The 99559-nt window shown below is 40.8% G+C and carries 75 protein-coding genes, 2 tRNA genes, 1 other RNA gene and 3 pseudogenes; 29 read left to right on the top strand and 52 right to left on the bottom strand.

Going from position 1 to position 99559, the window contains the following annotated elements; translation table 11 throughout:
- The 3 genes from CTY47_RS13345 to CTY47_RS13335 form a co-directional block, all read right to left on the bottom strand.
- The coding region (locus tag CTY47_RS13345) for an asparaginase (protein ID WP_099465258.1) at window positions 1-903 on the bottom strand (903 nt) is incomplete at its 3' end.
- 144 nt (window positions 904-1047) lie between these two features.
- Window positions 1048-2022, bottom strand: coding sequence for a M48 family metallopeptidase (locus tag CTY47_RS13340; RefSeq protein WP_099465257.1), 975 nt, complete (start codon window positions 2020-2022; stop codon window positions 1048-1050).
- Between the two features lie 5 nt (window positions 2023-2027).
- Window positions 2028-2585, bottom strand: a complete 558-nt coding sequence (locus tag CTY47_RS13335; RefSeq protein WP_099465256.1) for a LemA family protein — start codon at window positions 2583-2585, stop codon at window positions 2028-2030.
- A gap of 101 nt (window positions 2586-2686) precedes the next feature.
- On the opposite strand from CTY47_RS13335, the gene CTY47_RS13330 reads away from it, so the two are divergent.
- The 9 genes from CTY47_RS13330 to CTY47_RS13275 all read left to right on the top strand — a co-directional run bounded on the left by CTY47_RS13330 (window position 2687) and on the right by CTY47_RS13275 (window position 12418).
- On the top strand, window positions 2687-3361 hold the full coding sequence (locus tag CTY47_RS13330) for an SGNH/GDSL hydrolase family protein (RefSeq protein WP_099465255.1): 675 nt from the start codon (window positions 2687-2689) through the stop codon (window positions 3359-3361).
- Between the two features lie 387 nt (window positions 3362-3748).
- The gene (trpB, locus tag CTY47_RS13320) at window positions 3749-4933 is read left to right on the top strand and encodes a tryptophan synthase subunit beta (RefSeq protein ID WP_099465254.1); all 1185 of its coding nucleotides are present in this window, start codon (window positions 3749-3751) and stop codon (window positions 4931-4933) included.
- A gap of 37 nt (window positions 4934-4970) precedes the next feature.
- Window positions 4971-6374, top strand: a complete 1404-nt coding sequence (locus CTY47_RS13315) for an anthranilate synthase component I family protein (protein WP_099465253.1) — start codon at window positions 4971-4973, stop codon at window positions 6372-6374.
- 51 nt (window positions 6375-6425) lie between these two features.
- Window positions 6426-7001 carry an anthranilate synthase component II gene (locus CTY47_RS13310; RefSeq protein WP_099465252.1) on the top strand — a complete coding sequence of 192 codons (576 nt, stop codon included), beginning with the start codon at window positions 6426-6428 and terminating at the stop codon, window positions 6999-7001.
- Window positions 6998-7993 (top strand): anthranilate phosphoribosyltransferase, encoded by a 996-nt coding sequence (gene trpD, locus CTY47_RS13305; protein ID WP_099465251.1) that lies wholly within the window; start codon window positions 6998-7000, stop codon window positions 7991-7993. Before CTY47_RS13310 ends, trpD begins: the two co-directional genes overlap by 4 nt.
- A gap of 890 nt (window positions 7994-8883) precedes the next feature.
- Window positions 8884-9690 carry an indole-3-glycerol phosphate synthase TrpC gene (gene trpC / locus CTY47_RS13290; protein ID WP_199163428.1) on the top strand — a complete coding sequence of 269 codons (807 nt, stop codon included), beginning with the start codon at window positions 8884-8886 and terminating at the stop codon, window positions 9688-9690.
- Window positions 9687-10367: a phosphoribosylanthranilate isomerase gene (locus CTY47_RS13285; protein WP_099465249.1), complete on the top strand. Its 681-nt coding sequence runs from the start codon at window positions 9687-9689 to the stop codon at window positions 10365-10367. Before trpC ends, CTY47_RS13285 begins: the two co-directional genes overlap by 4 nt.
- 92 nt (window positions 10368-10459) lie before the next feature.
- On the top strand, window positions 10460-11233 hold the full coding sequence (gene trpA / locus CTY47_RS13280) for a tryptophan synthase subunit alpha (protein WP_099465248.1): 774 nt from the start codon (window positions 10460-10462) through the stop codon (window positions 11231-11233).
- 42 nt (window positions 11234-11275) lie between these two features.
- Window positions 11276-12418: an iron-containing alcohol dehydrogenase gene (locus tag CTY47_RS13275; RefSeq protein ID WP_099465247.1), complete on the top strand. Its 1143-nt coding sequence runs from the start codon at window positions 11276-11278 to the stop codon at window positions 12416-12418.
- A gap of 54 nt (window positions 12419-12472) precedes the next feature.
- Here the strand turns inward: CTY47_RS13275 and CTY47_RS13270 are convergent, their stop codons facing one another.
- The 4 genes from CTY47_RS13270 to CTY47_RS13255 form a co-directional block, all read right to left on the bottom strand.
- Window positions 12473-13060: a Crp/Fnr family transcriptional regulator gene (locus tag CTY47_RS13270; protein WP_099465246.1), complete on the bottom strand. Its 588-nt coding sequence runs from the start codon at window positions 13058-13060 to the stop codon at window positions 12473-12475.
- An 83-nt stretch (window positions 13061-13143) separates the two neighbouring features.
- Window positions 13144-16425 (bottom strand): carbamoyl-phosphate synthase (glutamine-hydrolyzing) large subunit, encoded by a 3282-nt coding sequence (gene carB / locus CTY47_RS13265; protein ID WP_099465245.1) that lies wholly within the window; start codon window positions 16423-16425, stop codon window positions 13144-13146.
- Window positions 16426-16617: 192 nt separating this feature from the next.
- The gene (carA, locus tag CTY47_RS13260; RefSeq protein ID WP_099465244.1) at window positions 16618-17721 is read right to left on the bottom strand and encodes a glutamine-hydrolyzing carbamoyl-phosphate synthase small subunit; all 1104 of its coding nucleotides are present in this window, start codon (window positions 17719-17721) and stop codon (window positions 16618-16620) included.
- Window positions 17718-19604: an amidophosphoribosyltransferase gene (locus tag CTY47_RS13255; protein ID WP_099465243.1), complete on the bottom strand. Its 1887-nt coding sequence runs from the start codon at window positions 19602-19604 to the stop codon at window positions 17718-17720. The genes carA and CTY47_RS13255 overlap by 4 nt, the downstream gene beginning before the upstream one ends.
- Window positions 19605-19964: 360 nt before the next feature.
- Here CTY47_RS13255 and gltB point away from each other — a divergent pair, with 360 nt between their 5' ends.
- The 8 genes and pseudogenes from gltB to CTY47_RS13215 all read left to right on the top strand — a co-directional run bounded on the left by gltB (window position 19965) and on the right by CTY47_RS13215 (window position 36295).
- Complete coding sequence (gltB, locus tag CTY47_RS13250) at window positions 19965-24479, top strand: glutamate synthase large subunit (protein WP_099465242.1); 4515 nt, start codon at window positions 19965-19967, stop codon at window positions 24477-24479.
- Window positions 24480-24636: 157 nt separating this feature from the next.
- Window positions 24637-26111: pseudogene (locus CTY47_RS13245) on the top strand (glutamate synthase subunit beta).
- Window positions 26112-26131: 20 nt separating this feature from the next.
- A complete protein-coding gene (gene asnB, locus CTY47_RS13240; protein ID WP_099465241.1) occupies window positions 26132-27796 on the top strand; it encodes an asparagine synthase B in 1665 nt (554 codons plus the stop codon).
- Window positions 27797-27934: 138 nt separating this feature from the next.
- Window positions 27935-29659 (top strand): hypothetical protein, encoded by a 1725-nt coding sequence (locus CTY47_RS13235; protein WP_099465240.1) that lies wholly within the window; start codon window positions 27935-27937, stop codon window positions 29657-29659.
- 176 nt (window positions 29660-29835) lie between these two features.
- Complete coding sequence (locus tag CTY47_RS13230) at window positions 29836-31488, top strand: hypothetical protein (RefSeq protein ID WP_099465239.1); 1653 nt, start codon at window positions 29836-29838, stop codon at window positions 31486-31488.
- A gap of 415 nt (window positions 31489-31903) precedes the next feature.
- On the top strand, window positions 31904-32713 hold the full coding sequence (gene dapF / locus CTY47_RS13225) for a diaminopimelate epimerase (protein ID WP_099465238.1): 810 nt from the start codon (window positions 31904-31906) through the stop codon (window positions 32711-32713).
- Window positions 32714-32748: 35 nt separating this feature from the next.
- The gene (locus CTY47_RS13220) at window positions 32749-33981 is read left to right on the top strand and encodes an LL-diaminopimelate aminotransferase (protein ID WP_099465237.1); all 1233 of its coding nucleotides are present in this window, start codon (window positions 32749-32751) and stop codon (window positions 33979-33981) included.
- Window positions 33982-34108: 127 nt separating this feature from the next.
- On the top strand, window positions 34109-36295 hold the full coding sequence (locus CTY47_RS13215; RefSeq protein WP_099465236.1) for a glutamine synthetase III family protein: 2187 nt from the start codon (window positions 34109-34111) through the stop codon (window positions 36293-36295).
- A gap of 56 nt (window positions 36296-36351) precedes the next feature.
- Here CTY47_RS13215 and CTY47_RS13210 read toward each other — a convergent pair whose 3' ends face one another.
- Genes CTY47_RS13210 through CTY47_RS13195 form a run of 4 tightly spaced genes read right to left on the bottom strand, consistent with a single transcriptional unit; the run spans window position 36352 to window position 39341 of the window.
- Entirely contained in the window at window positions 36352-37026 is a 675-nt protein-coding gene (locus CTY47_RS13210; protein ID WP_099465235.1) for an RluA family pseudouridine synthase, read from the bottom strand.
- A gap of 1 nt (window position 37027) precedes the next feature.
- A complete protein-coding gene (gene fabG / locus CTY47_RS13205) occupies window positions 37028-37774 on the bottom strand; it encodes a 3-oxoacyl-[acyl-carrier-protein] reductase (RefSeq protein ID WP_099465234.1) in 747 nt (248 codons plus the stop codon).
- Window positions 37775-37794: 20 nt separating this feature from the next.
- Window positions 37795-38739, bottom strand: a complete 945-nt coding sequence (locus tag CTY47_RS13200; protein ID WP_099465233.1) for a 3-oxoacyl-ACP synthase III family protein — start codon at window positions 38737-38739, stop codon at window positions 37795-37797.
- An 8-nt stretch (window positions 38740-38747) separates the two neighbouring features.
- The gene (locus CTY47_RS13195; protein WP_099465232.1) at window positions 38748-39341 is read right to left on the bottom strand and encodes a TetR/AcrR family transcriptional regulator; all 594 of its coding nucleotides are present in this window, start codon (window positions 39339-39341) and stop codon (window positions 38748-38750) included.
- 216 nt (window positions 39342-39557) lie between these two features.
- On the opposite strand from CTY47_RS13195, the gene CTY47_RS13190 reads away from it, so the two are divergent.
- From CTY47_RS13190 to CTY47_RS13175, 4 genes are all read left to right on the top strand, one after another.
- Window positions 39558-39629, top strand: a tRNA-Met gene (locus CTY47_RS13190).
- A gap of 244 nt (window positions 39630-39873) precedes the next feature.
- Window positions 39874-40779, top strand: coding sequence for a DnaJ C-terminal domain-containing protein (locus CTY47_RS13185; protein ID WP_099465231.1), 906 nt, complete (start codon window positions 39874-39876; stop codon window positions 40777-40779).
- A 14-nt stretch (window positions 40780-40793) separates the two neighbouring features.
- Entirely contained in the window at window positions 40794-41108 is a 315-nt protein-coding gene (locus CTY47_RS13180) for a chaperone modulator CbpM (RefSeq protein ID WP_099465230.1), read from the top strand.
- A gap of 129 nt (window positions 41109-41237) precedes the next feature.
- Window positions 41238-41309: transfer RNA gene (locus CTY47_RS13175), tRNA-Met, on the top strand.
- A 132-nt stretch (window positions 41310-41441) separates the two neighbouring features.
- Here CTY47_RS13175 and CTY47_RS13170 read toward each other — a convergent pair.
- From CTY47_RS13170 to CTY47_RS13060, 26 genes are all read right to left on the bottom strand, one after another.
- Window positions 41442-42617 carry an OmpA family protein gene (locus CTY47_RS13170; RefSeq protein WP_099465229.1) on the bottom strand — a complete coding sequence of 392 codons (1176 nt, stop codon included), beginning with the start codon at window positions 42615-42617 and terminating at the stop codon, window positions 41442-41444.
- A gap of 7 nt (window positions 42618-42624) precedes the next feature.
- Window positions 42625-42906, bottom strand: a complete 282-nt coding sequence (locus tag CTY47_RS13165) for an HU family DNA-binding protein (RefSeq protein ID WP_099465228.1) — start codon at window positions 42904-42906, stop codon at window positions 42625-42627.
- A 20-nt stretch (window positions 42907-42926) separates the two neighbouring features.
- Window positions 42927-43271, bottom strand: coding sequence for a four helix bundle protein (locus CTY47_RS13160; RefSeq protein WP_099465227.1), 345 nt, complete (start codon window positions 43269-43271; stop codon window positions 42927-42929).
- Window positions 43255-44625, bottom strand: coding sequence for an RNA-directed DNA polymerase (locus tag CTY47_RS13155; RefSeq protein ID WP_099465226.1), 1371 nt, complete (start codon window positions 44623-44625; stop codon window positions 43255-43257). Before CTY47_RS13155 ends, CTY47_RS13160 begins: the two co-directional genes overlap by 17 nt.
- A gap of 12 nt (window positions 44626-44637) precedes the next feature.
- Window positions 44638-44805 carry a hypothetical protein gene (locus CTY47_RS16955; protein ID WP_158228540.1) on the bottom strand — a complete coding sequence of 56 codons (168 nt, stop codon included), beginning with the start codon at window positions 44803-44805 and terminating at the stop codon, window positions 44638-44640.
- A 524-nt stretch (window positions 44806-45329) separates the two neighbouring features.
- The gene (locus CTY47_RS17460; protein WP_233202190.1) at window positions 45330-45518 is read right to left on the bottom strand and encodes a DUF1566 domain-containing protein; all 189 of its coding nucleotides are present in this window, start codon (window positions 45516-45518) and stop codon (window positions 45330-45332) included.
- Between the two features lie 157 nt (window positions 45519-45675).
- Entirely contained in the window at window positions 45676-45885 is a 210-nt protein-coding gene (locus CTY47_RS16830; protein WP_143813396.1) for a hypothetical protein, read from the bottom strand.
- A 629-nt stretch (window positions 45886-46514) separates the two neighbouring features.
- Window positions 46515-47255 carry a DUF4469 domain-containing protein gene (locus CTY47_RS13150; protein WP_099465225.1) on the bottom strand — a complete coding sequence of 247 codons (741 nt, stop codon included), beginning with the start codon at window positions 47253-47255 and terminating at the stop codon, window positions 46515-46517.
- A 97-nt stretch (window positions 47256-47352) separates the two neighbouring features.
- Entirely contained in the window at window positions 47353-50691 is a 3339-nt protein-coding gene (locus CTY47_RS13145; protein WP_158228539.1) for a BACON domain-containing protein, read from the bottom strand.
- A gap of 25 nt (window positions 50692-50716) precedes the next feature.
- The gene (locus tag CTY47_RS13140) at window positions 50717-51916 is read right to left on the bottom strand and encodes a BF2992 family fimbrillin-A clan protein (protein ID WP_233202189.1); all 1200 of its coding nucleotides are present in this window, start codon (window positions 51914-51916) and stop codon (window positions 50717-50719) included.
- 56 nt (window positions 51917-51972) lie between these two features.
- On the bottom strand, window positions 51973-53100 hold the full coding sequence (locus CTY47_RS13135; RefSeq protein ID WP_099465223.1) for a fimbrillin family protein: 1128 nt from the start codon (window positions 53098-53100) through the stop codon (window positions 51973-51975).
- 23 nt (window positions 53101-53123) lie between these two features.
- Window positions 53124-54461 carry a fimbrillin family protein gene (locus CTY47_RS13130; RefSeq protein ID WP_233202188.1) on the bottom strand — a complete coding sequence of 446 codons (1338 nt, stop codon included), beginning with the start codon at window positions 54459-54461 and terminating at the stop codon, window positions 53124-53126.
- A gap of 82 nt (window positions 54462-54543) precedes the next feature.
- Window positions 54544-55509: a fimbrillin family protein gene (locus tag CTY47_RS13125; RefSeq protein ID WP_099465222.1), complete on the bottom strand. Its 966-nt coding sequence runs from the start codon at window positions 55507-55509 to the stop codon at window positions 54544-54546.
- A gap of 21 nt (window positions 55510-55530) precedes the next feature.
- The gene (locus CTY47_RS13120) at window positions 55531-56481 is read right to left on the bottom strand and encodes a fimbrillin family protein (protein WP_099465221.1); all 951 of its coding nucleotides are present in this window, start codon (window positions 56479-56481) and stop codon (window positions 55531-55533) included.
- Window positions 56482-56507: 26 nt separating this feature from the next.
- Complete coding sequence (locus CTY47_RS13115; RefSeq protein WP_099465220.1) at window positions 56508-57425, bottom strand: fimbrillin family protein; 918 nt, start codon at window positions 57423-57425, stop codon at window positions 56508-56510.
- Window positions 57426-57455: 30 nt separating this feature from the next.
- A complete protein-coding gene (locus CTY47_RS13110; RefSeq protein ID WP_099465219.1) occupies window positions 57456-58367 on the bottom strand; it encodes a fimbrillin family protein in 912 nt (303 codons plus the stop codon).
- A gap of 22 nt (window positions 58368-58389) precedes the next feature.
- Window positions 58390-59292, bottom strand: coding sequence for a DUF5119 domain-containing protein (locus tag CTY47_RS13105; protein WP_143813395.1), 903 nt, complete (start codon window positions 59290-59292; stop codon window positions 58390-58392).
- Window positions 59293-59302: 10 nt separating this feature from the next.
- Window positions 59303-60640: a DUF3575 domain-containing protein gene (locus CTY47_RS13100; protein ID WP_233202187.1), complete on the bottom strand. Its 1338-nt coding sequence runs from the start codon at window positions 60638-60640 to the stop codon at window positions 59303-59305.
- A gap of 375 nt (window positions 60641-61015) precedes the next feature.
- The gene (locus tag CTY47_RS13095) at window positions 61016-61942 is read right to left on the bottom strand and encodes a tyrosine-type recombinase/integrase (protein WP_099465217.1); all 927 of its coding nucleotides are present in this window, start codon (window positions 61940-61942) and stop codon (window positions 61016-61018) included.
- Between the two features lie 219 nt (window positions 61943-62161).
- Window positions 62162-62860 carry a 6-phosphogluconolactonase gene (gene pgl, locus CTY47_RS13090; RefSeq protein ID WP_099465216.1) on the bottom strand — a complete coding sequence of 233 codons (699 nt, stop codon included), beginning with the start codon at window positions 62858-62860 and terminating at the stop codon, window positions 62162-62164.
- 9 nt (window positions 62861-62869) lie between these two features.
- Window positions 62870-64336: a glucose-6-phosphate dehydrogenase gene (gene zwf, locus CTY47_RS13085; protein ID WP_099465215.1), complete on the bottom strand. Its 1467-nt coding sequence runs from the start codon at window positions 64334-64336 to the stop codon at window positions 62870-62872.
- A gap of 10 nt (window positions 64337-64346) precedes the next feature.
- The gene (gene gnd / locus CTY47_RS13080; RefSeq protein ID WP_099465214.1) at window positions 64347-65810 is read right to left on the bottom strand and encodes a decarboxylating NADP(+)-dependent phosphogluconate dehydrogenase; all 1464 of its coding nucleotides are present in this window, start codon (window positions 65808-65810) and stop codon (window positions 64347-64349) included.
- 12 nt (window positions 65811-65822) lie between these two features.
- Entirely contained in the window at window positions 65823-67202 is a 1380-nt protein-coding gene (locus CTY47_RS13075) for an FAD-dependent oxidoreductase (RefSeq protein ID WP_099465213.1), read from the bottom strand.
- A gap of 62 nt (window positions 67203-67264) precedes the next feature.
- Window positions 67265-67846: a DUF417 family protein gene (locus CTY47_RS13070; protein WP_099465212.1), complete on the bottom strand. Its 582-nt coding sequence runs from the start codon at window positions 67844-67846 to the stop codon at window positions 67265-67267.
- A 98-nt stretch (window positions 67847-67944) separates the two neighbouring features.
- Complete coding sequence (locus tag CTY47_RS13065) at window positions 67945-68802, bottom strand: AraC family transcriptional regulator (RefSeq protein WP_099465211.1); 858 nt, start codon at window positions 68800-68802, stop codon at window positions 67945-67947.
- Between the two features lie 22 nt (window positions 68803-68824).
- The gene (locus CTY47_RS13060; protein WP_099465210.1) at window positions 68825-69637 is read right to left on the bottom strand and encodes an AraC family transcriptional regulator; all 813 of its coding nucleotides are present in this window, start codon (window positions 69635-69637) and stop codon (window positions 68825-68827) included.
- 207 nt (window positions 69638-69844) lie between these two features.
- Here CTY47_RS13060 and CTY47_RS13055 point away from each other — a divergent pair, with 207 nt between their 5' ends.
- Window positions 69845-70756 carry a DUF2156 domain-containing protein gene (locus tag CTY47_RS13055; protein WP_099465209.1) on the top strand — a complete coding sequence of 304 codons (912 nt, stop codon included), beginning with the start codon at window positions 69845-69847 and terminating at the stop codon, window positions 70754-70756.
- Window positions 70757-70763: 7 nt separating this feature from the next.
- The gene (locus tag CTY47_RS13050) at window positions 70764-71720 is read left to right on the top strand and encodes a GNAT family N-acetyltransferase (RefSeq protein ID WP_099465208.1); all 957 of its coding nucleotides are present in this window, start codon (window positions 70764-70766) and stop codon (window positions 71718-71720) included.
- A 49-nt stretch (window positions 71721-71769) separates the two neighbouring features.
- Here the strand turns inward: CTY47_RS13050 and CTY47_RS13045 are convergent, their stop codons facing one another.
- Complete coding sequence (locus CTY47_RS13045; RefSeq protein WP_099465207.1) at window positions 71770-74040, bottom strand: LruC domain-containing protein; 2271 nt, start codon at window positions 74038-74040, stop codon at window positions 71770-71772.
- Between the two features lie 217 nt (window positions 74041-74257).
- The gene (locus tag CTY47_RS13040; RefSeq protein ID WP_099465206.1) at window positions 74258-75592 is read right to left on the bottom strand and encodes a sigma-54-dependent transcriptional regulator; all 1335 of its coding nucleotides are present in this window, start codon (window positions 75590-75592) and stop codon (window positions 74258-74260) included.
- 428 nt (window positions 75593-76020) lie between these two features.
- Here CTY47_RS13040 and CTY47_RS13035 point away from each other — a divergent pair, with 428 nt between their 5' ends.
- Complete coding sequence (locus tag CTY47_RS13035) at window positions 76021-76854, top strand: exodeoxyribonuclease X C-terminal domain-containing protein (protein WP_099465205.1); 834 nt, start codon at window positions 76021-76023, stop codon at window positions 76852-76854.
- Here the strand turns inward: CTY47_RS13035 and CTY47_RS13030 are convergent.
- The 4 genes from CTY47_RS13030 to CTY47_RS13015 all read right to left on the bottom strand — a co-directional run bounded on the left by CTY47_RS13030 (window position 76851) and on the right by CTY47_RS13015 (window position 83806).
- Complete coding sequence (locus CTY47_RS13030) at window positions 76851-79316, bottom strand: ATP-binding protein (protein ID WP_099465204.1); 2466 nt, start codon at window positions 79314-79316, stop codon at window positions 76851-76853. The genes CTY47_RS13035 and CTY47_RS13030 overlap by 4 nt on opposite strands.
- A gap of 10 nt (window positions 79317-79326) precedes the next feature.
- Window positions 79327-81045 (bottom strand): phosphoethanolamine transferase, encoded by a 1719-nt coding sequence (locus CTY47_RS13025; RefSeq protein ID WP_099465203.1) that lies wholly within the window; start codon window positions 81043-81045, stop codon window positions 79327-79329.
- A gap of 185 nt (window positions 81046-81230) precedes the next feature.
- Window positions 81231-83423: a DUF4838 domain-containing protein gene (locus CTY47_RS13020; RefSeq protein ID WP_099465202.1), complete on the bottom strand. Its 2193-nt coding sequence runs from the start codon at window positions 83421-83423 to the stop codon at window positions 81231-81233.
- Window positions 83424-83455: 32 nt separating this feature from the next.
- Window positions 83456-83806, bottom strand: a complete 351-nt coding sequence (locus CTY47_RS13015; protein WP_099465201.1) for a hypothetical protein — start codon at window positions 83804-83806, stop codon at window positions 83456-83458.
- A gap of 307 nt (window positions 83807-84113) precedes the next feature.
- Here CTY47_RS13015 and CTY47_RS13010 point away from each other — a divergent pair, with 307 nt between their 5' ends.
- From CTY47_RS13010 to CTY47_RS17130, 4 genes are all read left to right on the top strand, one after another.
- Window positions 84114-85289 carry a M24 family metallopeptidase gene (locus CTY47_RS13010; protein ID WP_099465200.1) on the top strand — a complete coding sequence of 392 codons (1176 nt, stop codon included), beginning with the start codon at window positions 84114-84116 and terminating at the stop codon, window positions 85287-85289.
- Between the two features lie 21 nt (window positions 85290-85310).
- Window positions 85311-87011 (top strand): alkaline phosphatase, encoded by a 1701-nt coding sequence (locus CTY47_RS13005; RefSeq protein ID WP_099465199.1) that lies wholly within the window; start codon window positions 85311-85313, stop codon window positions 87009-87011.
- Window positions 87012-87429: 418 nt separating this feature from the next.
- On the top strand, window positions 87430-88737 hold the full coding sequence (locus CTY47_RS13000; protein WP_099465198.1) for a tyrosine-type recombinase/integrase: 1308 nt from the start codon (window positions 87430-87432) through the stop codon (window positions 88735-88737).
- 2 nt (window positions 88738-88739) lie between these two features.
- Complete coding sequence (locus tag CTY47_RS17130; RefSeq protein ID WP_199163426.1) at window positions 88740-88916, top strand: hypothetical protein; 177 nt, start codon at window positions 88740-88742, stop codon at window positions 88914-88916.
- A 97-nt stretch (window positions 88917-89013) separates the two neighbouring features.
- Here CTY47_RS17130 and CTY47_RS12995 read toward each other — a convergent pair whose 3' ends face one another.
- The 5 genes from CTY47_RS12995 to CTY47_RS12975 all read right to left on the bottom strand — a co-directional run bounded on the left by CTY47_RS12995 (window position 89014) and on the right by CTY47_RS12975 (window position 93322).
- Window positions 89014-89271, bottom strand: coding sequence for a hypothetical protein (locus tag CTY47_RS12995; RefSeq protein ID WP_099465197.1), 258 nt, complete (start codon window positions 89269-89271; stop codon window positions 89014-89016).
- 53 nt (window positions 89272-89324) lie between these two features.
- Window positions 89325-90389 (bottom strand): helix-turn-helix domain-containing protein, encoded by a 1065-nt coding sequence (locus CTY47_RS12990; protein ID WP_099465196.1) that lies wholly within the window; start codon window positions 90387-90389, stop codon window positions 89325-89327.
- 22 nt (window positions 90390-90411) lie between these two features.
- The gene (locus tag CTY47_RS12985) at window positions 90412-91041 is read right to left on the bottom strand and encodes a hypothetical protein (RefSeq protein ID WP_099465195.1); all 630 of its coding nucleotides are present in this window, start codon (window positions 91039-91041) and stop codon (window positions 90412-90414) included.
- Window positions 91042-91742: 701 nt separating this feature from the next.
- Window positions 91743-92891: a 6-bladed beta-propeller gene (locus CTY47_RS12980; protein WP_158228538.1), complete on the bottom strand. Its 1149-nt coding sequence runs from the start codon at window positions 92889-92891 to the stop codon at window positions 91743-91745.
- A 215-nt stretch (window positions 92892-93106) separates the two neighbouring features.
- The gene (locus tag CTY47_RS12975) at window positions 93107-93322 is read right to left on the bottom strand and encodes an NVEALA domain-containing protein (protein WP_099465281.1); all 216 of its coding nucleotides are present in this window, start codon (window positions 93320-93322) and stop codon (window positions 93107-93109) included.
- A 431-nt stretch (window positions 93323-93753) separates the two neighbouring features.
- On the opposite strand from CTY47_RS12975, the pseudogene CTY47_RS12970 reads away from it, so the two are divergent.
- Window positions 93754-93996, top strand: a pseudogene (locus CTY47_RS12970) (site-specific integrase); the annotation flags it as partial.
- 49 nt (window positions 93997-94045) lie between these two features.
- Here CTY47_RS12970 and ssrA read toward each other — a convergent pair.
- From ssrA to CTY47_RS12945, 4 genes and pseudogenes are all read right to left on the bottom strand, one after another.
- Window positions 94046-94445, bottom strand: a transfer-messenger RNA (tmRNA) gene (ssrA, locus tag CTY47_RS12965).
- A 55-nt stretch (window positions 94446-94500) separates the two neighbouring features.
- Window positions 94501-95382, bottom strand: a complete 882-nt coding sequence (locus tag CTY47_RS12960; RefSeq protein WP_099465193.1) for an alpha/beta hydrolase — start codon at window positions 95380-95382, stop codon at window positions 94501-94503.
- 3063 nt (window positions 95383-98445) lie between these two features.
- Complete coding sequence (locus CTY47_RS12950) at window positions 98446-99126, bottom strand: hypothetical protein (protein WP_143813394.1); 681 nt, start codon at window positions 99124-99126, stop codon at window positions 98446-98448.
- 130 nt (window positions 99127-99256) lie between these two features.
- A pseudogene (locus CTY47_RS12945) lies at window positions 99257-99559 on the bottom strand (hypothetical protein); the annotation flags it as partial.

The raw sequence follows: 99559 nt of genomic DNA, 5'->3' as shown, positions 1-99559 counted from the left end.
CAACAATTTGTATCCGGTTTCATAACGATGCATCTCCACACTTCCTGCACGGCACTGCGTTATATTTACAATAACAAGTCCCCTGTCTACCCCTTCTTTCAATAGATTTAAAAACCATTCGTCACAAGGAGCATTGCCACTACCGAACGTTTCCATTACAACACCTTTCAGGCCGGGAATATTCAAAATACTTTCCACTACTTGCGGAGAAATACCGGGGAAAAGTTTCAAAATAGCAACATTGCGATCCAATGCATAATGAGGCTTCAGGGGTTTACGTGAAACGGGATAATATATTTGTGTCATATCATAATTAATAGAAATTCCGGCATGTGCCAAAACCGGATAATTGTATGAACGGAATGCATTAAAATTGTCTGCACTCATTTTGCTGGTACGGTTTCCACGCAGCAAGTCATTTTCAAAAAAAACACAAACCTCAGGAACAACCGGTAAGTCATTCGCACGAGCTGCCGCTATTTCAATTGCTGTCACCAGATTTTCTTTTCCATCCGTACGCAACATGCCAATAGGAAGCTGTGAACCCGTCAAAATAACCGGCTTAGCCAGATTTTCCAGCATAAAGCTAAGAGCTGAAGCAGTAAATGCCATGGTATCTGTTCCGTGCAATACGACAAAGCCATCATACAACGAATAATTTTCAGCAATTATTTTAACTATTTTCTGCCACGAATCCGGTCCCATAGCCGAAGAGTCCATCGGAGGATCAAATTGTATCGAAGAAACGGAGCAGTCCAAATCATTCAAATCCGGCACATGTTTCAATAAATGCTGAAAATTAAATGTTTCTAAAACTCCTGTATCCGGATTTTTAATCATTCCAATGGTTCCACCCGTATATATCAACAAGATGGAAGCTTTCTCTTTCCTATGTATATTCATATATAAAAACAGTTGCTACCTTTCGTTTACATAACGCAAAGGTAGTAACTATCATTTTGTCATCAAAACATATTGCATGATATTTATTGATGCATAATATATTCGCAACAACCGCAACAAAAACCCATAAAAATAATCAAACTGTCAGAATTGTTCCAATATTTGGATGCGCTTTCCTATAGGTGGATGCGTAGCAAAAAGACCACTCAGGCCACTCAGAGCGCTCTCTGCCTGTTTACCCGGATGTTCTATAAAAAGTTGTGCAACATCTTCACGATGCACAGCTTCAATATCAGGGTCAGCTGAGATCTTCCTTAAAGCGCTAGCCAATGCACGAGGATTTTTAGTCATCTCTGCTGCACCGGCATCTGCCATGTATTCCCTTTTACGGGAAATTGCAAAGCGCATTAACATTGAAAAAAAATATCCCACCGCAGCAACCAACATTACCAAAACAATCACAATTGTTCCGTTCCCTTTTCCTTCCCTGTCCCGTGACGAGGTAAATGAAGAATAATAAACAGAGCGCATTGCTATCTGAGCCAACATGGCAAAAATTCCGACAAATACGATTGAAACAATAAGCAACCGTACATCCCGATTACGAATATGGGAAAGTTCATGGGCAATCACCGCTTCCAGTTCTTCATCATTTAACTTATCAATAATGCCCCGGGATAATGTTACAGTGTAGGTATTTTCATTAATTCCACTGGCAAAGGCATTCAAAGAATCGTCATCAATGATGTTCACTTTTGGCATTTTCATACCTTGAGCCATACATAGGTTCTCCACCAAATTATACACACGCTTATTATCCTTTCGCTCCAACGGATGAGAGCCGGTTGCCGAATTGATAATACTGGTATTTGCAAAATAAGCAATAATAAACCATAGCAAAACACCACCCAATACATACGGAGCAAAATGAATAAACATAGCCGTGGAATAACTCAAGATTTGCGTCTGTGTCAGACTATCATCATTATAAGCCAGTAAAAGCAATAAATAACAAAACGCATACAACAGCCCTATCACCAGACAGGGAAAAAGGAAAAGCAAAAGCATGGAACGAAAATTATTCTGCCTCTGCTGTGTATGTATACCAACGTATTGCATTCTTATCAAAACTTAATTTTCGGAGCCTCTTCCAACGTAGCACGCTGTTCGCCTAAATCAAACATTGTTTCTTTATGGAAACCGAACATATTGGCAATAATATTGGACGGGAAAGTTTGGATTGCATTATTCAGTTCCTTTGTTGCCGAATTGAAATAACGTCTTACAGAAGACAATTTGTTTTCCAGGTCTGCAATCTCTTCCTGCAGTTGAAGGAAATTTTGATTTGCTTTCAGGTCGGGATAAGCCTCCAAAGTGATCTTCAAGCCGGAAAGTGCGGAAGTCAGCATATTATCTGCTGCAATTTTTTCATCAATTGTTTTTGCATTAACGGCTCCGTTACGAGCATTGATGACTCTTTCTAATGTTTCTTTTTCGTGTGACGCATACCCTTTTACTGTTTCTACCAATTGCGGAATCAAATCATAACGTTGTTTTAACTGCACGTCGATATCAGCAAATGCATTCTCCCGGTTGTTTCTCAGCTTCACCAAAGAGTTATACAATGAAATTACCCAAATAACAATAACCGCAACAACAGCGATAATAATAATTGATGTCATAGATGTCAAAGTTTATAATTATACTTGTGGCAAACATACATAAAAAACAGATATTATTTCTATTTTTGTTCCATTACTAATTGAATATATCTAATTGTATCATGAAAAAATTAATCGTATCGGCTATATGCCTTTTAAGTGCTACTCTCATTTCAGCCCAAACACCGGAATATAAAGATTGGGCCAATTTCGGTAAATTTACAAAAGCGAACACAACCGTAGAGAAACCGGTGGCTGTATTTATGGGAAATTCCATTACTGAAGGATGGTGGAATAACAATCAGGATTTTTTTACTTCCAACAATTATGCAAACAGAGGTATCGGAGGACAGGTAACATCCCAGATGCTGGTGCGATTCCGTCCTGACGTAATCAATCTTCATCCGAAAGTAGTAGTTATTCTTGCCGGAATAAATGACATTGCATATAACGATTATGCCGTACCATTAAAGAACACGTTCGAAAACATAGCTTCAATGGCCGATCTTGCCCGGGCAAACAATATTAAAGTTATCCTTTGCTCTACACTTCCGGCATACGAATTCCCTTGGCGTCCTGGTGTAAAGCCTGCTCCACTGGTGAAAGAATTAAACAATATGATTAAGGATTACGCAGATAAAACAGGTGCTATTTATCTGGACTATTATACTGCAATGGTTGATGAACGGGGAGGTCTTTCTGCCGAAAATGCGTCAGACGGAGTACACCCTACCACCAAGGGATACAAAATCATGGAACCGATGGTAAAAGCAGCTATTGAAAAAGCATTGAAATAAATTTCCGGACAAGAATTCACTTTTAGTAAAAAGATCCCGATGATTTTATAAAACCATCGGGATCTTTTTTATAAATGACCGGGATGATTTATTTATATCATAATAAAGGACACACAAATTATTTTTTCAAAAAAACAGCAATACTATTTGCAGATTATTATACAATCTCTATATTTGCTGCCGTAACAAGAGAACAAAATGAAAACATTCATAGTAAATACATATTGGTGGTGGCGCTCCGTACAACTCAAAAGTTCGTAAGGGACGAAGCCTATATGTATATACCTGAATAGTAGAAAATACAATAAAGAGGTCTGTCGCACTTGCGGCAGGCCTCTTTTCTTTTTATCACAAAAACATAAAAACAACAAAATAAAAAAGTCAAAGATGAAAACGTATCAAGTAGACAAAAATGGTTACTACGGTGAATTTGGAGGAGCTTATGTTCCGGAAATCCTTCACCAATGCGTAAAAGATCTCCAGAATGCTTACCTCGAAGTATTGGATAGCGAAAGCTTCAAAGCTGAATACGATCAGCTGCTCCGCGATTATGTAGGCCGTCCTTCCCCCCTTTACCTTGCCAAGCGGTTAAGTAAAAAATACGGCTGCAAAATCTACCTCAAACGGGAAGACCTGAATCATACGGGCGCCCACAAGATAAACAACACAATCGGGCAAATCCTATTGGCACGCCGGATGGGCAAAACCCGTATCATTGCAGAAACAGGAGCCGGTCAGCATGGTGTTGCTACTGCCACTGTGTGCGCCCTGATGGACATGGAATGTATTGTGTACATGGGTAAAACGGACGTAGAACGTCAGCACGCTAATGTACAAAAAATGGAGATGCTCGGCGCAACTGTTATTCCCGTCACCTCCGGCAACATGACACTGAAAGACGCCACAAACGAAGCCATTCGCGACTGGTGTTGTCATCCCTCCGATACATATTACATCATCGGTTCTACTGTTGGCCCTCACCCCTATCCGGATATGGTTGCCCGCCTACAATCGGTTATCAGCGAAGAAATACGGAAACAGCTACAAGAAAAAGAAGGCCGGAATTATCCTGATTACCTGATTGCCTGTGTAGGCGGAGGAAGTAATGCAGCCGGAACCATCTACCACTATATTGATGACGAACGCGTAAAGATCGTACTTGCCGAAGCCGGAGGAAAAGGTATCCATTCGGGCATGAGTGCCGCTACCATCCAACTTGGCAAAAAGGGTATCATCCATGGCGCCCGTACCCTGGTGATGCAAAGCGAAGACGGCCAGATAGAAGAGCCTTACTCCATTTCCGCCGGTCTGGATTATCCCGGTATCGGACCAATTCATGCCAACCTGTCCGTCAGTCGCCGGGCAAAGATACTGGCCGTAGATGATGACGAAGCTTTAAAAGCCGCTTTCGAACTAACCGAACTTGAAGGCATTATCCCCGCATTGGAAAGCGCACATGCGCTGGGTGCTCTGCCTAAGGTTGATTTCAAAAAAGAAGACATTGTTGTACTGACAGTTTCAGGACGTGGAGACAAGGATATGGAGACATATATCAATTATAAAAACAACTAATTGAATATCATGTAAACTGGTATTAAATAACACCGTTATGAATTATAAATTTAAAACAATAAGCAAGCGTGTGATGGGCGACCTCCATACCCCCGTAAGCATCTATCTGAAAGTGCGGGATATATACCCGGAGTCGGCGCTATTGGAAAGCTCTGATTTTCATGGAAATGAAAACAGCCTTTCTTACATAGCTCTTTGCCCTTTGGCCAGTATTGGCATCAACAATGGCGAATGCACGGCGGTCTATCCTGACGGAAGCCGCAAAGTAAGTCCGATAACCGAAACGCATAACGTTGCAGATGCAATGAATGCCTTCCTGTCCAGTTTCAGCATAGAAGGAGCCGACCGGAAAGTTTGCGGTCTTTTTGGTTACACAGCCTTCGACGCCGTACGCTATTTTGAGAATATCCCGGTCATGGAAGCGCACCACGAAGAAAATGATGCTCCCGACATGCTATACATATTATATAAGTATATACTGGTCTTCAACCATTTTAAAAACGAACTCGCCTTGGTGGAATTGGTTATTGATGGCGAAAAAGGCAACCTGCAGGAAATCGAGACACTAATCGAAAACCGTAACTACGCCTCCTACAATTTTCAGTCTATCGGTAAAGAAACCTCTCCTATCACCGATAACGAATACAAAACAATGGTGCGCCAGGGCATCCATCACTGCCTGCGTGGCGACGTTTTCCAAATCGTACTGAGCCGTCGCTTCGAGCAACCGTTTAAAGGGGACGATTTCAAGGTTTATCGTGCCCTGCGCAGTATCAATCCGTCACCTTACTTATTCTATTTTGATTTCGGAGGCTTCCGCATCTTCGGTTCTTCTCCGGAGACGCATTGCAAAGTAGCCGACGGACATGCCAGCATCGATCCGATTGCAGGAACAGCCTTCAGAACAGGTAATGTGGAAGTAGACCGCCAGCGTACCGAAGCGCTTCTAGCCGATCCGAAAGAGAATGCCGAGCATGTCATGCTGGTAGACCTTGCCCGAAACGATTTAAGCCGGAACGCACACGATGTACAAGTAGATTTCTATAAAGAGGTACAATATTACAGCCATGTAATCCACCTCGTATCACGTGTAAGCGGAGAGGTCGATCCGGAAAGTAACCCGGTAAAAACCTATATCGACACTTTTCCGGCCGGAACCTTGAGCGGTGCACCCAAAGTTCGTGCCATGCAGCTCATTACCGGAATAGAGAAACACAACCGCGGAGCTTACGGCGGCTGCATAGGATTTATCGGTATGGACGGCGATCTGAACCAGGCCATCACGATCCGCACTTTTGTGAGCCGCGGAAACGTCCTCTATTATCAGGCCGGCGCCGGCATAGTAGCCAAAAGCAATGACGAACGCGAACTGCAGGAAGTAAACAATAAGCTGGGAGCACTGAAAAAAGCAATCGACCTGGCCAATCAACTTATTAATTAACCGGAGGCTTGACAGAATAGCACACAAATATAAATAAACAGATACAAGACAATGAAGATTCTTTTATTCGATAATTACGATTCCTTCACCTATAATCTGCTTCATATACTGAAGGAACTGGACGCCGATGTAGAGGTGTACCGCAACGACAAGATTGCACTGGACGAAGTAGAACGTTTCGACAAGATTCTCCTTTCGCCCGGCCCCGGCATACCGGAAGAAGCTGGCATTCTGCTTCCTCTCATCCGTCGTTATGCGCCAACAAAAAGCATCCTGGGCGTCTGCCTTGGCGAGCAGGCCATCGGCGAAGCATTCGGTGCAAAGCTAATCAACCTGGCGAACGTACACCACGGCGTTTGCTCAGACGTCCGTGTCATCGCCCCCGATCCCCTTTTTGCAGGACTCGAACCCGGGTTTCGCGCTGGGCGTTACCATTCGTGGGCCGTTTCGCACGAAAACTTCCCCGATTGCCTGGAAGTCACTGCAGAGGATTGCGAAGAAGGACAAATCATGGCCCTGCGCCATCGGCGGTATGATGTCCGCGGCATACAATTTCATCCCGAATCCGTCCTTACCCCCAAAGGCAAGATCATTATAAGCAACTGGCTAAAAACATCATTTGCATGAAAGATATATTGTACAGATTGTTCGAACACCAGTATCTGGGTCGTGACGAGGCACGCAGAATACTTCAGAACATCGCCGGAGGAAGTTACAACGACTCCCAGATAGCCAGCCTCATCACCGTATTTCTGATGCGCAACATTTCCGTAGAAGAACTGACGGGTTTCAGGGAAGCATTACTCGAAATGCGAATTCCCATCGACCTTTCCGAGTACAAACCTATCGACATAGTAGGTACGGGAGGCGACGGCAAGAACACATTCAACATCAGTACCTGTGCGTGTTTTGTAGTGGCAGGTGCAGGTTACAACGTAGTGAAGCACGGCAATTATGGAGCCACATCGGTAAGCGGAGCCAGCAATGTAATGGAACAGCACGGCGTTAAATTTACAAACGAAATCGAGCATCTGCGACGTTCCATCGGCGAGTGCCGCATCGCCTACCTGCATGCCCCACTCTTCAACCCTGCATTGAAGGCTGTAGCCTCCGTTCGTAAAAGCCTAGGGGTGCGTAGTTTTTTCAATATGTTGGGGCCGTTGGTAAACCCTGTGATTCCGACCTATCAACTGTTAGGAGTCTACAACCTGCCACTGTTAAGGCTCTACAACTACACGTATCAAGAGAGCGGGACGCATTTCGCCGTAGTACACAGTCTGGACGGGTACGACGAAATTTCGCTTACGGCTGAATTTAAAGTTGCCATGGCAGAGAAAGAAAAACTCTACACCCCCGAAATGCTCGGACTTACCCGATGCACGGAAGCTGATCTGGACGGAGGAGCAACCGTAGACGATGCCGCCCGTATTTTTGATGCAGTCCTTTCGGGAACCGCCACACCTGCACAAACCAATTGTGTAATAGCAAATGCTGCATTCGCCATACAAGTGATCTGTCCTGATAAAAAGATAGCGGATTGTCTCACGGAAGCAAAAGAGGCGCTTTTCAGCGGAAAAGCGTTAGAAACCTTCAAAAAGTTTGTATCACTGAATAGCTGATCGCGCTGGATTGCCAGACAGGAAAAGATGCAATAACTCCTTTTGCTTTCTGCACAAACTATCTTATATTACTTTTCTCTTGACAGAAAAGTAATCAAAAGGTCAAGGCACTGCCTACGCTCGCCGACAGAGGCCGGAAACAAGGGAGCAACGCTCCCTCTAAAGATGGCCGATATCGATAGCTTTGAAAGTTACTGTTATTGATAGCTTAAAAGGTTACTCTATTGGTTTTAATGCTTCCGTCGGGTATTGATTAAAGATGGCTTTAGCCTGGTTTCAATTGCCGTCGGTTGAAACCGACGGAGGCAGTAGATTCTCCTCTTTTAAGGGCTTTAGCCCAATTGAGAAGGATTGTTAAAAGGAGATTTCCAGAAAGAAATTTGGCTAAAGCCAATAAAGATAGATATTCCTTTAATCCGTCAGCTGAAGCAGACGGCAATTGAAACCAGGCTAAAGCCATCTTGAAGAAAGATAACTGAAAACAGGTAACCAGAGAGAGGTAACCGAAAACAGACATATTGAAAACAAGCTCAAAAGCAGGCATAGGCACAGGCTCAAGCCGTATCGGCCATCCCTAAAGAAAGCGCAGCTTTCTTGTTGGTGGCATCAGCGGCCGGGCGTTAAACGCAGGTAAAAGACGTAGCGACGAAACCAGCGGCTGTCTGAGCGAAGCGAGTTCCGCTGGTTAAGCGAAGTCTTTTGCCGAAGTAGCCCGGCCGCTAATGCCTTGACCTTTTGGTTACTTTTGGGTCAAGCCAAAAGTGACAGAAACGATCTTAGACCTTTTGGCTACTTTTCTGTCAAGAGAAAAGTAGCATAGAAACAGCTTGCTGTGCAAGCATAAAGATGCAGCTGCAAGCAAAAGTTACAGAATAGAAATAAAACAGATTATGAAAGATATATTAAACGATATTATAGTCAACAAACGTCTGGAGGTGGCACAACATAAACAGGCTGTTCCACTGCAAACGATGCTCGGCATGGCAAGCGACCGCCTCGACAGAACGCCACTCAGCATGCGGGCAGCGCTGGAGTCATCAGCTGGGATCATTGCGGAATTCAAACGAAAGAGTCCATCGAAGGGATGGTTGTTTCCGAAAGCTGACGCAGCGGTTGTCGTGCCTTCTTATGAGGCGGGTGGTGCTGCAGCATGTTCCATCCTGACAGATCACAATTTTTTTGGAGGTTCATTGGGTGATCTGCAAAAGGCAAGGCGCATATCCACGCTACCGTTGCTCAGGAAAGATTTCATTATTGATCCGTACCAACTATTTCAGGCCAGGGTAATGGGTGCCGATGCTGTTCTTCTGATTGCTGCCGCCCTCACCGTTGAAAAGTGCCGGCAATTAGCAGAGACTGCACACAGCCTGCAACTGGAAGTACTGCTCGAAGTGCACTCCGCCGAAGAACTGGATCACCTGAATGATTGCATCGACATGCTGGGAATAAACAATCGTAACCTCGGAACCTTCCATACAGATGTGCAAAACTCCTTCCGTCTGGCAGAGAAGTTACGCGAACATGCGGAAAAGGAAACGAAAGCACCATTGCTAGTTTCGGAAAGCGGATTATCGGATGCCGAAACGATTATCCGGCTGCGCGAAGGTGGATTCCGAGGGTTCCTCATGGGTGAAGCGTTTATGAAAACCGGAAATCCGGGTAAAGCATTAACCCGGCTAATCCAACAATTATCATGATCGTAAAAGTATGCGGCATGCGCGAGCCGGACAATATACGCGACGTTGCCAGGCTGAACGTGGACTGGATAGGCTTTATCTTCTACCCCAAATCGCCAAGACGATTTGAAGCAGTTGACAATCATCTTCAAGAATACCGCTTGCGCACCTGTCAACTGTCAACCATCAACTGTCAACTGAAAAAGGTTGGTGTCTTTGTCAATGCTTCCGTTGAGACGATGATACAGACAGCTACCGCTTTCGGCCTGGACTACCTGCAACTACACGGCAATGAAAGTCCGGACGATTGCTACGCCCTTCAGAAACGGGGCTATGCCATTGTTAAAGCCATCCCCATAGCTTCCGCCGAAGATTTGGAGCAGACGGTAGAATACGAAGGACGTATTGACTATTTCCTTTTCGATACCAAATGCAATGTTTACGGAGGTAGCGGACAACAGTTCGACTGGAATATTCTATCAACCTATAAAGGTGAGACTCCTTTTCTACTGAGTGGTGGAATCAACCCGGACAGTATTGAAGGCATCCGCCATTTCCGCCATCCCCGGTTTATCGGCATAGACCTGAATAGCGGTTTTGAAACCCAACCCGGACTGAAAGACGTAGAAAAATTACGAACTTTCCTCTCCGCAATCAGAGAAGTCAAGAAATCTAAGAAATCTGAGAAGTCAAAGTAGTTAAGTAGTCAAGTAGTTAAGTAGTCAGAGTCGCTATTATTCTTAACTACTTGACTACTTAACTACTTTGACTTCTAATTAATATTATCAATATGAATCGCATCACAAACTTATTCAACACCAAAAAAGGCGGTATACTGTCCGTCTTTTTCACAGCCGGTTATCCTGGTCTCAACAATACGGCAGCCACCCTTCAAGCCCTTCAAAACAAAGGCATCGACATGGTGGAAGTAGGCATCCCTTTCTCTGACCCAATGGCTGATGGCCCCGTCATTCAGGAAGCAGCCACACAAGCGCTGCGAAACGGAATGACTCTCCGTCTGCTCTTTCAACAATTAAAAAAAATACATCATGATATACATATTCCTGTAATTCTGATGGGGTACCTCAACCCTATCATGCAATACGGATTTGAGGCTTTCTGCCAAAGTTGTGCAGATGCAGGTGTATCCGGTGTTATCATTCCCGACCTTCCATATGCCGACTATATGGAAGATTACAAACCCATAGCCGACCGTTACGATCTAAAAGTCATCATGCTCATTACCCCCGAAACCTCCGAAGAACGCATACGTCTCATTGACGCTCATACCAGCGGATTTATCTACATGGTATCAAGCGCTGCCGTCACCGGGGCACAAAAAGATTTCGATGAAAAAAAGCAAGCCTACTTCCGCCGCATCAATGCAATGGGATTGCGCAACCCACGACTGATCGGTTTCGGCATCAGCAATAAAGCTACTTACGAAGCAGCCGTAGCCAATTCATCGGGCACTATCATCGGTAGTAAGTTTGTACAACTGCTAAAAAGCGAAGCTACACCTGCGGAAGCAGTCGATAAGTTACTGGAAGCTCTGAAACAATAGCAATCTTCGTGATGTTTTATTCATAAATTAAAATCCGAAAAGATGAACAATTTCACATTTCACAATCCAACCCGCCTGATTTTCGGCAAGGGTATGATCGAAAAGTTAACAACGGCCATTCCAGCCGTTCACCACATCATGGTAACGTTTGGAGGAGGAAGCGTAAAGAAAAACGGAGTATACGATCAGGTAATCAGAGCCCTTAAAGGCCGTGATATTGTAGAATTCTGGGGTATCGAACCTAATCCGACCATCGAAACTCTCCGCAAAGCTATCGAGTTGGGAAAAGGGAAGCAGATAGACTTCCTGGTAGCTGTTGGCGGTGGCTCAGTTATAGACGGAACCAAACTGATTTCTGCCGGGCTGAATTATAACGGAGATGCCTGGGACCTCGTAAAAAAAGGTTCTTATTACGATTGTACTCCAATGGGAACTGTCCTCACCCTGCCCGCCACTGGTTCGGAAATGAATAACGGGGCTGTAATTTCCTGCAAGGAGACACAAGAAAAATACCCATTCTACAGCGACTATCCGGTATTCTCCATACTTGACCCGGAGACGACCTTCTCATTACCTTCTTTCCAGATAGCCTGCGGAATTGCCGATACTTTTGTGCATGTGATGGAGCAATATATGACAACCACCGGACAATCCCGGCTGATGGATCACTGGGCGGAAGGAATACTAGATACTCTCGTCGAAATAGCCCCTCAAATCAAAAATGATCCCAAGAATTACAATCTGATGGCCGATTTTATGCTGTCTGCAACAATGGGACTAAACGGTTTCATATCTATGGGAGTATCGCAGGACTGGGCAACTCACATGATCGGGCACGAACTGACAGCACTCCATGGTCTGACCCACGGCGCTACACTGGCTATTGTTTTTCCCGGAACCCTTCGCACCCTCCGTGACCAGAAAAAAGACAAGATTCTCCAATACGGTGAACGTGTCTGGGGCATCAACTATGGTTCGGCCGACGAACGAATAGACAAGGCAATAGAAAAAACAGAACAGTTCTTCCGTAGTCTCGGATTACAAACCCGTTTATCAGAAGTAAACATCGGTGACGAAACAATTACCGAAATAGAACATCGTTTCAACAAACGCGGTGTTGCTTTTGGCGAATGTCAGAATGTAGACGGAAAGACAGCAAGGGCTATTCTTGAAAACTGTAAATAAATGAAGCTTATTTAATACGAAAACAGGGAGGTGATTTTTACACCTCCCTGTTTTTTATTGCAAACTGGCACGCACCCTGCTGAGCGTTTCCGGCGTCATAAGAAGATAGGAAGCAATGTGAGACAATGGTGCACGCTGTATAATTTCGGGATGTTCTTTCAACAAACGGTTATAACGCTCGTTAGCCGTTTCAAAACGGAATGAGTCTGTTTTCCGCTGTGACAAAATGAGCGAATCTTCCAACAAGCCACGATAAATGACTTCGATCTCATAATTTTCGGAAGCTAATTTCAATAATGGATCATGAGGGATCCCATACAAAACTGTATTTTCCAGAGCTTCTACCATCAAATGCGCCGGACGCTGACGAAGAAAGCTTTCGATACAGATAAAAATACTATGCTCACATGCAAAATGTTCTGTCAGATCTTTCTTGTTTTTAAAGTAAAACTGGCGGATCATGCCTTTCTCTACATATCCTATCTGTTTACAGATTTCCCCTTCATTCAGGAATACTGTATTTTTCTTCAGGTCTGTACGGATTAATATAGAGGCCAACTTATCTACAGCTTCTTCACTTATTTGAAACGGAGGATACGATAGCTCTACAATCTTATGTGCTATATCTCTTTGGGAATTCATTCAAAGTCGTTTTTAATCAACGCAAAGATAGAAATTAATTGATATATCCAAACATAGAAAAAGTTCATCAAAACTTATATCAACTATTTATATTCCTGCCAGCTTTTAATCTGAATATCGTCTATACTTAATGTACAGAAGGCTTCGATAAAAGCGCTTGCCAGACGGGCATTCGTGATAAGCGGAATATTCAGGTCTGTAGCAGCACGACGTATCTTATAACCGTTATCCAACTCACCGGCAGAAAGATCACGGGGTATGTTCACCACCATATCAATCTTCTTTTCATGCAACATAGTAAGTGCCTGCGGCTCGCCTTGCTCACTCGGCCAGTACACCTGAGTACAGGGTATATTGTTTTCTGTCAGGAAACGATACGTACCTCCGGTAGCATAAAGATTGTAACCTTTCGCCGCTAACATCTTTGCCGCATCAAGCATTGCCACTTTCTGTTTCGGCGTACCGGTAGAAAGTAGAATGTTCTTTGCCGGAATATGGTAACCGACCGAAAGCATACTCTTCAAAACAGCCTCGGATAGATCATCACCTATACAACCCACCTCACCGGTAGAGGCCATATCCACACCTAATACAGGGTCAGCTTTTTGCAAACGGTTAAAGGAGAACTGGGAAGCTTTGATACCTACATAATCCAGGTCAAATTCATTCTTATTAGGTTTTTCGACAGGCAATCCCAACATAATGCGGGTAGCCAGTTCGATAAAGTTTATCTTCAACACCTTGCTCACAAAGGGGAAGCTTCGGGAAGCGCGGAGATTACACTCTATCACCTTTATCTCATTGCCCTTGGCCAAATACTGAATATTGAACGGGCCGGAGATATTCAGTTCTTTTGCAATCTGCTTGCTGATGCGTTTGATACGGCGGACTGTTTCCACATACAGTTTTTGTGCAGGGAACTGAATAGTTGCATCGCCGGAATGGACACCCGCAAACTCGATATGTTCGCTGATTGCATACATGACAATCTCACCTTTATCGGCAACAGCATCCATTTCCACCTCCTTGGCATGTTCGATAAACTGGCTCACCACAACCGGGTGTTTTTTCGACACATTGGCGGCCAGCTTGAGGAAGCGTTCCAACTCGTCCTGGTTAGAACAAACATTCATAGCGGCACCACTCAGTACATAGCTCGGACGAACCAATACCGGAAACCCGACTTCATCCACAAAAGCATGGATGTCTTCCATCGAAGAAAGCTCCTTCCAGCGGGGCTGGTCTACACCGATCCGGTCAAGCATGGCAGAGAACTTTTCACGGTCTTCGGCATTATCGATACTCTTTGCAGAAGTTCCGAGGATATTGACATGTTGTTCATCCAAACGCATAGCCAGATTATTTGGTATCTGACCTCCAGTAGAGACAATCACGCCGTGCGGATTTTCCAATTCGAGAATATCCATCACACGTTCGAAAGTCAGTTCGTCAAAGTAAAGGCGATCACACATATCATAGTCTGTCGACACGGTTTCAGGATTATAGTTGATCATAACAGAGCGCCAACCTTCCTTGCGGATCGTATTCAACGCCTGCACTCCACACCAATCAAACTCGACTGAACTGCCGATACGGTATGCACCGGAGCCCAGCACAACTATCGAACGGCGGTCGCCGACATATTGCACATCATTCTCTGTTCCGCTGTAAGTCAGGTACAGGTAGTTAGTCTGAGCCGGATATTCGGCAGCCAACGTGTCGATTTGTTTTACGACAGGCAGTATATTATGTTCTTTACGGAATTGACGCACCAGCATCATTCCTTTCTCTATATCATCATCCAAACCAAGAGCCCGTGCAATCTGAAAGTCCGAGAAACCTTGAACCTTCGCCCGGCGAATCAGTGGAGAGTGGACAGGTGACAGTGGACAGGTGACAGGTGCGCAAGCGGTATTTAATTGTCCACTGTCACCTGTCAACTCTCCACTATCAACTGTCAACTGATTCAGTTCTTTATCGGTTTGCATAATACCATACAGCTTTTGCAAGAACCAGCGGTCTATCCTGGTAAGCTCATGTATCTGGTCTACAGTATAACCGGCACGGAAAGCTTTCGAAATAACAAAAATGCGGGAGTCGGTCGGTTCGTGCAAAGCTTTATCTATATCGGGTATGACCAGTTCTTTATTCTCTACAAAACCGTGCATTCCCTGTCCAATCATACGAAGACCTTTTTGAATGGCTTCCTCAAACGTACGTCCGATAGCCATCACCTCGCCTACCGACTTCATGCTGCTGCCCAGTTCACGGGCTACGCCGTGGAATTTTCCCAAATCCCAACGCGGAATTTTACAAACCACATAGTCCAGAGCCGGTTCGAAGAAAGCGCTCGTAGTCTTCGTCACCGAATTCTTCAAGTCAAACAAACCATAACCCAGACCCAGCTTGGCGGCAACAAATGCCAGCGGATAACCGGTTGCCTTTGATGCCAATGCCGACGAACGGCTCAAGCGGGCATTTACCTCAATCACTCGGTAATCTTCACTTTCAGGATCGAAAGCATATTGCACATTACATTCTCCTACAATGCCGATATGGCGAATGATGCGGATTGCCAGCTCACGGAGCTTATGATACTCGCTATTAGTAAGCGTCTGCGAAGGAGCTATCACGATCGATTCACCTGTATGGATGCCAAGCGGATCGAAGTTTTCCATGTTGCAGACAGTGATACAGTTGTCGAAGCGGTCGCGCACCACCTCGTATTCCACCTCTTTCCAACCCTTCAAACTCTTTTCTACCAATACTTGCGGGGAGAAAGAAAAGGCTTTTTCCGCCAGTACATCCAGTTCTTCTTCATTATCGCAAAAGCCCGAACCAAGTCCACCCAACGCGTATGCTGCGCGGATGATAACCGGATATCCCAGTTCTTTGGCTGCACGGCGGGCATCAACAATATTGCCTACCGCTTCACTTTTAATAGTCTTCACCCCTATTTCGTCCAACTTACGGACAAACAGTTCGCGGTCTTCCGTATCCATGATAGCCTGCACCGGCGTTCCTAATACGCGCACATTATATTTCTCCAATACTCCACTCTGATACAAAGCCACACCGCAATTCAGTGCCGTTTGCCCTCCAAAGGCCAATAAAATGCCGTCGGGACGTTCCCTGGCAATTACCTTCTCAACAAAAAAAGGAGTGACAGGCAGGAAGTAAACCGTATCGGCAACCCCTTCGGAGGTTTGCACCGTAGCAATATTAGGATTGATAAGCACCGTATGAATACCCTCTTCTTTGATAGCCTTCAATGCCTGGCTGCCCGAATAGTCGAACTCGCCGGCTTCGCCTATCTTGAGTGCGCCGGAGCCCAGTACCAGGACTTTCTTTATATTTTCTTTCATTGTATTATTATCTTTTCTTTATTAATGCCAATCAGTAATTTAAGAAGCTAAAGCAGTCAGGCTGTTAAGAACAACAGGCTATTTCTATCTGATTGCTAAGTCGCCGAAAACTTCCGACATGTATGCGAATCCCTGCAATTTAATTACAGATGCAGCTGCGGTTAAATTTGAGCTTCTCGCAAACCTGTCCTGTCACAGCAGAGCCACAAAGTCATCAAAAATGAACTCCGTATCCGTAGGGCCGCTGCATGCTTCGGGGTGAAACTGAGCGGAGAAGAAGGGCTTTGTCTTATGACGTATGCCTTCGTTGGTACCATCGTTCATATTGATAAAGAGCGGTTCCCATTCAGTACCCAATGTGTCGTTATCTACTGCATAACCATGATTCTGGGAGGTGACAAAGCATTTTTCCGTACCGACCATACGTACCGGCTGGTTATGGCTGCGATGTCCGTACTTCAATTTATAGATAGAAGCACCACCGGCTTTAGCCAGCAATTGGTTTCCCATACAAATGCCGCAGATGGGCTTATCGCCCTGCAACGCTTTACGGATATTCTGTACGGCAGCATCGCAGGTATCGGGATCGCCCGGGCCGTTTGAAAGGAATAATCCATCGTATTCCAATTGATTGAAGTCATAGTCCCAGGGCACGCGGATTACCGTTACATTCCGTTTCAAAAGGCTGCGGATAATATTATGTTTTACTCCGCAATCGACTAACACAACACGTTTCTTCCCTCCAGCATACGTAATAACTTCTTTGCAGGATACTTTATCCACATAGTTTACATTTCCATATTGCCCGAAACCGGACACATTCTTCTCATCATCGTCTCCAATAATAATGCGTCCCATCATTACACCATGTTCGCGCAACTTCTTTGTCAACGCACGGGTATCAATGCCATAAATGCCCGGAATGCCCTCATCCTTCAGCCAGTCGCCAAGGCTTTCCACTGCGTTCCAATGGCTATATTCATGGCTGTAGTCGCTCACAATAATTGCTTCCGCATGTATCTTTTCGCTCTCCATAAAGGTTGCAATCCCTTCTTCATTGAAGGTGCGTGGAGGTACTCCATAATTGCCTACCAACGGATAAGTCAAGACCATCAACTGACCGGCATAAGAGGGATCGGTCAAACTTTCCGGGTATCCTGTCATGGCAGTGTTGAACACTACTTCGCCGGCAATGTTTTTATCAGCACCAAAAGAGATGCCTCGGAAAACAGTACCGTCATCCAGAATCAATGTTGCTTTTTTTTCTTTCTGCATATAATCCATATGTTGTGTCATTTGACTAAATATTCTTCTTCCATGTAATTAATGAAAGCTTTATTTACCAACCGTGCTCCTCCCTGTGTCGGATAATCGCCCGAAAAATACCAATCGCCCGGATGGTCAGGACAAGATGCGTGCAGCCCTTCCAAAGTCTGATAGACAATCTCCACCTTTGCCCGGGTCTTCTCCGTGGTAAGCAGTTCAACCATCTTAGCCGATATCTCCCGGTCGGTAAAAGGAGCATAAATCTCCTTTACATAGTTTACGATCGGATCGCTCCCTGCCATCCGTTGTTCTTTTGCCTTCCGGTAAGCCTCCAGGATGATGTTTTCCATTCCCCGGTCTCTCAATAATGCCACTGCTGCCTTAAAGGCTATAAATTCGCTCATCCGCGACATATCAATACCATAATAATCCGGGTATCGAACCTGGGGAGAAGAAGAAACTATGACGATCTTCTTCGGATGCAAGCGATCGAGGATACTGATAATGCTTTGCTTCAGGGTTGTTCCGCGAACAATACTATCGTCTATCACGACCAGATTGTCTATATACGGCTCCAAACTTCCGTAAGTAATATCGTATACATGAGCAGCCAGATCGTTACGGCTGTTGCCTTCGGCTATAAAGGTACGCAATTTTATATCTTTAATCGCCACTTTCTCACAACGAACGCGCTTAGAAAGGATATCAGACAATTCTTGTTCATTAAGAAGGCGTTTGCTACCGATAATCTGTTCGGTTTTAAGGCGGTTCAAGTAATTGTTTAATCCCTCCTGCATACCAAAATAAGCAACCTCCGCCGTATTTGGGATGAAAGAGAAGACAGTATGATCCAGATCATGATCTACAGCGTTCAGTATATCGGGCACCAGATTGCTGCCCAGCAGCTTCCTTTCCTTATATATATCTACGTCGCTACCCCGGGAGAAATAGATACGTTCGAAAGAGCAAGCTTTATTCTCTTTCGGTTCTATGATCTGTGAAGTCCGGATTTCTCCCTTCTTATTGATAAAGAGGGCTTCTCCCCTATTCAGTTCTTTTATATCCTCTACTTGCACATTCATTGCAGTCTGTATAACCGGACGTTCCGAAGCAAGTACAGCAATCTCGTCGTCCACATAGTAAAAAGCCGGACGAATACCCCACGGATCACGTACACTAAAAAATTCGCCACTACCTGTAAGGCCGCATATTACATAACCTCCATCCCATTGTGGAGCACAGCGTTTCAGTACGTTTGACAGATCAATCTGATTTTCTATAGCATGGGTAATATCCATTCCGGTCAACCCCTCTGCCTCACTCTTGCAATAAAGACGTTCTACTTCACGATCCAAACGATGCCCCATCTGCTCCAACATGATATATGTATCGGAGTATTTACGCGGGTGTTGACCGATAGCTGTTATCTCATGGAAAATATCGTCTACGTTTGTCAGGTTGAAGTTACCGCAAAGAGCCAGATTCTTGGCACGCCAGTTATTGCGCCGTAAAAAAGGATGGATATAAGAAATACCGGATTTGCCGGTGGTACTATAACGGAGATGCCCCATATAAAGCTCTCCTGCAAAAGGAAGGTTAGCCTTGGCGTAATATGGATCATTCAATTTATCGGAAGGTAGTTCTTTGTAATGTTGATGAACAGCAGAAAATATATCTGTTATTGCACTTGTTCCAAGTGCCCTTTCACGAAACATATATTCTTCGCCGGGACTTGCTTCCAGTTTAACACAAGCTAAACCGGCACCTTCTTGTCCGCGGTTATGCTGCTTTTCCATCAGCAGATAAAGTTTATTGAGCCCATACATCCAGGTTCCATACTTCTCGTAATAATACTCTAAAGGTTTCAGTAACCGAATCATGGCGACTCCACACTCATGTTTAAGTACTTCCATTGGGGTTTTATTTTAATACGGCGACAAAGTTACAAATATTATATTTCATATTGATTATAAATAAGCCCGATAAATAACATATTAACACAAATAATTATCAAATACAGCATTTAGTTAATTTATATATAAAACATCAGACAAATAGACAAAATAACAATTAGCTAAAAACATCCTACTATAAAACTATAAATTATAAGTATTTCTGCTCATTTATCTAACAATTTAAAGCCTGTTGCTTCCCGGACCTAAATTAAACAAAAATCAAGAGACAATAATATATTTCAATATGAAACATAAAATTATATTTGCATATCATTTAGACACATATTGCAGAAATAATAAATCAAATAGATATACAAAATGAGCAAAAAAGATCATTTCACCAGTCAAAGAGGCTTATACAACTCTGCTTACGAACACGATGCATGTGGAGTTGGAATGTTAGTTAACATTCATGGAGAGAAATCACACAACATTGTTGAATCGGCTCTAAAAGTATTGGAAAATATGCGGCATCGGGGGGCTGAAGGGGCTGACAATAAAACTGGAGACGGTGCTGGCATCATGTTACAGATTCCCCATGAATTTATTTTACTTCAAGGGATTCCTGTACCTGAAAAAGGTAAATATGGAACCGGACTTGTGTTTCTACCCAAAGATGAACAACAACAAACTGCCATACTCAGCATTATAATAGAAGAAATAGAAAAAGAGGGGCTAACATTAATGCATCTCCGAAAAGTACCGGTTAACACAAGTATTTTAGGAAAATCTGCACAGGAAACTGAACCGGATATTAAACAAATATTTGTTACCGGCTGTAATGACCAACAAACTATGGAGCTAAAGCTATACATCATTCGTAAACGAATTGAGAAAAAAATCGCTTCAGCCAATTTACCTGGAAAAGAAAACTTCTATATCGTATCCTTATCTACCAGAAGTATTATATATAAAGGTATGCTGGAGTCGATGCAGTTGCGTCACTATTTCCCAGACTTAACAAACCATTATTTCACCAGCGGGCTGGCATTGGTACATTCACGTTTTAGTACCAACACATTTCCCACATGGAGTTTGGCACAACCTTTTCGACTGCTTGCACATAACGGGGAAATCAATACGATTCGCGGAAATCGCGGATGGATGGAAGCTCGTGAAAGTGTCCTGTCTTCATCCAACATTCCCGATATAGAAGATATACGCCCTATTATTCAACCAAACATGAGTGACAGTGCCTCTCTTGACAACGTACTCGAGTTTTTTGTAGCTTCCGGAATGAGCCTTCCTCATGCTATAGCAATGTTGATACCGGAAAGTTTCAACGAGAAAAACCCTATCTCCGAAAGTTTAAAAGCTTTTTATGAATATCACTCCATCCTTATGGAACCATGGGATGGCCCTGCAGCACTTCTATTCAGTGATGGTCGTTATGCCGGAGGTATGCTAGACCGTAACGGGTTAAGACCTGCACGCTATCTGATTACGAAACATGACATGATGGTAGTAGCCTCGGAAGCAGGCGTAATAGACTTCGAGCCAAATGAGATCAAAGAAAAAGGTCGTTTACAGCCGGGAAAAATACTTCTCATTGACACTGAAAAAGGTGAAATATATTACGACAGTGAATTAAAAAAGGAACTGGCAAACGCCCAACCTTATCGTACATGGCTTGCCAACAACCGGATAGAACTGGATGAAATAAAGTCTGGAAGAAAAATTCCTCATATTGTAGGCCAGTTCGACCAACGTTTACATATTTTTGGTTACAACAGGGAAGATATAGAACGCATTCTCATACCTATGTCCACAAATGGTACGGAACCGATCGGTTCTATGGGAAACGACACACCGTTGGCAGCTTTGTCCACCCGCCCACAACTATTGTACAACTACTTCAGGCAACAATTTGCACAGGTCACTAACCCACCTATTGATCCGATCCGCGAAGAGTTAGTTATGAGCCTGGAAGAATATATCGGGGCTGTGGGTAACAAAATCCTCAGTCCGAATGAAAACCATTGCAAAATGGTTAAACTAAATCATCCTATTCTTACAAATACACAATTAGATATTTTATGTAATATCAGATACAAAGGGTTCAAATCAGTCAAACTACCCATGTTATTTGAAGTAGCAAAAGGATGCAAAGGACTTCAATCTGCATTAGAAAAACTCTGTAAGCAAGCTGAACAATCCGTTGCCGATGGGGCAAACTACATTATACTTAGTGACAAAGGGATAGACAAAGAACATGCTCCCATCCCGTCATTACTTGCAGTCAGTACCGTACATCATTATCTGATTTCAGTACAGAAACGCGTACAGACAGCTCTTGTCGTAGAAACAGGAGACATGCGCGAGATAATGCATGCTGCCCTTTTATTGGGTTATGGCGCCAGTGCTATCAACCCTTATATGGTATTTGCGATTATCAAAGATATCGTAGACAACCAAGTCATCCAGCTTAACTACGAAACCGCCCGCAAGAATTATATCAAAGCAATATGTAAAGGATTGTTCAAAGTTATCAGTAAAATGGGTATCAGCACTATTCGAAGTTACCGTGGAGCCAAACTATTCGAAGCTATCGGCCTCAGCAGCGAACTAGCAAACACATACTTCGGAGGAACTACCAGTAATATAGAAGGTATCCACTTAGATGAAATTACCAGCGATATTATTGCCATGCACAAAGAGGCTTTCAAACAAACATCAGGCAGCCCACTTCCCAACGCCGGAGTCTATTCTTTCCGTAAAGATGGAGAAAAACATGCATGGAACCCGGAAACGATCGCTACCCTTCAACTCGCTACCCGGTTGGGAAGTTACAAAAAGTTTAAAGAGTATAGCCACCTGATTGATAATAAGGAGACACCTATTTTTTTACGCGACTTTCTTACATTCAGAAAACAGAAACCCGTACCACTGGAACAGGTAGAACCTGTTGGCGATATTATGAAACGTTTTGTTACCGGTGCAATGAGCTTCGGATCAATTAGTCGTGAAGCACACGAAACCATCGCTATAGCTATGAACCAAATACACGGACGGAGTAATACAGGAGAAGGAGGAGAAGATCCGGCACGTTTTATTCCTGGAAAAGATGGCACATCCCTTCGTTCTGCCATCAAGCAAGTGGCATCCGGCCGGTTCGGAGTTACTGCCGAATACCTGGTAAATGCAGATGAAATACAAATTAAAATCGCACAAGGAGCAAAACCCGGCGAGGGAGGACAACTACCAGGCTATAAGGTAAACGACATTATAGCCAAAACACGTCATTCTATTCCGGGCATCTCACTGATTTCGCCGCCACCTCATCATGATATATACTCTATAGAAGACCTCGCACAACTTATCTTTGATCTGAAAAATGTTAATCCGCATGCCGAAATCAGTGTTAAGCTGGTAGCCGAAAGCGGAGTAGGAACGATTGCTGCTGGTGTGGTTAAGGCCAAAGCAGACCGTATTATCATTTCCGGTGCCGAAGGTGGTACCGGTGCTTCTCCTGTAAGTTCCATTCGCTATGCCGGTGTGTCACCCGAATTAGGTTTGTCCGAGACACAACAAACATTAGTCCTCAACAATCTTCGCGGACAAGTTCGCCTGCAATCCGACGGACAACTGAAAACCGGACGCGACATTATTCTAATGGCCTTGCTCGGCGCTGAAGAATTTGGATTCGCCACCTCTGCCCTTATTGTCCTGGGATGCGTTATGATGCGCAAATGCCATATAAATACCTGCCCGGTAGGAGTTGCCACACAAGACGAAGAACTACGCAAGCGTTTCCGCGGACGCAGTGAGTATCTGGTAAACTTTTTCACTTTCCTGGCAGAAGAAGTCCGCGAATATCTGGCTGAATTAGGCGCTAAAAGTTTGGATGAGATTATAGGACATACGGATTTGCTTATCCGTAAACCATCAGACTCAATTGCCAAGCATGATCTGCTTAATTTTGACAAGCTAATTCATTTTCCGGCAGAAGGTAAACAAAATGCCATTCACAAAACGACAAAGCAAGCGCACCTGATAAACAATGTAAAAGACATTGACATCATTAAACATGCTATGCCTGCCATCAAGTTTCAGCACGAAATATCACTGAACTATACCATTGCCAACACAGACCGTTCAGTAGGAGCCATGTTATCCGGTGAGATTGCAAAACATTATGGTAATACAGGCCTGCCAGACAATACCTTAAACATCAAATTCAAAGGTTCTGCAGGACAAAGTTTTGGAGCATTTCTGGCACATGGTATCCATTTCCGCCTCGAAGGAGAAGCCAATGATTATTTAGGTAAAGGATTAAGCGGCGGTCGCATCAGCCTGATACCTCCTGTACAATCTACCTTCAGAGCCGAAGAAAACACTATTGCCGGTAATACTTTAATGTATGGGGCTACTAGTGGAGAAGTCTATATCAACGGACGTGCAGGAGAACGTTTTTGTGTACGTAATTCCGGCGCTATTGCTGTGGCAGAAGGGGTAGGTGACCACTGTTGCGAATATATGACAGGCGGACGTGTGGTCATACTTGGGCAAACCGGACGAAACTTTGCAGCAGGTATGAGCGGAGGAATAGCCTATGTATGGAATAAAGCCGGCGATTTTGATTACTTCTGTAACATGGAAACGGTGGAATTATCACTCATAGAAGACAGTAATACCAATAAAGAGTTGAACGAATTAATCCGCAAGCACTACCACTATACAGGTAGCCTACTGGCCAGAAAAATGCTCGATAACTGGAACAAATACTCCGGAGAATTCATCTGCATCATCCCGATAGAATATAAAAAGGTACTGCAGGAAGAACAGATGATGAAGCTACAACAAAAAATAGCCGAAATGCAACGGGATTATTAACTCCGGAACCACCCGGCCGGGTGAGACCTCGTCACGCGTACGCGTGACACACTACCACGCGGTAAGGTGATGAACTACCACGCGGTAAGGTGACAGCTTATCACCAAAACGGATGGAATTAATAACAAACAAAACATCATTAAAAAGAAGTACAACAATGGGAAATCCAAAAGCATTCTTAACCATACACAGACAAGAAGCAGGCTACAGGCCTGTACATGAACGCATAGGCGATTTCAGCGAAGTAGAACAAACATTGAACAGCAACGACCGGCGCACACAAGCATCACGTTGCATGGATTGCGGCGTACCTTTCTGCCACTGGGCTTGCCCGTTGGGTAATAAACAGCCCGAATGGCAAGACCTGCTTTACAGAGGACGCTGGAAAGAAGCCTACCACTTGTTGGAACAAACATGCGACTTTCCTGAGTTTACCGGACGTATCTGCCCGGCTCTCTGTGAAAAAAGCTGTGTGCTGAAATTAAGCTGTAATGAACCTGTCACCATCCGTGAAAATGAAGCAGCTATCATAGAAATGGCTTTTCGTGAAGGTTATATCACACCAAAACAACCAATCCGCAATGGAAAACGCGTTGCAGTTATTGGTAGTGGGCCGGCCGGATTGGCAACAGCGCAACAACTGAATCGCCGGGGCTATGAAGTCACTTTATTTGAAAAAGACGAACTGCCGGGTGGTTTACTTCGCTTCGGCATCCCAAATTTCAAATTAGGGAAAAACATCATAGACCGCCGGATACGGCTGATGAAAGACGAAGGTGTCATCTTTAAAGTAAACACGATGGTAGGCAAAGAGATATTGGCAAAAGATGTACTGGATTCCTACGATGCTATTTGCATAGCCATCGGATCGGAAGTTCCACGTGACCTGCCAATCGAAGGACGTAACCTGAAAGGCATTCNACAATCGCACGTGTACTACACATCGAAGTACGTAACCTGAACTTCATACATTTGTCACTGGAATTGCTATCTCAACAGAACCGCAAACTGGAAGGTATCCAGATTCCACCTAAAAACATTATTAACTGTAAAGGGAAAAAAGTACTCATCATCGGAGGAGGCGACACTGGCAGCGATTGCGTAGGAACGGCTAACCGTCATGGAGCGGCAAATGTCACGCAAATAGAAATTATGCCTAAACCTCCGGTAGAGTACAATCCACAAACATCTTGGCCCATGTACCCGCAAATATTAAAAACCAGCAGTAGCCACGAAGAAGGATGTCTACGTCGTTGGAATTTGGCATCCTGTCGATTTATAGGAAATGGAAACACACTTACAGGAGTAGAAGTGGAAGAGGTGAAATGGACATCTCCTATAAACGGTAGTCGTCCTGATATAAAAAAAACCGGCAGGAAAGAGATTATAGAAGCCGACCTTATATTCCTTGCCATGGGATTCGTGCACCCGGAGCAAGAAGGACTGATCAAAGAACTCTCACTACCAGTCAACGAACGCAAGAATATATCCGTAAACAAAAAAAACCAGACAATTATGGATAAAGTCTTTGCCTGTGGAGATGCAGTCAGCGGAGCCAGTCTGGTTGTAAAAGCTATGGCATCCGGAAGAAAAACAGCAGAAGAAATAGATAAATATTTAATGAACAAATAACTTTATAAAGAACAACAACTATGTGCGGCATAACAGCAATATTCAATATACATGGCGATACTTCCGTTTATCGCAGACAAGCTTTACAAATGAGTAAACAAATACGTCATCGTGGCCCCGACTGGAGCGGCATTTACCAGGGCCAGACTGCAATACTTGCACACGAACGCTTATCAATCGTCGATCCCGCTTCAGGAGGACAACCTTTAATCAGCGCAGATGGCAAACATATTCTTTGCGTTAATGGAGAAATCTACAACCATCGTGAACTACGCGAAGTATTAAAAGATGAATATGAGTTTCAAACAGGATCGGACTGTGAAGTGATCCTCGCACTCTACAAGAAAAAAGGCATTAACTTTTTAGAAGACCTGGATGGGATCTTTGCCTTTGCACTGTATGACGAAGAGAAAGATATCTACCTCATCGCCAGAGACCCAATAGGCGTTATACCTCTCTATATAGGGTATGACAACGAAGGACATCTATTAATATCTTCCGAGCTAAAAGGGTTGGAAGGATATGCCACCCATTATGAACCGTTTTTACCAGGACACTATTTCTATAGTAAAAACCGGGAACTAACGAAATGGTATACCCGTGATTGGACAAATTATGATAATGTAAAAAACAATCCATCCAATATAAAACAATTATATAACGCTCTTGAAGCAGCCGTCCAGCGCCAGCTCATGAGCGATGTTCCCTATGGAGTGCTCCTATCGGGAGGGCTAGATTCATCCATTATATCAGCCATCGCTAAAAAATATGCCGCCAAACGAATAGAGAATAATGGAAAAACAGATGCCTGGTGGCCTCAACTCCACTCTTTCGCAGTTGGCCTTAAAGGAGCTCCCGATCTGGCGGCCGCCCAAAAAGTAGCAGACCACATCGGTACCATACATCACGAAATAAACTATACCATACAAGAAGGACTAGATGCCATACGGGATGTGATTTATTACATCGAAACTTATGATGTAACAACCGTACGAGCTTCTACCCCTATGTATTTATTGGCCCGCGTAATCCGGAGTATGGGGATAAAAATGGTACTTAGCGGCGAAGGTGCTGATGAAATATTTGGCGGCTATCTATACTTTCATAAAGCTCCCGATGCAAAAACATTCCACGAAGAGACTATCCGCAAACTCAGAAAGCTTTATCTATATGATTGCTTGCGTGCAAACAAAAGCCTTTGTGCATGGGGAGTGGAAGGACGCGTTCCGTTTCTCGACAAAAAATTTCTGGATGTGGCAATGCGCCTTAATCCTACAGCAAAAATGTGCCCCGGAGAAATCATTGAAAAGAAGATTTTACGCGAAGCATTCTCGAAAATGCTTCCTCACGAAATAGTATGGCGACAAAAGGAGCAATTCTCCGATGGTGTTGGCTACAATTGGATTGATACATTAAAAAAAATAGCGACGGAAGCCGTATCAGACAACGATATGCTTCATGCAACAAAACGGTTCCCGATTAATCCGCCACAAAATAAAGAAGAATATTATTATCGCAGCATTTTTGAAGAACATTTCCCTAGTGAATGTGCTGCACGTAGTGTACCAAGCGTACCTAGTGTAGCCTGTTCAACAGCAGAGGCACTTGTTTGGGACACCTCTTTCAAAAACAGAAATGACCCAAGCGGACGTTCTATAACGGGCATACACAAAGCTTCCCATTAAAATTCATCATCAACAGAGGCTGAATTTTATATTGTTGCTATATTATTAGACACCAATAATTATTCGAAAAAATCCTTGAACGTTTTATTTTATATGATACCTTTGTCGAGGTTTATTAATAATTTAAATCGTGTATATATGAAAAAAATCTTTACTTTTATTAGTGCACTGGTAATGTTGTTTGCAACAACATTCACTGGTTCTGCGCAGAACCAGCCCCAATTAACAAATGCAGAAAAAGCTGCTATCGTTAAAGAGATAGTGCCAGCCATATTTGATCAGGTTAAAACTATTTCGGGTGTAGACTTCATGGCATTAACGAATCCTACAATCGAAGGTATTGTTTCATCTCCTTTATTTTTCCAACAAGGCCTGGCTACAAGAGCTGCCACTCCAACAGTGATTGATGTCATTCCTGACAGCATGAACGTAGATTTAAGTTCTATCAAAATGACAGGTATGCCTGATGCTGTAAGCAGCCTGTTAAAGAAAGTAAAACTAACATTCAGCGAATCTAAAGATTTCACATTTGCAATGGGTGTACGCCCTGTCAGTATAAAAATACCTCACAAAATTGTTGCTTCTATTGATGTACTTGGCGAGTTGCTAACCGTATCATTCACATCAGGAGACAAAGGAACTATTTTACCATACAGTTCATTCCGCGCTACTTTATCTTTAAGTCCTTTATTAGCAGGTCTAGGGTCAAGCATTGAAAACTTCCCGTTAAAAGCAGGCGATCTGTTATCTATTGAAGAAACAAAAGGCAGCAACGGTATTTTAAGTTATTCTATTGTAATGGAAGATGCTTTACGCGGAATGGTTAGCAGCTTGGCAGAAGTACCTAACTTTATGGTAACTTTAGACATGACTAAGTTAATGACGGCAGGCACTATCAAAGCCAGTTTGTTTGGCAAACCGTTACAAGCTCCTACTGCTTCTATTCCTATGGGCGATGCCACAGTATATGCAAACCTGAAATCAACAACAGGCATGCCGGCTGATTCAATTATATTGACATCTTATGGAACAGATAGTAAGGTTAACGGATTTAGGAAACTTGCTCCGGTTATTTCAGTAGAAGGAGCAGACATGAAATTAACGACAACAAGTTACGTTTGTGAAGCTAAAGACATCAATGGTGATGGAATTATCAACAATGAAGATATTGCATATTCAAACTGGGCACCTTATGCGCAGCAAATCATTACCATGCCGGCTTCTTTAAGCACTACATTCGGTAACATGATGTCATCTTTGGTTGCTGGCATTATCGGTAATCTGAAAGCAGACATGAATCAGAATATTGGTATAAAAATCGATTCAGCCTATTACAAGAATGGCACGCTTGAAGAAGCATTCAATGTAATGGCTATAGATATTGTTACTAAACTTGAAGCCATAAGTGCCAAAGAAGTCAATCTGATTGCAACAATTGATATCAAAAAACCTACTGTAGCAAAAGCTGATGCTTCCGATAGAGTTATGAACATCAAAGCAACCATTCCTACAGCAGACCAAAAGATTAAAATAGAATTTACCCCTAATCCTGACAAGGAAGGTGCAACTCCGATGGCTACCGCATTCGTTAAGTCTAATGCACTCGGTGTTATCACCAGCAACGAAGCGTCTCCTGTTCTTGAAGATGCAAATGTATATGTACAAGAAGGCGGAATCTATGTTGAAAACTGTGATAAAGCTACCTATTCTGTTGTCAGCATAAATGGAGCTAAACTTACTAATGGAATTATCTCCGGAACAAACGAATATATCGCTATTCCTTCTTTAGCAAAAGGTAACATTTATATTGTTACAATTATAAAAGAGAATGCAGAAAAATCATTCAAGATTAAGGCTAAGTAACATATCTGATTTTATTCTAAAGAGTTATAAATAAAAAAGAGTTGGTCGAATAATAATCGACCAACTCTTTTTTTATATACTATATGGGTAATCTTAAATAAATCTACTTTCGATTGCTATCTGGTTTTATATGATACCTTTGTCTCGATTTATTAATATCTAAATCATAATTGCTTATGAAAGAATTTTTATCTTCAATCAGTATTGTAGTCTTATCATTTGCCACTACGATACCAGTCGTTGCACAACAACAATTAACCGTACAACAAAAGAAAACAATTAAAACGGAAGTAGTTCCCGTTCTTTTCGACCAGTTAAAGCAACAAACAGGCATTGATTTCCTGGAATTTGCTAATCCTCAGTTAAGCATCGAGTCCATTGTCAATTCGCAGCTGTTCATTCCACAAAACAACCTCCGGGCCGATGAATCCTCAACACCTGTAAATATTAAACCGGATAATGTAGTACTGAAAGCCTCTGCCATCAATGAGATATTAGCACAAATGACAGAAAACGACACCCTGAAAATCACTTTCGAAAACTATCAAAAGGTGACTCTACCCGTGGAAATTGGCACTTACTCTACCAGTATAGATATGCCAATGACCATCAAAGCCAATGTGTATCAAAGCGGGCAATGGCTACCATTAGCTATTGTAAACATCAAAATTACGCCGGAAAGCGAAGGCTCCATACTTGGCAAAACCGTAATATCTCTTGATATCATGGGAGGAGGAGAGAATCCTATTCTTACATTAAACCTGTCACAAGACAAAACTACTTACGCAATAGTAGCTGATGTAACTCTAGAACAAATGCTCCGTGAATTGCTGACTTTAACAGGGGTAACTATTCCCAAATATAACTATCAGGTAACGATTGGTATTAGCGATATGCTGATAAAAGGATACATCCCATTCTCTTTATATGGTATTCCTACTACTACAGGAACAAACAAAATTCCAATGGGAGATGCCAATGTTTTCATTAGTTTCGATAATCCGATGCCTATCCAGATGATTCAAATTAAATCCTATACATATACTACCAATGGAGCACCGACCAATAGTTATAAGAAACTGACATTCTCAATCGCCCAGAAAAATGAAAATCTGACTATAGCCATACAAGATTCCACAAGTAACGAAGGCTGGACCAGCAACACGTATGCGGGGACTAAGTTAATCACAATGACTGATTATTCCAAAATCCCAACCACAGCAACATCCGCCCTCGTTTTAGCAATAGACCATGCCGTCAGAGCAGTGGAAGGCAATACCAATCCAAATTACAAAATGCTTATCCAATCAGCCAAAGACGCTAACGGAGACGGTGTTATTTCAGACAATGAAATAATAAGCAACGATATGGAAATAGACGTTAATACCAACTTGGATGTAACTACAGGCAAGGCAGTAGCCAACGCTTCTATCAAACAAATGAATAACGAAACAATGCAACTTACAGCTACTGTTCCTCTTAAAGAGCGTAGAATTGCTGTAGAAATTGCACCTGTAAAAAATGGGGTTGCAACTCCCATAGCTACAGCATACTTCTTATCAAATATATCTGGTATTATTACCAGTAACGAGACTTCTCCTGTTCTTGAAAAAACTTGTGTTTACGCGCAAGCTGGAGGTATCTACGTTGAAAATGCAGATAAAGCGGCCTACTCTGTTACCGGTATTAATGGTGGTTTAATAGCGCAAGGGATAATTGCCGGAGCAAACGAATATGTAACAATACCAAATCAAATGAAAGGAAACATTTATATTGTTACAATCATGAAAGATAATGCACGCAAATCATTCAAGTTTAAAGCAAACTAACCGGTAGAACATTCTTTTACTGATTTGCTATTCAAGAAGAGCCGTTCGAATTATCGAACGGCTTCTTTTTTATTATTTTAAGCCTCTTTTTTTATTTCCATTTTGTCAGAATTATCTCTGTTTCGCTTCCCATTTAACACAAATAAGGCCATATACCATCCACACAAGTCATAATTCTACCGCACAAGCATGACTTATTATCTAATAGAATCCATTCATGAGTTACAAATAATATTTGAACAATTGGTTTTAATTACAGATTATAAGCAAAAATGGATATTAACAACACAAATTATTACAAGAGCAATATTTAATAAGCATTCAGACATATATAAGCAATATTAAATCACAAAACGTCATATATTTGTGTTGCTACAAAACAAAAAGTTACAACAACAAGATTCAAGGAGTAAAAATGACACACCAAGTCAAATTCACAAAGATGCACGGAGCCGGAAATGACTACATATACGTCAACACAATGCTCTATCCTCTTGCCAATCCGGAGGAACTAGCCGTCAAGTGGAGTGCACCTCACACAGGAATAGGTTCGGATGGATTGGTTTTAATAGGCCCGTCAGATATTGCCGACTTCAGCATGCATATCTATAATGCAGACGGCTCAGAAGCCATGATGTGTGGAAATGCCTCCCGTTGTATCGGCAAATACGTATACGAAAAAGGTCTGACAAAAAAGAAAACCATCACATTGGAAACCCTGTCAGGCATCAAAGAATTGCAATTAACCGTCAAACGGAAGAAAGTAACCCTGGTTACCGTAGACATGGGTGCCCCTACCATTGGCGAAATAGCTCTGGAACTGGAAGCAGGAGGCAAACAATATATCGGTACCGTTATATCGATGGGTAATCCGCATTTAGTTATTTTTGTGGAAAATATAGCCAAGGTGAACCTTTCCGAAATAGGGCCTCTGTTGGAGCATCATCCTTTGTTCCCCCATCGTACCAATATAGAATTCGCACAAGTTATAACCGAAGAAGAAATCAGAATGAAGGTATGGGAAAGAGGATCAGGCATTACCCAGGCTTGTGGAACAGGAGCCTGCGCAACCGCTGTAGCTGCCATTGTGAATGGCAAAAGCGGAAGGCTTACTAATATAATTATGGACGGAGGGATACTTTCTATCCGGTGGGATAACGAATCCAACCATGTTTATATGACAGGTGAAGCCATAAAAGTATTCGACGGAACAATAAGTTTATAATAAACAATAAACAGCATAAATCAAATCAGCAAGATATGGCACTAGTTAATGAACATTTCCTCAAATTGCAAAACAGTTATCTATTCTCAGACATCGCGAAGAAGGTAAACAGCTTTAAAATCACCCATCCCAAAGACAAAATCATCCGCATGGGGATCGGTGATGTTACGCAACCCCTTCCCCCTGCCGTTATAGAAGCCATGCATAAGGCCGTGGACGAACTGGCAACGAAAGAAACCTTCCACGGCTATGGTCCGGAGCAAGGCTACTCTTTCCTTATTGATGCCATCCTGAAAAACGACTATGCCAGCCGTGGCGTCTATCTGGAACCCAGCGAAATATTTGTAAGCGACGGAGCCAAAAGCGACACCGGAAATATCGGAGACATGCTCCGCCATGACAACAGTATTGGCGTAACAGATCCTGTATATCCCGTATATATCGACTCTAATGTGATGAGTGGACGTACGGGAATACTCGAAAACGGCAAATGGAGCGACGTCGTTTATATACCCTGTACGGAAGAAAACAACTTTATCCCCAGTCTGCCCGACAGGCGGGTAGATATCATCTACTTATGTTACCCTAATAACCCAACGGGAACAACCTTATCGAAAGACGAACTAAAAAAATGGGTCAATTATGCTTTAGTCAACAACGCCATTATCATGTACGACTCTGCTTACGAAGCATATATCCAAGACACAGATATACCCCACTCTATCTATGAAATAAAGGGAGCAAAAAAGGTAGCCATCGAATTCCGCAGCTTCTCAAAGACAGCTGGCTTCACAGGAGTTCGCTGCGGTTACACCGTAGTACCGAAAGAATTGAACGCTTTTACACTAAATGGCGAAACCGTGCAACTGAACAAACTATGGAACCGACGTCAGAGTACCAAGTTTAACGGCACCAGCTACATCACCCAGCGCGGAGCCGAAGCCATATATTCACCCGAAGGAAAGAAACAAGTTAAAGAAACTATAAACTACTATATGACAAATGCAAGAATCATGAAAGAGGGACTCAAAGCATGCGGCCTGAATGTATACGGCGGCACCAACGCCCCCTATCTGTGGCTAAAAACACCCGACGGACTAAGTTCATGGAAGTTCTTCGATAAACTGCTTTACGAAGTAAACATAGTAGGAACCCCAGGTGTAGGATTTGGTCCCAGTGGCGAAGGCTACTTGCGCCTCACTGCCTTTGGAGACAGAAACGACACAATGGAAGCTATGGACAGATTAAAAAAATGGCTACACCAATAAATCGGTTATCTACATAAAAAGGCACTATAGAGAGGTCGCGACCATCAATCAGGCTAATTATTCACGCTCTAACCAGCACTATACAACAACTATTATATATTCACTATAACTTCAACAAACAGGTACTATGTCAAAGTTAAGATTCAGAGTAGTAGAGGCCGCTTTCGAGAAAAAGGCAGCAGAAGTCCCGGCGTCAACCGAAAGGCCGGCAACTTATTTCGGTTCACTTGTTTTCAACCGGCAGAAAATGTTTAAGTATCTTCCCGAAAAAGCGTATGCTAAATTGATAGACTGCATCGACAACAACGCACCGCTAGACCGCGAAACTGCCAACGCCACAGCAGCAGGTATGAAGAAATGGGCACTCGAAATGGGCGCAACCCATTACACACACTGGTTTCATCCGCTGACCGAAGGAACAGCCGAAAAGCATGATGCTTTTGTAGAACACGACGGAAAAGGAGGCATGATAGAAGAATTCTCTGGTAAACTGCTCATACAACAGGAACCGGATGCATCCAGCTTCCCTAACGGCGGTATCCGTAATACATTCGAAGCCCGTGGCTACTCAGCCTGGGATCCGTCATCACCAGCCTTTATCGTAGGCGATACACTTTGCATACCAACAATCTTCATTGCTTATACCGGAGAATCGTTAGACTATAAAGCTCCTCTGCTAAAAGCCTTGGAAGCAGTAAACAAAGCTGCAGTAGACGTCTGTCACTACTTCAACGAAGATGTCAAAAAAGTATACTCTTATTTAGGTTGGGAACAAGAATACTTTTTGGTTGACGAAGGTTTATATGCTGCACGCCCCGACCTGCTACTGACCGGCCGCACCCTGATGGGACACGAAAGCAGTAAAAACCAACAGCTTGAAGACCATTATTTCGGTGCTATTCCGACTCGTGTAATGGAGTTCATGAAAGATTTGGAGATAGAAGCGCTCAAGCTGGGTATCCCAGTAAAGACGCGTCATAATGAAGTTGCTCCAAACCAATTTGAGCTAGCTCCTATTTTTGAAGAATGCAATCTGGCTAACGACCACAATCTGCTTATTATGGCATTGATGCGTAAGATCAGTCGCAAACATGGCTTCAGGGTGTTACTTCACGAAAAACCATTCAAAGGAGTAAACGGTTCAGGTAAACACAACAACTGGTCGCTGGGTACCGATACCGGTATTTTACTGATGGCTCCAGGCAAAACTCCTGAAGACAACCTGCGTTTCATCACCTTTGTAGTAAACGTGCTAAAGGCTGTATATATCCACAATGCCTTGCTAAAAGCCAGTATCTCGTCCGCTACCAACGCCCATCGCCTAGGAGCAAACGAAGCACCTCCGGCAATTATCTCCAGCTTTCTGGGATCACAGCTTTCTGCCGTATTAGATCATCTGGAAAAGAGCGACAGCGAAAACTTCAATCTAGCCGGCAAACAGGGAATGAAATTAGATATAGCCCGTATACCCGAACTGCAGATAGATAATACAGACCGCAACCGTACTTCGCCATTTGCCTTCACCGGAAACCGCTTTGAGTTTCGCGCAGTAGGCTCGTCTGCCAACTGTGCATCTGCCATGCTAGCTCTGAACGCGGCCGTAGCCGACCAGTTAAAACATTTCAAGACAACTGTAGACACAAAAATTGCAGAAGGTAAAGACAAATTTACAGCTATTATAGACCAACTTCGTAAAGACATTAAAGAGTGCAAAGCAATCCATTTCGACGGCAACGGATATAGCGATGAATGGAAAGCCGAAGCAATCCGCCGGGGATTGGATTGCGAAACCAGTGTACCTCTTATCTTCGATGCCTATCTGAAAGACAGTAGTGTAAAGATGTTCGAATCTACCGGCGTCATGACTCGCAAAGAACTTGAGGCCCGCAATGAAGTAAAGTGGGAAACATACACTAAAAAGATACAAATAGAAGCTCGTGTACTAGGCGATCTGGCCATGAACCACATCATCCCGATGGCCACGAAATACCAATCTTCCCTGATTGACAACGTATACAAAATGAAAGATTTATTCCCAACCGAAAAAGCAGTGCATCTGTCGTCGAAGAATCTTGAAATCATTGAAGACATTGCCAACCATACCATCTTCATCAAAGAAAAGGTAGACGAAATGGTAAATGCCCGAAAAAAAGCCAATAAAATAGAGAATGAACGCGAGAAGGCTATAGCATACCACGACACGATTGTCCCTATGCTGGAAGCCATACGCTATCATATCGACAAACTGGAGCTGGTGGTAGACGACCAAATGTGGACCCTACCCAAATACAGGGAGCTATTATTTATCCGCTAGCTTTATTCGACAAGTCTAAGAAACAAAAAGAGACTATTTCTTCGAATAGTCTCTTTTTACAAAGCGTTTATCAACGCTTTCCATAAATTATCATCAGGCACAGGAGCCTCTATTCTTATACTTTCTTTGGAAACGGGGTGAATAAACTCTGCACTACGGGCATGCAAACTGATGCCTCCATCTTTATTGGAACGATCGAAACCATATTTCAGATCTCCTTTAATAGGGCATCCCATCTTTGCCAACTGACAACGTATCTGATGATGGCGGCCGGTTTTCAAATCTATTTCCAGCAAATAATAGTTATCCGAATGAGCTATTAATTTATAATGAAGAATTGCCTTCTTCGAATCAGGTCGCTCAACATCATAAGCAAAACTTTTATTCTGCTTTTCATTGCGAACCAACCAATTCACCAACTCACCTTCTTCTGCCGGAGGACAATTTTTCACTATTGCCCAATATGTTTTTTTCACTTGGCCGGTACGGAACATTTCATTCAGCCGTGCAAGCGCTTTGCTGGTTTTGGCAAATAAAACAACCCCGCTGACAGGGCGGTCCAGTCGATGAGCTACACCAACAAAAACATTTCCGGGTTTACAATACTTCTCTTTCAGCCAAGCCTTTAGCAAGTCTGAAAGAGGAGTATCACCGGTCTTATCTCCTTGAACAATCTCGCGGCAGGTTTTATTTACCGCAATGATATGATTGTCTTCGTAGATTACTTCCATATTACATATTCATTCCACCATCAACCTGAATAACCTGTCCTGATACATAAGAGGACATATCAGATGCCAGGAACGTAGCAATGTTAGCTACATCTTCAGGTGTTCCGCCACGGCGCAAAGGAATTTTCTTGCACCATTCTTCTCTTACATCTTCCGAAAGAGCGGCAGTCATATCCGTGATAATAAATCCCGGAGCAATCGCATTAGCACGAATACCACGAGAGCCCAATTCCTGCGCTATAGATTTAGCTAAGCCAATCATACCGGCTTTAGATGCAGAATAGTTGCATTGCCCTGCATTGCCATGAACACCTACAACAGATGCCATATTAATGATACTGCCCGAACGCTGTTTCATCATAATAGGTGTACAAGCGTGGATAAAGTTAAATGCAGACTTCAGGTTAACTGTCAAAACAGCATCCCATTGAGACTCGGTCATACGCATCATCAAGCCGTCCTTTGTGATACCCGCATTGTTTACCAAAATATCTATACGGCCAAAGTCTTTCAATATTTCAGCAACAATTGTATGAGTTTCTTCAAAATTAGCAGCATTTGAAGCATATCCTTTAGCTTTAACACCTAAAGCCTCAAGTTCTTTTTGTGTAGCCAAACCGTTTTCATCAATTACCAAGTCTGTGAAAGCAATATTTGCACCTTCGGCAGCAAACTTCATAGCAACCGCCTTTCCAATACCACGAGCAGCACCGGTTACGATAGCAACTTTTCCTTCTAATAATTTCATACGATTTTATTTTTAATCATTTAACATTTTATTAAACAAGCACCTGCAGAATATCCACCACCAAACACGGTAATACAAACCACGTCTCCTTTTTTGAAACCAGTAGCATTCTGAGCATATACCAATGCAGAACTTACAGAACCGGTGTTACCCAATTCTTCTATATTATGCAAAAACTTTTCTTCAGGCAGATTCAATTGTTTTGCTATATTCGACATTATACGCATATTTGCCTGATGGCCTATAAAATAGGTAAGATCATCTAACGTATATCCATTCTTCTCTAATAGATATAATACATTCTTCGGCATATAAGTACAAGCCTGAATAAACACATCACGTCCTTCCGGCATCATAATACCGCCGTCACGCGGACGCAATTGCACACCTTCCGGTCCTTTACCCAGATGTCCAAGGCCTTGTGTAAAGATTTCCACAATCTGTGCATCATGTTCCGTCACACGTTCTTTTGAAATAAAAAACGCAGCAGCAGCATCCCCCCACAAATGGCCGGCCTTCGGATCTGTCTCATTATAATAAGCAGAATTTTTATCAGCCGAGATAATCAGGGCTTTCGTAGCCTTACCCATTGCAAAATATCCTTCCACAACTTCAAGTGCATTCACAAAAGAAGAGCAGGCAGAAGATAGATACAAAGCCTTTGCATTTACTATGTTGAACTCATGCTGAGCAATATGTGCAGCCGTTGCTACTGTATCGTAAGGCGAATATGAGGCGGCAACGATCAAGTCTACTTCCGTAATGTCGTACGGAAGATCAGGAAGTGCATTTTTAATAGCTTCCAGCCCCATTGTGTTAATGTTCTCTTCGGGTTTAGCTTTAGATCTTGTTCTAATACCTGTGCGTTGTTCAATCCACTCACTTGTCAACCCATTTAATTCCAAAAAATGTTGGTTATGTACCCGTTCTTCGGGCACATAAAACCCTGTTGCATTAATAAACATCCCTGGTTTTACTTTATCTTGATTCCGTTGAATATTAAGTTCATCACATTATCTCTTCTTTTAATCCGCTGATTAATATTATCGCCCATAATTCCCCGGATATAAGGGACTTCCAAACCTTTTAAAGCATGGTGCAGCACCAAAGCGGTAATATCAGTATCCGGCATCCGGAAGATTCCTTCTTTTACACCCGCATCCAATATCCCTTTGATAATCTCTATCTCCCGAATATCGAAACCTTTACGTACCTTTTCGACACGCCATATATCCCGGAAGAAATTAGCACGCAGCGTTCCGTTACGAAATACGAGTGCTTTTATTGCATCCAGACGGGTATAAATAAAAGTCATCAGTTTTTCATCTGCAGGCAAATCCTTACCGGCCACATCCAGAAGCATTTTATGCAACTGATCCAGCTCTGATTCGACTACAGCCAGATAAATTTCATTTTTGCTCTTGAAATACGTATATAATGTACGTCTTCCTTTCTTTGATGCCTGTGCAATATCGTTCATCGTTGTGTTATCCACCCCCAGGCGAGCAAACAATTGTCTGGCCACATCCACCAACATGTCACGTGTTTTAGAAACTGTCATCGGCATTGTATTGCACATTTTGATTAAAACTGTGCGCAAAAGTACCGGAAAAATTATTAACTACCAAGAACAAAACTACATTTTATCGAAATAACCTACTACTCTATCAATCCAAACCGGCCTTTCCTTTTATTCTTTCTCCAAAAAACACGGCAAATTACTTGTTTATTAAAAAATATATACTACCTTTGCACTCGCAATCAAGATTGATATGTACCATATCGCGGAGTGGAGCAGTGGTAGCTCGTTGGGCTCATAACCCAAAGGTCGTAAGTTCGAGTCTTGCCTCCGCAACAGAGAAAGAGAGTGTCACAACAATGTGACGCTCTCTTTTTTTATCCCTCCATTACTTATTCAGGAACGTTTCTTTATGGATTCTTATTTCATAAGTATGTTTTTCTAATTTCATCCCGATGATTTGTAAAAAACATCCCGATGATTTGAAAATATGTGTTTTTCCTCTCAACTTTCCTTTTTGTGGCATGTTTATTGAGTGTATACTAACGGATAGCATATAACGGAATTAACATATAATATTATGGCCTATATAGATTATTACAACATTTTGGGAGTGAACAAGGCAGCTTCGCAAGACGAAATAAAAAAAGCATACAAAAAGCTGGCCCGCCAATATCATCCGGATTTAAACCCGAACAATCCTGACGCTCACCGGAAGTTTCAGGAAATTAATGAAGCCAACGAAGTTCTGAGCGACCCTGAAAAAAGAAAGAAATATGACCAGTATGGAGAAAACTGGAAACATGCCGACCAGTATGAAGCACAACAACAGCAATATCGCCAGCAAAGGGCAAACTTTGGAGGTAATGGAGACGGTACATTCTGGTCGGAGTCAAGTGACGGAAGTGGTTTCTCTGATTTCTTTGAATCTATGTTCGGATCACGCAGCCGCGGAGGGAACAATGCAAACTATGGCTTCCGGGGACAAGATTACACTGCCGAATTACGCTTGTCATTAACCGATGCTGCAAAAACACACAAACAGGTAATCACCGTAAATGGAAAGAATTTGCGTATCACCGTACCAGCCGGCGTGGCTGACGGCCAGACAATAAAACTGAAAGGACAAGGAGGACCCGGCATCAACGGGGGACCTGCCGGAGATTTATATATAACATTCGTCATTGCAGAAGACAACCGTTTCAAACGCGATGGCGACGACCTGTATGTAACAGTTCCTCTAAACCTGTATACTGCGATATTAGGAGGCGAACAGATTATTGATACATTGGATAGCAAAGTCAAGTTAAAAGTGAAGCCCGAAACTCAAAACAACACGAAAGTACGTTTAAAAGGAAAGGGGTTCCCTGTTTATAAAAATGAAGGGAAATTCGGAGATCTTATAATCACATATTCTATAGATATACCGACAAACCTGACAGAAAAGCAAAAGGAACTATTCAAAGAAATACAAAGTCTTAATTAAAACAGTAGTGTATTATGCAAACAGAACTAATTATTGTCAGTGAATACTGCCAGAAATGCCATATAGACCCTTCCTTTATTCTTTTATTGGAAGAAGGGGGCCTGATAGACATTAACATTGTAGATGGCGAAAGATACCTTTTATCGTCCCAATTAAAAGAGGTGGAACAATATACACGTATGTATTATGATTTGTCCATTAATATGGAAGGTATAGATGCAATTCACCATCTACTTAACCGTATGGAGACTCTCCAACACGAAATACATTCTTTAAAAAAGAGGTTACGCATATACGAGTCTCACAATTTCAACATTATTAACATGTAACAAAACGTTGCTAATCAATCCTTCCATTGCAAGTACAAGGAGTATTACACAAACATTTTGTAAATAAATTTGGATTGTATAATATCTTTACTACCTTTGCACTCACAATCAACGACGATTGTACTATATCGCGGAGTGGAGCAGTGGTAGCTCGTTGGGCTCATAACCCAAAGGTCGTAAGTTCGAGTCTTGCCTCCGCAACTTTTTGAAGAATAAGCACAAAAGGCAGCATACAGAAATGTATGTTGCCTTTATTTTTTATAGTAAATGAAATTCGGGGAGTGTATTTGTTTCCCAACATATACCTCCCCTAGCCTTATAACTACTATTTCATCATCTCTGCATCTCTTTGGTTATTTCCATGTTTTGACGCGCAAGTCTCGGGTTCTGGGGCAGATATTTACGAAAGAAGTTCATAGCTCCTTCCAGATCACCATTCATCAGACACAAAACACCCCTGTTATTCCACGAACGCGGATCGTCGCCCGCCCCTTGCAGAAAATAACGGCCAGCTTCGACATCTCCCAAAGCAATAGAAGCTGCTGCCGCATTCAAGACGGCTTCCTTACAAGAAGGGAAACGGTAAGCTGCCAATTCATACACCTCGCGATACTGTTCGGTACCCGGACGGTACAAAGTTGCAACCTGCAACAATTCATCCAGACTTAGCTTATCGGGAGCATTATATACTTTCTGTGCCAACTCCGTCATATCCATACCCGATTGTTTGGAGACAACCATTGCCTGCGACTTATAAGACACGGCCAGTTCCATACGGCGCAAACGCGAGAAGAAGTTCTTCTCAATATCTTTATATACATTGCCCTTGTCTAATGCACGTATCTGACGACGGCAACTATCAGCATCCTGACGCCCGTTTATAATAGCCAACACCTGGCGTGCATACGGCTTGCCCGATTTAGCTATAATCTTTGCCAGGCCGTCCCAGTCCTCGCCTACCCAATCGATGCTAATCATTCCGTTATCCGGAAACTTATACTGCTTCAGCAGATAGTTTTTGAATTGGATAGCACGGTTACCTGCCAGACACTCATTTTCTTTGGTATTTCCATCGGGGGATGCATAACCGGTAAGGCGAATCGATTCTACCTCGTTCCCCTGGCGGAGCAACGGCATCAATTGCTCTTTCAGCTTGGCCAGCTCCGCACGGTTATTTCCATAAGTTGGGTTTATGGTTATTCCGTTAGCCGGAAAGTCTATATATGCCGTCAATTGCTGTGTGGTAACAGCAGGCGTCATAACCGCCGTTTCGGGCTCTATATAATTAATCATACGGCTAAGCACAGAGGAGGCGTCTACCTGTACCATCGGTATCTCTTTATGGCGTACCAATCCGGATGCCTGCACGGCCAGGTCTCTCCTCTCTGTTACTTCCTGTTGCGGTATAAACTCCGATTGCGTCTCCACAGCCTGTCGCCCTGATCCGCACGAGGGTAATGCCATTAATAAAGCAAGCCCCGTTATATCTCCTACAATTTTCACCTTCATTATTTATCTATTTTTGTCTGTTGATCGACTCTAGCAAGAACTTACCCGGCCTGAACTTGACACTCATCCGTTGACGTATCGTACAAGGAGCTCCATTCTGGGGGTTTCGTCCGGGCCGTTCCTTTTGTTTCCAGGGAACCAATGAGCCAAATCCCTGAAGAGCAATCATACCGTCATTTCCCAGTTCTTCGCCTATAACTTCCATCAAAGAGCCAATAAAGCGGAGAGACTCCTGTTGTGTAATATCCATCTTCTCCGACAACGCATTTGCCAAATCTGTCTTATTCATAATCTATATATTTATGTTTGTTACTTTGTTATACTTTTGCGCCAACCTGTAATCTGCCGTCCGATATCTTCCATCATCAATACAAGCTTGGCATAGCTGCCGGTATCTATTACCTTCAATTCATTGCACAGGCGTATTTCCAGTTTCAGGAATTCAAACTCGTCGACAAGCTGCATCAAATGCGGCGTCTTGTCTTGCGACACATTAGCACGGTAAATGCAGCGTGTAAGATTCATCGCATCCCGCCGTATATCCTGCATCAACGTATACTTGTATTCACGCGGGGCATGATGCGACACGGCGTAAATCATTTTAATCAACTCCACTGTCCGCAGATAAAGCGGTGTTTCAGTATGTAAAGCCATGATTCAATATTTCTGGACAATTATACCGGGCAGCATACACTTCCATGTATAAATCGTCGTAGTTTCCGGGAACCAGCCCGGCCTTTTTCTGACATCTCATAATATTTGCACATATATTCCGTACAGCCTGGTGGCGCAGCAACCGCACCTTCTCTTTCCGTACGATCTTCTCGGGGGTGAAATAATAAAGCTTATCCAACGCCGGAGAGAGCCACTCGCGCACCTTCTTCCGCAGGCTAAAACTATTATGGTGCCTCATAAGACCCAGATACGAATTAAGGCTCTGAAGGAAATGTTCTTCTTCATCATCACTGAGCGGACGACGGGAAGCTTTGTAGTTATACTCACCAATTGTTTTACGCATGCCTTTTATGGCGCGTTTGCCCGTCTTTATAGTCCGTCCCTTCACGATAGCGCCCACAAAGCGGACTCCTTTGGAATAATGTGTCAACCGTATCTTTTTAGGATGCAGGGTCAGCCCCAGTTCATCACGCAAGAATGTCTGAAAAACGGGTACCAGGCTTTTAAGGAAGTCCTTATCCTGATGTACCACAAAGAAATCGTCTACATACCGTCCATAGTAACGCAGTCGCAGTTTACTTTTGCAATAGTGGTCAAAGCTATTCAGGTAGAAGTTGGCAAACAACTGGCTCGTCAGGTTGCCGATGGGCAAGCCCAGTTCTTTGTTGCAGACAAACATGTCCAACTGCTTCGGCGCCTTGTCGCAAGGCATAGGCATACCGTTCATCGAGAAGAGGCTCTTGTCTTTAGGCAAGCCTTTCCACAGATGGCGGAACCCTTTTACATGCACCCTCGACACCGGATTATCCAAAGCTATCATATTAGTGAGATAAAGGATTGTCTCCATATCATCCCCTTTATACTTCTCTTTCAGGAAAGCATTCAGCTTGTTTGCCAGCAAGCGGCGGTCTATGTTCATAAAGAAGCCGCGGATGTCGCATTGCAGCACGTAGCAGTCTTCGGTATAGTTGGCGGAGCATTGGGCTATGAAACGTTTCAGGCGTTTCACCCCGAACAGTGTGCCTTTTCCTACCCTGCATGAATAACTGTCCAGTATAAACTCCTTTTCAAACAAGGGGTTTATGCGGGCAGCCAAATAATGGTGAACCACCCGGTCGCGGAAAGAGGCTGCAAACACCTCCCTCTTCACCGGCTGGAGCACTATAAAAGCATTTGAGCGTGATATCTTGTATGTACCCTCTTCTATCTCCTTATACAGGTTATACAAGTTGCTTTCGGCATCCACCTCGAAGTCCATCGCAACCGGTGTACGCCTTTTAGCCCGGCGGCAATCAAGCCACGCTTCCACTAATGATTCAAAATCTATCTTCATTTCATCCACATTTTACAGATTCGCTAACAAGTCCCGGACACAGCGAACATAGCGATTGTTGTTCGTGTTGTTGTTATTGAAATTGCCATTGTTGAAGTTCAACATGCAGCGTTTGCCGGTATCACCATTGTAGACCGAACTACTCCAGTACCAATTGCTGGTGAACGGTGAAGTTGCCACTTCTAACTTACCTGCCGGGGCATCCCGGTGTAATATTTACAGAACCTCCGTTCTGTGGGCAACCGGATTTGTCCGAATCTTAACTCTACCCTAAGCCGTAACATTAGAGTATTCCGAAGTTCAAACTACTTTTTCTTTCTCTACATATTATTTCCCTATTTATAAATAATCCATCCTGTCAGCCTAAAGATCCTCAATGAGTCCCGGACACAGCGAACATAGTTATTGTTGTTCGTGTTGTTCCAATTGAAATTGCCATTGCTGACGTTCAGTTTGCAGCGTCTACCGGTGTCACCATTGTAAACCGAACTACTCCAGTAGTAGCCGCTGATGAACGATGTAGTTGCCACTTATAACTTGCCTGCCGGGGCTTCCCGACGGAATCTTAACAGAGCCTCTCAGCCCTGTGGGCAACCGGATTCATCCGAATCTTACACTACCCTGAGCCGTAACTACAGGGCATTCCGAAGTCCAGATTATTTCTGTTGTTAATTACTATTTCTTTTATCTGCTTACATCATGTCTTAAATAATCCATCCTGTCAGCCTAAAGATTCTCAATGAGTCCCGGACACAGCGAACATAGTTGTTGTTGTTCGTGTTGTTGGCATTGAAATTGCCATCACTGAAGCGCAGTTTGCAGCGGTTATTGGCATTACCATTGTAGACCGAACTACTCCAGTAGTTAGAGCTGATGAACGATGTAGTTGCCACTTATAACTTACCTGCCGGGGCTTCCCGACGGAATCTTAACAGAGCCTCCGCCCTGTGAGCAACCGGATTCATCCGAATCTTACACTACCCTGAGCCGTAACTGCAGGGCATTCCGAAGTCCGGATTATTTTATTACTATTTATTCTTTTATATCAATTCACGTTATACTTTGTTTCCACCGATTCAAGACATACCGCAACGCATCAATCATAAATGAGTCCCGGACACAGCGAACATAGTTGTTGTTGTTCGTGTTGTTGTTATTGAAATTGCCATTGTTGAAGTTCAGTTTGCAGCGTTTGCCGGCATTACCATTGTAGACCGAACTACTCCAGTACCAATTGCTGATGAACGGTGTAGTTGCCACTTCTAACTTGCCTTCCGGAGCTTCCCGGCGGAATCTTAACAGAGCCTCTCAGTCCTGTGGGCAACCGGATTCATCCGAATCTTACACTACCCCGAGCCATGGCTGCAGGGTATTCCGAAGTCCTGATTCATTATTTCTTTATTTCATTTTACATCCTCCTCTTCTTTTTTTTAGCCGGACTAACAGCTTGCAGATTTTCAATGAGTCCCGGACACAGCGAACATAGTTGTTGTTGCTCGTGTTGTTCCAATTGAAATTGCCATTGTTGAAGTTCAGTTTGCAGCGTCTGTCGGCGTTGCCATTGTAGACCGAACTACTCCAGTAGTAATTGCTGTTGAACGGTGTAGTTGCCACTTATAACTTGCCTGCCGGGGCTTCCCGGCGGAATCTTAACAGAGCCTCTCAGCCCTGTGGGCAACCGGATTCATCCAAATCTTACACTACCCTGAGCCGTAACTGCAGGGTATTCCGAAGTCCAGATTAGTTATTCTATTTTTACTTTTTTCGTGATGGTGTATCACGCGTACGCGTGATACACCATCACCTTACCACGTGACAACGCGTCACGCCTACGCGTGGCAGCCTATCACCCTGCCGCGTGATGAGCTATCACCAAATACATTATTTTTTTAATATACCGAAACCACATTTTCATACTCATAAGAACGGGCGTCCTTTACTATAGCTCCACTACCACTGGATTGGGTACAGACCTTCACACGCCAGTTGCCTGTTGTAACTTCTGCCGGAAGTACAAATTGCAATTTGGCAGGCGTATTGGGAGACACCTTTGTTGCAGGAATAAACACAGGAGTATCGCCTGTTTCGGTATCGGCCGGAGTAAAAGTAATGCCAACTTCCGGATCATCTCCTTTCAAAGCAAGACGCATTCCCTGAATAAGTGCCATTCCGCGGAATGGCAGGCTATCTACCTCATTGTTGGTGGGGTCGTACACGCTTTGAATAACCGGGCCGACTGCCCCGGATTGTTCAAAAGCATAAACCGTAGCATCACCAATAGCTTTGATAGCCCCTTCTCCCTGTGTAAGGTTTACTGTAACTTTCAAACGGGATGGCTCTATATTATGTCCCAGATCCTTATCATATATTACTCCCTGTATGCTAATGGATGAACGGAAGAAACTGGTTACCACGTTATATCCTTCCGCCGCTGCCGCGGCGCATTCGTCCAGAAACAATTGCACAAAGGCTGCTCCATTTACATTTTTAGTTGCAATCTCCCGCTTTGCCAAACGTGCAATTATATCTTCCAGATACAAAGTACCCGTTACTTGAGCAGTGAGATAGAAATCATTCTTCACGTCTTTTGTCAGTTCGTTCTTGTGCGCAATTGCATTGATTGTTGCCATGCTTTTTTGTTTTAATTAGATTAAGGAAACTCTATTTTTTTTCGAAGCCGGGGCAAAGCCCCGGCTTCTCGTTTAAATTGTTAAATTGTTAAATTGATCAGATATCCCGGACACAGCGAACATAGCGACTGTTGTTCGTGTTGCCGCTACTGAAATTGCCATTGTTGAAGTACAACATGCAGCGTACGCCGGTACCACCATTGTAGACCGAACTACTCCAGTACCAATTGCTGGTGAACGCAGCGAAGCCAGATATGGACTCTAACGTAGACTTATTCTGATACATGGCGAACAACTCAATCTGAGTAGGAACACGCCAACCACTACCCTTACCACTACAATAACTAACAGCAGTAGCATAATTAGAATAACTGCCACGCTCTGTTTTCTCAACCTCGATGGAATATTCCTTAGTGACAGTAGCAGTAGAAGAAGTACCATTCCTATCAGCACCCGTTGTACCGGAAGAAGCACCACCATCATAATTGAATGGAGGATAAGCAGAAAGGTTAGACTGAGCTGACTTATAAGCATTGGCTACAGTCTGGTTGATGGTGACCTTATTAAGAAGCCCTGCCGCCTGCTTAACCGTAACCGTTTTTGAATGGTTTCCCCCCGTTACTGCAATAGTAAACACAGCGGAACGCTCATCGCCCGTATTGGCAGAAGTATTAAACTTTAACGTTTGTGCCGATCCGGTGGCTGTAGATGAAGACGTTCCGGCAGAAATGGCCGAACTTCCACTCTTACGGGTAGCTGTCCAGGGTAAGCCACTTGTACCCGTAACCGTAATGCTACCGCTCGTGGCAGTGGCTGCTATATCTACGGAGGTGTTGCTTACCGAGAATGTAGAACCGCTTTGTCTGATCGCTACCGCTTTCGATATATTTCCGGCTGTTACCGTTACATTGCCGCTACGTTCCGTTGAATTAGGATTCACCGAAGCTGTTTTATAAGTAAATGTTTGGTTGGCGCCATTAGTCGTCCCCGTAGTAGTACCTGTCAATGTCAACCAGGAAGAAACGGCATTGGCAACACTAAAGCTCAATCCGCTCGTTCCATTCAGCGTATAAGTACCGCTAGCGCCGGATGTTGCAGCCAATGGGTTCACATTAGCCGATACGGTAAGCGAAGATGCGGGTTGGCTAACGGCAATAGTTTTTGTAAGTCCGGCATCGGTGCCGCTTACGGCATTTCCGGCTTTCACCGTGATAGTACCGGAGCGGACAGAGGCGGACGGATTTACCGGGGCGCTATAGGTTATACTTTGCGCAGAGCCGGTCGTATTGTTCGTACCGCTGGTCGTGCCCGAAAGCGTCAACCAGTCCAGGTTGCTCTTAGACACTGCCCACGAAAGACCTTGCGTAGCAGTAAAGGTAGAGGAGGCAGACTGGGTTCCTGTATTTGGTATCGTAGCAGCCCCGCTTACTGCGAGCGTAGATCCGGCTTGGTTAACAGTTAGTGTACCTGTTGGGCTATCGGCTTGTCCGCCGGCCGTAACCGTGATAGTACCTGCACGTTTGGCACTGCCGGGGTTGGTGGCTGTCGTACTATAAGTTACGGTATTGCTTGCTGCCGTGTTGCTTCCGCTGGTAGTGCCTACCGCAATCCAGGCTGTACCGGTGGAAGCAGTCCAGGTCAATCCGGGAGTGGCGCCAAAAGTTACCGAAGCATTAGACACCGGCGTAGCTGCCACGTCTACCGAGCTGCCTGTTACGGTAGAACCGGCCTGCGTAACCGTTACGTTTTTAGACAAAGCAAGGTAGCTGCCATTGCTTATAGAGTTTCCGCCCTTCACCACTACTGTGGCCTGGCGGGTATTCTTTGATGGGTTGCTGGTAGTAGCTTTAAACGTCAGGTCTTGATTTGCACCTGTAGCCTCAGTAGACAAAGGAGATGCGAACGAGAGCCAGTCCGCCCCGCTGATTGTTGCCTGAATCGCCAGTCCTTTCGTTGCATTTACCCACGCATTAGTGCTCACCGAATTAACAGCGGCGTCCATCTGCCCCGGGTTATTAACGGCCAATACGGAGCCGTTTTGTTTGACTGTAACAACTTTACCGTCTATCGTAAAGTTGTCGGACCGCTCTTCGGCCGAAGGGTTGGCAGATACGGCCGTAAACGTGATCTTGGCCGGCCCGTTGTATGTGATCTCCGCGCCTGCTCCTGCCGAAGTACTACCTATCATTGCCGAGAGCCATGTAGGCAGCATAAAGCTCCATTGCACACCCGGACGGGCTGTTACCTGCACATCTTTGGACGAACCTTTGGCTGCTTCCAGATTATCGGGGTTAATAATATCGGGTACTTTGCCTACCGTAACGCGCTTATCGGCAAAGTCTATTCCGGTAAGGGTTATTGTCATATTGTAGGCGCAGTTGCGCGAAACGTTATAATTGTTGTATGTATTCGTCATGTGAGTGGCATCGCCGCCGGGGTATAACTTGACGGAGACATTCTCGTAAGTAACGCCGTCTTGTATGGCCGTACCCTGTATTTCGATATATGTTGCATTCGTAACGCCTGTGCCTACTTTCTCTTTCTCGGATGATACGGCATTAGCTCCATTTACTATGCCTGCCTTGTTTTCGGGCAGATACCAGTACATAGTTGCCGAGGTGTTGTCTACTATTCCGGTATAGTTTTTATATGAAACCGACGATAGTTGTGCATCAGGTTCTATAAACTGTGATTTGCCGGGTACATTGTTCAACGTCACACTGGTTGGGGTGAACGAGAACCCGTTGGCATTACCGATTGTATACTTAAAAGCTATTTTAGCCGCCTGACGCACCATATCCACCGAGCTGGTTATTCCGGCATCCGTTATGGCTCCTGTCCATAATCCGGTCATACCCAGACTTCCCGAGGGAAGGCCGTCGGCCGAAACGGCAAAGTCTTTCGTATAAGTCTTCAATACGGCCTCGCTGGTAATAAACGATTCCAGGTCGCCGGCATTAACAATAAAATAAATGCGGCATGCAGCCGAGGTCTTCAGCTTTAAGTTCACTTCCATACCACCGGAAGGATTGGTTGTAAAAGCGCCGCTTTCAAAATACTGGCTATACAGTTTGCCCGTATCGTCGTATTGGGCTACCCAAAGGTTGCTTATGTTGTCTTCGGCAGTTTTATCCATTGCATTGGTTGCCCTTGTGGAAGGCGTAAATACGGTATCTACCGACTCTTTCGTTTCCTTTCCTGTAAACAGAAGGCTGCGCGAAGAGGGTGAGTTGCTGGATAGAACATTCATACGGAATGTTGCATCTACTTCCTTTCCTTCGCCTCCCGTTGTGGGACGTTCTTCTACTTCCGTTTGCGAACACGCACCCAGAAACATCAGCAAAACAAAAAGAAGCAAACATGTCAGCGAAAGCCCGACACGTAGTTTCCGGATATCTACATACCTGTCACTATTTACTTTATTTGCCTGTTTCATTGTATTTTGTTTTTCCATTATCATCTCAACCTACATTACCGTTACCACTCCAATCAATATTAGTCCATTCAGCTATAACAATTCCTACGCCTATACCCTCATTAATATCCGGGTCGGAAGGATTCGGATTGCCGGGATCGGCTCCCCCTACATTATCGTCTGTAAACGAAATGGTATTCCAGTCCATCACACGCATAAGCAGTTTACTTACATCGTTCTTTACCTGCAGGGTAAAGACATATCTCTTGCCGGAATCAAATGCAATGTTCTTGTTGACCGTTGCACCCAGGTTTACCGAATTACCATCACGCTCTACCGTTACGGCTATATTAAAGGGAGTGCCATCTTTAGGAAGGACGATTCCTATCACTTTGTTCAATCCCAGGTTATCCGGATCGGAAGCGGGATCTACGGCCTGAAAGTCGCTTTCAACAAAAGAGACTGTGCCGGCATCGGTAGCCTCCGATCCGGTCTTGGAAATCTCTTCACTCTCACCGGCAACCAGGTTTGCCCCCGACTTGGAAATGGAGCTTAGCTTCAGGGCGGTTCCTCTCAAACTAATCACCGAAACAGCGCTCGAAGCGTCGCAGGCCACATTGAACACGACCAAAGAACACTTTCGTTTAAATGTCTGTAAGGTTACAGTGCTTGAAGACTTGGATATGGTAACCGTTCGTGCACAGGAGGCCATTACATCCTCTTTGTGCGGGATATTTGTTATCTGGTTTGTGCCTCCTGCATTCGTAATCGGACGTGCCGGAGATATGGCATAGAAGTCGTACTTACCACTACGCACAAACATGCCTTTTGCAGTACCTTCTATTTTCTTTCCCTCATTATCTACCAGACAAGGAGATAATGAACCATCCGCCCCCACAACGTAGGTAGCCTGAAAATTGGGAGTAACAGTAGAAAAGTCTGCCGGGTTGGTCACAGTTTCACCCAAACGTCCTATCAGATAGGCAGCAATACGTACGGTTGCACCTTCGGGCAGAGCTGTCGGGTCTCCATCGGCCCGTACCTGCGCCTTCGTAGATGAACCGCCCGCTGTGACCACCGTCAATCCCAAATCAGGACGACTAAAGCTCAACTCTACCGGCTGAGCTTCGTCGGGAACGACATCTTCTACCATGCTGCCCGTACATCCCGTTGCCAACAAACAAACGGTAGCCAGCAGGGTACGGCATGAAAGAATTGTCTTATATAAATGGAATCGTTTCATCATGTCTCTTTGTTTTTTCTCTTGTGAATGGGAGGGGTATCTCTCCCCGCCCACCCTATTCATTCAACAGGTATGTCCTCACCGTTACCGTTTCCGGCTATCCAGTCGGTCACCTGTAAATCTGTTATCACAATACCCTGAGGTTGTATCTCGATATTGTAGATATAGTTCTTGCCCTTCTCCCAGTTAATGTTGAATGTCGTAGGCGAACCATCACTTTGCGGCTTCATGGTGAACACCCGTTTGGCATCATCCGTAAACTCAAGGGTCACCCCCGTTGCCGTTACCGGAATAGCCAGCCCGAATGCCTGTATGGGAGCCTTTGACCTGTCAGCTACATTGGTTGCTACCTTTCGCGGTTCCCCTACCGGGATGAACGAAAGTTGGTCTACCGCTGTAAGCGAACCGCTCAATTCGCCGGTTTCCAGATTCAGCTTGGCGCTGGAAGCCTTCTTAAAAGCTCCTGTCCCTTTCAGTACCAGAGACATCACATACGACTCCGACAAGGCGGAGCCACTGTTGGACTCGATGATACGGAAGCTCACTTTAGCAAGGGCATGGCTCAATGTAAGCGACACCTGAGGATGCCAACGGTCTACGATAGCAGTGCCTTTACCGTACAGGTAGTCTTCCTGACCATCCAGTTCCCATTGTACATCGGTTGCTACATCTCCCGGAGCTCCGGTTCCGCCATCACTAAATATAAACGACTGCTTGTCCTTTACCGAGACGCTACTCATGACAGGTACTTTCGTACCATTCACCGAAGCTAAGCTTACGCTCTTCTCAGAAGGAGAATAGGCATACACCGTTCCCTTTTCGGAAAAGAGATAGAGCATCGGATAGAAATCCGGATCAGGCTCCCAAGCCGAAACATTGTACTTGAATACCTGTCTGTAGTTGCCATCATACGGGTACGTTATTCCGTTCTTATCCTGCGTAACAAACAGTCCTACTGTTTGGAGCGGGTTAGGGTTACCCGGTGTAGCAACAGGAGGCACTCCCGTAACAATGCTTCTCGATTCCACCTCCACTGACAAGCCCAGATTCTTAACACTCAAAGGGACTCCCTCTTCCGTATTATCGCCTTCGCCTTCATGGCCTGTGCCCAAAGAGGTCTCCGCCTCTGTACATGAGCACAGCAGTATCAATGCAATGAGCGACAGGTTATATAAAAACTGTTTCATGGGCTTTGTAACTTAAAAGGGGATTATAGAGGTATTTCTTCGCTTATTTCTTCGTCTACCCAGTCTGTTACATCTACACTAACAACGTCCAGCTTATTCTTACCAGCCATCAATGTATAGATGTAATTATTACCGGCCATCCATTGCATAGCAGGAAGAGTAACAGTAAAGATCATATCGGCATTACCGTCATTTAAGGTAACTTTCACATCTATTTCATTATCATTAAATGAGAAAGGATAAAGCGACATGCTGACAGCCTTAGAAACAGACTTACCGCTTACTGCATTCAGTCCTGAACCTGCTGCAATAAAGTCATTCTCGGTTTCTGCACCTCCTGTCTCTATCTGACGTTTCAATATGTAATTGGTTATGTTACGGAGGATTGTTGCTGGAGCACCACTCGTTGTAATTGTACCGTCAATCAAAGACATCGTACCTTCTCCCAAAAGATTAGTAGTACTCGCATGGTTCTTTATTTCAATCGATTTAAGATTGACATCTGTAGCACTTAACTTTCCGCCATCATATACACGGAAAGATACCATAGACAACGTATGATTCATGCTCAGGCCAATCTTCCAACCCGGGTTATCTGCATTTGCGTTATTTGCATCAGCATCCGGTTTAACAACAGGGAACCCATCGGCATGTCCATTATTTACATAACGGCCACCGGCAACAGTTGCGTCATGATACATATAGTCTTTTTCGTCAAGAGATGCGATCTTCTGTTTACGGGCAGCACTGCTAGTAGAACCGTTAGAAACCCATTTGCCACCCTCCCACTTCATGGCTGCATTATTAGCATATTGAGCATCGATAGTACCTGTCTTCAAAAGATTAGCAGGAACTTTCATATCAGCTTCCGACGAAGGAGTTACGCTATTAAATGCAGTTGCACTATAAGGATAATAAGCATATACGCAACCAACATCTTTCTTCAGGTAGAAAGGAGTCTCTCTCTGATCTTTATGGGTAGCGTCTTTCGTTAATATGGAAAGCCAGTTGGCTCCGGCTTCATCACCTACAAACCAAACCTGATGAGTAGAGGCATAAGCAGTATGGTTAGTGCCATCCGGTGAGTACCAAGCATTCTTAGCTTTGTTCAAGATCACAATACCTATACCCGGCACAGAATCGTTATCAGCATAATTGTCTTTGTTATAGGTAATCTTATTGCCTACTACAACAGAGCGCGTAACAGATTTCGTTCCGGCATCTACTTTCAGATTGGTGGTTACTCCTAATGCAACCTGTCCATTATTATCCGGCTGCGGAATATCCGTTTCATTTTCAGAACAGCTTACTGCTGTAAACATGGCAACCGCAAAGGCGCCAACTCTCATAATGTTCTTCATATCCATTTGTTTTTATGGTCCTCCTTACGGAGTACCTGATTTATATTAATTTCTCGTTTAGTTCGCTTCGCTCACTCTCTCCTCATACAGGTATTTCTTCCTGATCCATATCTGTCCAGGGCTCCACACCTACAGAAACAGCATCTATGCTATTTCCATCAGTAAAGGAAAGTGTTATCAAATGTCTTTTGCCTGTCTGGAAACCTCCTTCTACCGACAAACAAACATCGGATGTTGTAAGAACTTCATTTCCTCTTCCGTCTTTCGTTGTAGTTATACGGACGTAAAGCGGATGCTCTTTTGTACCGTCGACAGGCTGCACAGGCAACAAGACATATCCTTGGGCATCCGGCAAAGCATTCCCGGGATCTGTTACTTCCGGGATCGGCAAATCCTGAATATCCTGAACTGTTAAATCCCGTACATCACCATTCGACGAAACATTAGACAGCGAAGGAGATACCAACACAAGATCGAGCTCCTGCTTAGTATGGACTCCCACAATTTCAATGTTCTTTATACTTCCCCATTTATCGGGATGAGAGCTGTAACAAACAAATTGTAACTGCGTAAGCAAATGGCGGAATGTACACAAGGTAACAGGAGCATCCATACTACCCGTCAAAAGTCCCGTAGCCATTATATCGGTAGTTCCGTCTACTGAAAATTGTACACCTCCGTTAACTAATGTCGCTTTCCCATTATCCGCCGGATAGTAACCATGCAGGCGAGTATTCTCTCCCTGTATCGGATATAACTGGGATTCTGCAAAAACAATCGGCCTGCGTCCGTTTCCATTTGTCCGCTTAGCCAAACAAATGTTCCAGTTTCCATATACAGCAGATCCTTTCGAGGTCTCATCCTGACGGGCAAAGCATACATCCAAGTCCTTTTCATAGCCGGAGTTTATCACTGCACGGGTTGCAGAGCCAATAGCCCCTTCCAAATGTACCTCCGTCGGAACAGGAATCGGATCATCCTTTCCATCCGAACAAGACATACATCCCCAAAGGAACATCGCGGTTACTATCGTTAGTAAAATCTTCATCTCCTGCTACATTTAAAAACATTAGTTTGGAACAACAGAAGAACCTCCGCCGTTACCAGGTACCCATTCGGCTATACCGGCTTCTACGGTAATTTCTCCCGTTACAGTAAAGTTCAGGGTAATCATGTGAGATTGGCTGGCTTTAACTCCATCTGCTATATTATTGATAGGTACTGTTAATGTTTTCTCCACACTGTCATAAGTAGCTTTCACTTCCAATGTAATAGCCGAAGCTGCTGTTCCCATACCCGCTGTAGGATATAGCATCAAATAACCAATCTTAGGATCTTTTTCCGTAGAAAGAGTAACAGCCGTAGGACAATTAAATACAGCTAAATCTGCTTCTACCGGAGCTGCAGCAGGTGCTAAAGAAGCGCCGCTTGCTTTATCGATAGAAAGTTCCAATGCTGTAGGCACCTCTTTCACTGTGATGGAAGTAATAGCAGACCATTTTGCAACTGCTTCACTAGAACCCACACATTTGAATTGCAGTTGTGTTAGCAAATGCTGAAAGGTAAATGGCTGAAAAGGACTATTAGCAGCACCCTTTTGTACGTCGGTAACCATAATGTCTTCATCTCCCGTTATCGTATAAGAAACCTTTGCAGGATTAGATGTAGCAGCGAAACTAGCCTGGGGATAGAACCCAATTAATGCAGACTCTCCATTAGATACTGAATATGTTTGTGTTGTTCCGAATGTTACTGAAGTATTTCCACTACCTCCGGCACGAACAGCATCAATAGCCGCTGCCCATGTAGTGTTAGAAGAAGGATTATCCAAGCGTCCGAAAGATACATTCAAATCTTTACTATAATCGGCGTCAATCACAGCACGGGTAGTTGTACTAATACCTGCACTTAATTCAATATTTTTTGCTGTTCCGTTATCGATCGGTTCTTCATCATTTGAGCAACTGCATAAACCACATACAGCCAGCATGCCCACTAATAAATACTTACTTGTTTTCATAGCGTTCTATTTTATATTAATAATTATTATTCAACTGTACCAGAACCTTCTGCACCTTGTTCCCAAGGAGCAACAGAGGCAGTTCCTTCAATTGTAACTTCACCACTCTTCTGGAATACTAAAGAAATAAGATGTGAATTGCCTGCCAATGCTTTCAATGGTTGCTGATCCTTTGTGTTTTTAATAGTAATATCTTTGCTTACGGTATCATCGCCATACGTGATCTTCACCTTTACTCCGTCTAATGTATTTATCATTAACGGTTCACCAAACTTAACCAACGTAGTAGTTAATGCCAGCGGTGTTTCGGGAGCACCGGGTACAGGAACTTCTGCTGCAGGGGCATAAGTAATTCCACCATCTTTAATAGTCATGGATTGTGCGTACTGTGCACCTTGTACCTTTATGGCTTTTACTGCTTTAGGGCTATCTTCCATATACGCCTCAGACGCCTGTACCTGAAAAACCAATTGAGTTAATGCGTGCGTAAAAGCAAAAGCTCCAACCGGTTTCATTTTACTTCCATTCACTATTCCACCCCACATAATGTCTTCCGTTCCAGTTTTCTTAAAGGGTACGACACCCCTCACAGAAGCAATTTCAGGATGCCAGGCAGCCATATAAACATTTCCATTTGTCGGATACGTCTTGGAAGTATTTAACGGCACTTTATTTCCTGCTGAAGTTTCGGCAGCCGTCAGTGTTACCGAATTTTGCCAATTTGGAGTTACAGTCCAGTCTATTGGTTCACTTGTACCTTCAAAAGCGGTAATAGCAGCAGTAAACTCATCACCTGTTGTGACAGGAGCTTTTGTAATTGTTCCATATACAGTGGCACCAATTTTGATTTCCGCATCACCACCATTACCGGTCATTCCATCATCAGACGAGCAACCGCACATCGTTACGGCCAATAATGCCGAACAAATCCAACTTTGTTTCATAATACTTATAATCTCATTTATATTTTATATTCACTCTATAACTCCCATTCCATTATTACCCCTTACCCAATTGGCAACTACCGAAGACAATTCAATGACTCCTTTCGTATGTACATTTATTGATAAGAGATATGAAGTTCCTGCCAAAGACATTCCTCCTTCTTCTTCAAAAACCACAGGCAAATGCTCAAACTTTGTTTCATTGCCAACAGGCGTCTGCAAGATTACAGAAATATAGACAGGTACATTGGGCTGGATCATTACCACACCAGGGACAGATACATTATCCGTACCCAGCAAAACGACATCACCATCTGTATAGTCATATCCTATAATGTCTTTTTTTGAACCTGTAAATTGGAGAGATTTATCTGTAAGAGACAAAGTTGCCTCTGCTTGTGTACCTTCTACTATAATTGATTTAAGGGATAAATTCCGTAAAACACCCTCGGCGTCACAACGAATCTGAAAACGTAACTGTGTAAGCAAATGAATGAAATCGAAACGTTTTTCATCCTGCCAGAACATATCGTTCATGCTTCCTGCCTGTTCTTCCGACAACATAATATCTTGCTGTCCGTCTAGTATATATGAAACTTGATTATTATCCGACAGCTCAGCCGATGGTATAAAACCACATAAGTATACTTGACTATTATCTTCGGGATAATAACGCGGTTCTGCAAAAACGACACGGCCGACTGACTGCATGGCAGCACTCCAGACTTCTGTATAGTTTTTTGATTCGACACCTTTCGCAAAAAAGACAGAATCATCTATTATATTTTCATAATTATCGCTACCTGCATAACCTAGCTGTGATTGTAAAACAATTTCGCGCCGTCCAGAAAAATCATCTTTTTCTGACGAACACCCCGTTCCTGTATAAATAAATAATACAATCAGAGCTAACAGACGATAAAAACACAATACAAATTTCATACCCTTACGCAATTTCTATATACTACTCATAGGTTTCAACCCCGGCAACCCCTTTATGCCAGTCGGTCAATTCTATCTTTATCCCATCTATTTTATCTGGCGAAATCTCCAAATCCAATACTATATAAGTGGATAAACTTTCATTAAAAGCGTCATTCACCTGATCGCTTATATCTGTTGATGAAGTAAAAGTATTACCATCCTTCTTGGTAACGTTAAGAAACAACTCCGCACGTTCGCCCTCACCTCCGCAACAAAAACCAAATAAATTAAGCGATGTAGCATATACATCACCTGCAATCTGTTCCGGGGTAAATGCGACAGAAGCCACACGGTCAAAAAGAGCTTTCCCTGTAGGAATATGTATTTCAGGAGAAACACCATTGATAAAACCATCTATCTTCCTGATACCATCCAGACCAACTATTTTAACATTCAACTCCACTTGCTTAACCAAACAAGCCGGATATAATTCATTGGTGCTACAATCGGGGCCGCTAACGTCAAGTTTTCCCTCACCTGTACCATACAAATTCATAGGCTGGGCAACATGCGACACCGTAGCTTTCAAAGAAGAAACAGGACGAGCAACTGCACGGGCAGCATCGTACCCATTATCCATATCTAAGTCTATATTCGCACCATCAGGGTTGCAAACGGCAACCTGATAAATTCCGGCAGGCAGAGTACCTTCATATCCGGAAGATTTACCATACCTAAGAATAGGGGCAGAAGATCCTTCCTTATAAAAATAATAGATCATGTCCGAGGGCTTATCCTTCGTTTTCCAATTCAATATCAAACGAACCTTTCCATTACGATCCCAGTCTTCGTCTGTAGAACGATATACGCAGGCTGATAATCCGGCAACTAAAGCAATGATTCCGGCCAAACATAGGATTTGTGTATATTTACATTTTACCATACTCTTTCCTTTAAAATCCAAAACGATACAGCACACTTATTTTTAGCCCAACCATAAATCCGGTAGACGAAAAACGAGTCTCCAAATAGTTTTTATTATCTATTTCGTCATACCTGTATTTCTTTCCATTAAAGACAGAACGATATCCGGTCTGCAACTCCGCTTCCATACAAAAACCGGAATAAACAGGAATTAAATAACCGATTGAAGCACCTGCTGTCCAAAAACGTCCGGTACGACCATACAATCCATCCACACTAATTTTCTCCCCCCGTATATCAAAATCGCCATACTGTCCAAACAATCCAACACTAAGCCCACTAAAAGAGCCTTTTTCAATCGGCCACACTTTAGGCGATAATGTAATATCTGATACGGACCATTTATTATCATCCTTTCCCTTATACGAAAAGTCTGCATATTTACCGGCCAAAGCAATCGACCATCTATCAGCAAAATAGTATTCTAATTCCAGGTTTGGCATAAAAGAACCTATCTGGATCCCTGTATTTCCATTGCCCAATTCAAGAGAAGGAACAATTTTAAACCAAGGCAATAAATTCGTCTTTACTGCAAATTTTAAAGGAAAGACATAATGTGCAGTCTGTAATTCTTTCTGTACAACAGACGGGGTAGTTGATTTAACTGCCGGTTTCACCGTTTGTGTTTTGAGCACCGGGGTTCCATTTTCTGTCATTACTCTTCCGGTAACAGAAACAGATGGTTTATTTTTAATAAGCAAACGATAGTCTTCTAATTCTGAGTCATCAAACAATTCGTCCGTAATAACATAAATGATACGACTTTCTCCATTTGAAGAACCTCGTGAATAGAAATCGACATAAGGAACGCTTCCATATCGTTTAATAGCATCTTTAATAGCAACAGGGTATAGACTTTCACTATAACAGATTTCCTGGTTAACAAACCACGGAAGAGGCGATCCTACTAAATATACATCTACCCGATCCCTGTATGTGCCACTCTTATCAACGTAAAAAGCCACGCATTCATGAGGAATATTCAATTTGGATTTAACATACGCACGTATACGACTTGCACGAAGTGAAGCTTCATTAATAACAGCTCCTTCTGCATAATCATAAGCGCTGACATGAGCAACAATTAATATATGAGATTTATTATCCAATAATTTTGAACGGGCGGAAAGAAGATCTTCGTTCATACATTGCAAAGCAAACGCATTATCCCCATAATCGGCTAGTAAAAAATTCTGATTTTCTGGAAAAGAAAACAAATAAGAATTAGCAGGTAAATAATTCTGTGCCAACACTTCATTTACCCCTAATAATATGCAGAATAACAATATGTTCAGAACTTTTTTCACTACTTAAGCTTCTAAGTTTAATTGTGCATCTATTATCAATAGGTGCACAAAAGGTACTACATGTTTGTAGCTCAAACATATACAATATATCAGTAACCTTCTTTTAGATTAATTACTGAATACGACCATTGTTAAAATAGGCTAATTTGACAGTATTATTGATAGTTAAATTATGTTTCATCGGTGAGTTATAAGTGTTTTGGTGTTTTTATTTTCACTATTTTTGTGACGGTATTTACAAATAATAAAACAATGTGCACCTATTGATAATAGATGCACATTATTTCATCTTGAGAGACAACATGAATTTCAAGAGCAATTTAAAATCCGTGGTGTTTTGTTTTTTTAATTATTCTATTTGAATAAAACCTGGATTTATAGTTCAATTACCTTTTTATTTATACGTCGTATCAAAGAAGAATTGAAAGAATCTAAGTAGATTTGCGTTGTTCGTTCACTGGCATGCCCCAAACATGTACTAATAACCGCTGTCGGCATTAAATTATTACGGGCAACAGTTGCCCACGTATGGCGGGCAACATACGAACTGAGTCCCTGTATATCTAACTTTTCCCCTATACGTGCCAGATTCCGGTTATAAGCAGTGAGGCCACTACGATAACGTTGATAGTTTTCTTCAAGTGATGCATCATCCAACAAGATTGGCCAAACATAATCACTATCTTCCCGGCGATATCTGTCAATTAAATGCAACATTGGAGATTCCAGAAATATAACGACCTCTCTCTTCGTTTTGACGCGTTGATAACGGATCATATTCTCATGTATATTTGAATGGCGTAAATAAGCCATATCAGCGTATCCCATACCACATGAATAAAAACTAAACATAAACATATCTCTTGTTAAGGCAACTGGAGTTCCAAATACTAAATTCAAATCCAATATTTTCCGTAATTTATTCTTACTAAGAGAGCGTTTAACTGTTGGTTGTGGAGTAAATGAAAAACCTTCAAAAGGATTTTTACGCGAAGATATACATCCCAAAGACTGTGCCCGATTATAAATAGCTCTTATGTTCCGTAAATAAAAATGTACTGTATTACGACTTATCCCTCTATTTTCAAGCCACTCTACATAATCTCTAATAAATTCATGATTCAATATATGAAAAGGAATCCATGTATTCCCCACAAAAAGGATTAAAGACTTCAAACTACTTTGATAAACCCGTACTAAACCTAAATGACCAGTTTTCTTTTTTTCCTCTATTAACTGGTCGGCAAACCATACAAAACCTTTACGGCTAACATTTGCTCCTATTGTAAATTTATTCTCCATAACTAATTAATATAAAAAACCATGTGAAAAATAAACAGAGGAAAACACAAAAATGATATATTCAAATATTAGCTTATATTAGTCATTTTAGCTAAAAACAAAAAACAGAAACTAAGGTTACAATTAACAATAACATAATAAGCCCATTATTATATAATGGACTATCTGGTTAAAACATGATTACAAAAAAGCCAGAATAAGATTCCGCACATCAGCATCCTATTCTGTAGTATATACCGTTGCATCCACAGCATGTGATAAAATATATGCAGCAGGTGTATCGTTTGATGGAGAAAAACGATCTGCCAAATGCTCTATTACAGCCTTCTTATCTTCTCCGAAAACGGGTATCAACAATGGTGAATTATTAAGAATAAGAGTGCCTGTCATAGTAATACGAAACTGATGACTGGCTGGATGCTGAGAAACTGTATAACTACGGCTATCTGACAATAGTTCCATTGTATTAGGAAAAATAGAGGCTGTATGTGCATCATTTCCTATGCCTAATATAATACAATCAAAAGTAGGCATCAAGTTAAATAACGGCAGATATTCTTTTACTTCCCACGAATAACGCATAGCTTCTGCCCCTGGTTCTTTCTCTCCTTTAATACGATGAATATGTTCTTCCGGAATGTGCAGAGGTTTAAACAACAAACGATTTGCCTGTCCATAATTACTATCAGAATCAGAAGCGGGAACACACCGTTCGTCTACCCAGAAAAAGCGAAGTGCATTCCAATCAATTTTATCTTTATATTCTTCTACCCAAAGGGAAAATATTTGTTTTGCAGTTTCCCCTCCCGACAACGCCAGATTAAACGGCTCTAAACCTTTTTCCTGCATTAGCTGAGTCAAATGCTCAGTCATAATACGAAGCGCTGTTTTTGAATCTTTACAATATTCTATTTTCATATATTCTCTTTATTTACTTTTACAGGAACAAGGCTTTTCCACCATTCCCAACATTATTTTCTGAAACGGGCCATCTTCTCCCGGCTGATAATAAAACAAGTTCTTCTCACCTTCCTCTTTCCAGTGATGAAGAATTGGATCTATAAATTTCCAACTGGTTTCCAAAGCATCACTACGTGCATATAATGTGCTATCGCCTAACATTGCATCCAACAAAAGACGTTCATATGCATCCGGAAGATAAGTCTTAGAAAGTGAATCATAACGAAAATCCATACCAACCTGCTTCACTTCAAAACCTGCGCCGGGCATCTTTAATCCGAATTTCAAAGAAATACTTTCATCCGGTTGAATCCGAATTGTAAGTTTATTGCACGAACCTCCCGAACATTGTCCCACAAACAATTTATGCGGAGTTGATTTAAAATGAATGACGATTTCCGATTTTTTCTCCGGCATCTCTTTCCCTGTTACAAAATAGAACGGAACTCCACTCCAACGCCAATTGTCAATAAAAAATTTCATAGCCACATAAGTTTCTGTAGTAGAATCCAGCGCAACATTTTTTTCTTCCCGATAGCCTTTATATTGAGCCCGGACAATTTGTGCATCAATTTCTTTTGGCTTAAACGGACGAAGAGAACGAAATACTTTTACTATTTCATCCCGAATAGGTTCCGGTTCAAAAATGGCAGGAGATTCCATCGCAACAAACGACATAAGTTGCATCAGGTGGTTCTGAATCATATCACGCATCGCACCCGCAGAATCATAATATTTACCACGATTTTCAACTCCCAACGTTTCTGTTGCATTAATTTCTATAGATTCTATATAATTACGATTCCAGAGTGGTTCAAATATACCGTTCGAAAAACGAAGTACTAATATATTTTGTACTGTTTCTTTCCCTAAATAATGATCTATACGATAAATTTCTTCTTCATGGAAAATATGACGGAGATGTTCGCTTAGTGCTCTCGCCAATTCAAAGCTAGTACCAAAAGGTTTTTCAACAATGATGCGTCTCCAACCATCCGTTAATTGGGAAGCATTCAATCCACTTTCCAATAAACATTGCGGAATCACTTCATACATCATCGGGGGAGTTGCCAGATAATATATGATTTTATCCGGCAATTGGTGCTTACTCTGCAATAACTCAATTCGCTCACGCAATTTATAATACTCATCCGTATTATTAGAGTCGAACGATAAATAATAAACAAAATCAAGGAATTGGTCAAGTTGCTCTTCACTATATTCTTTACCTTTCTGTTCATCAATAATATGTTGGCGCTCAAATGCACGATATTCTTCATCCGAATAGTTAGTTCTGGATGCTCCTAAAATGCAAAAACGGTTCGGAAGCAAACCCCGAACATGCAATTCGAAAAGGGACGGGAGCAACTTACGGCCAGTCAAGTCGCCCGATGCCCCGAATATAACTAATAATTGATCATCTGCCTTTTTCATACTATTCTTTTTAAACGTTATAACTACCGGAAACTGTCTGTCCTCCCTCACCAGTCCAGTTTGTGTGGAAAAATTTTCCTCTTTCCCAATCCACCCGTTCATACATGTGAGCTCCAAAGTAATCACGTTGCGCTTGGATAAGACTTGCAGCAGAATGAAGCGTTTTCAGTCCGTCAAAATAACTTAGTGCAGCACTCATAGCAGGCAAAGCGATGCCATTCATCACACCTTCAGATACAGATTTACGCCAAGCAGGAAGCGAAGTTTGTATTTTACTACGGAAAAAATCATCAAACAACAGATTCTCCAACTCCGGTTGTTTACGATAAGCTTCCGTTATCTTCTGCAAAAATACAGAACGAATAATACACCCTTTACGCCATATCATTGCTATAGTACCATAATCCAGTTTCCACCCGTAGTGCTCGGAAGCACGGCGAAGAAGAGAAAATCCTTGTGCATACGAAACCAATTTAGATGCATAAAGAGCCATACGAAACTCTTCTGTCGAAAGAGTTGTTTCTTCTTGAATACCTACATATGGATATAGCCCGGATGCCTTTTTACGTTCATCCTGCAATGCAGAAAGCATACGTGCATAAACAGCCTCCGTAATCAAAGTTAACGGATCATTTTCGTCCATAGCAGCAATGGCACTCCATTTACCGGTTCCCTTCTGGCCTGCCACATCAAGAATTTTATCCAATAAATAAGTATCACCTTCTTTATAACGAAGTATATCTGCCGTAATATTAATCAGATAACTATCCAATTCACCTTTATTCCATTCATCAAAGACACGTGCTAATGTTTCATTATCCAATCCTGCACGATTTTTTAAAAGAGAGTAAGCCTCTGATATAAGTTGCATATCTCCATATTCGATACCATTATGTACAGTCTTAACAAAATGACCGGAACCACCCGGACCAATCCATTGGCAGCATGGAGTTCCATCATCCAGTTTTGCTGCTATAGCCTGCAGGATATCTTTTACCAACGGCCAGGCTGCAGGCGAACCACCCGGCATAATAGAAGGTCCATACAATGCCCCGATCTCGCCACCCGATATACCGGTACCAATAAAATACATTCCTAAACTTTCAACCTCCTTTACACGGCGTTCTGTATCATGAAAATCCGAATTGCCTCCGTCAATGATAACATCGCCGGGAGATAAATACGGAACAAGTTGTACTATCAGTTCATCAACCGGAGAACCGGCTTTAACCATCATCATTATTTTGCGGGGTCTGCTAACTGACTCAACCAAATCTTTTATAGAAAAGACTCCTATAAAGTTTTTCCCTTTCCCCCGTCCTTCAAGGAAACGGCCAACAACTCCTTCCTCACCAGGAGCTGTCCGGTTATATACAGAGACTTTAAAACCTTTACTTTCCATATTCAGGGCCAAGTTTTCACCCATCACGGCTAAACCAATCAGTCCAATATCAGATTTTTCAAAATTATCCATATCATTGTTATTTTAATTTATCATAGAAAACAAATCATTCAATGCTTCACTCATTGAAGGATGAGTAAAAATATTATCTCTAAGAAATGTATAGTGTTCACCTGTCCGCATAGCTAAAGACACTATATTTATAACTTCACTAGAATCGGCACAGAAAAGGGTACACCCCAGAATACATCCTGTATCTTTATCCACAACCGCTTTCAATAAGCCTTCCGGCTGGCCGAGAGTCCGACTTCTGGGATTAGCAGCCGAAAGCATTCTGGCTACTTTTATATTCTTACCCATTTTCAAAGCTTCTTCTTCACTTACTCCGACACGGGACAAAGGAGGGTCTATAAAAACAGAATATGCAATTGCTTGCCTATCGTCCAAGTTACGATGCCCGTTACCAAACAATTCTTCCTTGATAATCCGGTAATCGTCCAAAGATAAATAGGTAAATTGAAGTCCTCCATGTACATCTCCAACCGCCCAGATATTCTCTACATTTGTACGTAAATGCTTGTCTACAACTATAGCACCTCTACTATCTGTTTTAATACCAGCTGCCTCTAAGTCCAAACTTTTTGTGTTAGGACGACGACCTGTTGCCAATAAAACAGCATCCACATTTACTTTTGTTGTTTCGCCTGTTATCGCATCCCTGTAAATAACAGATGCTTTTTTAGAATCATGCTCTATAGTCTGAACAATTGCATTCAGATGGATATTTATTCCCTTTTTTTCCAATACTTCTTTGACTGCCGCAGCAATGTCTCTATCTTCCCGGGGAATAAAATGTTCGCCTGCCTCTAAAACAGTAACTTTTGAACCAAATCCTGTAAACATTGAAGCAAACTCCAACCCTACATACCCTCCACCTATAATAGCCAAACGCTTGGGCAATTTATTCAGTTCCATAATTGATGTACTTGTATAAACATAAGGATTTCCTTTTATACCGTTTATATTAGGAATAATTGTCGAAGCCCCAGTATTAATAAAAATTCTTTCTCCTTCAATTTGTATGGTTTCTTTAGAAGACTTCACTAAAATTTCATAAGGAGAACGGAATGAAGCCTCACCTGTGTAAACAATTACATTATCTTTTGTATTTAATTTTTCGTAATTTACTTTACGGAGAAAAGAAGTTAAATCATTTTTGGCTTTGACCGCTTTTTTATATTCTTCTGCATATTGGTCAAAACTAGCAGGTCTCCGATACTCCAAAACTTTAGACAAGTGTACCAGTGTTTTCGTCGGAATACAACCAATATTAATACAAGTCCCGCCATACATTTTTGATGAACGTTCAATAATTGCAACACTCCATCCGCGAGACGCAAACTCTGCAGCTAATGTTTTTCCTGCTTTACCAAAACCTATAATTATTGCATTATATCTTTTCATTGCCGTCCTTTCTCCTATTATTAACTATTAAAACAACACTTCTTTTAACCTAATTGTTCGTATTATTTCTTTAAAAGTCTTCGAGCCGTATCAGAAAGAAGAATAAGGGCTCCGGCTAAAATAGCTATATCTTTTATCACTAATCTGCCTGCTCCTGAAAGTAAAGGAAATCCATATTCAGGCCCTCCTAGATTAGGTACCCAAACTTCGGGTGTAGTTATAAGGAAAGAAAGTGTTCCTATAGTCATAATAATTGCAAGCATTTCCCCCACTATTCCAATTTTCGGAAAAAATATACCTAAAAAAACCAAAACACCTATAGACATAATTAAAAGGCCCAGGCCATGAGAAAACCCGTAGGTGTTATTTGCTTCATGCCAAGCATGATTTTCGGGAACGAAAGCTCCTTCCGAATTCTTATATTGCTTATATTCAGGCGCTTCATTATTATAAAAAAAACTCATAAAAGGACTGTTTACAACAAAAGGTACAATACCATCAGCCTCATAATTATAAAATTTCAAACCACCAATCCAAACAAAAATCACAAGAATTGCAATTCGCATTAAATTCAAACCAATACGATTAGAAGATGCTGCTAAATGAAGAAACTCGTTGTAAAAAGCTGTTACTTTTGTTTTCATAATCACTTATATTTAGGTATTAATATTATTATTGCAAAAGTAACGGCTGCTCTATACGTAAGAAATGGTTATTTTCCTATTATAATTTGCAATTTTTCCTATTCTAAAACTTTCTCAGCTTTATTTTTATAGACAGAACGATAATTTGAAGTACTCAGGCCCGTTGTTTTTTTAAAGAAGCGGCTAAAAGTTGCCTGATCTTCAAATCCTAAAATTACAGCTATTTCCTTCGCACTTTTATTGGAATAAAGTAATAATCGTTCAGCTTCTGCCTTAATCCGATCATGTATAATACGGATGGCTGAAGGCTGATGGTAAGAAGATAATATATTAGCCAAAGTTTTAGGAGATTTATTCAACATATCTGCATATTCCTGGACCTGTTTCTTTTCTTTATAATATGTATCCACTAATACATGAAATTTCCGGATCATTTCAAATTGTGAACCATTTTCCGGAGCTACACCATGACGGTTCTCAGCAATACGGGTACAAAGAATTATAAAACGTTTTAAAAGAACCCGAAGCATTTCTTCCTGCAAATGGTCATTATCTTCAAACTCCACTTGCATAATGCCTAACAAAGTTTCCAACTTATCACGTTCTTTTTCTTTTAAGTCAAAAATAACTATTTGAGACGATCCATGAAACAATAAGCCATTACACGAAACTTCGTGATCATTTCCATGTATACAATAAAAATTACTATTGAATAATAAAGCAATATATTCACCTTCTATCCGTACAAACTCCAAACGGTACAAATGAGATAAAGACATCAACTGATTAGCTTTCAATATAACCCTTTGATGATCAATTTCCAATTCAATCTCACCAGAAAGTATCCATATAAATTTATAAAATTCTCTATCTCTCAAAGCGGTATTGTTTTCATGCAAAGTATTACAGAGAAGTATTTTCCCTTTCATTTTTGCGTTTTCAAAAAGTAGATTCATAATATATTTGTTTTATAATTATTCATTTCCATTCGGAAGGGAATTCTCCCGTCAGCCGCCGAAACCATCTGGAGAATGTATCTTGGTTCGAAAATCCCAGCATAATAGCAATTTGCGACGGACGTAAACGTGTTTTACGAAGTAGATCCTTTGCCTCCAACAATACATAATCTGCAATCCATTCCACAGCTGTCATTTGAGAATATTGACGGCATTTCATATTAAATTCCGGTGAACTCAATCCTAATTTTTCCGCATAAAAATAAGCCGGAGAATGATGGTAACGACTAATCAATAAAGCCAAATCATAGAAAAAAGGAGGAATATCATCCCTCTCTATTCTCTCTTCATGCACAGAATACTGTAAACCGATAATTAAAGCTCTCAACAAAGATTCTATTACCTTAGCCCGTATTTCCCTGGGAGTATTCAATTGCGACTCTATTAAGTTAAGCATAGTCATTGCTTCATTTATTTCTTTCTCAGTAATATCCCGAATAATCAAACGTTGCCGGTTAATCAAAAATTCCTCCGAGACAAAGACAACTATACCACTAAAGTTAGTTTCTATAAATGATTTTACATGTGTTACACCTTCACCTGCAGCAAGTAAAACCTGTCCCTTTACAATATTACAATCGTCTTTATTTACCTTACAAGAAAAAGAACCTCCGGTACAAATCACAGCTAATGTACCTGTTTCAAAAGAAGGCAAAGCCTCTCCCTTCCCATCTTTCACATGATATATTTTTAATGCTCGTTCCAGTACTAATTCAGGTACAGAAACCATATGATATAGGTCTATTGGCAATATTCTATTTATACTATTCCCCATATATTATGCATTTAAAGAATTGATTTGCTCAATAAACATTTAAAGATAGTTATTAGTTTTGATCAGATACCGCATTTCATAATTATTCAAATAAAAAAGCACTATCTAAAATACTTATAAGTGAATCAAGTTTATTTATAAAGTCTGAACATTCAAACATCCTTATTAGTTCTATATTTGCACACTATAAAAAGAACAAACAAAACAATGGAAATATTTTTCAAACCTATAACATTGGATGACAGAGAAGTTATCACTTCATTCACTTTTCCAAGCGATTATCGCAACTGTGATTTTTCGTTCGCCAACATGTGTAGTTGGCGATTTCTATATAATAGCGAATTTGCTATCGTAGAAGGATATCTTTTAATCCGTTTCTGGATTGAAGATAAAAGTAGAATTGCATATATGATGCCAGTAGGTAAAGGAGACCTAAAATCTATAATTAATCTATTAGAAGAAGATTCTCTAAAACACGGTCATCCTCTATGTATGCTTGGAATTACTCCTGACGCAAAAACAGAATTAGAAAGGGTTTTACCTAAAGATTTTTATTACATTCCTGAACGAGACTATTATGACTATATATATCTTCGTGAGAATTTGGCTTCTCTGAAAGGAAAAAAATACCAATCCAAACGCAATCATATCAATAATTTTAAAAAGCAATATTCTTATGAATATATGCCTATCACCCCAGATATAGTTCCTCAATGCCTCGAATTAGAATGCAAATGGTATAAAGCCAACCTAACAGAGAAAGATGACGAAGAACTAAATGACGAACGTCGTTCACTGACTTATGCCCTCCATCATTACAATGAATTGGGACTAATTGGAGGAGCCATCTGTGTCGCAGGAGAGATTGTGGCATTTTCTTTTGGAGCACCGGTCAATCACAACACATTTGCTGTTCATGTAGAAAAAGCCGATGTAAATTATGATGGAGCTTACACCTTAGTAAATCAAGAATTTGCATCTCATCTGCCCGAACAATATATATATGTCAACAGGGAAGAAGATTTAGGAATACCAGGTCTGCGCCAAGCCAAGCTTTCTTATAATCCTACTATTCTACTTGAAAAATGTGCCGCTATAAAAAAACCAATACTAAAATAATAGCGTTATGAACAAAAAACAACAAGTAAAAGATTTATGGAGAACATGTTTCGGTGATTCCGAAGCATTTATAGACCTTTATTTTGATCGCGTATATCAAGATGATAATACGCTAACAATCGAAAGAAACGGACAAATTGTTTCTGCATTACAAATGCTCCCATACACAATGACCTACTTTGGTGCCGAAATTTCGGTAGCATATATATCGGGGGCATGTACAGCTCCAGAACAACGTGGTCAAGGATTAATGAAACAATTGCTACAAGAAGCTTTTGAAGAAATGAAAAAACGGGATGTTGCAATAACTGCATTAATACCTGCAGACACAAGGTTATTCGATTACTACCGTGAACAGGGTTACATCGAGGCCTTCGATTATACAACAGAAACCTATATCCGTCCTCAAATAGTCGTTCAAAAGCCATTATTAACAGTAGTTCCTCCTGAGGTCGATTCAATGAACACATTGTATAAATACTTCGATAAAAAACTCAGGGAACGCACATGCTGCGTATTACATACTTATAACGATTTTGTAACTATTCTTCGTGACCTGGCACTTAATGGAGGACAAATGCTTACGGCACTCAATGAAAACGAACAACCTGTAGGTATGATCTTCCTTCATTTATTTATAGACTCAAACGGACAAAAAAATATTTACGTAAAAGAGTTGATGTATGACAATGAAGATATAAAAGCACTTTTACTTCAGGAAGCCACATTACAAAACAATGTAAATCAAGCAATCTGCGAAATATTACCAACTCCTCCCAGTACAATGCCCAAAGGTATGGCTAAAGTAATAGATACAAAACGACTTATACATCACTGGCATTCCAAACATCCTCATAGTCCTCTATCTAAAAGTAATTTAGAGAATATGGACATTCAAACATTAACACAGCACTTGTTGGATTATCCTGACAAAAAAGCATTTATCAGCTTAATGCTTGATTAAATAACCAAAAAAGGTTTCGGAGATTGCTTCCAAAACCTTTTTTATTTATTTATTCAGTGAATACTTTATCATCCACCGGATGTTTATACCAATCAGGATCCTGTGTCCCTCCGGATTTGCACCAATTTGCAAACGTAGGATAAGCCTCCATAATATTTATACCTTCCAACGGATATTTAAAATCATCGTATGGAATCATAAAGCCCCACATCATGTTATCATCCGACTTATATCCATTAGTATCACCTTTCACCTTTTCTGTTGGAATCCGACCTGCTAAATGCACTTCTGATCTGTTGTTCGAATCACCTCCATTCACAATAAAGAAATTCAACGCATTTACATTTACGTTCTCCATAGCTACCGGTGCCGTAAAATCTATTTTACATAGAATGTTTCCAGAAACAACCGCATCCGCACCTTTATATGTATTTGTTATTCGTCCGTTTGGCACTCCAAATGCAGCATGCGCATTACCAAACAACGGAATTACGGCATAAGATGAGCCTTCAACCCCATTTCCGGAAGAAACAAAATAATTATTTACAGAAATATCATTCAATGCAGTCCTAGTTACACTTTTAATCGAAGATGGGATTACTTTATCCAATTGCACACCAGCCCCTAACTTTTTAGTTGCCCCCAAAGCTCTCATGTCTAAATTAATTTCCATCGAAACGACATTGTTATCCTTATCTTGAGAATAAATAAAGTTTTTCACACCTAAAACCAAATCATTCATATCATAGTCGCTATTCCCTGGCCAGCCATCTTCCATAGCAAAAATATAATATGTAGAAAGAGCAACTTCTATTGGAAACTTCGGATCGGAAGGTGTTCCGCTTCCCGGGTTTTCTTCTATTCCGTCATCATTACAAGTTGTCGGAGCTACTGCATTAACAGGAACACGTGATAAAGTCACCCCTTGTTCCATTTTACAATCTCCCGAAAAATCAGATAAACAAATCAAATTTAATATTCCACCAAAAAAGGCGGAACCTTCACCACTTCCCCCAATATATGATTTCATCATTATTGTAGGTATAAATTGATCAACATTATGTCCGGTTATTTTATTATTCCATACAAAAGTCGCTGATTTTTCAATTTTCACAACAGCAGAGCCAAACATATTGACGTTAAGACTATTACCTTTAAATTCGTCACACTTAAACAAACTACCGTCTACCAATTCAATATCCGTACCATCACAATACATTTTATTTTCTATATCCAAGCTGCAACTATTAATCAGTATAGCTCCCTGAACAGACCCAAAAGTTGCTGATGAACAATGCCCATTATTTTCAAAATAAGAAGTACTGCCTGCCATTACCAATGACGCGTTACGCAATAATTGATCAAAATTTCCACCACTTCCATTTTTTGTAATCTCCATGGTACCATTATTAATAACCTTTCCGTTAATTTTTAAGGTTTTTGCGATCAAAGTACCGTCATTAATTATAGTAGCACCAGGATCAACTTGAATGCTTCCGGATGCAAATTCTATACAGCCTTCCGACTTAGAAGCAGTAGAGCCATGCACAGCAACCACAGTATTCGACTGGCCTATTGTCCCTCCAGACATACTATTTACAATAACTTTTCCTCCAGGTAAAACAATAATTTTATCATTATTGGCCATATACCAATTGGCTAAAGTTACTGTCCCGGCAACGTATAAAGCTGAATTTCCTGCCCAATACGATTTTAGTTTACTAGCATCTAATAAAATACCTTCCGGAATATAATAATTTCCATTTTGTAACTGATAACCATCAGATACGTCAGATAAATCCGTATAATCAGCAGGCAAAGGATAATCTGAAGCAGATAAAACTGTTCCGCTACGCAAATTAGTATCAGACAGGCTTTTTGTTGCAGCAACAGAACCAAATGTACAATTTATTACGTCAACTGTCGCATCACAAGCTTTCACACTCTCACGTTGAAGAGGATCTGTTTGCTTTACATATACGTTTTTTAAAATAAGAGGATAGATTAAATCCACAACAAAAGGAGCATCTTTTTTACCAACTCCTTTCCCTAACAGATTAGCACTTTTTGATGCAAAAGGATTTGCATCATATACCTCTACAACATAAAAATATTTCCCATTGAACTGATCATTTACATCTACAGTCAATTTCGCTTTTTTTACAGTTGTAAAATCAAAATCATCAGGAATGCCACTAGTATTACCTGAATCCGGTTTTTTAGGATCTTCACCTTCATATACGTCTTTTGTACATGCAAAAAACAGTATCATCAGTACAGGAATGAAAAAGATCGCCCTCTTTTTTAATATGCACTTCATAATCAAACATTTTATTATATTTACCCTCGATGCAAATATAGTAGAATAAAAACTATCGATGCATACAAAAAACAAAGAAAATCAATATTTATGACATTTATTCACAATTAAGAAAAAACAAATTATATCATAAAAAACAAAGGAGATCAGAAAATACGCAACGCAATATGCCTATTATAGATTTGTTAAATTTACAAAAAAACATTGTTCTTAAAAATTAATCCAATTGATAAAGTTTCAGTTTATTATAGAGAGTCTTTCTATCAATTCCCAATAACTGGGCAGCACGTGTTTTATTATATCCGGCTTCTATCAATGCTTTTTTAATTAAATCCCTCTCATGCGTTTCATTTTTCAATTGAATATTAGAAGAAGACTGTTCCGGAATTTTTAATTCCTCCGGCAACTCCGCACATGTAATGTAGCGGCCGGCCGCAAGCAAAGTTGCATATTTAATAACATTCTTCATCTGGCGCAAATTACCCGGCCATGAATAAGTTTGGAATAAATGCAAAGTAGCACTATCAAATCCGATTATATTTTTATTCAATTCATTATTTGCCAAATCAAGAAAATGATTTGCATATAACAATAAATCTTCTTTTCTTTCTTTTAAATCCGGAATCCGGATAGTAAATTCATTTATACGGTGATAAAGATCTTCACGAAAATCACCTTTATCTATAGCCTGACGCAAATTTTCATTAGTAGCAGAAATAAGGCGTACATTTATAGCTATTTCCTGATTACTGCCAATAGGCTTCACTTTTCTTTCCTGAAGAGCACGTAATAATTGTACCTGAACTTCATAAGATAAATTTCCTATTTCATCCAAAAATATCGTACCCCCTTGTGCCGCAACGAAAGCACCCGTCTTATTTTCTATTGCTCCGGTAAATGAGCCTTTCACATGTCCGAAAAATTCTGAGACTGCCAATTCTTTCGGAATAGCTCCACAATCCACCGCTATAAATGGAGCTTTACTATGATTACTCTGCTCATGAATACGACGTGCTATATGCTCTTTGCCTGTACCGCTTGCTCCCATTATCAATACAGACATATCCGTAGGGGCAACCAAACGAATATGTTCATACATTTGTTGTGAAGCCAAACTTTGTCCTTCTATATACAAAGAACTCTGAGATTCATTAACAGATTTAACAACAGGTGGTTCTATCGTCTTATTTCCAGAAGATTTGAATACCTCATTTATTTTATTTAATAAATCTTCCGGGTTCAGAGGTTTTGCTATATAATCTGCCGCTCCTAATTTCATAGCCTGTACAGCAGTTTGAATCTCCGCATAACTAGTCATCATGATCAAAGGTAATACGGGATATTTCCCTTTCAACCATCTTAATAATGAAATACCATCCTCATCCGGCAAACGCAAATCTGATACAACAAGGTCATATTTACCACCTTCTATTTTTTGCCTTGCTTCCGAAACAGATGCCGCACTTGCCGTTTCAAAACCTTTTTTGCCAAGCCATGTCGTCAGCATCAGGGAGAAAGTTATATCATCTTCAACTATAAGGATTGATGGCATAATTATACGTTTTAAATGTTACACAAAGGTATTAAAGGAATTTTGAAAAGACAAACAAAAAGGGCATCCAATATGGAATGCCCTTTCATTTTACAGACTTAATAGAATATTCGGACTTGCGAATCTTTTGTTTATAACGGTTTAAATGTAGAAACGCCAATTTTCGATTTCAGTTAAATCAATTCCAATTTCGTGCCAAAGTCTGCCAAAAGCACGCCTTTAAATCCATAAAATACTATCTATGAACAGATAAGTAGCATATAATGTTTCCTTACATAAAAAATTCTTTTCTTATTTATGTAGAATACCCTTCCACAATTGTAGAATTTATCCACACCTGCTATCACACATTTTGTTCACTCTTATTATTTTTTAGTTTTAACTCCTGTTTGACTTATTACCAAAAAAGTCTTATCTTAGACGATAAGATGAATGCTAAATTACCAGACATATCCAAAGAGGTTGAAAAACTTATATTTGACAAATTAGAGACATTCAACAAAGGAAAAACAACCGACAAAAGTTGTTATTATATTCTTGTTCCTACTGACAAAACACTTTATTACACGCTTTGGTTTTTCAATCTTAATGCTGTTTACCATCCATCCGTATATATTTCCAATTTAGAATTAAATGCAATCAGTTCAATAAACAAAGCTATTCACATGGTGGCAAACTCCTTTTTACCGCTATACATAACCGACAAAACAGATTCTTTTTTTAGTCATGGCGATGACATTATTTCTTTCGGAAAATACAGAGGGCATCACTTACAGGATATTTACACAATAGATCCACGGTATGTATGCTGGCTTGCCGATAAATATGAGGCACAGACAAAAAGTGAACATAGATTTAAAGAGATAGCTGTCACTTATAGCCAGATATATATAGATTTATATACCCGCAAAAAGTATAAAACGCCAACAAGTTCTTTTGTTGGAACTCCCGGGAATAAGCTCACCAACCTAAATCTGACAATAACGAAAGTACGGATTGAAGATGACCCTTATAAAACAAGGATAGAGAACGGGAGTACTTATTTTTACGTAGATCAACTTATTACTGCTATAGACACAGAAAAAAATTTATTCCTGTTTACATACAAAGCAAAAGAACGCAGTTTCGAATCGCATGTTTTAAGTTGTTATACCCATGCATACAGAGTGGAAGAAAAAATACATTTATCGTCCGCAAAAATCTTAAAACATATTGAAATACGAGGCATAAAATATACCAAATTAGGATACATCAAATTCTAATTTCCTGTTACCTGTTTTACTATAACAACAGCCTGCTCTATAACTTCGGACAACAAATGCATCCAACCGGTATCAGACAACTCTTCATCGTTTTTTTCAAGCAACCTTAGCTGCTGAACCAATGTATTAGCGCCTAACATCGTAAAAAGAGGTATTAATTTATGAGACAATCGTGCTACTTCTTCCCTATTATGTTTAGATTTTGCTTCTTGCAAAAGTACTATGCTTTTATTCGTTTCCTCCGAAAACGTATGAAGAATAGAAGCCGATGCTTCTTTATCCTCTCCTGCAAATGCTGTTAATGACGAAAAGTTCAATTCCGTCTTTACTTCAAGATTTATAGTCAACAACTTATTCAACAAAGATATTAACAGTGTAGCTGTAAACGGCTTATTAAGAAAAGCCGTAAACCCTGCATCCAAATAATGATCATGTTCTTTTGACACACTCGCAGAAAGAGCAATAACAGGTACTTTTTCCGTACCTTGTATGCCCGAAGTCCGTATCATGTCCAACAAATGGAAACCATCCATACCAGGCATTTGGATATCTGTAATTATTGCATCAAAAAGAGTATTTTTCAATAACTCAGGTACCGAATGCGGATTTGTACAGCATACTACTTTTACATGGCTTTGTTTCAAAAGTTCTTCTGTCAAAGCTAACTGTAAAGGATCGTCATCTACAAGAAGACAACAGATATCCCGTTTATCAAAAGTATAAACAGCACTACCATTCTCCCGTTCCTGAGTTGGAGACTGAACAGGTATATCCGATAAAGAAAGAGGTAAAATCACAGTAAAATCACTTCCTTTCCCCAATGTACTTTGTAATGATAATTCTCCACCCATTAATGATATAAGTTTATGGGTAATTGATAACCCCAAGCCAAACCCTTCTTCCTCATCCGTTTCCGGCAAACGGGTAAATTCGCCAAAAATACGGTCTTGTTCTTCCGTGGGTATACCTGGTCCCGAATCACATACTATGACAGAAAGCTGATAAACCGGCTCATTTTCATTAATAGAGACAACTATCACAACCCGCCCCTCTTGAGTAAATTTAATGGCATTGGACAAAAGATTACCAATTATTTGACGTATACGGATAGGATCACCTACGTAAGCTTTATCCATAAACCGGTCTTTCAGGTTCATGACAAATTGCAATTTTTTCGCATCTGCCAGAGGCTTGAAACTCGTATATATCTCATTAAATAGTGTGGCTACATTAAATGGAACACGATGTATCTCCATTCGCCCGGATTCCAACCGATGAAAATCCAGTAAATCGTTTACTAATGACAAAATATGATTGGAAGAGCCAGTCATATTTTCCAGATAATACCGTTGACGTTCATCCGGATGTAAATTCAATAACAATTGAATATAACCAATTATGGATGAAAGCGGAGCACGTATATCATGGCTGATTGTCAACATTAATTTCTCGCGGCTGCGCAAAAGATTTTCAGCGTATTGTTTCGCCTTTTCCAACTGCAAACGATAATATTGGCTACGTGAAATATCGCGACCGATAAAGAATAAAAATAGTACTGCAATAATAACCGAAATAATAGCTATGCCTGCAATTAAATGGGAAGTTTCACGAAGCAAATCCTGTTTTTTAGTCATCCGCTCAAGAGAAGCGTTAACCTCTTCCTCTTCAATATCGCGTAACATTTGATTTATCTTACTAGTTATCAAGCTATTGTTATAACGCAAGTTCGCTGCACGCACCATTAAAAGATCTATTAATTGCTTACGTTGCCCGGCTACACTATCCTGTATGCTTTTTAATACACTTACAATCGTATCAGATGGACTAAAAGCATTTAAAAGTGTATCCGATACAATCTCGCGCGTAGTATTCACTACGATGTTCGTATCTTGTTTGGAAGGAGAAAAAGCCTCAGCCAGACGTCGAAAAAAACCCCGGCGTTTCTGAGGAATCACAACTGTATCTTTTTTTATATGAATCCGATCCTGCAACTCTACCCGTTCTGCCACAGTATCTTGTATGGCTATTACTTTTTCTATATTTTCAGTATATAGACGTTCTGCATTAGCTTCATTCCAGGTTTCCAACAGATTGAGAGTATTCCGGCGTTTCTGCTCCAGCATCATATCTATTGAATCTATTTTTGCTTGTTGTTGCAAATCCGATATCAGCACACGCAACGTATCCATATTCTGATGGGCTTTGTTAAGTGTCCGGTTAAAATGCGTCAAATCATTATCCGGTATTCCCACCAGTTGTCCCAAAGCTTCACTTTCATACAAAAGAGACAAAGTATTCGTAACATAATAGACTTTACGCCTTGAAGTACTGTCTGGCTGCTCTTCTCCGGCCACTTGCCGCACAATCCGATAAATGTAAGCAACAGAACATACAGCTATACTTATCAATAATATATAGCCGAAAACAACTTTACTTGTTATATGTCTGTTTTGACTACTCATTTATAAAAAGTCAGTCTTTATCGTAAGCAATGTTCCATTTATCCATCATTATAAAGTCTGCTTTTTTCAAGCCTACTTTCCAAAATGGTATCGGGTCGTCATGATCCCCTAAATACATCCGGTCACGGATTATATAAGCATGATTCGACACGGCCAGTGTCGAATCGGCAACAGAAGTACGTACTCCTGCTATATCCAGCATAGTATGGAAAACCGTATTTGTACTCACCGGTATAGATTGATGAGCCATTACAGTCTGGTATTTCTCCTGATATACTTCACGATATTCCGGAGAAAACCAAATCAATAAAGGAATATGCAACTGATAATAAGTAGGTATCGGAGAAGCATGAAGATAACGGTTGCGGGAATCATCAAATATATCTTCTCCATGATCACTCAGATACATCATGGAAGCACATGCATTCGTTTTCCCTAAAATTTCAACAATTCCATTCAATACATAATCCGTATACCTTATCGAATTATCATAAGCATTACGCAATATCTTTTTGTGCGATGCCCGTATACCCTCTACCTGGTCGGGTTTATATATTGAAAATTCCTTCGGATAACGTTCATGATAATTAAAATGAGAGCCATAAGTATGAAGTACCACAAATACGTTTCCTTTCGATTTATCCAGCTCCTTTTGCAAATACGGTAAAATAGCACCGTCATGCAAAGATGTTAAATAAGAACCTGCCTTAAACTGGCTCATGTCTATAAAAGTATCGGCTTCCCGGTAAAAAGCCCCGATCATAGAAGTAGTCAATTTCTGATTGGCTATCACAAGCGTATGAAAACCTGCTTCTTTAAAAGCCGTAACAATACTTTTTCCGCTATATATAACTCCGTAATCTTCTGCCGACGCTGCCGAAAGGATAATAGGCACACTTTTATGCGTATTATTCGATTGAGTAACCACGTCCGTAAAATGTGCCAATCCCGCAAGTTTTTCCATACAAGGGGTCGTTTCACGGTCATAGCCATAAAGGCTCCATTCCATTGCTCTTGAAGTCTCGCCTACTACCAATATATATATTTCACGCCGCCCCTCCGCCTGCACAGGCTTCGTTGCATCAAACTTAAAATTTGCAGATGTTTTCGAATAATTCGCATTTTTCTCCGCTTTGTTTATAGCAAAATACAAATTGTATAAAGCATTGGCCGGATAAATATCATCTTTAAGAGAAAATCGATAATCTTGTGAAGGAGATAAAAAACAGAATACAACGCCTGTAATAAACATAAGCAAACTTATTTTTGCCCATTTTTTTCTAAAAGAAGCAGATAGAACTTTTTTAGAACGAATCGATCTGAAAGCTAACCATAAAGTAGGAAGCGTATACAAAAAGAACACACAACTTATTATCAAAATTAAGTTCCCCAACAACTCACTGGCCTCCGATGCATCAGAGCTTGTCAGGTTAAGAAACATATCTACGGCTATTACAGACTGGCCAAAAACATACAATAATACTAATTGCCCCCCATCCAATATCACTTTAGGTAAAAGGCACCAGACTACAATGCCCGGCTTGCGGGTCAACAATAATAATCCCATCCAGAAAGCCAACGGCAATAGTATAGAAGCCACTCCAACCGTTATTGGCAAGGATTCCGTAAAGAATAACACAAAATTAGGCACAACAAATAAAAAAGCAAAAACAAAAAAAAGATGCTTCTGCAAAGAAATCCAATGTACCAACTTATCACAACGCCTCATTATCTATACTATATATCATCCATTTAACCCAACATACGACTTCTGATCCGGAAAATGAATTTCCGGAATTGACAAAAATAGTTGTTATCTATTGGATAATAACTGTACAGAGACACAAAAAAAGTTATTTCAACAGGATTAAAATCCCATTAAAATAACTTTTCTCTTAATTTATATGCAAGATATTACCGCACTGTAACCTCATCCATAAAGAACCAAGCCGGGTAACCTACCCCGTAATGCCATGACGGACAGATCTTCACACCTTCTATCTCAACTTTTATATAACGGGCTGTCACAGGTGCATCCGCTTCACATTTTACCTGGACAAATTTTACTTGGACAGACCGGTCTTCATCCAGAGACTTTGCTCCGAAAGGTTGATATGTCTTGTTATCGGCAGATACCGAATAAGTAACGCTCTTAGGCAGCAACACCCATTGCCCCAGTTGATGCAAGAAGTCGCTTTCAATTGACGAAAATTCCGTTTCTTTTCCCATATCCAGAATAAAAGCACCATCTACGCCTTCCCAACCTACCCAGCTTTCCACAAAGGTAGTTCCGCCAAACAGTTCATCAGTAAGGGCTGTTTCTCCTGTTGCTTTGTATTTGCCGGAAGGGGGTGTCAGCCAGATTACTTTTGCCCCCTTTGCCAGATTGGTTGCCTTACCCGGAAGATAACGTTCCGTATATAACTGGCAATATTCGTGAGGTGAATTACTCCGTTCATTCAGTGTAGGCACGTTAAAATAAGCCGTTCTTTCATCAAACAAAGCCAACTTTGCCTTTATCTCATCTACATCATGCCCGCCCTCAGTACGTGCAATTTCAAGTTCTGCATATTGCAATGGCAAACGCGAAAGACGTACACGGTCTAACAGAGTTTTATCTGATACAACCGCCTGTTCTGCCTGGTCAAACAATTCATTATAGCGTTTACGGCATTTGGCATTCAACATGCCATCTTTATGCGTAACAGGAGAATCATATATCCATAAATCCACATTACTTGCCAGCAGACCACCTTCCAACAGTTTTTCATATTGATAAATATATGGAGCAGCAGCACCATAATAACCATTCATAAAGGCTTGCATCAGCGAATCTGTATTAAGATATGGGTTCCACATCAGTTTGCTCACCATATAAGCACGCATTTCCGGAAAATCGCCACCTTTGGAGCCTCCAATCTGCGAAAAATGCATTGTTGCATTATGTTCTTTGAATAACTGAATATTCTTCTGCAATATTGGAAAATTAGGAAACGGAGAAACAAAATTGTCAAAATTGATTCCATAATCCCATACAAATATATTTTTACTGATAGCAGACCAACCCTCCATTGCTTTCATAAAATCCTGTCCGGATTCATTATCTGTTAATGGTACTTCACGTTTGCAATCAATGTCACAAAGCATAATATTTACATTCGGCAATGGTCTTACTTGCTTTGGAGGATGCATTGTATACAGATAGGCCAAAGTAGAGAATTCCTTGTCTGGAAAACGTTCGGCCAGTTTATTCAAAAAATAGATAAGGCTTCCCGAAGGTCCTCCCTCCCGGTCATCCAAAGCTTTACAAGCCGGACAAGTGCAATTGGTATGATTCCCGTCATTCTGGCTAACCGAAATCATATTCATCCCAGGATTTGCTTTAAAAATAGAATCTATTTTCTGTGCTACCACTTCAAACAACTCAGGGTTGGTCAAACACCACTGACTAGCTTTGCCCGGACGGCGTTCTCCATTAATAAACGAATAATATTCAGGATGGGAAGCTCCATATATATCCGATGGCAATATTTTGTCGAACGTATGCACCCAATAGCCTCCTGCAAATACTTCCTGAGGTTCCTCAAAACGAAACCAAAGTTTATAAACCGGATCATCTTTCAAGGCATAACACTGACTCTGGCGATAACGGAATGCAGGATTTTCCGCACGATCCAGTTTCGGCAAAATTATAGAAGACTGTTTTTTAACGGTATAGGCATCTGCTGTATAGTATGCAACTCCCAGACAATCCTCCAGTAATGTTACGACCCCGTAAATAGAACCTTTATCTCCTCCGCTACTAATGTAAAGAATCCCCTGATCCGTCGCCAGGCGGAAACCGTCTTCGGTTAATCCCGAAGTATCTCCTTTTCCTACTACGACATCCCCCGGTTTTGCCTTTTTACTATAAACTATAGGTAACCTCGCTCCGCTTATCCGAGTCACAAAATCCTGCAATAAAAGTGCAGCCTGGTCATCCACAGCATTTTGTTTGTCTACAATAATCCTCGAAACGGGTTTATTGTCTTTTACCAACTGAATTTGTGCATTTATCCCTGTCGCCACTAACAAGAGCAGGGCTGCACACGTGTTTTTTAGTTTCATGTTATTTAGATTTAGAAATATATTGATTTATATCAGGCTTTTGAAATTTTCTGAACAATAGCAATAAATTCATCATTCGTAATAGTAAACTCCGGCTCCTTATAGTTAACATAATCCTCAAAATAATCGCTCGCAATATCGGCAACTATATTTTCTCCATCCAACCCGAATGAATTTACTAAACATTCTACTTTCGCGCGTATCTGACGAATCATCTGCAATCTGTCTTCATAACGTTCAGGTTTCTCAATATCCGTTATATGTTCATTACGGGCAATAAGATAAACCACCGTATAAAAAGTATCTATATCACCAAAAACAGGTATAAACTGTATTTTTTTATCTTCCGGCAGTGCAGCCAGTGTTTCTTGCATTTTTGTCATAAACCGTAATTCTATAATTTCATTCTACAGAATTATGCAAATATACTGCTTTTCCGTGTAATTTACGAATCTTTTATCCAATGAGGCATTACAAATAATATCACAAAAGCAAACCATCCCGATGAAATTAAAAAATCATCGGGATGGTTTTGAAAAAAGATCGGGATGATTTCGGAAAATGACAAAGAAGTACCCACATGTAGGTATTTATGACATATTTTAATCAATAATTAATATAGAACAGCTCTTTTTCCTTACAATTATTAATACCTTTGATGCTTGGATAAAAATAAAAAGTTACCAAAAGATGATACAAGAAGAATTGATTGGCGACCTGAAATTAAAATGGAAGCGCATACAACAAGCTATGCAAAAAACAGAAGCAGACGGATGCTTACTTTCCGTAGATGTTAATCTATATTATACGACCGGTCGCATTTACAGCGGATATTTTTACATACCGGCAGAAGGGACTCCCTGGTTCTTTGTAAAACGGCCAAACGGGTTATCAGGCGATAACGTAGTTTATATACGCAAACCGGAACAGATAACAGAAACTTTTGCAAAACAAGGACTAAAAATGCCTGGCAAACTGCTATTGGAAGCAGACGAATTAACTTATAATGATTTCGTCCGGCTGCAGTCTGTTTTTAATCCAAAAGAAACAGGCAATGCAACCACTCTGATGCGTACGCTACGGATGATAAAGACACCCCGGGAAATTTCACAATTCCGGATATCAGCCCAAAACCACGTTGCTACTTATGCGGAAATTCCGGAATGCTTCCATCCCGGAATGACAGACCTGGAACTGCAGTATGAAATAGAAAAGCGAATGAGAAAAAACGGATCGATAGGTTTATTCAGGGCATTCGGCGCCAATATGGACATATTCATGGGAAGTATTCTGGCCGGAGAAAATGCAGAAGTCCCTTCTCCTTTTGATTTTGCTTTAGGTGGAGCCGGAATGGATGCATCATGTCCTTTGGGGGCAAACGGAACGGTTTTAAAAGAAGGAACAGCCATCATGGTGGATATGGCAGGAAACTATACTCCATATATGACTGACATGACGCGCGTTTTCTCCGTCGGGAAACTTACAGACCTGGCCTACCGCGCCCATCAGGCTGCCCTTACCATACAAAATAAAATAGAAAGTAATGCTAAGCCAGGAACAGCCTGTGCAGATTTATATAATGCGGCAATGGAAATCGTGGAGAAAGAAGGCCTTTCCCCCTATTTCATGGGAACAAAGCAACAAGCTAAGTTTATAGGGCATGGCATCGGTATCCAGATAAATGAATTGCCTGTACTAACACCCCGTTCTAAAGAAAAACTAGCCCCCAATATGGTATTTGCCCTGGAACCGAAATTTGTTATTCCCGGCGTAGGAGCTGTGGGTATAGAAAATAGTTTTCTGGTGACTGATACCGGTATTGAAAAGTTAACCCGCTGCAATGAAGAAATAATCGAGTTATCTTAAACTTACATTAATTTTATACATATGAAAAAGACAATAGCTATTTTGCTTTTATTGGCATTAATCATAGTGCCATCAAAAGCAGCTGATGTTGAGAATGTGAAACCAGTCAAGAACGTGATAGTCCTTATACCGGACGGTACTTCACTTGCCACCGTATCTATGGCACGCTGGTTGCAATGGTACACAAATCCGGATAAACCGAAGTTGAACATCGACCCGTATTTATGCGGAACCGTACGTACGCATTCATCCAATGCACCTATCGGTGACTCTGCACCCACTACATCCTGTTATATGACCGGCCAACCGAGTCGTACGGGCTATGTGTCTACTTATCCTGAAAATGACGGCGATAACGACATCTATCCTACTGACCCGTCCCGTGCATTCCAACCGCTGACAACCGTACTTGAAGCGGCTAAAATATTACAAGGCAAATCAACAGGTTTAGTATTTACATGCGAATTTCCACACGCAACTCCGGCTGACTGTTCCGCCCATAGTTATAACCGCGGAAAATATGAATGGATCGCACCGCAGATGGTACATAATGACCTGAATGTAGTTATCGGAGGAGGCGTTTCCATCCTAAACAAAGATATGGAAGATTACCTGCTTGCTAACGGTTACAGCGTATATAAAAACGACCTTAACGGCATGCGTGCCGATAACAAAGACAAAATGTGGGCACTATACGGAGAAAAAGAAATGGCATACGACATTGACCGTAATCCGGACGAACAACCTTCATTAGAAGAAATGACCCGCAAAGCAATAGATAAACTATCCAGAAATCAGAATGGTTTCTTCCTGATGGTAGAAGGCAGTAAGGTAGACTGGGCTGCCCACGGAAATGATCCGGTTGGTATGGCTACAGACATGTTGGCATTTGACCGCGCTTGCGGTGCTGCTTTGGAATTTGCACGCCAGAATGGCGAAACAGCTGTTGTTATTATGCCCGATCATGGGAACAGCGGTATCAGCATAGGAAAAGCCAGTTGCAAAGGTTATGATAAACTAACCAAGGATCAGCTATTCCACCAATTTTCACTATATAAGCTGACAGCCGAAGGTTTTGCTAAGAAATTAAACAGCGAACCGAACTCGGAAGTACAAAACATTTTCCGTAAATATGCAGGCTTTGAACTGACACCGGAAGAACTGGATGCTTTAAACAACAACCCTGACTACAAGAACAGTCCTATTCCGGCTGATCAACGCAAATCGGACGACAATTCTTCTTTATACAGCGGCTCTTTAACCGGTCTTATGGCTCATATCCTGACATCAAGAACCTGCTTCGGTTTCACAACAAGCGGACATACCGGAGAAGAAGTATTTTTAGCAGCTTATCATCCACAGGGAACTTTACCGATCGGTATGCATACAAATATAGAAATAAACGAATATTTGTGCTCTCTGTTCGGATTAACCCATAATACACTGGAAGAGTTAACAAGCAAGAATTTTGCCCGCCATATGGATGTATTCAAGGATTATACTTGCAAAATAATTCCTGCCACTGACGAAAAAGGCTCTCCTACATTAGTTGTAACCAACAAAAAAGACAAGAAAAAACAACTGACAATCACCCCGTTCTCAAACATTATAAAAATGGGTAAAAAAGAAGAAAACGAAATAAGGCTCAACTCTGTAGTTGTATATGTTGACAAAAACAACACATTCTATTTACCGGAAAGCCTGACGGACTACCTGAAATAAAATAAAGCGGAGGCAAGCCAGTCTCCGCTTTTTTTATACATTTGCATACATAAGACAGATATACACAATCTATGAAGAGTAAAAGTTNAAAACAACACATTCTATTTACCGGAAAGCCTGACGGACTACCTGAAATAAAATAAAGCGGAGGCAAGCCAGTCTCCGCTTTTTTTATACATTTGCATACATAAGACAGATATACACAATCTATGAAGAGTAAAAGTTATTGTTCAATCATTAGCTAATACGCCGTATTTTTACGCAAACAAAGAGTTAATAATTTACTAACAATCAATTATTTAACTACACAATTAAAGTCTTTCAGCTAATTAAATAATCCAAACACGTACATATAAAATATCTTTTTGACGTACTTTTGTGTACTATTTTTTTTACAACTATTTTACAGCGCACGATTATGGCTACATTCAAATTTTTGGTACTCCCACATCAACGGAAAGAGGATGGTACATATAACGTAAAAATCCGTATTACACAAAAAGGCAAGTCCAAATACATCAAGACTAGCCACAATGTATCAGCTTCGGATATTATAAAAAAGAAAGATAACGGAAAAGAAAAAATCAAGATCAAGAATCAAGCTGTGATCGACCTAATGGAAGAGATGATATTAGGATACAAGAAAAAACTAACCTCTGCTGGTATCGAAGCAGAACACTGGGAGGTTGACCGGATTGTGGAGTACTTGACTACAGAGAAAGAGAATTTCAGTCTGAATTTCATTTCCTATGGGCGAAAAGTTGCGGATGATCTTGAGCAAGATGGAAGGTTAGGCACGGCAAAAAACTATCGGATAGCCATAAATGCGCTTATCAGGTTTATAGGAAAAGAAGAGCTCGACATAAACCTCATTACAGCATCTTTTATGAAAGCGTTTGAGAAGTTTCTGAAAAACGAACCTTCTTTTAAGGGATGCCGCGACGGAGGATCAAAACCAACTGATAAACCTAAAGGTAAACGGGTCATATCTCTTTACACATCACAAATCAAAACGTTACACAATCTTGCTAAAAATGAATATAACGACGAGGATAGAGGAATCATACATATCCCGTTTTCCCCATTCTCAAAATACAAAATTGTACCAATCCCTAAAAGCGAGCATAGGACATTGTCTATAGACCAAATACAACAAATCATAGATCTACCATATAAACAAAATGCTCGCGGTGATCGTCAACCTGTTTTCAATTTAGCGAAAGACCTATTTATCCTTTCGTTTGCGATGATGGGTATGAATAGTGCCGACTTCTATAATGTTTCTACCGTCGAAAACGGAATTATTTCCTATCAAAGGACTAAGACACGCACAAGACGTGAAGATAAGGCAGAAATGAAAGTTAGGATTGAACCGGAAATAAAAAAACTATTTGAGAAATACTCAGATCCATCTGGAGAGAAAGTCTTTATTTTTCATAAGCGGTATAGAAGTTCAGAGAATTTCAATAAATCAATAAATAAAGGATTAGATGAGATAGGAGAAATAATAGGAGTTCCGGATCTGAATTATTATTATGCCCGACATACGATGGCAACGTTAGCAGCCAATAAAGCAGGTATTGATATTGCCAGAGTAGATGAGATGCTTAACCATGCCGATTCCACATTGAAGTTGGCTCGTGTGTATATCGAACGGGATTACAGTGTACTTTGGGAAGCCAATAGTAAGTTGTTATCCTTGTTTAAATGGAATAGCCTAAAATAAATATGGTCGACCAGTTAGGGCTGTCCGAAAAAGCCAAACGGATTTTCGTTTGGAAATTCTTTGCCGGAGAGTCTTTTGCAGATTGGCCGGGACCGGAAAGCAAGAAGGAATTATATGAAATCTACAAACAGATATTTAAAATCATACTGGACAAGAAGAATGGAAAACTATTATTCTGATAAAAAAAGAGCGTCCGAATATCACTACCCAGACGCTCTAACCTTAACTATGAAAAAATTTATGTTTCCTTGAATTATTTTCAGTCTTAGTTTTTAATTAATAATATTCATTTGGTTCCACAACCTTAGAGCATTTCATTGTATTAATATAAGCAGTAAGGAATGATTTTGCTTCAACAAATGTTGATACCATATTAGATGGTCTGTAAAGTCCTATTCCTTCTGCATCCTGTGGCTTTGTTAGGTGACTAGTAGTCCAATAGTAACAGCCATTCTTTTTCTCAATTTTTGCAGAAACCAAGATTTTATTATTGTATTTATCTAATATATTATAAGTATATTCTTTAATTATCATAATATTCAATTATTAATTTATCACACAAAACACTTATATAAAAAATAATAAGATCAAACATTTAATCTTAGATTAAAGACAGACGAATTAAATGTGCAAAATCTAGTTATTATATCAATTGGCAATTTGAAAGCTGATGCAATCTCTTCGTCAGAGTATTCAAGTTCTTCTTTATGCATCCTATAAGCCTCTTTAAAAAGCATAGGTCGATCAATATAGACATTTAGAGGTTCTTCTTTTTTATACCCTCTTCGGCTTAATTCAATATTAAAATATTTATATTTATCAGAATTTATGCAACCTAAATCTCTAGCCCTTCTAACAATAGAAGCCATAGAGGTCTGCCAAAATCGTTTTAATTCTATTAATGAAGAAAGTTTTAATCCCCACAGTTCTTTTTTTATTGAATCTTCAGGCATCAAAAATTCACTAGCAAATTCATTTGCTTCTTTTTCTTTATCCCTCCCCTCGCTAAAAATAAAACTTCGGGACAGATGCATAATGATATGTCCTAATTCATGAGCAATCGTATAACGTTTATGATCATTACTGAAATTTTTATTAATAATAATAACAGGTGTTCCTCCATCAGTTATAAAAGAGACACCATCGAAAGCATCAACATCCTCTTCTAATTCTACAATAAATATTCCATTTCTTTCTAGCATCGATATTATTTCAACAACAGGTCTGTCATCTAATCTTAGAAAGCGTCTGGCATATCCTGCAACAGATTTAGGAGTAAATCCGTCTTCCAAATCAACAAACTTAAAATTAAATGATGGAAAATCTATTGACTCACCCATTCGATCTATCAAATAGCCTATCATTTTATTCGATAATTCTATTTGATCCCTTTCCGATTTTAATACACTTGCTTTACGTCTATAGTGGGCATTCTCTATATTATTAGATATAGTCAGTTCAAAAAAAGCATCAGGAAACCCTAAGTAATTAAATATTTTAGATAAAACATCATCAGAAAGATATCCCAATCCTTTTTCAAATTTTGAAAGGTTGGGCTGAGATAATCCTTTTATTTCTTTCGCAAGATCACTTTGAGTTAATTTTCTATATTCACGAGCGAAAGTAACTTGTTTATAATTAATCGTGTTCATAATTTTATGTTATGCGAGCATATTACGCATCACTCATATTCTTTTTCTGCCTTGCACTGGGCTTAACAGCCATAGGAGTTACAAGTTTAGACTCAAGAGTTACAGTGTTCTTCGCAACAGACTCTTCTATTAAATCTTTTTCCGTTATCTCGAATTTACACTTATTCTCATCAATGTACACCAACTTTGGTGCTGTTAATTCACCAAAATTGTTTTTCCTATATCCCAAAAAAACAATTGGCTCAAAAATATCATCCTGTTCATCAAACAAAGAACGCATAGCCTGGTTTCCTATAGCCATAGTATTCTTGGTTTGCACATTCATTGGAAGATTTGAAGCATTTAATTTTTTAAAAAGAATCAAATAACCATCTTTTCTCAATATAAATCTCTTATACTTTCCAAAAAACCAATTATCAGGAAATTCCTTTTGGATACATTGAATAATCTTAGAATTTAAATAATTAGCCTCAAAACCTCTTCCTCTCGAACTCACTGGAGTAAAAACAATCTCTTTATTATATAATTCAACAGCCCGATTAAATGCCCGAAATAAACGAGGAATAGCATCACGAAGTTCGTATTTACACTCTTTAAGATTCTTTACCGTTCTTCTCTTCCCCCAATTGGAGATTTTGTGTAGATTTGTCATTTGAAATATATTTTTAATATAAACATAATGAGGCGTTATCTACAGCGAATAGATAGCGCTTCTTTTTATCTCGAGGCAAATATATATAATTTACTCGACAAATTGTATTTTTTAATATATAATTTCCGTAAAAAATTGTATTTCGCCAAAATCGCCACACCCTCACGGGCAAAACAGTCACTGTAAATCTAATTGAAACAAGAAGAAACTACTTTCGTCTTTTTATCATCCAAGTAAATAAGGCGGCTACAACACATACTAAAATCAATACCCACCACACCCACGTAGGGATAAGTTGAGTGTCCTTTTCACATCCTCTTTTAACCTTCTCGTCTGCATTACTGGATAAATCCTTCTTTTCGACCTGCGCTGCCTCAGAGCCGGACTTGATATGCTTATCTGCTTATTCTGACTTTTGACCATCCAAATTGATCACTGTTATAATTGGCAAAACCACCAGTACAGTTTTTCAGAACGAAAAGTAAAAAAATAGTTTGACGTTTAAGTAGTCATTAAATGGTACTTAAACGTCAAACTTCTACTTGTTAACAATAACCTGACTACTTTTTCCCAAAATAGATCGGCCAGTTCGTCAACAACATTTCTTAGCCGACAAATCATTTTTGCTTATGGTTGTAAAATCAAAAGAACTTATATATTAATTCAATGTGAATGAAAATATAAGTTTTTTGATAATTATATTAGAAAAATGAATACACAATTATTATTGGATTGTCTTCTTTATTGATTTCGGGAAAATCAATGGAAGAAACGCCGATTTGTTCCAATAGACTAATATAATTGGCGGAACTTGTTCCAATTGCCAAATGTTTTGAATCTATACTTTTAAGAATATCATAATTTTTAAAGAAAGCATATTGTGTATGATCATATTCATCGTTTATCTGATAACAATTTTTCATTGATTTAGTATAAACAGAGGGATATGTACCATTTGGGAAAAGACCGATAAATATATATTTGTCTAGTTCAACAAAATCACCATTGAAACATTTTGAATTTTGAATATAATCAATATAATTTCGCATGGCATTGTTTCCTTCAAGTGATGGCCTGTTTGTACCTTTTACTGATATCGCATAACGAGGTACAATGTGCTTATCTAATTGGTAAATAGTATCTGAAAGATTTGGATTATAGTAAACGACTTTATTATTTATCATTAAATGATTTGGATGAGTTACCAAATTAAAATCTTTTCTATATGTACTAGGAAAATTGCTACTAAGAATTTCTCCTTTTGAATCAGTTATAACTAATGTATTGTCTAATGATTTACTACCATCGTAAACTCCAGCTGTATTAGTAAATATCCATTTATCCCCTCCAAATTGTTCTACAATTTCACTTCTAAAAGGAAGATTACGATCTTTAATATACTTTCCATTAAGATCATAGTATAAGGCTTTCCCATTATTTCCATCTATTACAATAATTGATTTTTTGTCAGGAGTTAATGTTATATAGGTAAAATTATTATATTCACCTGGTCCATTCCCAATATTACCAACTTTATTGAGAAAGTTCCCTTTACAATCAAACAAATATATGCCTTTTGAAGATATGTTGTCTCCTACAATAATTCTGTTTTCAGCAAATACCAGATTGGATATAAATCCGATTAGATTATCATCAATAGTTTGAAGTGGAATAAAAGATATGTCTTTTATTATACTGTCTAGGCAAATATGAGGATCATTATTTGATATAGTTATATTATCAATATTTGCCATATTTTTTTTATCTGTATCTTTTTGGCATGAATTTATAACTATTACTAATCCTATTACAATTAGTAATTTACACATATTCATTTTTATTTCACTCATATACATTCATTTTAAATTGTAAAAGTTATTGCTAATTTCGTATCTTATTTTTATAATTCTTCGTAAAAAGGGAAAATGAGTTAATCTTTTTGTAATATAATGTTTCAATAATACGTGAAATACAAAAAGAGAGGTGATATTTTACCTCTCTCTTTATGTTTTTTATCGTTTATATAAATAAACTTCACGTTTAAACTGAAATATTTCTTTTTTCTTTAACAAGCATTACCTGGTCCGTTACATATATTCCTATCTAAAATGGGATTATATTTAAAAGCCGAATGGTATTCACTCCCGCTTTCTCCACCTGCTAATGCTTCAATATTATCCAATGTCAAATCAGATAGTTTAACTTCACTATTTTGGCTGAAATACCAGCCCGCGATTGTTATCGCATTTACGGCAACTAAACCTACGATTTTTTTCTTCATAATTACTATTTTATTAATATGATTGTTAGGAAATATATTATTATGCAATTATTGGGTTTTAAATCTATAAACTTTTAATTTTGAACAAAAATAACTGATTAAGTAATTTTTAAAGCAAAAAAAATAATGACATTTTAATGACATTTCATATAATTACAAATTTTACCAGATTATAATAGGCATCGATGGTTGATACATCAAAGCATTAATAACTAACCGGTAAACCTTAATCGGTGATTCCTCTTTGTCGGTTGGACGTAATCAGATTTTTACTACTTTGCCATGATTTTAATTATTTATTGTTTAACCATTTGATCTCTTTACTACATCTCCATCTACCCACAGTTCCCCTTTAACATGAGGATCTATGGTATATAAATTACCAAAGACAATTCTTCCGTTTCCTATTTCTTGAGCAATAGTGCCATCCCTATTATATATGGAAAAAACGAATAGACGAAGTTTATCCAAAATACAAATTACTCGGAACACATTCAGGGAGACGTACGTTCATATGTAATGCACTAATGCTTGGCATCTCACCTGAGGTTGTTATGAAATGGACTGGGCATAGCGACTACAAATCAATGAAGCCATACATTGACATTGCAGATTCGGCAAAGCGAGAAGCTATGAAATTATTCAACAAAAAATCAGCTAAAACAAACGCTTAATCCCCGAAATAGTCCCTAAACAACAAAGACTACTGATAATCAGTAGTCTTTGTGGAGCTGGAGAGATTCGAACTCTCGTCCAAACGAGGAACTAATTTGCTTTCTACATGTTTATCTTCGCCTTCATTGTCGGAACTAAGCAAGACCGAAGCCACCCACTTAATTCTTATTCTCTAAACTTTCACAAGAAACCCGAGACTTATTTCTCGCTATCTCCGATATTGCTGCACCACCTTATCGGAACGCTTCGGAGCAACAGCATCCGGGTGATGTCACGTCCCCGCAACTATTGCAGGGATTAAGCTTTAATCTACTATACTTCGATTAAGCAGCGAGAGCGTAATTGTTTTCGCCAGTTAATTGTTCGTTGTCTGAGATTTAAGTGCAAGCCAACCACGCACTACATGCTTACAAACCACTTCTGCCCGCTGTCAAAACCGGTCAGCCCCTTAGTTTGCAAATACAAAGATACAAAAAATCTCCATATTATATCATCTATAAACCCTATTCTATTATATTAATTTCGTGAAACCAATCTTCTGCTCTGTCAGGCCATTCATTAACAGAGGCTCCTGTATCACGTAATCCAAACCCATGACCACCATTACTATATAAATGCATCCGTGCAGGAACCCCAACTTCCTTCAATGCATAATAATAAAAAAGACTACTATTAATATAAGACTTGTCATCTTCAGCCTGGACAATCATTGTAGGCGGTGTCTCCGATGAAACCTTTAATTCCTGGGCTAACTGAAAATTGCCACCATCCAAATAAGCAGGATATACCAATAAGCAAAAATCAGGTCTACAACTAATTTTATCTACTGCATCAATAGGTTGGTAGGTTCTCTCATTATAATTATTACTCAACATAGCTGCCAAATGAGCTCCAGCAGAGAACCCCATTACTCCTATTCTTTGCGGGTCTATATTCATATCTTCAGCATGAGAACGCACATAACTCATAGCTCTTTGAATATCTTCAAGAGGAGCCTCATGTTTTGCCCGTTCAGCTCTCCGAGGCACCCGATACTTAAGTAATACAGCTGTAACACCGATATTATTAAGCCATTCACAGACTTCATCCCCTTCCAAATCATAAGCAAGGATATTATATCCACCTCCGGGACAAACAACCATTGCTGCACCTGTTGCAACTTCATCCGGTGCAGGATAAACAGTAATTGTCGGTTCGCTTACATTAGTGATACGAAGTACTGTCTCTCCGCCGACCTTCCCTCCATCCTTATCGGCCTTCTCTATCAACTTAATTGTTTCGCCGGGAGCACCTTTAGGGAATAAAAGAACAGGATTATTTTGCGCTATAACAGCGTTTGCCATACAACACATTCCAATAAACAAAAACATCCATTTCTTTATCATATCAGTAATATTTATAATGGACGAATATATACATCTTATTTGATTTTCCAATCAACACCAACATAAAAAATAAACTGTCACCTTCACAAACTAAAAAAGGAGTCCACTCAGATGAATGAACTCCTTCTCTCCTTTAAAACGGCGGCTACCTACTCTTCCACTGTTACGCAGTACCATCGGCGCGACGAGGCTTAACTTCNTTTGATCTCTTTACTACATCTCCATCTACCCACAGTTCCCCTTTAACATGAGGATCTATGGTATATAAATTACCAAAGACAATTCTTCCGTTTCCTATTTCTTGAGCAATAGTGCCATCCCTATTATATATATGAAATCCAGAGTAATCCATTACATTTTTAAAAATCAAACTACCAGCACCAGAATACAAGAACATTTCGATTTTTGGAGTTGACTGATATCCTCCGATATTATCAAAACTCATATTCATTACTGTTAATCCTGAGCTATTGATCATCTTTATCGATCTGCTTGAAGGGTCAACTACAACCTTATTGCCGTCAATATTACTTTCGACCTTTCCTCTTAACACAACATTGCCATTTGTGTCCCACTGGATATTTTTTTTAGCAAGCCAGCCATCGCCACCATACAATAGTACAATTGGAGCATTCCTCCAATTTTCAAATGTCGATCCAGCCCAAGCAAATACAACATCGGATTTAGGTGCAATGCCTCCTTGACATGTAAAATTGCCTGATTCACCCGATCCCGTGCCAAGTTCTATACGTCTATTTAAAGACATGCGGGACGAGTTAAACTTATAGAACGCCTCTGTTATGTCTTTTGCTCCATCAACTGTTGTATTAAGGTTTTGTATTCTAATGTCTAATCCGTTCGCTGTTTGATTTACATAGCTAACACTAGCCAAATCTTTTACAGAGCTACTAATAAGGCTGCTAGTCCATGATGTTGTAGCGTAGATTCCTAAATTTGGTTTATCTGCTATATTATTATAGCCTGTAATGGTTCCGTTATTAAGGTCTATGACTATTCGCCCATTCTTATCCTTAATAACCCCTGTTGTAATTGTTTGTCCAGCAATTTCTGTATATCCATAGTTTGGGTTCCAGCTTCTAGCTCCACCTTCAGGCGTATTAAGCACTCCTATCCAAAAATGATAATAGCCAGCTTCGGCTTCTAACTTGATTTGTCGCTCAGAGACTAGAATAAAACCTACACTTCCCTCTTTCGGGCATTTGGCATAGACGTAATAAGCAAGCGAGTTATTCAGCCGGTAGGATGCAGCAGGGATAGTCCACTCACGGACCGTATCGCTAACAGTAAAGTGCACCAACTTTCCAGCCGTGTTCTTGAAATAGTTGGCGTCATTGTCTGCATTCGGGATGAACTTTACTCCTACCAAGTTCATCTGTTGAGAATTTGTGCCAACGATTAGCTGTGCAGTATGCACAGCCAGCGGCTTAATTAATTCTGTGAAAAAGTCCCCTTCCGGGTCAAACATCATTTCCTGTGTTTCCTTCACATCACGCCATGAACGTTTCGAGTATTCACGGACTGGCTTAACCTTATCCTCTATCTCTTCCGGCACCTTATTTACATTATCTACCATATCTTTGAAGCCATTAGGCTGCAAGAAGTCGGATAAAGTAAGTTCATAACGGTAACAAGGTTTATTATCATTCTCAATGTATCTCTTTACCTTCGTGACACGTATCTCACGGTCTATATTCAATTGTTCAGAATATACACCAACCATCTGGCCGCAAGCGATAAAAAGGTTTTGTAAGCGGAAAACAACTTCATCACACTTGCCCCGAAGCTGGATGCGTTTCTCACAATGCTCGTCGAGCCATTTACTTGATTCATCCTGTAGTTGTAAAGAGGCTTTATCTCGGTAGCTCTGCGGCATCTTCAACCCCGTAAGGATGAACTTGTCACCTACAGAGAAATTGATGTCTCCTGGCACTTTCAAGGAGTTTTCCTGCTCATTTACCTTTAGTTTGAATTGTTTAGTTGAATTATCCCAGCTACCTTCTACTATTGCAAGGTCATAGCCAGCCAAACCACCGTCCTGAAAGGTGACGATAACTTCCACGCCATCAAGCAAGCAGTCGGTAAGGTTGAAGTCTATATTTGATTTTAGGGTGTAATCGTCAACCTTTTCCGTAACGGTAAACTCTCCTTTCGGAAAGATATGATCGAACTGCATAGACTTCTCTATTCGCCCGTACTTCTCGACATTCTTTTCGATAGAAAGCCGGCCATCAGGCAGAAGAAGATAATCAGCGCCATAATCAAGACCAATATTCTTATCACTGCCATAGGGATATAAAACAGTTACAGGCGGCGTATCGTCTACGGCTGAGACTTCCAACTCGGTAAAGCCCATACCCTCGCCCTGCCCCAAAACAAGACCGTTACTGGAGTATTCCCTCTTGCCGATGTTCATTGTTTGGCCGGATATCCAGTATTCGCTATCCAGTTCCTTGATAAGTTCGTTAAGCACAGTACCTACCTTCTTATCCTTGAAAGAAAGGGTAATCATCCGGGATTCGATACATGAACCGGCAGCCCATCCAGAGCTACCCCGATTCATATTCTTTACGAACAGATTCAGCCAGTCACGCGCTGTCCCGGTGTAGTAATCGAAGTTCTTTTTTCTTTCCGGAGTACCATGAAGGAAGAACTCTACATCCATAAGGTCATACTTAGATGAATAGAACATAACGGTATATTCCCAACCGAGAGACGTTTCACGTTTGGTCACTTTCTCGTTATGCCGGATCTTGTATTTTGTCCCTTCAAAGTCTACTGTGTCATTTATCTGAAGGTCTACCACATTACGGCAAAGGAAGTTTAGGGTAAGAGTATCCTCGCCCATCACTTCTTCCACCGTATAAGAGTTCTCCTTTAGGTAGACATCTGCTATTACTATATTTCCACGCTTTATTTCCATACTGCCAATTGTCGTATTTTAAAATATAATTGTCAAGTTTATGTAATTCACTTTTGAGCTGTTTTACTTAGTAAATTAAAGGGCAAAACTCCCGGCGTAAGTAGCACCATTCTTAACTATAGCTAAATAGCTCCAAATAATTTTTTATCAATTTCATAATTATATAGAACTTCTTTGTCTGACAATTGTCGATTGTAAATACGAGCGCAATAAATTGCGGCTCTTAAATTCCAACCTGCTGAATCACGAAAAAGATAGTTACCGGCTCTACCACCAGATGAAGATGCGTTCACATTACTAAATAAACCGTTTGCAAAACTTCTACATGTAGCCCCTCCGTTTCTTGAACCGGATAATGACATAATTGTATTAAGCTGTACAGGGAATCTGGTAGCATGCACATTGCCATTATTATACGTATAATATTCAATGTAACCCACAATAGGCCAAATACCAAATTGGGTATCAGCATTTTGATTATTATGAATACCTATATAAGCGCCATTCCGATTATTAGTATAGTCCTTTCCAACGACTTGAACTGTAAAAACCTGAGTATTCAGTAACAATTCATTTGGTAAAGTTATGAACTGCTGAATCCCGTCCGAGTCGTTATTGTTAATTGTAGAATAACATTTTTGATCTTGCAGATATTCTATCGGGCCTGTAATCCCACATGCTGTTTTATTTACTCTATCAACCCACGCATTATTAACTGGCGCATCTCTACCGTCAAGCCAAAGCAATAATCCATCCTGTATATATTCAGCTTTCTTTTTTTCGCCCATCATCGCCCTTACCATAGCCCACCTCCTTTCGCAAGCGATCTAACTACTTTATTTATAGAGGATTTACCCCCCCTCCGTTAGGGTTTATTAACATCCTGTTTAACATATCACTGTCTCCTATCTTTAATTAAACTACCCAAAAACATTATTTCTTTTTTCTCGCCAACCATCTAACCACATATCCAATCCCAAGTAATAATAATCCAGAGAGCAGACCAATAGCCCAACCGCCAACATCCATCTTTACCTTTTCCCATTTAGATAACTCCATCTCGACAGGGTAAGGTACTTCAACTTTCCTATCTACATAAATTTCTTTTGACGGGAGATATAACGTATCCTGGGGAACCTTCATATCTGCTATTACGTTACCTAAGCTATCAATAGTAAACATCAACTGTACATTCTTACTATTAGCTATATCAAGCCAACGGAGCACAACCTTTCC

The organism is Parabacteroides provencensis (assembly GCF_900232875.1).
GTDB classification, from domain to species: domain Bacteria; phylum Bacteroidota; class Bacteroidia; order Bacteroidales; family Tannerellaceae; genus Parabacteroides; species Parabacteroides chinchillae.
Note: the sequence above shows the minus strand (reverse complement) of the source record. Positions and strands in the feature narration are given on the sequence as shown.

What these genes read in the sequence shown, in the direction of transcription:
- pgl (WP_099465216.1), bottom strand. Translation starts at nt 62,860, where the DNA reads ATGAAAATAGAATATTGTAAAGATTCAAAAACAGCGCTTCGTATTATG.
- CTY47_RS13235 (WP_099465240.1), top strand. Translation starts at nt 27,935, where the DNA reads ATGAAAAAAATCTTTACTTTTATTAGTGCACTGGTAATGTTGTTTGCA.
- CTY47_RS13185 (WP_099465231.1), top strand. Translation starts at nt 39,874, where the DNA reads ATGGCCTATATAGATTATTACAACATTTTGGGAGTGAACAAGGCAGCT.
- CTY47_RS12975 (WP_099465281.1), bottom strand. Translation starts at nt 93,322, where the DNA reads ATGAAGAAAAAAATCGTAGGTTTAGTTGCCGTAAATGCGATAACAATC.
- CTY47_RS13210 (WP_099465235.1), bottom strand. Translation starts at nt 37,026, where the DNA reads ATGGAAGTAATCTACGAAGACAATCATATCATTGCGGTAAATAAAACC.
- CTY47_RS13315 (WP_099465253.1), top strand. Translation starts at nt 4,971, where the DNA reads ATGAATTATAAATTTAAAACAATAAGCAAGCGTGTGATGGGCGACCTC.
- gltB (WP_099465242.1), top strand. Translation starts at nt 19,965, where the DNA reads ATGAGCAAAAAAGATCATTTCACCAGTCAAAGAGGCTTATACAACTCT.
- CTY47_RS13160 (WP_099465227.1), bottom strand. Translation starts at nt 43,271, where the DNA reads ATGGCTTTACATACTGAAACACCGCTTTATCTGCGGACAGTGGAGTTG.
- CTY47_RS17130 (WP_199163426.1), top strand. Translation starts at nt 88,740, where the DNA reads ATGGTCGACCAGTTAGGGCTGTCCGAAAAAGCCAAACGGATTTTCGTT.
- CTY47_RS13110 (WP_099465219.1), bottom strand. Translation starts at nt 58,367, where the DNA reads ATGAAATTTGTATTGTGTTTTTATCGTCTGTTAGCTCTGATTGTATTA.
- gnd (WP_099465214.1), bottom strand. Translation starts at nt 65,810, where the DNA reads ATGGATAATTTTGAAAAATCTGATATTGGACTGATTGGTTTAGCCGTG.
- CTY47_RS13075 (WP_099465213.1), bottom strand. Translation starts at nt 67,202, where the DNA reads ATGAAAAGATATAATGCAATAATTATAGGTTTTGGTAAAGCAGGAAAA.
- CTY47_RS13025 (WP_099465203.1), bottom strand. Translation starts at nt 81,045, where the DNA reads ATGAGGCGTTGTGATAAGTTGGTACATTGGATTTCTTTGCAGAAGCAT.
- trpC (WP_199163428.1), top strand. Translation starts at nt 8,884, where the DNA reads ATGAAAGATATATTAAACGATATTATAGTCAACAAACGTCTGGAGGTG.
- trpA (WP_099465248.1), top strand. Translation starts at nt 10,460, where the DNA reads ATGAATCGCATCACAAACTTATTCAACACCAAAAAAGGCGGTATACTG.
- CTY47_RS13170 (WP_099465229.1), bottom strand. Translation starts at nt 42,617, where the DNA reads ATGAAGGTGAAAATTGTAGGAGATATAACGGGGCTTGCTTTATTAATG.
- CTY47_RS13065 (WP_099465211.1), bottom strand. Translation starts at nt 68,802, where the DNA reads ATGAATCTACTTTTTGAAAACGCAAAAATGAAAGGGAAAATACTTCTC.
- CTY47_RS13155 (WP_099465226.1), bottom strand. Translation starts at nt 44,625, where the DNA reads ATGAAGATAGATTTTGAATCATTAGTGGAAGCGTGGCTTGATTGCCGC.
- CTY47_RS13335 (WP_099465256.1), bottom strand. Translation starts at nt 2,585, where the DNA reads ATGACATCAATTATTATTATCGCTGTTGTTGCGGTTATTGTTATTTGG.
- CTY47_RS13050 (WP_099465208.1), top strand. Translation starts at nt 70,764, where the DNA reads ATGAACAAAAAACAACAAGTAAAAGATTTATGGAGAACATGTTTCGGT.
- carB (WP_099465245.1), bottom strand. Translation starts at nt 16,425, where the DNA reads ATGAAAGAAAATATAAAGAAAGTCCTGGTACTGGGCTCCGGCGCACTC.
- dapF (WP_099465238.1), top strand. Translation starts at nt 31,904, where the DNA reads ATGACACACCAAGTCAAATTCACAAAGATGCACGGAGCCGGAAATGAC.
- CTY47_RS12995 (WP_099465197.1), bottom strand. Translation starts at nt 89,271, where the DNA reads ATGATAATTAAAGAATATACTTATAATATATTAGATAAATACAATAAT.
- CTY47_RS13275 (WP_099465247.1), top strand. Translation starts at nt 11,276, where the DNA reads ATGAACAATTTCACATTTCACAATCCAACCCGCCTGATTTTCGGCAAG.
- CTY47_RS13145 (WP_158228539.1), bottom strand. Translation starts at nt 50,691, where the DNA reads ATGAAACAGGCAAATAAAGTAAATAGTGACAGGTATGTAGATATCCGG.
- trpB (WP_099465254.1), top strand. Translation starts at nt 3,749, where the DNA reads ATGAAAACGTATCAAGTAGACAAAAATGGTTACTACGGTGAATTTGGA.
- CTY47_RS13055 (WP_099465209.1), top strand. Translation starts at nt 69,845, where the DNA reads ATGGAAATATTTTTCAAACCTATAACATTGGATGACAGAGAAGTTATC.
- CTY47_RS13340 (WP_099465257.1), bottom strand. Translation starts at nt 2,022, where the DNA reads ATGCAATACGTTGGTATACATACACAGCAGAGGCAGAATAATTTTCGT.
- CTY47_RS13165 (WP_099465228.1), bottom strand. Translation starts at nt 42,906, where the DNA reads ATGAATAAGACAGATTTGGCAAATGCGTTGTCGGAGAAGATGGATATT.
- CTY47_RS12980 (WP_158228538.1), bottom strand. Translation starts at nt 92,891, where the DNA reads ATGAGTGAAATAAAAATGAATATGTGTAAATTACTAATTGTAATAGGA.
- CTY47_RS13200 (WP_099465233.1), bottom strand. Translation starts at nt 38,739, where the DNA reads ATGTTTATTAATGCAACAGGGTTTTATGTGCCCGAAGAACGGGTACAT.
- CTY47_RS13310 (WP_099465252.1), top strand. Translation starts at nt 6,426, where the DNA reads ATGAAGATTCTTTTATTCGATAATTACGATTCCTTCACCTATAATCTG.
- CTY47_RS13130 (WP_233202188.1), bottom strand. Translation starts at nt 54,461, where the DNA reads ATGAAGAACATTATGAGAGTTGGCGCCTTTGCGGTTGCCATGTTTACA.
- CTY47_RS13060 (WP_099465210.1), bottom strand. Translation starts at nt 69,637, where the DNA reads ATGGGGAATAGTATAAATAGAATATTGCCAATAGACCTATATCATATG.
- CTY47_RS13020 (WP_099465202.1), bottom strand. Translation starts at nt 83,423, where the DNA reads ATGAAACTAAAAAACACGTGTGCAGCCCTGCTCTTGTTAGTGGCGACA.
- CTY47_RS13105 (WP_143813395.1), bottom strand. Translation starts at nt 59,292, where the DNA reads ATGGTAAAATGTAAATATACACAAATCCTATGTTTGGCCGGAATCATT.
- CTY47_RS13005 (WP_099465199.1), top strand. Translation starts at nt 85,311, where the DNA reads ATGAAAAAGACAATAGCTATTTTGCTTTTATTGGCATTAATCATAGTG.
- CTY47_RS13035 (WP_099465205.1), top strand. Translation starts at nt 76,021, where the DNA reads ATGAATGCTAAATTACCAGACATATCCAAAGAGGTTGAAAAACTTATA.
- CTY47_RS13070 (WP_099465212.1), bottom strand. Translation starts at nt 67,846, where the DNA reads ATGAAAACAAAAGTAACAGCTTTTTACAACGAGTTTCTTCATTTAGCA.
- CTY47_RS12960 (WP_099465193.1), bottom strand. Translation starts at nt 95,382, where the DNA reads ATGATAAAGAAATGGATGTTTTTGTTTATTGGAATGTGTTGTATGGCA.
- CTY47_RS13230 (WP_099465239.1), top strand. Translation starts at nt 29,836, where the DNA reads ATGAAAGAATTTTTATCTTCAATCAGTATTGTAGTCTTATCATTTGCC.
- CTY47_RS13120 (WP_099465221.1), bottom strand. Translation starts at nt 56,481, where the DNA reads ATGAAAACAAGTAAGTATTTATTAGTGGGCATGCTGGCTGTATGTGGT.
- CTY47_RS13000 (WP_099465198.1), top strand. Translation starts at nt 87,430, where the DNA reads ATGGCTACATTCAAATTTTTGGTACTCCCACATCAACGGAAAGAGGAT.
- CTY47_RS13150 (WP_099465225.1), bottom strand. Translation starts at nt 47,255, where the DNA reads ATGGCAACAATCAATGCAATTGCGCACAAGAACGAACTGACAAAAGAC.
- fabG (WP_099465234.1), bottom strand. Translation starts at nt 37,774, where the DNA reads ATGAAATTATTAGAAGGAAAAGTTGCTATCGTAACCGGTGCTGCTCGT.
- CTY47_RS13140 (WP_233202189.1), bottom strand. Translation starts at nt 51,916, where the DNA reads ATGATGAAACGATTCCATTTATATAAGACAATTCTTTCATGCCGTACC.
- CTY47_RS13255 (WP_099465243.1), bottom strand. Translation starts at nt 19,604, where the DNA reads ATGGAAGTACTTAAACATGAGTGTGGAGTCGCCATGATTCGGTTACTG.
- CTY47_RS13115 (WP_099465220.1), bottom strand. Translation starts at nt 57,425, where the DNA reads ATGAAACAAAGTTGGATTTGTTCGGCATTATTGGCCGTAACGATGTGC.
- CTY47_RS13045 (WP_099465207.1), bottom strand. Translation starts at nt 74,040, where the DNA reads ATGAAGTGCATATTAAAAAAGAGGGCGATCTTTTTCATTCCTGTACTG.
- CTY47_RS13195 (WP_099465232.1), bottom strand. Translation starts at nt 39,341, where the DNA reads ATGCCGATGACAGTTTCTAAAACACGTGACATGTTGGTGGATGTGGCC.
- CTY47_RS13015 (WP_099465201.1), bottom strand. Translation starts at nt 83,806, where the DNA reads ATGACAAAAATGCAAGAAACACTGGCTGCACTGCCGGAAGATAAAAAA.
- CTY47_RS13220 (WP_099465237.1), top strand. Translation starts at nt 32,749, where the DNA reads ATGGCACTAGTTAATGAACATTTCCTCAAATTGCAAAACAGTTATCTA.
- CTY47_RS12985 (WP_099465195.1), bottom strand. Translation starts at nt 91,041, where the DNA reads ATGACAAATCTACACAAAATCTCCAATTGGGGGAAGAGAAGAACGGTA.
- CTY47_RS13030 (WP_099465204.1), bottom strand. Translation starts at nt 79,316, where the DNA reads ATGAGTAGTCAAAACAGACATATAACAAGTAAAGTTGTTTTCGGCTAT.
- zwf (WP_099465215.1), bottom strand. Translation starts at nt 64,336, where the DNA reads ATGAAAAAGGCAGATGATCAATTATTAGTTATATTCGGGGCATCGGGC.
- CTY47_RS13125 (WP_099465222.1), bottom strand. Translation starts at nt 55,509, where the DNA reads ATGAAGATTTTACTAACGATAGTAACCGCGATGTTCCTTTGGGGATGT.
- CTY47_RS13270 (WP_099465246.1), bottom strand. Translation starts at nt 13,060, where the DNA reads ATGAATTCCCAAAGAGATATAGCACATAAGATTGTAGAGCTATCGTAT.
- CTY47_RS12990 (WP_099465196.1), bottom strand. Translation starts at nt 90,389, where the DNA reads ATGAACACGATTAATTATAAACAAGTTACTTTCGCTCGTGAATATAGA.
- CTY47_RS12950 (WP_143813394.1), bottom strand. Translation starts at nt 99,126, where the DNA reads ATGGTAAGGGCGATGATGGGCGAAAAAAAGAAAGCTGAATATATACAG.
- CTY47_RS13040 (WP_099465206.1), bottom strand. Translation starts at nt 75,592, where the DNA reads ATGCCATCAATCCTTATAGTTGAAGATGATATAACTTTCTCCCTGATG.
- CTY47_RS13215 (WP_099465236.1), top strand. Translation starts at nt 34,109, where the DNA reads ATGTCAAAGTTAAGATTCAGAGTAGTAGAGGCCGCTTTCGAGAAAAAG.
- CTY47_RS13135 (WP_099465223.1), bottom strand. Translation starts at nt 53,100, where the DNA reads ATGAAACAGTTTTTATATAACCTGTCGCTCATTGCATTGATACTGCTG.
- asnB (WP_099465241.1), top strand. Translation starts at nt 26,132, where the DNA reads ATGTGCGGCATAACAGCAATATTCAATATACATGGCGATACTTCCGTT.
- CTY47_RS13180 (WP_099465230.1), top strand. Translation starts at nt 40,794, where the DNA reads ATGCAAACAGAACTAATTATTGTCAGTGAATACTGCCAGAAATGCCAT.
- CTY47_RS13095 (WP_099465217.1), bottom strand. Translation starts at nt 61,942, where the DNA reads ATGGAGAATAAATTTACAATAGGAGCAAATGTTAGCCGTAAAGGTTTT.
- CTY47_RS13285 (WP_099465249.1), top strand. Translation starts at nt 9,687, where the DNA reads ATGATCGTAAAAGTATGCGGCATGCGCGAGCCGGACAATATACGCGAC.
- CTY47_RS13010 (WP_099465200.1), top strand. Translation starts at nt 84,114, where the DNA reads ATGATACAAGAAGAATTGATTGGCGACCTGAAATTAAAATGGAAGCGC.
- carA (WP_099465244.1), bottom strand. Translation starts at nt 17,721, where the DNA reads ATGACACAACATATGGATTATATGCAGAAAGAAAAAAAAGCAACATTG.
- CTY47_RS13330 (WP_099465255.1), top strand. Translation starts at nt 2,687, where the DNA reads ATGAAAAAATTAATCGTATCGGCTATATGCCTTTTAAGTGCTACTCTC.
- trpD (WP_099465251.1), top strand. Translation starts at nt 6,998, where the DNA reads ATGAAAGATATATTGTACAGATTGTTCGAACACCAGTATCTGGGTCGT.